General features: G+C 42.1%; 92 protein-coding genes and 1 pseudogene (1 of these 93 only partly in view). 37 read left to right on the top strand and 56 right to left on the bottom strand.

Annotation, left to right across the window (positions count from 1 at the left end; translation table 11 throughout):
• Together ABMY45_RS08580 and ABMY45_RS08575 are read left to right on the top strand one after the other, a co-directional pair.
• Positions 1-784 carry the 3' end of a multidrug efflux RND transporter permease subunit gene (locus ABMY45_RS08580; protein WP_349288759.1) on the top strand. 2,399 nt of this gene lie to the left of the window's left edge, so 784 of the gene's 3,183 nt are visible here — the last part of the coding sequence; its start codon lies off the left edge, out of view; its stop codon occupies positions 782-784.
• Positions 785-923: 139 nt separating this feature from the next.
• Positions 924-1,292, top strand: a complete 369-nt coding sequence (locus tag ABMY45_RS08575) for an MliC family protein (RefSeq protein WP_010605442.1) — start codon at positions 924-926, stop codon at positions 1,290-1,292.
• 52 nt (positions 1,293-1,344) lie between these two features.
• Here the strand turns inward: ABMY45_RS08575 and ABMY45_RS08570 are convergent, their stop codons facing one another.
• The 18 genes from ABMY45_RS08570 to ABMY45_RS08485 form a co-directional block, all read right to left on the bottom strand.
• The gene (locus ABMY45_RS08570; protein WP_349195920.1) at positions 1,345-1,773 is read right to left on the bottom strand and encodes a hypothetical protein; all 429 of its coding nucleotides are present in this window, start codon (positions 1,771-1,773) and stop codon (positions 1,345-1,347) included.
• Between the two features lie 101 nt (positions 1,774-1,874).
• A complete protein-coding gene (gene secF, locus ABMY45_RS08565) occupies positions 1,875-2,786 on the bottom strand; it encodes a protein translocase subunit SecF (RefSeq protein ID WP_239421571.1) in 912 nt (303 codons plus the stop codon).
• 1 nt (position 2,787) lies between these two features.
• The gene (gene secD, locus ABMY45_RS08560; protein WP_349288758.1) at positions 2,788-4,626 is read right to left on the bottom strand and encodes a protein translocase subunit SecD; all 1,839 of its coding nucleotides are present in this window, start codon (positions 4,624-4,626) and stop codon (positions 2,788-2,790) included.
• Between the two features lie 117 nt (positions 4,627-4,743).
• Positions 4,744-5,220, bottom strand: a complete 477-nt coding sequence (locus ABMY45_RS08555) for a hypothetical protein (protein ID WP_010605446.1) — start codon at positions 5,218-5,220, stop codon at positions 4,744-4,746.
• A gap of 144 nt (positions 5,221-5,364) precedes the next feature.
• Positions 5,365-5,640: an HU family DNA-binding protein gene (locus ABMY45_RS08550; RefSeq protein ID WP_010377204.1), complete on the bottom strand. Its 276-nt coding sequence runs from the start codon at positions 5,638-5,640 to the stop codon at positions 5,365-5,367.
• Positions 5,641-5,794: 154 nt separating this feature from the next.
• Positions 5,795-6,319 carry a DUF2878 domain-containing protein gene (locus ABMY45_RS08545; RefSeq protein ID WP_206472022.1) on the bottom strand — a complete coding sequence of 175 codons (525 nt, stop codon included), beginning with the start codon at positions 6,317-6,319 and terminating at the stop codon, positions 5,795-5,797.
• Positions 6,291-7,553, bottom strand: a complete 1,263-nt coding sequence (locus ABMY45_RS08540) for a cyclopropane-fatty-acyl-phospholipid synthase family protein (protein WP_010605448.1) — start codon at positions 7,551-7,553, stop codon at positions 6,291-6,293. Before ABMY45_RS08540 ends, ABMY45_RS08545 begins: the two co-directional genes overlap by 29 nt.
• A gap of 1 nt (position 7,554) precedes the next feature.
• Positions 7,555-8,268: a DUF1365 domain-containing protein gene (locus ABMY45_RS08535; protein ID WP_349288757.1), complete on the bottom strand. Its 714-nt coding sequence runs from the start codon at positions 8,266-8,268 to the stop codon at positions 7,555-7,557.
• 14 nt (positions 8,269-8,282) lie between these two features.
• Positions 8,283-9,536 carry an FAD-dependent oxidoreductase gene (locus tag ABMY45_RS08530; RefSeq protein ID WP_349288756.1) on the bottom strand — a complete coding sequence of 418 codons (1,254 nt, stop codon included), beginning with the start codon at positions 9,534-9,536 and terminating at the stop codon, positions 8,283-8,285.
• Complete coding sequence (locus tag ABMY45_RS08525; RefSeq protein ID WP_349288755.1) at positions 9,529-10,245, bottom strand: SDR family NAD(P)-dependent oxidoreductase; 717 nt, start codon at positions 10,243-10,245, stop codon at positions 9,529-9,531. The genes ABMY45_RS08530 and ABMY45_RS08525 overlap by 8 nt, the downstream gene beginning before the upstream one ends.
• Positions 10,242-10,655, bottom strand: coding sequence for a nuclear transport factor 2 family protein (locus ABMY45_RS08520; protein WP_349288754.1), 414 nt, complete (start codon positions 10,653-10,655; stop codon positions 10,242-10,244). The genes ABMY45_RS08525 and ABMY45_RS08520 overlap by 4 nt, the downstream gene beginning before the upstream one ends.
• An 18-nt stretch (positions 10,656-10,673) precedes the next feature.
• Positions 10,674-12,053 (bottom strand): deoxyribodipyrimidine photo-lyase, encoded by a 1,380-nt coding sequence (phrB, locus tag ABMY45_RS08515; RefSeq protein ID WP_349288753.1) that lies wholly within the window; start codon positions 12,051-12,053, stop codon positions 10,674-10,676.
• A gap of 2 nt (positions 12,054-12,055) precedes the next feature.
• The gene (locus tag ABMY45_RS08510; RefSeq protein ID WP_349288752.1) at positions 12,056-13,015 is read right to left on the bottom strand and encodes a DUF523 and DUF1722 domain-containing protein; all 960 of its coding nucleotides are present in this window, start codon (positions 13,013-13,015) and stop codon (positions 12,056-12,058) included.
• A gap of 15 nt (positions 13,016-13,030) precedes the next feature.
• Positions 13,031-13,681, bottom strand: coding sequence for a ChrR family anti-sigma-E factor (locus ABMY45_RS08505; protein WP_174169198.1), 651 nt, complete (start codon positions 13,679-13,681; stop codon positions 13,031-13,033).
• On the bottom strand, positions 13,678-14,298 hold the full coding sequence (locus ABMY45_RS08500) for a sigma-70 family RNA polymerase sigma factor (RefSeq protein WP_039495233.1): 621 nt from the start codon (positions 14,296-14,298) through the stop codon (positions 13,678-13,680). The genes ABMY45_RS08505 and ABMY45_RS08500 overlap by 4 nt, the downstream gene beginning before the upstream one ends.
• 60 nt (positions 14,299-14,358) lie before the next feature.
• Positions 14,359-14,931: an LON peptidase substrate-binding domain-containing protein gene (locus ABMY45_RS08495; RefSeq protein WP_010605457.1), complete on the bottom strand. Its 573-nt coding sequence runs from the start codon at positions 14,929-14,931 to the stop codon at positions 14,359-14,361.
• 80 nt (positions 14,932-15,011) lie between these two features.
• A complete protein-coding gene (locus ABMY45_RS08490) occupies positions 15,012-15,332 on the bottom strand; it encodes an MGMT family protein (RefSeq protein ID WP_227387929.1) in 321 nt (106 codons plus the stop codon).
• Entirely contained in the window at positions 15,298-16,212 is a 915-nt protein-coding gene (locus tag ABMY45_RS08485) for a LysR family transcriptional regulator (protein ID WP_010605459.1), read from the bottom strand. The genes ABMY45_RS08490 and ABMY45_RS08485 overlap by 35 nt, the downstream gene beginning before the upstream one ends.
• Positions 16,213-16,312: 100 nt before the next feature.
• Here ABMY45_RS08485 and ABMY45_RS08480 point away from each other — a divergent pair, with 100 nt between their 5' ends.
• Both ABMY45_RS08480 and ABMY45_RS08475 read left to right on the top strand, forming a co-directional pair.
• Entirely contained in the window at positions 16,313-17,392 is a 1,080-nt protein-coding gene (locus ABMY45_RS08480; protein WP_102058082.1) for an efflux RND transporter periplasmic adaptor subunit, read from the top strand.
• Between the two features lies 1 nt (position 17,393).
• A pseudogene (locus ABMY45_RS08475) lies at positions 17,394-20,448 on the top strand (efflux RND transporter permease subunit).
• 83 nt (positions 20,449-20,531) lie between these two features.
• Here the strand turns inward: ABMY45_RS08475 and rnd are convergent.
• The 3 genes from rnd to ABMY45_RS08460 all read right to left on the bottom strand — a co-directional run bounded on the left by rnd (position 20,532) and on the right by ABMY45_RS08460 (position 24,457).
• Complete coding sequence (gene rnd, locus ABMY45_RS08470) at positions 20,532-21,662, bottom strand: ribonuclease D (RefSeq protein WP_349288751.1); 1,131 nt, start codon at positions 21,660-21,662, stop codon at positions 20,532-20,534.
• Positions 21,663-21,739: 77 nt separating this feature from the next.
• On the bottom strand, positions 21,740-23,392 hold the full coding sequence (gene fadD, locus ABMY45_RS08465; RefSeq protein ID WP_039495246.1) for a long-chain-fatty-acid--CoA ligase FadD: 1,653 nt from the start codon (positions 23,390-23,392) through the stop codon (positions 21,740-21,742).
• Between the two features lie 192 nt (positions 23,393-23,584).
• Entirely contained in the window at positions 23,585-24,457 is an 873-nt protein-coding gene (locus tag ABMY45_RS08460) for an alpha/beta hydrolase (protein WP_349288750.1), read from the bottom strand.
• Positions 24,458-24,645: 188 nt separating this feature from the next.
• Between ABMY45_RS08460 and ABMY45_RS08455 the strand changes: the two genes are divergently transcribed.
• Positions 24,646-25,938: an alkaline phosphatase gene (locus ABMY45_RS08455; protein WP_349288749.1), complete on the top strand. Its 1,293-nt coding sequence runs from the start codon at positions 24,646-24,648 to the stop codon at positions 25,936-25,938.
• 288 nt (positions 25,939-26,226) lie between these two features.
• Here ABMY45_RS08455 and ABMY45_RS08450 read toward each other — a convergent pair whose 3' ends face one another.
• The 5 genes from ABMY45_RS08450 to ABMY45_RS08430 all read right to left on the bottom strand — a co-directional run bounded on the left by ABMY45_RS08450 (position 26,227) and on the right by ABMY45_RS08430 (position 30,814).
• Positions 26,227-26,523: a hypothetical protein gene (locus ABMY45_RS08450; protein WP_045988561.1), complete on the bottom strand. Its 297-nt coding sequence runs from the start codon at positions 26,521-26,523 to the stop codon at positions 26,227-26,229.
• A 44-nt stretch (positions 26,524-26,567) separates the two neighbouring features.
• A complete protein-coding gene (gene tsaB, locus ABMY45_RS08445; RefSeq protein ID WP_010605467.1) occupies positions 26,568-27,254 on the bottom strand; it encodes a tRNA (adenosine(37)-N6)-threonylcarbamoyltransferase complex dimerization subunit type 1 TsaB in 687 nt (228 codons plus the stop codon).
• Positions 27,244-29,082, bottom strand: coding sequence for an ATP-dependent DNA helicase (locus ABMY45_RS08440; protein WP_239421601.1), 1,839 nt, complete (start codon positions 29,080-29,082; stop codon positions 27,244-27,246). Before ABMY45_RS08440 ends, tsaB begins: the two co-directional genes overlap by 11 nt.
• Positions 29,083-29,629: 547 nt before the next feature.
• Entirely contained in the window at positions 29,630-30,181 is a 552-nt protein-coding gene (locus ABMY45_RS08435; protein ID WP_102058090.1) for an inclusion body family protein, read from the bottom strand.
• A gap of 387 nt (positions 30,182-30,568) precedes the next feature.
• Complete coding sequence (locus ABMY45_RS08430; RefSeq protein WP_010605471.1) at positions 30,569-30,814, bottom strand: hypothetical protein; 246 nt, start codon at positions 30,812-30,814, stop codon at positions 30,569-30,571.
• A 336-nt stretch (positions 30,815-31,150) separates the two neighbouring features.
• On the opposite strand from ABMY45_RS08430, the gene hisG reads away from it, so the two are divergent.
• The 12 genes from hisG (at position 31,151) to ABMY45_RS08370 (ending at position 41,691) form a co-directional block, all read left to right on the top strand.
• Positions 31,151-32,050 carry an ATP phosphoribosyltransferase gene (gene hisG, locus ABMY45_RS08425; RefSeq protein WP_174169188.1) on the top strand — a complete coding sequence of 300 codons (900 nt, stop codon included), beginning with the start codon at positions 31,151-31,153 and terminating at the stop codon, positions 32,048-32,050.
• Between the two features lie 4 nt (positions 32,051-32,054).
• Complete coding sequence (hisD, locus tag ABMY45_RS08420) at positions 32,055-33,350, top strand: histidinol dehydrogenase (RefSeq protein ID WP_349288748.1); 1,296 nt, start codon at positions 32,055-32,057, stop codon at positions 33,348-33,350.
• Positions 33,343-34,410 carry a histidinol-phosphate transaminase gene (gene hisC / locus ABMY45_RS08415; RefSeq protein WP_349288747.1) on the top strand — a complete coding sequence of 356 codons (1,068 nt, stop codon included), beginning with the start codon at positions 33,343-33,345 and terminating at the stop codon, positions 34,408-34,410. The genes hisD and hisC overlap by 8 nt, the downstream gene beginning before the upstream one ends.
• Positions 34,407-35,468: a bifunctional histidinol-phosphatase/imidazoleglycerol-phosphate dehydratase HisB gene (gene hisB / locus ABMY45_RS08410; RefSeq protein ID WP_138527068.1), complete on the top strand. Its 1,062-nt coding sequence runs from the start codon at positions 34,407-34,409 to the stop codon at positions 35,466-35,468. Before hisC ends, hisB begins: the two co-directional genes overlap by 4 nt.
• Positions 35,465-36,055, top strand: coding sequence for an imidazole glycerol phosphate synthase subunit HisH (gene hisH / locus ABMY45_RS08405; RefSeq protein ID WP_349288746.1), 591 nt, complete (start codon positions 35,465-35,467; stop codon positions 36,053-36,055). The genes hisB and hisH overlap by 4 nt, the downstream gene beginning before the upstream one ends.
• An 11-nt stretch (positions 36,056-36,066) precedes the next feature.
• On the top strand, positions 36,067-36,801 hold the full coding sequence (locus ABMY45_RS08400; protein ID WP_211865532.1) for a 1-(5-phosphoribosyl)-5-[(5-phosphoribosylamino)methylideneamino] imidazole-4-carboxamide isomerase: 735 nt from the start codon (positions 36,067-36,069) through the stop codon (positions 36,799-36,801).
• On the top strand, positions 36,783-37,556 hold the full coding sequence (gene hisF / locus ABMY45_RS08395; RefSeq protein WP_349288745.1) for an imidazole glycerol phosphate synthase subunit HisF: 774 nt from the start codon (positions 36,783-36,785) through the stop codon (positions 37,554-37,556). The genes ABMY45_RS08400 and hisF overlap by 19 nt, the downstream gene beginning before the upstream one ends.
• Positions 37,553-38,164 carry a bifunctional phosphoribosyl-AMP cyclohydrolase/phosphoribosyl-ATP diphosphatase HisIE gene (gene hisIE, locus ABMY45_RS08390; protein WP_349288744.1) on the top strand — a complete coding sequence of 204 codons (612 nt, stop codon included), beginning with the start codon at positions 37,553-37,555 and terminating at the stop codon, positions 38,162-38,164. Before hisF ends, hisIE begins: the two co-directional genes overlap by 4 nt.
• Before the next feature lie 219 nt (positions 38,165-38,383).
• On the top strand, positions 38,384-38,884 hold the full coding sequence (locus tag ABMY45_RS08385; protein ID WP_010605480.1) for a hypothetical protein: 501 nt from the start codon (positions 38,384-38,386) through the stop codon (positions 38,882-38,884).
• A gap of 393 nt (positions 38,885-39,277) precedes the next feature.
• Positions 39,278-40,069, top strand: coding sequence for a dermatopontin-like protein (locus ABMY45_RS08380; protein WP_349288743.1), 792 nt, complete (start codon positions 39,278-39,280; stop codon positions 40,067-40,069).
• A gap of 116 nt (positions 40,070-40,185) precedes the next feature.
• Positions 40,186-40,953, top strand: a complete 768-nt coding sequence (locus ABMY45_RS08375; RefSeq protein ID WP_349288742.1) for a glycosyltransferase family 25 protein — start codon at positions 40,186-40,188, stop codon at positions 40,951-40,953.
• A 189-nt stretch (positions 40,954-41,142) separates the two neighbouring features.
• Positions 41,143-41,691, top strand: a complete 549-nt coding sequence (locus ABMY45_RS08370; protein WP_010605483.1) for a YkvA family protein — start codon at positions 41,143-41,145, stop codon at positions 41,689-41,691.
• Between the two features lie 96 nt (positions 41,692-41,787).
• Here the strand turns inward: ABMY45_RS08370 and ABMY45_RS08365 are convergent, their stop codons facing one another.
• Positions 41,788-43,566 (bottom strand): PDZ domain-containing protein, encoded by a 1,779-nt coding sequence (locus ABMY45_RS08365; protein ID WP_349288741.1) that lies wholly within the window; start codon positions 43,564-43,566, stop codon positions 41,788-41,790.
• A gap of 178 nt (positions 43,567-43,744) precedes the next feature.
• On the opposite strand from ABMY45_RS08365, the gene ABMY45_RS08360 reads away from it, so the two are divergent.
• The 6 genes from ABMY45_RS08360 (at position 43,745) to ABMY45_RS08335 (ending at position 51,086) form a co-directional block, all read left to right on the top strand.
• On the top strand, positions 43,745-45,277 hold the full coding sequence (locus ABMY45_RS08360) for a diguanylate cyclase (protein WP_349288740.1): 1,533 nt from the start codon (positions 43,745-43,747) through the stop codon (positions 45,275-45,277).
• A 103-nt stretch (positions 45,278-45,380) separates the two neighbouring features.
• Entirely contained in the window at positions 45,381-46,724 is a 1,344-nt protein-coding gene (ppnN, locus tag ABMY45_RS08355) for a nucleotide 5'-monophosphate nucleosidase PpnN (RefSeq protein ID WP_349288739.1), read from the top strand.
• A 5-nt stretch (positions 46,725-46,729) separates the two neighbouring features.
• Complete coding sequence (gene xni, locus ABMY45_RS08350; protein ID WP_349288738.1) at positions 46,730-47,500, top strand: flap endonuclease Xni; 771 nt, start codon at positions 46,730-46,732, stop codon at positions 47,498-47,500.
• Between the two features lie 139 nt (positions 47,501-47,639).
• Complete coding sequence (locus ABMY45_RS08345) at positions 47,640-48,023, top strand: DUF3192 domain-containing protein (protein WP_010605488.1); 384 nt, start codon at positions 47,640-47,642, stop codon at positions 48,021-48,023.
• 167 nt (positions 48,024-48,190) lie between these two features.
• Positions 48,191-49,882, top strand: a complete 1,692-nt coding sequence (locus ABMY45_RS08340) for a hypothetical protein (RefSeq protein ID WP_349288737.1) — start codon at positions 48,191-48,193, stop codon at positions 49,880-49,882.
• 196 nt (positions 49,883-50,078) lie between these two features.
• Positions 50,079-51,086, top strand: a complete 1,008-nt coding sequence (locus tag ABMY45_RS08335; RefSeq protein WP_010377116.1) for an isocitrate dehydrogenase — start codon at positions 50,079-50,081, stop codon at positions 51,084-51,086.
• Positions 51,087-51,120: 34 nt separating this feature from the next.
• Here the strand turns inward: ABMY45_RS08335 and ABMY45_RS08330 are convergent, their stop codons facing one another.
• Positions 51,121-54,093, bottom strand: a complete 2,973-nt coding sequence (locus tag ABMY45_RS08330; protein WP_174169179.1) for an immune inhibitor A domain-containing protein — start codon at positions 54,091-54,093, stop codon at positions 51,121-51,123.
• A 366-nt stretch (positions 54,094-54,459) separates the two neighbouring features.
• Here ABMY45_RS08330 and ABMY45_RS08325 point away from each other — a divergent pair, with 366 nt between their 5' ends.
• The 3 genes from ABMY45_RS08325 (at position 54,460) to ABMY45_RS08315 (ending at position 57,332) form a co-directional block, all read left to right on the top strand.
• Positions 54,460-56,181, top strand: coding sequence for an acetolactate synthase 3 large subunit (locus ABMY45_RS08325; RefSeq protein WP_010605491.1), 1,722 nt, complete (start codon positions 54,460-54,462; stop codon positions 56,179-56,181).
• Positions 56,181-56,678 (top strand): acetolactate synthase small subunit, encoded by a 498-nt coding sequence (ilvN, locus tag ABMY45_RS08320; RefSeq protein ID WP_010377111.1) that lies wholly within the window; start codon positions 56,181-56,183, stop codon positions 56,676-56,678. Before ABMY45_RS08325 ends, ilvN begins: the two co-directional genes overlap by 1 nt.
• Before the next feature lie 153 nt (positions 56,679-56,831).
• On the top strand, positions 56,832-57,332 hold the full coding sequence (locus ABMY45_RS08315) for a DUF4240 domain-containing protein (protein WP_010605492.1): 501 nt from the start codon (positions 56,832-56,834) through the stop codon (positions 57,330-57,332).
• A 372-nt stretch (positions 57,333-57,704) separates the two neighbouring features.
• Here the strand turns inward: ABMY45_RS08315 and ABMY45_RS08310 are convergent, their stop codons facing one another.
• From ABMY45_RS08310 to ABMY45_RS08300, 3 genes are all read right to left on the bottom strand, one after another.
• On the bottom strand, positions 57,705-57,959 hold the full coding sequence (locus tag ABMY45_RS08310; protein ID WP_174169178.1) for a hypothetical protein: 255 nt from the start codon (positions 57,957-57,959) through the stop codon (positions 57,705-57,707).
• Positions 57,960-58,350: 391 nt separating this feature from the next.
• On the bottom strand, positions 58,351-58,800 hold the full coding sequence (locus ABMY45_RS08305) for an N-acetyltransferase (protein ID WP_349288736.1): 450 nt from the start codon (positions 58,798-58,800) through the stop codon (positions 58,351-58,353).
• Positions 58,801-58,806: 6 nt separating this feature from the next.
• Entirely contained in the window at positions 58,807-60,801 is a 1,995-nt protein-coding gene (locus ABMY45_RS08300; protein WP_349288735.1) for a methyl-accepting chemotaxis protein, read from the bottom strand.
• A gap of 232 nt (positions 60,802-61,033) precedes the next feature.
• Here ABMY45_RS08300 and ABMY45_RS08295 point away from each other — a divergent pair, with 232 nt between their 5' ends.
• Positions 61,034-61,210, top strand: a complete 177-nt coding sequence (locus ABMY45_RS08295; RefSeq protein WP_349288734.1) for a hypothetical protein — start codon at positions 61,034-61,036, stop codon at positions 61,208-61,210.
• Positions 61,211-61,411: 201 nt separating this feature from the next.
• On the opposite strand, the gene asd is transcribed toward ABMY45_RS08295, so the two are convergent.
• From asd to ABMY45_RS08230, 13 genes are all read right to left on the bottom strand, one after another.
• Complete coding sequence (asd, locus tag ABMY45_RS08290) at positions 61,412-62,527, bottom strand: aspartate-semialdehyde dehydrogenase (protein ID WP_102058111.1); 1,116 nt, start codon at positions 62,525-62,527, stop codon at positions 61,412-61,414.
• Between the two features lie 444 nt (positions 62,528-62,971).
• Entirely contained in the window at positions 62,972-65,659 is a 2,688-nt protein-coding gene (locus ABMY45_RS08285) for a TonB-dependent receptor (protein WP_174169174.1), read from the bottom strand.
• 77 nt (positions 65,660-65,736) lie between these two features.
• Positions 65,737-67,407, bottom strand: coding sequence for a hypothetical protein (locus ABMY45_RS08280; protein WP_174169173.1), 1,671 nt, complete (start codon positions 67,405-67,407; stop codon positions 65,737-65,739).
• A 190-nt stretch (positions 67,408-67,597) separates the two neighbouring features.
• On the bottom strand, positions 67,598-68,908 hold the full coding sequence (locus tag ABMY45_RS08275; RefSeq protein ID WP_349288733.1) for a CDC27 family protein: 1,311 nt from the start codon (positions 68,906-68,908) through the stop codon (positions 67,598-67,600).
• A 21-nt stretch (positions 68,909-68,929) separates the two neighbouring features.
• The gene (locus ABMY45_RS08270; RefSeq protein ID WP_010605501.1) at positions 68,930-69,535 is read right to left on the bottom strand and encodes an energy transducer TonB; all 606 of its coding nucleotides are present in this window, start codon (positions 69,533-69,535) and stop codon (positions 68,930-68,932) included.
• A gap of 9 nt (positions 69,536-69,544) precedes the next feature.
• Positions 69,545-69,955: a biopolymer transporter ExbD gene (locus ABMY45_RS08265; RefSeq protein ID WP_349288732.1), complete on the bottom strand. Its 411-nt coding sequence runs from the start codon at positions 69,953-69,955 to the stop codon at positions 69,545-69,547.
• A gap of 22 nt (positions 69,956-69,977) precedes the next feature.
• Entirely contained in the window at positions 69,978-70,505 is a 528-nt protein-coding gene (locus ABMY45_RS08260) for a MotA/TolQ/ExbB proton channel family protein (RefSeq protein WP_010378705.1), read from the bottom strand.
• Between the two features lie 2 nt (positions 70,506-70,507).
• Positions 70,508-71,875, bottom strand: a complete 1,368-nt coding sequence (locus tag ABMY45_RS08255; protein WP_010605502.1) for a MotA/TolQ/ExbB proton channel family protein — start codon at positions 71,873-71,875, stop codon at positions 70,508-70,510.
• A 14-nt stretch (positions 71,876-71,889) separates the two neighbouring features.
• Positions 71,890-72,639, bottom strand: a complete 750-nt coding sequence (locus ABMY45_RS08250; protein ID WP_227387946.1) for a DUF3450 domain-containing protein — start codon at positions 72,637-72,639, stop codon at positions 71,890-71,892.
• A 249-nt stretch (positions 72,640-72,888) separates the two neighbouring features.
• Positions 72,889-74,778 carry a methyl-accepting chemotaxis protein gene (locus ABMY45_RS08245; RefSeq protein ID WP_095726524.1) on the bottom strand — a complete coding sequence of 630 codons (1,890 nt, stop codon included), beginning with the start codon at positions 74,776-74,778 and terminating at the stop codon, positions 72,889-72,891.
• A gap of 197 nt (positions 74,779-74,975) precedes the next feature.
• A complete protein-coding gene (locus ABMY45_RS08240) occupies positions 74,976-75,743 on the bottom strand; it encodes a basic secretory protein-like protein (RefSeq protein WP_211865499.1) in 768 nt (255 codons plus the stop codon).
• Complete coding sequence (locus tag ABMY45_RS08235) at positions 75,743-78,097, bottom strand: GH92 family glycosyl hydrolase (RefSeq protein WP_349288731.1); 2,355 nt, start codon at positions 78,095-78,097, stop codon at positions 75,743-75,745. Before ABMY45_RS08235 ends, ABMY45_RS08240 begins: the two co-directional genes overlap by 1 nt.
• Positions 78,098-78,242: 145 nt before the next feature.
• On the bottom strand, positions 78,243-79,517 hold the full coding sequence (locus ABMY45_RS08230) for a sugar MFS transporter (RefSeq protein ID WP_010605507.1): 1,275 nt from the start codon (positions 79,515-79,517) through the stop codon (positions 78,243-78,245).
• A gap of 131 nt (positions 79,518-79,648) precedes the next feature.
• Between ABMY45_RS08230 and ABMY45_RS08225 the strand changes: the two genes are divergently transcribed.
• Both ABMY45_RS08225 and ABMY45_RS08220 read left to right on the top strand, forming a co-directional pair.
• Positions 79,649-80,830 carry an AGE family epimerase/isomerase gene (locus ABMY45_RS08225; protein ID WP_227387948.1) on the top strand — a complete coding sequence of 394 codons (1,182 nt, stop codon included), beginning with the start codon at positions 79,649-79,651 and terminating at the stop codon, positions 80,828-80,830.
• 1 nt (position 80,831) lies between these two features.
• Complete coding sequence (locus ABMY45_RS08220) at positions 80,832-81,785, top strand: carbohydrate kinase (protein ID WP_227387949.1); 954 nt, start codon at positions 80,832-80,834, stop codon at positions 81,783-81,785.
• A gap of 62 nt (positions 81,786-81,847) precedes the next feature.
• On the opposite strand, the gene ABMY45_RS08215 is transcribed toward ABMY45_RS08220, so the two are convergent.
• A complete protein-coding gene (locus ABMY45_RS08215; protein WP_227387950.1) occupies positions 81,848-82,342 on the bottom strand; it encodes a YcgN family cysteine cluster protein in 495 nt (164 codons plus the stop codon).
• 242 nt (positions 82,343-82,584) lie between these two features.
• On the opposite strand from ABMY45_RS08215, the gene ABMY45_RS08210 reads away from it, so the two are divergent.
• Positions 82,585-84,321, top strand: coding sequence for a diguanylate cyclase (locus tag ABMY45_RS08210; RefSeq protein ID WP_349288730.1), 1,737 nt, complete (start codon positions 82,585-82,587; stop codon positions 84,319-84,321).
• A gap of 55 nt (positions 84,322-84,376) precedes the next feature.
• Positions 84,377-84,544, top strand: a complete 168-nt coding sequence (locus tag ABMY45_RS08205) for a hypothetical protein (protein WP_227387952.1) — start codon at positions 84,377-84,379, stop codon at positions 84,542-84,544.
• Positions 84,545-84,567: 23 nt separating this feature from the next.
• On the opposite strand, the gene ABMY45_RS08200 is transcribed toward ABMY45_RS08205, so the two are convergent.
• Entirely contained in the window at positions 84,568-86,478 is a 1,911-nt protein-coding gene (locus tag ABMY45_RS08200) for a sensor histidine kinase (protein ID WP_349288729.1), read from the bottom strand.
• 329 nt (positions 86,479-86,807) lie between these two features.
• Here ABMY45_RS08200 and ABMY45_RS08195 point away from each other — a divergent pair, with 329 nt between their 5' ends.
• A complete protein-coding gene (locus ABMY45_RS08195; protein ID WP_069019181.1) occupies positions 86,808-87,947 on the top strand; it encodes a Na/Pi symporter in 1,140 nt (379 codons plus the stop codon).
• Positions 87,948-88,083: 136 nt separating this feature from the next.
• Positions 88,084-88,563, top strand: coding sequence for a hypothetical protein (locus ABMY45_RS08190; RefSeq protein ID WP_227387954.1), 480 nt, complete (start codon positions 88,084-88,086; stop codon positions 88,561-88,563).
• A gap of 3 nt (positions 88,564-88,566) precedes the next feature.
• On the opposite strand, the gene ABMY45_RS08185 is transcribed toward ABMY45_RS08190, so the two are convergent.
• The 6 genes from ABMY45_RS08185 to ABMY45_RS08160 all read right to left on the bottom strand — a co-directional run bounded on the left by ABMY45_RS08185 (position 88,567) and on the right by ABMY45_RS08160 (position 99,698).
• A complete protein-coding gene (locus tag ABMY45_RS08185; protein WP_349288728.1) occupies positions 88,567-89,730 on the bottom strand; it encodes an anhydro-N-acetylmuramic acid kinase in 1,164 nt (387 codons plus the stop codon).
• Positions 89,731-91,665: a RecQ family ATP-dependent DNA helicase gene (locus ABMY45_RS08180; RefSeq protein ID WP_349288727.1), complete on the bottom strand. Its 1,935-nt coding sequence runs from the start codon at positions 91,663-91,665 to the stop codon at positions 89,731-89,733.
• Positions 91,662-92,423: a transporter substrate-binding domain-containing protein gene (locus ABMY45_RS08175; protein WP_010605518.1), complete on the bottom strand. Its 762-nt coding sequence runs from the start codon at positions 92,421-92,423 to the stop codon at positions 91,662-91,664. Before ABMY45_RS08175 ends, ABMY45_RS08180 begins: the two co-directional genes overlap by 4 nt.
• Positions 92,424-92,589: 166 nt before the next feature.
• Positions 92,590-95,058: a glycosyl hydrolase family 18 protein gene (locus tag ABMY45_RS08170; RefSeq protein WP_349288726.1), complete on the bottom strand. Its 2,469-nt coding sequence runs from the start codon at positions 95,056-95,058 to the stop codon at positions 92,590-92,592.
• Between the two features lie 52 nt (positions 95,059-95,110).
• Positions 95,111-96,538 (bottom strand): lytic polysaccharide monooxygenase, encoded by a 1,428-nt coding sequence (locus tag ABMY45_RS08165; protein ID WP_349288725.1) that lies wholly within the window; start codon positions 96,536-96,538, stop codon positions 95,111-95,113.
• 46 nt (positions 96,539-96,584) lie between these two features.
• Positions 96,585-99,698 (bottom strand): glycosyl hydrolase family 18 protein, encoded by a 3,114-nt coding sequence (locus ABMY45_RS08160; RefSeq protein WP_206471348.1) that lies wholly within the window; start codon positions 99,696-99,698, stop codon positions 96,585-96,587.
• A gap of 404 nt (positions 99,699-100,102) precedes the next feature.
• On the opposite strand from ABMY45_RS08160, the gene ABMY45_RS08155 reads away from it, so the two are divergent.
• Positions 100,103-101,425: an HD domain-containing phosphohydrolase gene (locus ABMY45_RS08155; RefSeq protein ID WP_206471349.1), complete on the top strand. Its 1,323-nt coding sequence runs from the start codon at positions 100,103-100,105 to the stop codon at positions 101,423-101,425.
• A gap of 383 nt (positions 101,426-101,808) precedes the next feature.
• Here ABMY45_RS08155 and ABMY45_RS08150 read toward each other — a convergent pair whose 3' ends face one another.
• Positions 101,809-104,847: an FAD-binding and (Fe-S)-binding domain-containing protein gene (locus ABMY45_RS08150; protein ID WP_349288724.1), complete on the bottom strand. Its 3,039-nt coding sequence runs from the start codon at positions 104,845-104,847 to the stop codon at positions 101,809-101,811.
• A gap of 139 nt (positions 104,848-104,986) precedes the next feature.
• Between ABMY45_RS08150 and ABMY45_RS08145 the strand changes: the two genes are divergently transcribed.
• Positions 104,987-105,193, top strand: a complete 207-nt coding sequence (locus tag ABMY45_RS08145) for a PGPGW domain-containing protein (protein WP_010605524.1) — start codon at positions 104,987-104,989, stop codon at positions 105,191-105,193.
• A gap of 34 nt (positions 105,194-105,227) precedes the next feature.
• Here the strand turns inward: ABMY45_RS08145 and ppsA are convergent, their stop codons facing one another.
• The gene (ppsA, locus tag ABMY45_RS08140; protein WP_174169155.1) at positions 105,228-107,603 is read right to left on the bottom strand and encodes a phosphoenolpyruvate synthase; all 2,376 of its coding nucleotides are present in this window, start codon (positions 107,601-107,603) and stop codon (positions 105,228-105,230) included.
• 143 nt (positions 107,604-107,746) lie between these two features.
• On the opposite strand from ppsA, the gene ABMY45_RS08135 reads away from it, so the two are divergent.
• Positions 107,747-108,556: a pyruvate, water dikinase regulatory protein gene (locus tag ABMY45_RS08135; protein WP_039495336.1), complete on the top strand. Its 810-nt coding sequence runs from the start codon at positions 107,747-107,749 to the stop codon at positions 108,554-108,556.
• 31 nt (positions 108,557-108,587) lie between these two features.
• Here ABMY45_RS08135 and ABMY45_RS08130 read toward each other — a convergent pair whose 3' ends face one another.
• Entirely contained in the window at positions 108,588-109,943 is a 1,356-nt protein-coding gene (locus ABMY45_RS08130) for a 3-deoxy-7-phosphoheptulonate synthase class II (protein WP_010605527.1), read from the bottom strand.
• A gap of 2,441 nt (positions 109,944-112,384) precedes the next feature.
• On the opposite strand from ABMY45_RS08130, the gene ABMY45_RS08125 reads away from it, so the two are divergent.
• Positions 112,385-113,251: a DNA replication terminus site-binding protein gene (locus ABMY45_RS08125; RefSeq protein WP_174169154.1), complete on the top strand. Its 867-nt coding sequence runs from the start codon at positions 112,385-112,387 to the stop codon at positions 113,249-113,251.
• Positions 113,252-114,037: 786 nt separating this feature from the next.
• Here the strand turns inward: ABMY45_RS08125 and ABMY45_RS08120 are convergent.
• The gene (locus ABMY45_RS08120) at positions 114,038-115,252 is read right to left on the bottom strand and encodes a hypothetical protein (RefSeq protein WP_010605529.1); all 1,215 of its coding nucleotides are present in this window, start codon (positions 115,250-115,252) and stop codon (positions 114,038-114,040) included.
• Positions 115,253-115,343: the final 91 nt, after the last annotated feature.

Below are 115,343 nucleotides of genomic sequence, written 5' to 3'. Positions count from 1 at the left end.
AAACAACTATGGTCAAATGGTGCCACTTGGCGCGGTACTCAAAGTCACGCCGACAACGGGACCTGATCGTGTTATGCACTATAACGGGTATCCTACCGCCGAGTTAAATGGCAGCCCTGCGCCCGGCTACTCTTCGGATCAAGCGCAAATGGCAATTGAAGCGGTGCTAAACGAAACGCTTAGCGAAGGCATGGCATTTGAGTGGACTGAAGTCACCTATCAGCAGAACCTCGCGGGTAACGTGATGGTGTATATCTTCCCACTGGTTGTACTCTTGGTGTTTATGGTTTTGGCATCGCAATACGAAAGCCTAAAGCTACCATTTGCAATCATCCTCATTGTGCCAATGACCATACTGTCAGCATTGGTAGGGGTGTGGCTAACTGGCGGCGATAATAATATCTTTACCCAAATTGCTCTTATCGTTTTGGTTGCTTTAGCGTGTAAAAACGCAATCCTAATGGTGGAATTTGCCAAAGAAGAGTATGAGCAAGGCAAGACTAATTTAGAGTCAATTATTGAGGCATGTAAACTACGTTTACGTCCTATTTTAATGACGTCGATTGCCTTCACCGCAGGGGTTGTACCTCTGGTACTTGCAACTGGTGCGGGTGCTGAAATGCGTGAAACCATGGGGATTGCAGTATTCTCAGGAATGATAGGGGTTACCTTATTTGGTCTATTGTTTACGCCTATTTTCTTTATGGCGATGACGAAGCGATTATACACGCCAAAAATACGTGAAGCGCAGAGTCCCCCCAATACCATTCCAGTAAAGGATTAATAACTTGTAATCATGTTTAAAGGCCCGTTGGGCCTTTTTTATGCTGCTTTTTATTGCCTTGTAACCACACTATTCACCTTAACTTCATCCGTTTACGCTAAATTATCAGATACCGTCTTTTTCTCGTCGGAGTCTGTTTATGAAATCTCAAATTGCCTTTGCTGTTTTAATTAGCGCTGTTCTCAGTGCATGTGGCGAGGACATCTCAAATCGTAAAATTGAGCTTAGTGAAACACTTAGCCGCTATCAATGTGATAATGATTCGGTGATAAAGGTTGACTACAACGACAGTGATAAGGCGACTGTCCATTTTAACGAACAGGTGGTTAAGATGAAGATTGCGCGCTCAGCCAGCGGTGCAAAATATCAAGGTGATGGGTTTGTGTGGTGGACAAAAAATGACGAAGGTATGTTGCTTAGACAGGAAGAAGATAAAAACAACCGCATCATCGCACGTTGCGAGATGCGGCCTAATGAAGCCTTAACAGTGAAGGCGCAATCAAACTGATTATAAATGCTCGTCGCAATAGGTAACGTCACTTATATAGAATTAGGATGTCTTATACCGACAACTTTTCAGGTGTAGCTAAAGTACTTTTTACAAACTCAATGGCAGCGCTTACATTAGGAAATAAAACTTGATCTAATGGCTCTGGCATGCCAATTTCTTTGCGCATTTTTTCAATCTGGCTTTTCGCAATTGCCGACTTCAACACATACGCAGCACTAACACAGCCTAACTGCAAACAGCGCTTTGCTGTGTTTACCAGTAACTTGTAGGCTTCTGGTGTCGCAGCTATGGCCTTTTCGGAATAACTCACGTAACCCCATGTCGAAGAATGGATCTCGGCTCGACATTGCTCTAATGCCCTAGAAAAATAATGGATCATAGACTCATTAATATTTCCTTCGAAACAGGCAAAGAGGATATTTTGCTCGGTCCAGAGGGTTACTTTCCCGCACCGAGTTTGATAACTATATTTTGACATTAATCCTTATCCGGCTCCTTTCAAAGTGCGGATTATACATCAGCACGACAAGGTTAAAAAAGAGTAATTGCTACTTTTTTAACCTAAATCGCATATTATGCTTATGGCTCAGCGAGTTGCTGTTTCGCTGCCTCAGATTCTTCTTTTAGGTAGTTATTAAATGACAAGCCTAAAAACTGCGGTAAAGTAGCGCTAATTGCCAAGGAAGACAAAGTACCAATGAGAATGCCACAACACAACGCCATGGCAAAACTATTAAGTCCCGCGCCGCCTAACCACCATATCGCTAACACTGTTGTGAGCGTCGTTAATGAGGTGATAAGCGTGCGGCTCATTGAATCCTTTATCGCTTGGTCTATGGTATTGCCCACGGGACTGTTTTTCCACTGCTCTTCGAACAAAAGCTCTCTAACTCTGTCACCAATCACAATCGAATCGTTGAGTGAGTAACCAATAATCGCCAGCAGCGCTGCAAGCACGGTTAAGTCAAATTCTACTTGCGTTATTGCAAACAAACCTAGCGTCACAATCACATCATGAAAAAGCGCGATACTTGCGGAGACCGCTAAGCGCCACTCAAATCTAAACGCCAAGTAAATCAATACACTAAGTAACGCGAATATACCAGCAAGGCCACCTTGCTCAATTAACTCATTACCCACCTGTGCACCAAGATAACTGGCGTCTAATACGCTTGCTTGCCATTGTGTTTCAATTCCTTCTATCCACTGTTTGACGTGTGTTTCATCGGTGGACTGAGGGGTTTGGAAAACTCGCCAGCTACCATCGTTTTGTAGAGAGATTCGCGCATCTTGAACACCAAGCTCAGCTAGCTTGTTTTGCATTTCTGTTTGGCTCGTTTGCTTGGGTAAATCGATAACCGTAACGTAACCGCCGGTAAAGTCTTGGCCTAATACAATGCCTTTTTGAGTGATGGCTATGAGACTTGCAAGGACAAGTAACAATCCAGAAATTAGCCCGACGAATCTTGCCTTTTGCGTTTTACTTGTCATTTTACTTTGCGCCTTTACGTGATTTTGAATAAAGAGATTCTGATAACATACCGGAGACGACCACACCGGCGAAAATACTGGTTACTATGCCCAGCGCCAAAGTGATCGCGAACCCTTTTACTGGTCCATAACCGATACCAAGTAGGATAAGAGCAGTTATCATCGTGGTTAAGTTGGCATCGATAATACTCGACATGGCTTGTTGATAACCTTGCTTTAATGCAGTAACCATCCCAATGCCTTTACGCCTTAATTCGCGAACTCGCTCAAAAATAATCACATTGGTGTCGACGGCCATACCGATAGTCAAAACTAGGCCCGCAATGCCGGGTAAGGTAAGCACAACACCAGGAAGCAGCGACATTAATCCAATCAGGCAAACTAAGTTTACCAGTAATGAGGTAATGGCCACTGCGCCTAGCTTGCGATACCATACTGCCATAAACAGCAAAGTTAGGCTTAGCCCTAACGCCAAAGCTTTAAAGCCGCTTTCAATATTCTTTTCGCCCAATGAAGGACCAATGGTTTGCTCTTTCACAATGGTGATTGGTGCGTCAAGAGAACCCGCCCGCAACAATAATGCTAACTCTTGCGCGCGTTCCATTGACTGCATATTGGTAATACTGAATCGGGTATTTAATACTTGTTGAATAGTGGCTACTGAAATTACCTCCGTTTTGCGCTTAATCTCTCCTTTTGGATCCGCGTAATATTCGCTGAATACGGTAGCCATTGGTTTACCAACATTGTTTCTAGAAAATCGGTTTATCTTTTCACCGCCTTGAGAAGATAAGAATAGTTGCACTAAAGGTTTTCCGTATTCGTCTCTTCCTGCTGTTGCGGACTCTATTTCATCCCCGCCAAAAATGGCAACTGGGTCGACTGAAACCAAAGCGCCAGATTTATCCTTTAATTTTTGACCTCCCATTTCTTGTAATGCATGAAATGAAAGCTTTGCTGTGGCGCCGATAATACGCTTGGCTTGTTCTGGGTCTTGCACGCCAGGTAATTCGATTCGTATATAATTAGTGCCTTGACGTTGCGTAACCGCTTCTGTGATCCCGAGTTCCTCAATACGCGAACGTAAAGTAGACAGCGCTTGGGTCATTAACTGCTTATCGAACTCTGCTTTTTTCGCTTCGGCAAAACGGAAATTAACTCTCGTTAAACTGCCTTGTTTATGAGTTGTACTGGTAAATTGTGGATAGAGTTCGCGCAGTGTCGCAGTAAGTGCTACGAGTTCATTTTGCCCTTGCGCTTTCGCTATGACCTCAACCTGCTCGCCACTGATAACTTGAGGAATAGATAGGTTACGATAACGATTTTTGATCCGTAGGCTATTGGCTTCGTCTGCGAGTGACTGCAGTTTATTTTGCGCCGCTTGCTCTGTGTCAACCTTGAGTACGAACAACACACCGCCGTCCAAGTCTAGTCCGAGCTTGATAGGTTTGAGTCCAGTGCTTTCTAACCACTGTGGCATCGTTGAAGCACTAACAACCTTAACACTTAGCTTGGAGTGAGACTCAGCCTCAGCCATATAAGCACGCGCTTCGGCGGTTAGCGTGCGGTTTTCAAGTTCAACCAAATAGCCACCTTGATGAGACTCGATTTGCTTGACTTTGAATCCCTCTCCTTCTAGCTGAGATTTAAGCTCAGGCAGCGACAGAGACACTACCTCGTTACTACTTGCTTGAATTTGAATCAAATTCTTATTGGGATACAAGTTTGGTAGTGCACAAAGGATCAACAAGAACACAATAAGCGCAGTAAAAAAGCGTTTTGCACGCGCGTTGGTACCACGAGAGGTTGATGGCTTCGTTGGCGAATTTATATCTTTCATATTTTTCTCATTATCTATCTGAGCGATACCGATTTGCTAACGAATACTGGTCATATAGACGTTAGGGGACTGGTATCAAAAACTACTATTTGGGTGCTTTATTGGTATAGATAATGATTAAGAGGCGAAGTTGAGACTGCCTTTGAAGGTTAAGTTTGCCGGCTTACAGTTGTCGATAAAGCCATTATTTGGCCGAGTATCACACATATACCAAGGCACAGGCTTAGGTCTATTGATGTCATAGACTGAGGCCGGTATATATTTTTCTGCTGCAAGCTCAAATACAAGCGCATATTCGGCTTGTTGTTTAGGATGTAGAAAATAACTAGGATGGCTAGTACGCTCGCGTTCCGGCAATAAGCCCTTTTCGTGATGCGTGGTTTCACCACTGAGCTTTATTGGACTTGTAGGGCTTGGCTTACTGGGTAACTGATTGGAGTCAGCGAGGCCCTTTTGGGTGATGTTTTCGAAGCTCGTGCTGTGCGTATCAGAAGTATGGGATAAGTGATTATCAGGCGTTCCTGTCGCGCACGCAGCAGCTACCCATAACAACATGAGTAATGACATAACGGCGAAAAGGTTAAAACGCTTCATGAAAACTGATTAAACAACTTATTAGATAAAATTACGAGATTGGGGCGATAGTAGCAAATTCAAGATAGCGGTATCAATTATAATGAATGTGAGAGGCATAAAAAAACCTCCAACTTGGGAGGTTTTTCTTGTCCAGCGAGTGGATTAAGGATTTACTTGGTCTTTTAGGCCTTTACCTGCTTTGAACGAAGGAATGTTCGCAGCTGGGATTTGGATTTCAGCGCCAGTTTGTGGGTTACGACCAGTACGCGCAGCGCGCTCTTTTACTGAGAATGTGCCAAAACCAACTAAAGCAACAGAACCGCCATCTTTTAGTGTGTTAGTTACTGCGCCAGTAAACGCTTCTAAAGCACGGGTTGCCGCTGCTTTTGAAATCTCTGCGTCTGCCGCCATCTTTTCAACTAGTTGAGCTTTATTCATTATTAGATTCCTATAACTTTATAATTTGCCTAAGCAAAACCTATGTTTATGCATTTTGCGTTTATGTGCAACCCCAAAATTGCGAAATTCGACGAAATATTTATTATTTTATTGCGTTTCGCCCCGGATCCTGTGGGTTTGTAATCAAACGCTATCAATTTGCTGGCAACTGCGCAAGCTTTGTACCCCATAAAATGCGATTAAAACTCACTATCAGGTAGAACCCCACACTCCACAGTGCGCCAAACACTGGCCAAAAAATGTACCAAGGTGTTGAGATAGAAACTACATCAAAGTTAGCTGCACCGAGATAGCTAGGTGGCGCGCAGACCAAAAATACCACTAATAATATCGGCGCTTTGAGCGTTAATAGTTTGCAAAGTGCATTATTTATTGTCAGCACCAATGCTATCCACAAAACCCAAAGCCAAACCGGAAGTAATTCACTTCCTTGGTAATTGATGAGCTGAGCTTTGACCGCAATCAATTCAATGCTCATTCCTATGGCGGAACCTATGAGTGCAAGCACCAAATTGAGACGCTTATTTTGGTGCCCTGCGAGCATAACGAGACAGCCTAGCAACATCAACCAAAGCGCGTCTGCTTGAAAAAATAATGCAGCAAACCAAATACTTTGGAAGAGTAGCGCGTTAGTAATCCAATGTTTGAGTACAGACATTGGACTGGTATCTTGGTTTTCTGGCGACTAAATGCACGGCACTGGTTGCTCTTTGTTTAAACGCCCCTTCGCAGTAGCATAAATAAAATTGCCAAAGGCGATAAAAGCGTTCATCGAAACGTTTACCATCAAGCGAAGGCCATGCTTTTTCAAACCGAACACGCCAATCGTATAGCGTTCTGGCATAGTGCAGACCGATATCATGGAGTTCGTGGACAACCATATCGGTGGAATTTACGATTTGCTTGCTCATTTCACTCACGGAAGGAAGACAACCGCCAGGAAAAATGTACTGCTGAATGAAATCCGATTGCTTGAGGTAATGTTGATAACGTTGGCAGGCGATGGTAATGGCCTGAATCAGCATCGCGCCAGTCGGTTTCAGCAAGTCGTTGCATTTGGCAAAAAAGCCCGATAAATAAGCATGTCCAACTGCCTCAATCATTTCGATAGACACCAGCTTGTCGTACTGGCCGTCCAATTCGCGGTAATCTTGTTTTAGTAATGTGATGTGCTGCTGCAACCCTTCTTTTTCAATCAGTGCTTTTACGTAGGCATGCTGCTCTTCTGAAATAGTTGTTGTGGTTATATGGCAGCCGTAGTTTTTTGCAGCATAAACCGCAAATGCGCCCCACCCGGTGCCAATCTCAACAACTTTGTCAGCTGCCTGAAGATCCAAACGCTCACAGATTGCGGCTAACTTATGTTGCTGCGCTTCTTCAAGCGATGCTTCCTTTGAGGGATACACTGCACTAGAGTACAGCATTTCTTCACTTAAAAATGATTCATAAAGGTCGTTACCAAGGTCGTAGTGGGCGACAATGTTACGCTTTGCGCCTTGTTTCGAGTTTTTATTTTTAAGATGCTTTATCTTATTCACAATGCCGGAGAAAAATGCAAACTTATTTTCAAATGCATCTAGCTGAGCTTGGTTTAGGACGAAGATCTCAATCAGTTTGGTTAAATCCGAACAACTCCAGTGACCAAGAATGTAAGATTCACCTGCGCCGACACTGCCGCCAAGTGCAAATAGCTTATACATTTGCGCTGAATGAACATGAATATCAACGCTTAGGCTTGTTTCTGACTCACCAAAACAGTATTTTTGGTCGCCTTCGACAAGTACCACTTTTCCGGTTTCTAAGGTATTCAACGCGCCAAAGACGAGCTTTTTGTACACTCTATCGAATGTAGAAAGCGAAATTGATGAGGATATTGTCGTGGTATTTTCCATCTTATACTCTTCCGGGGTGCCCAACAAAAGGCACTTTTTTTAAAAATAACTTCAACGCTTGCCAGTAGATGCCTTTAGCTATGCTCCATGTCATTGCTGGAAACCGCTTAAGCAATTGATTAATATTTCCTTCATTGAGCTCCTGCTTTTTGAGCGTCATCGTGGCATCAAATAGCAATTCGTCACCTTTTCTGTTTTCAATATGGATTAGCGTATTGCTACCGGGTGGCTTCACTTTCCAGTGGTAGTGCATATCCAAATTCATAAAAGGTGATACGTGAAATTGCTTTTTAAAGTTCACTTCTTTACTTAATTCAACTAAATAAAAATGACGCTCATTCCAAGGTGTATTACTGACCTCAGCGAGCATATGGCTAAAACCAGCCCCCTTCTCGTCTTCAAAAAAGTAGAAATTAACCGGACTGAAGTAAAAGCCTAAACAGCGTATTTGCGCCATTAAATATACTTTTGTTTGTGATGAAACGGGTTTGCCTAGCGAATTTGACTTAGCACGTGCGCGCTCAACTAAGCTTTCGCCTTCTGTGAGGATATAGTCAGCTTGATTGAATTTAAGCAGTTTTAAGCCGGATGTACCAAACTTTGACGAAATACTATTGAGTGCGTCGAGCTCACTTAAATCTAGCCACATCATATACATGGGGTAAGAAAAAGCATGCTTGGCATGAGCGAATCGCCGATGCCGAACTTTTCCCACCAGTATTGCACTGTTCAAAATGAGATACCCAATTGCTCGGCCACATCTACCGCACTTCTCACCCCATCTTCATGAAAGCCGTTGAACCAGTACGCACCACAAAAATAACTATGGTGTTTACCATCGATGTCGGCTTTACGTTTTTGGGCCGCAATGCTGGTGGTATTGAATACCGGATGATTATAGACAAAGCGGCGGATCACTTTGTCTTCAGCTATCCCTTCATCATGATTTAACGTGACACAGTATTGATGTTTAGCGTCAAACCCTTGCAGTATGTTCATTTGGTAGGTGACAACAGCGGCTTTGTCCGTCGCTTCGTTTAATAAATAGTTCCAACTGGCCCACGCCAGCGGACGTTTTGGCAATAAACGGGTGTCAGTGTGCAGCACCACTGAGTTTGCAGTATAAGGAATTGCACCAAGTATCGCTTGTTCATCACTCGATGGGGTATTTAGTAACGCTAAAGCCTGATCGCTATGACATGCAAAGACGACTTTATCGAAGTACTCATTACTACCATCTTTGAAGACGATGGTCACACCAGAGTCATCACGAACTACTGTCTTGATGTCGGCATTAAGCACAATATTGTCTTTAAATTCTGCCACCAATGGTTGAATGTATTCCCTCGAACCACCTGGGATAACATACCATTGAGGGCGATTTGTGATGTCCAAGAGCCCATGGTTGAAGAAAAACTGGACAAAGAATTTAGCTTCAAAGTCAAGCATTTCTTTGATACTGGTTGACCAGATCGCGGCGCCCATCGGCAAGATGTAGTGCAGCTTAAAAAACTCATTAAATTGGTGTTGCTGTAGCAGTTTACCAAGCGTTTCAACACCTCGATAGTCGTCTTTTTCGTATAATGATTTACAAAGATCATTAAAACGCACAATATCCTTTAGCAATCGCCAGAAGGTCGGCCTCAGTAGGTTACGTTTTTGTGCGAATAGCGTGCGGAGTGAATGGCCATTGTACTCAAACTTCGATTGACTGTTGTGAACACTAAAGCTCATTTCGGTTTCTTGGCGACTAACACCAATTTCAGCCAGCAATTTTTCAAACTTTGGATAGGTTCTGTCGTTAAATACGATAAAGCCGGTATCAACCGCGAGCTTTTCACCTTGGTATTCAACATCAATAGTTGCCGTATGTCCGCCAATATAATCATTTTTTTCAAAAACTTTCACGTCATGTTGACGACTTAACAGGTATGCTGCGGTCATACCTGAGATACCGCTTCCAATTATTGCAATCTTAGCCACGGGCTATCCTTTTTGCGAGAGGTAACCACAACGAAAACGGCAGTAACCTGAGAAGTTTTAAAAATAGAGTAAATCTTTTTGGGAAATGTATTTCCTTGCTGCGCTTTTCTATTCCTTTGCTAATGTAACTCACGGCCTCATCGACACTTACAATAAATGGCATCGGAAAGTCGTTTTTATCTGTCAACGGCGTTTCTACAAATCCTGGGTGAACTAAGGTCACATCAATGTCTTTTAATGTTGCTGTCAGGGTGCGCGCTAAATAGCTGACAGCCGCTTTCGACGCACCGTACGCTTCGGCGCGAGGCAAAGGTAAAAATGCACTGCTGGAACTTACGATGCAAAGTTGCCCGCCTGTTTTCATTTTTGGCAGTAAAACGTCTAGGCAGTGGCCGATTGAGATGACGTTGATATGCATTACCCGCTCAAATAAATGGCCGTCAAATTGGTTGGGATTATCGATATACTCACAACCACCTGCGTTGAGGATCACAAGATCCAAGCCGTCAATATCTTTGAAGTTATCTTCTATCTCTTCGCGGTTTGTTAAATCAAATGCTTTGCTCTTTGCACCTACGCTGCTTTCTAATTCGTCTAACACTTTTTGGTTGCGGCCACAAGCAGTTACTTGATGTGACTGTTTTGCATAAAATTCCGTAAGACCTTTACCTATTCCTGATGTTGCGCCAGTAATTAAAATGCTACTCATGCCGTGATCCTTTTATCTAATAGCCGAATAACACCACCGAGTAGTGGGACTTGGCGATACAGCATTTGCGCACTGTCAAAGTAATCCCGATGTTGCGCCACTTTTTCGCCAATAAAACTCAAACGGCTATGACCATCGACCTCTATGATCTTACCGCCATTTAGCTTGGGGTGTTGATAGGACATAGTCCAGTAGATAAAGCTGACGTCATCAACCTGATAGGCGTTCGTAACAAGAAATTCGATTTCAGAGACATTTTCATATAACCCTTGAAAATAACTCGTTAGCGCATCGAGTCCTTGAATTTTATGTAAAGGGTCTACGAAACTGATGTCCTCAGTGTAAATTGAAGCCAATTTACCGAGACAGTATTTGTCTATTTCATTATAAATTGCCACGAATCGCTGCATTCTGTGATCCATATCTATTTAAACCTTAAATGCGTCAAGTGCTCTTGCTCTTGCTTCTTTATGATCAACCAGCGGCTCTACATAGTCATCCTTTCCGCCAAATGCCGCTAAATAGTCATGAGGAAAATGAATATGCTTTGCTGGAACATTTTTCAATTCAGGCACATATGTACGAATAAAGGAACCATCGGGATCAAACTTTTCGCTCTGCGTGATGGGATTAAAAATACGAAAATAAGGCTGCGCGTCACACCCCGTACTTGCAGCCCACTGCCAGCCACCATTATTACTGGCAAGGTCGCCATCTATTAACTTTGACATAAAATAGGCTTCGCCTTTACGCCAGTCGATGAGCAAGTGTTTGGTTAAGAAGCTGGCAACAATCATGCGTAGCCGATTGTGCATCCAGCCAGTTTTATTGAGCTGACGCATTGCCGCATCGACAATCGGGTAGCCAGTTTGACCATTACACCAGAGCTCAAACGCTTGGCTGTCGTCACGCCACCTAACCGCGTTATATTTATCGTTGAAATTAAAACCTTTACATAAACGCGGGAAAGCGACGATAAGATGGCGATAAAACTCACGCCAAATGAGCTCGTTCACCCAACAAAACTCTGGCTTACTTGGGTTTTCAAGCACTTCAGGGTAATGAAGTTGGATCTGTGCGATGAGCTGCTTGGGTGACACAATGCCTAATGCCAAATATGGGCTGAGCCCCGAAGTTCCTTTGATTGCAGGGAAATCACGGTCATCTTGGTAGTCTGCTAGTTTGTCCTTAATAAAACGATTTACAATCGTGACAATGGCATTATCATCCGCTGGCCACTTTTCAGATTCATTGGTCAACTCGAAGAAAGTTGGCTTTTTGAAGTTTGCTTCATGTTGCTTATCCAATGGCCAACTAGTGAAGTGAAATTGCTGCCCCACAAAACGTTTTAACCATGCTTTTTTAAAGGGGGTAAACACCTTGAACATCTCACTGGAGCCCGTAAGCACAGAGCCCGGTTTGGCAACGATATCGCCATCGAATAATTTTAACGTGATCACAGTTTCACACGCTTCATCGCGCGCCACTTCATTTACTTCATACTCTTTATTTGCATATAAGCAATCAATGCCTTTATCGTCACAAACAACTTGAAGCTGCGCCGGCAGCTCAGCGAATGTGCTCGCTTCAATGATATGTAGCCTAATGCCAAATTCACTAAGCTGGCTGCCAAGCTCAAGTAATCTGCGCTCAAGTAGGTCGAGCTGAATACTGGCTACGTTGTGTGATTGCCACTGTGGCTTGCAATAAAAAAAGAGCGCATCGCGTGCGCCCTCATTCACGGCTTCAATCAAAGCCTCATTGCCGTAAACCCTGAGATCACGGCGAAACCAAAAAGCTGTTTTCATTATTAAATTCCGAATCTTAAACGCAGTTCGTTGGGGTATGGGTCAAAGTACACTTGGCTTTGCAAATACGCTTTCGGATGCACAGTAAGATGATGCTTGAGCAAGGTCAACGGTACATATAAAGGTACAATACCTTTGCGATATTGATCTATTGCACTACACATCTCTTGCTTCTCGATGCTCGAAAGCTCGTTCTTAAAATATCCCTGTAGATGCGTTAACGTGTTTGCTTGATTTTTGCGATTGGCAGGCTTGCTCAGTGCTGACATCAAACCACTTATATATTTATGTTTCAGCGTGTCTCTATCAAATTGCTTGCCATCACCAAGTAAACGCCCTAAATCTTTATAGGCTTGGTAGTTATGGCTCATCAACAGATATTTGTGCTTGGCGTGGAAATTCGTCAGCTCGTGTAGGCCGATGTTTTCCGATTGAGTTAGTTCCTGCCAGCTTTTATAGACGAATACCCGCATTACGAAGTTTTCTCTGAGATGCATGTCATTCAATCTACCATTTTCCTCGCAAGGTAAAAGCGGATTATGTTTTATGATTTGCTCAGCAAAAATACCTATACCCTCAGATGTGTTACCAGTTCCGGCTTCGTTATAGACCTTAACACGCTCCATTCCACAGCTTGGGCTTTTGGCGCAAAACACAAAGCCGGAAAGACTTTGTGTCTGTGAGGTTGCAACCTTTTCGCCAAACTCCTTGAGCTTTGGTGCGACATCTTCTTTACCATCAGGGCGACTAACTTTGATAATGTCGCCTACACGGATCTGTCTGATGGTTGGTCTTGGGATTGGCATGCCTATCGCAACTTCTGGGCAAAAGCGCACATATTCGACATGTTCGGCGAATTCATCCATACAAAAGTTTGAACGCTTGTGGCCTGAGTCAAATCGAACTTTGTCTCCAGCCAAACACGCGCTAATGCCAATTTTTATTGGTGATGAGAATATCATTTCGCAACTATTCCTTTAATAAATCAACTTACCAATTGGGTTTAGCAGCTTACTTAAGCCTTTATTAAAGTGTAGTGCACTGCTTACCACGGTAAAGCACAGGCAGCCTTCTTTTGTGCGCGGAGAATGATTATGTTTGCCGTCTTGCCAAATAAAGTCGCCCGGTACGTATTCACCAGCCTCATCTGCAAAATCGCCGTCAAGCAACAAGGTTATCTCAAAGCCCGTGTGGGTGTGCTCTGGAATTTCGCCTTCCGCACCAATTTGTAAAAGACTTGAGCGTAAGTCGCCGTCTTCTAGCAATAACCGAGAGCGGGCGATTTTGCCTACACCTGAAAACTTGGTGCGATCGATATTCGCAATAGCCCGAGGTAACTGAACATCCCTGCCCTGATAGTTAAATGAGGGTTGGATATATTCTTTAACTTCGTCTATTTCGTCGTCCAGTGTTATCGCTTGCATCATCGCCTCGAAATCGCTGCTTAGTGAAGAGTCGCTGCCTCCTCCAAGCTGAACATTCGCTTCTTGCGCTTCAAGCTGTTGAGTCTTTTTCTGACAACATGGACACATTTCGACATGTGCTGCAATTGCGACACTGATACTTGCAGGCAAATTACCTTCAACAAATTGGCTTAGTAATGAATCATTAGGGTGATGCTTTATCATGCTTGATCTCCCATTTCTGCGCGAAGTTTTTGTAAAGCAAGCCGTAAACGTGACTTAACTGTCCCGACAGGTATATTAAGATGCTCTGCCAATTGTTCTTGAGACATTTCTTGAAAGTACACGCCTTTGACTATGTCTCGTTGTGCTGGCGGCAACTTATTGATGTATTTTTGAATTTGCGCCGTTTGCAAGTGATCTTGAAAACCGTCGTCGTCAGCCTGCGAGTCTTGAATTATCGGCCAGATGTCTTCACTGATATGTTCTTCTTTATTACTCTTCATTTTACGCAATGCATCGAACGACGCGTTACGCATCACGGTATAGATCCACGTTGTGGCTGCGCCTTTATCATGATGATAGAGGTGGGCTTTCCGCCACACTGACGTCATCGTGTCTTGTACGAGCTCCATCGCTTGGGCGTCATTACCAAATTGTTTCACACCAAAGCGCCTGATTTTTGGCGCAAAGTACTCAAACAAGAAGGCAAAAGCTTTGCGATCTCGTTTTTCTGCAACCTTAACTAAAGCGTCCGATAACGCTTGAGAGGGAGTTTCTTGCACTGCTTTGCGAGTTCCTGACTGAACGTTGCAATCAATAGATTGCTGTTGGCCTAACATAGCTCACCTTCCAATTTATAATTATAAGCTGTAATACGCTGTAAAACTTGGCATGGATCACTATTTTTCATCTAATACAGTATGTAAGAACTCTGCCACCTGTTCAAATGTTTGTGCTTGTTTTATTTTTAGTTTTTGGGTCATCGAGATGGGTAAGATTTCTAGCCAACGATAAGCAACCCAAAGAGGCTGAGTAAAATGCTTGTCGCGGTACAAATCATCAAGGATTGGGTTGGCGATAAAAACACTCTGAAGTTTATGAGCAAGGGTTTCGTCAACTAGACTAAATGCTTCTTCACTACATTGCCATGGCGGCCCATCAATAATGTCACAATCGCCATAACGTAAAGATTGTGAGTCTACTTCCACATTACTGATCGCGACGCGCGATAGTGCCTCAACATCAATGAGCAGCTGACCATCATCATCTTGTGAAAAGTCAACAATTTTAACGTGCACGCCTTCTTTTGACACATTGTTCGGCGTATCCGCGAGGTATGGGCATAACACAAAACCTTGCTCTGTTTTCGCGGCCTCTTTTACCATATATAGATAGCGCTGCTCAAAGATCCGCAAGCGGGTGAACCCACCTGGAAGCAAGAATATTGGCAATGGAAATAAAGCGAGTTTCATAATTCCCGTTCAAATATACAAAAACTAACGATAATTACGACTGCTCTATTTATCTGGATCAGTTAACGCTAAATTTATGACTATTCCCAAACGCAGTGTTTTGCTATCACGTTACTATTTGAGAATGTGATGCCCTCAGCTTGCAAGCGTGACTTTTGCTCTTGAAATTTACTACTGTCTTCAGGAAAAGAAATGCGACGTTGGCTATTTACTACTCTGTACCAAGGTAATGTTGAACCTTGTGGTAGGTTCTTCAGCAATTGACCAACCTTTCGGGCATGTTTTGGATAACCAGCTAAGCTCGCTATTTGCCCATAGGAGGCTACCTTCCCAAACGGGATACCGCCAATTACGGTGAAAACCTTTTCAGCGAGTTCTTGCTGAGGATTGCTGCTTTTCATATTGAATATTTAACTCTTTTAATTTGTCCCAAAAATATCTTGCTACCGGTCCATGGTGTGAAATATGCAAACGATACGCGTGGATTTCAGCTTCAAACTCGTCTTTTCTATCAAACACCCTCACTTGTTGTAAAACACCAGACTCTAATTCTTCTCTACAAAGGTCAAGGCCGATTAAGGCATAGCCCATACCTTGTAATAAATATCTTTTTATTGCCAGTGCGTCATCGAGTTTCATGACATTGTTACTATTTCTGTATGCCAAGCGCTCACTATCAAACTTGAATTTACTTTCTTTCATTGCAAGAGATGGGTATTGCGCAAGCTCCGAAAAACTCAGCTCTGGTGGCATATAGCCTGTTAATGAGACTAAGCCTAATTTTACGTGTCCAATCGGCATTGATTCTAAATCGCCAGTTGAATGAAAAAGGTCAAACCAAGGGCCAATGCCAAGGTTTGCAATCCCCTGTGTGACTTGCTCAAGCGCAAAAAAACGTTTACCACTTGAGATGTTCATTTCAGTTGCGGGAAACTTAATGAAGGCATTGCCTAATACTTGATCAATCTGGTTTTGATATACAATCGGTTCGTAACAGATGTTAAAGCTTGGTTCATTACCCGCCGCGAATTCAGTCGCGAGTAATGACAAATCTCTATGATGATTAAGTAATTTTTCGGCTTCAAAATAAAACCGACGACCTTGCTCTGTTAACACATTGCGATATTTCTCACGCTCAAAAAGGGCAAATCCCAAAGATTGTTCTAATCTTTTAATTGATTGAGAGACCGCAGGCTGTGTCTTATGAAGCTTATTTGCCGCTTCGGTAAGGCTAGGCGCTTCAACAACGGTGCAAAACGCTGCTAAGTCCGAAATCTTCATAAATAAATCTTATGCAGTATAGAATGTTTTATAATTTTTATTTTATATGTAATTCCATTATTCTGCACGCATTAAAATTGACGTTGTCATGGAGAACAAAATGTTAAGAGTGTTTTCTGGAATTGTGCTGGCTACCTTATTAGTGGGTTGCCAAGAGCAAGCAGAACAAGCCCCAACAGAAGCCCCTAACCGACCAGTTAAAATTCACACGGTTTCGGACCCCAATAGCAGCACGCTTCGTAGTTTCCCTGCTGAAGTGGTGGCAAATCAAGGCTCCTATCTTGCCTTTCGTGTGAATGGTGAACTTATCGAGTTTCCAGTTCTCGCAGGCCAAGACGTACAAAAGGGGCAATTGCTAGCCAAGCTTGATCCTGAAGATTTCAATCTGCAATATGAACAACGTAAAGCCCAATTTGAACTCGCTAAATCGCAGTTATCGAGAATTGAGCCGTTATTTGAAAAAGGCATAGCGACTAAAGCTGAGTTTGATAAAGCAAATGCAGACAAGCAAGTTGCGGAGTCTGCATTTAAAATTGCTAAAACAAACCTCGAATATAGCGAACTTAGAGCACCGTTTAGTGGTACGGTTGCCAAGGTATTTGTCAAAAATTACGAAAACGTGGTAGCAAAGCAAAATATCCTTCGCCTTGAAACACGCGATATGATGGATGTAGTTATTCAAGTACCTGAGCGCATCGTTGCACGTGTTGATAAAGATTCGGATTACAAACCGACCGTTGTTTTTGATGGCTACCCTAGTAAGTCTTACCCGCTTACGATTAAGGAATGGGATACGCAGGCAGACCCTGCAACCTTGACCTACAAAGTCGTATTTAGTCTTCCAATCCCTGAGGACTTTAATTTGTTCGCAGGTATGACAGGCCATGTTTACGTCGACCCAAGCAAAATTACGAACCGTGAAAATACAGCAATCATCGTACCTAACCAAGCAGTATTCTCAGATAAAAAGCAAGGCACAGAGGGGAATAGTTACGTATGGGTATATCAAAGAGATAATCAGACGGTAACAAAACGCGAAGTCACCGTTGGTCAACTTAATCATACCGGTATTGAGGTAATGTCGGGTCTTGAACCTGGTGAAGAAATTGTTGCTGCGGGCGTGCATTATTTGCAAGAAGGCGCAAAAGTGAGACCTTGGACTAAAGAAAGAGGTCTGTAATATGAGTTTAGCCAAGTGGTCAATTGAGAATAAGGTTATCAGTTGGATGTTTGCCTTGCTCCTGCTTATTGCTGGGGCGGTATCCTATTTGGGCTTAGGCCAGCTAGAAGATCCTGAATTCACACTAAAAAAAGCCATGGTCGTGACCATGTATCCTGGTGCATCGCCACAACAAGTGGAAGAGGAAGTCACCTTCCCGATTGAAAATGCGATTCAATCTCTGCCGTATGTTGATTATGTTACTTCAATTTCTTCTCCCGGTAAGTCGCAGATCACTGTTGAGATGAAGAGTAAGTACCGTAAGAAAGACTTACAACAGATCTGGGATGAGCTGCGCCGTAAAGTAAATGATCTCTCGCCGAAGCTACCGCCAGGTGTTATGACGCCAAGCGTTATCGACGATTTTGCTGATGTTTACGGTGAACTTTACGCGATCACCGGTGAAGGCTATTCGTATGATGAGCTAAAAGACTACGTTGACTTTTTAAAGCGCGAATTAGTGCTAGTAGAAGGTGTGAGTAAAGTCACTGTTGCGGGTGAGCAGCAAGCACAAGTGATCGTCGAAATATCAACACAAAAACTGTCACAACTTGGCATTGCGCCTAGTTACATTTTCTCGTTGTTACAAGCTCAAAATACGGTATCTAATGCGGGTAAAATACGCGTTGGAGACGAGTCTATTCGCCTGCACCCTACTGGTGAGTTTACAGACGTTGCAGAGCTAGAGGGTTTACTTATCTCAAAGCCCGGCGCCAAAGAGCTTATTTATTTGGGTGACGTGGCAAAAGTAACACGCGAATATGCGGAGGTGCCGAATCATATTACACGTTTTGATCAAAAGCGTGCACTGCTGGTTGGGGTTTCTTTTACTTCTGGTGTAAATGTTGTTGAGGTGGGTAAAGAAATCGAACATCACTTACAGCAATTAGAATATCAGCGCCCTTACGGTATTACGATCAACACAGTTTACAATCAACCAACAGAAGTAGAGACCTCGGTTGATGGTTTCATCGTTAGCCTTTTAGAGGCCGTTGCCATTGTAATTATCGTTTTGCTTATTTTTATGGGTGTAAAAAGTGGTATTTTAATCGGCGGTATTTTGCTTATTACCGTGCTGGGTACCTTTATCTTTATGAAGATATTCGCCATTGATTTACAACGTATTTCATTAGGTGCTTTGATCATTGCGCTGGGGATGCTAGTCGATAATGCCATTGTAGTGACTGAAGGCATTTTGATTAATATTAAACGAGGTCAATCTAAAGTAAAAGCTGCTGTGAACATTGTTGAACAGACAAAATGGCCACTTCTTGGCGCAACCGTTATCGGGATCACCGCATTCGCACCGATTGGCTTAAGCTCCGACGCCAGTGGTGAGTTTGCAGGCTCGCTATTTTGGGTGTTGTTAATTTCACTACTGCTAAGTTGGGTAACGGCTATTACACTGACGCCATTTTTTGCCAATATGATGTTTAAAGGGCCTAAAGAAAAGTCATCAGATACTAGCGAAGAAGACGACCCTGATCTTCACCGTGTATAAATCCATGCTGACCTTCTGCCTTAAAAATCGTGCTATTACTATTATTTCTATGGTACTGCTATTAGTCGCTGCAGTTGTTGGCTTTAAATCGGTTAAGCAGTCTTTCTTCCCAGCTTCAAATACACCGATGTTCTATGTGGATTACTGGCATTATCAAGGTGCCGATATACGTAGCACGGCGCAGAATGTTGAGAAAATTGAATCCTTTTTACTGGCCGATCCGATGGTTAATGAAGTAACTGCAACGATTGGGCAAGGCGCGCCTCGTTTTATGTTGACCTATTCGCCTGAAAAACAATACGACGCTTATGGCCAGTTAATTGTACGTGTAAAAGACCGAGAAGCAGTAGTGGCCATGATTGCCAAGCTTCGCGATTATGAGCTTGAAAATGAGCTAGACGGACGTCTCAAAATAAAGCGTATGGAAATTGGCCCTTCAACTGATGCAAAAATCGAGGCTCGGTTTTCGGGACCAGACCCTGTTGTGTTACGCCAACTAGCTGAAAAAGCCAAAGGTATTATCAGCCAAGACGATAAAGCGTTTAATATTCGTGACAACTGGCGACAAAGAACCAAGTTGGTGCGTCCACAGTTTAATGAATTGAAGGCGCGTCGATTGGGGATCAGTAAATCAGACTTAGATCAGTTGCTACTGACTTCGGTGTCAGGTAACAAGGTAGGGTTATATCGAGATGGTACACAACTGTTGCCTATCATTGCGCGCTCTCCTGAGGAAGAGAGGCTCAATGTTGAAAATCTTGGTGACTTACAAATATTCAGCCCTGTCCTTAGCGTCTACGTACCAGTTTCACAAATCGTGGATGATTTTAGTGTCACTTGGGAAGATAGCCTGATCATGCGCCGCGACCGTAAACGTACCATCACGGTAATGGCTGATCACGACGTGATAGGTGATGAAACCCCAGCTAAGTTATTTGCAAGAGTGAAGGCGGATATCGAAGCCATTGAGCTACCCCAAGGGTACGAGATGCAATGGGGCGGCGAGTATGAGTCGTCAAGCAAAGCGAAGAAAGCCATTTTTGGCTCATTACCAATCGGTTATTTAGCGATGTTTATGATCACTGTATTGCTCTTTAACTCGGTGAAAAAGCCATTAGTGATCTGGTCAACCGTGCCGCTTGCTATTATTGGGGTAACGGCAGGCCTTGTTTTACTACAAGCACCATTTAGCTTTATGGCGCTGCTAGGCTTGCTAAGTTTATCCGGCATGCTGATTAAAAATGGTATTGTACTGATGGATCAAATAAATATCGAAATTGACTCTGGTAAGTCCCCTTACCAAGCGGTATTTGATTCTGGTGTGAGTCGTGTAAGGCCGGTGTCTATGGCTGCTATCACAACCATACTGGGTATGATCCCGCTATTATTTGACGTGTTCTTCCAGTCCATGGCGGTCACCATTATGTTCGGTCTTGGTTTTGCGACCATACTGACGTTGATTGTATTACCTGTGTTACATTGCGTGTACTTTGGTATCGAACAACCAAAAGACTAGTTGAGCAACATCCACCTTCTTCGGAAGGTGGATGTTATTATCGCTTTCGCTGTTTATCTTTCACCTTTAAATCGACAGGAGTGCTACAGCCACCAACTGTCTAACTTATCTGCAACAAGCTCAGCCCTCCAGCCTAACGCAAGATCGGGTTTCATCAGCAATTGCTTTTCTTCCGGTGACTTTTTCCACGACCAGCTGATCACCTGATTGATTTGTTTTTTCGAAGCAAACACATCAACAGGAATATCGTTAGTTTTGGCGACTTCGGCGATAACCTGTTTGATATCCTTGCACGCTGCTTTGTAACCTTTGAAGTCGATAAGTCTTCTCACGCGTTGTGGACAATCTTGTTCACTTACTTCTTTTGCTTTTTCTATACAGGCGAGAATTTCTTTGCCAGAGCGATTAACTTCCATTGTCTCAACACCTGGAACATTACGTAAACTGCCCAGTGAGCTTGGACGACGTTTTGCAATTTCGACCATGTTATGTTCTTTAAGCACAAAATTTAGCGCTAAGTTCTTTTTCTCTGCCTTGGCTCTGCGCCACGCCGCAAGTTCTTTTAGAGTAGCAAGATCTCTAGGCTTAAGTTGCCACACGTTCTTGACATCGAGATAAAGTACTTCATCTGGTTGACGGAAGCTTCTCTTTTGGGCGAGCAACTCACTCTCTTGAAGCACTATGTTAAATAGCTGCTTTTCATTTACCCGCGCTTGAATAGTCTCAAAACATGGCAGTAAATGATATACATCGGAGGCGGCGTAATCTAATTGGCTTTGAGTTAAAGGGCGGCGTAACCAATCTGTTCTGGATTCACTTTTGTCAATGTCTACGTCTCTAAGTTGCTTCACCATATTAGCAAAACCAATACAACTACCCTCACCTAACAACTGTAAAGCAAACTGGGTATCGAATATTGGTGATGGGATAAAACCTGCAAACTTTAGAAATACTTCGATATCTTCTGATGGAGAATGAAGTACTTTTAAAACACTAGTATCTGAAAATAATGTCCACAGCCTACTAAAATCCATATCGGCTAGTGGATCGATAAGGGCAAGGTGGTTACCATCAAAGATCTGTAACAGAGCAATTTCTGGGTATAGGGTGCGGCGACGCATGAATTCGGTGTCGACGGCGAGCACTTTGGCTTTCGAAATAGACAAGACAAATTCATCTAGTGCTGTTTGGCTTTCAATAACTTGATACTGCACTGTTACTCCCATGCAATTTACATAACTAGCCATATCACGCTAGTTATAAAAAAGCCGGCTAGTGCCGGCTTTATTTGTTATTCTTTTAACGCTCTACGCAGTATTTTACCAACGTTAGTCTTTGGCAGTTCATCTCTAAACTCAACTAGCTTTGGTACTTTATAGTTCGTTAGATTATCTCGGCAATGTGCAATTATATCTTTTTCTGTTAAAGATGGGTCTTTTTTAACAATAAAAACTTTAACTTGCTCACCACTAACCTCATGTGGCACGCCAACCGCTGCAACTTCTAACACGCCTTCGTGCATGGCAACGACTTCTTCGATTTCATTAGGGAAAACGTTAAAGCCAGACACTAAGATCATGTCTTTTTTACGATCAACGATGTAGAAGAAACCGTCATCATCATAAGTGGCGATATCACCCGTTGCAAACCAGCCGTCTTTTAAACATTCGGCGGTTGCGTCTGGACGGTTGTAGTAACCAGCCATCACCTGCGGTCCTTTAACACACAGCTCACCGGGCTCACCCTTAGGTGTTTCATTGCCATTGTCATCAACAATTTTGATGTCAGTGCTTGGTGCAGGTAAGCCAATAGACCCGTTGTAGGCTTCAAGATCGTGTGGGCAGATAGTAACTAGCGGCGCACATTCTGTAAGGCCATAACCTTCCATCAGCTTCGACTTTGTCACCTTCTGCCAGCGCTCAGCGACAGGGCGTTGTACAGCCATACCACCACCTAAAGACATTTTCAGAGTTGAAAAGTCGAGGTCGGCAAACCCTGGTGTGTTTAACAGGCCATTAAATAACGTGTTAACACCAGTGATAGCGGTAAATGGCACCTTTGCCAGCTCTTTTACAAACGCAGGCATGTCACGCGGGTTGGTGATCAAGATATTGTGACCACCGTACTTCATAAAGGTCAAACAGTTCGCTGTTAATGCAAAGATATGGTATAGCGGTAGCGCCGTGATAACGACTTCTTTTCCTTTAACTAATACTGTATCTAAACAGCCAGAAACTTGCTCAAGGTTTGCTACCATGTTGCCATGAGTAAGCATCGCGCCTTTAGATACGCCAGTTGTACCGCCAGTGTATTGCAAGAAGGCAAGGTCACTTAGCGTCACATCAGGTTTCTGATATTTTGTAGGATCTGCTGCAATTACTTCTTTGAAAGGAATGGTATTTGGCAGGCTAAAGTCAGGCACCATTTTTTTGAAGTGCTTAACAACAAAGTTCACCAAGTGCTTTTTGAAGCCACCTAACATGTCACCAATTTCTGTCAGCACTACGTGCTTCACACTGGTTTTTGGTAAGGCCTGCTCCAGTGTATGGGCAAAGTTTGCAAGAATAAAGATAGCTTTTGACTCGGAGTCATTTAGCTGATGCTCTAATTCGCGCACGGTGTAAAGCGGATTAACGTTTACAACGGTACAGCCAGCACGTAGCACACCTAAAATAGTAACTGGAGTTTGCAACAAGTTTGGCATCATGACAGCAACCTTATCGCCACGGCCAAGTTTCAATTCATTTTGTATATAACTAGCAACTGCTTTGGTTTTTTCATCAACTTGCTGATAAGTCAGTGTCTTACCCATATTGGTGTAGGCTGGATACTGAGCATAATCTGCAAAACTTTTTTCAAATAATTCAAGCAATGAGTTGTAATGCTCTGGGTCGATAGTTTCAGGCATACCTTCTGGGTAGCGCTTAAGCCAGATTTTTTCCACTCTTAGCTCCTGTGTTCTCGTTATTTTTATATTCACCCTAAACCATAAACGATGTAAGGCACTTTAACAATTGAGCAAATACTCTAAAAACGCCATATTCCCACAATATCTGAGGATTTACAATCTAGATGCTGTTGAAACGTGGGCTTTAGCGCTCTTTGTGAACGTTTCTTTCCATGATTAGTTTATTCTTTACGCTCCTTCAGTTGTAAACGATGTTTTGTCGCAGTTTTGGTGTGCCTCAATTAGCTTATAGCAAATTTCCGGGTTTTCCATATGGCAATGGTGGCCGCCAGGTATTTTCTCAAGCTTGAGTGAATCGAAACAGCCTTTAAATTGACTATATTGTCTGACAATCATGTCATAGCCTTGTTCCGCTAACACCAATAAGGTTGGAATGGATATCCCATTAATCGCGGATTTTGCCTGCGAGATGGAATACCTAAATCCGGAGTGATGCTTTAGTCGGGGATCCAATCTAAGTTGCACACCATCAGGATGCGGCTGGGTATTTCTTGTCACAAGCAGCGCTGCTATTTCTAAAGAAACATCACTGATTTTACTACGCAGTTGCGCAAGTGTATTTATATCAGGATAAACCCGTGGTTCAGATTGTTTTAATTTATCTCGGGAATTAAACGCATTAATGAGCTGGGTTTTGGTATCACTCTCTGAGGTACTCACGATCCCTACTCCCTCGATTAGTACTAAAGATAAACAGCGTGTTGGATAGCAGCTTGCAAACAAGTTAGCTATCATCGCCCCCATAGAATGACCAACGATATGGCACGTTTTGATCTGTGCTAAATCTAAAAAGCACTTTAAGTCATAGACATAGTCGATAAAGTAATAAAAGGCGTCGGCACTTTTCCAATCGGAGTGTCCATGACCTGGTAAGTCAAGCGCGATATGTGTGTATTGTGTATTGCAAAATGGCGTAAACGGCAAAAAACTGTTGCTGTTGTCTTGCCAACCATGAAGGTAGATAACGGTTTGCTTTCCCTCTCCCCAGCTTTGGTAGGAGAATGGCCCGATTTTTTGTTCTTTTATCGCATATAGAGACATCGACGAATTCTTTTAGTGTTCATTGTAGCATCATTGATTTATCATCTTACCGTGACATATTTGAACTTACTACTTTGATTTGTTGAAAATATTTTTATCGAACATCCATTCTATTAAGAATGTGTTTTAAATCGATCAAATAGTAGAGAATCACATACCTTCATCACAATAAGTACACGGGAATAACAATGAATTTCAAAACTAGCCTTTTGGCCTCATTTGTTGGATTAGTATTTGCGGCTCCGACATTGGCTGCTCCAAAAAACATTATTTATATGATTGGCGACGGTATGGGGCCGGCTTACACTACGGGCTACCGTTATTTTAAAGATGACCCTTCAACGAAAGTGGTTGACCCAACGGTTTTTGACTCTATTTTGGTTGGTATGGCGCATACCTACCCAGACGACGACACGGTTGTAACAGACAGTGCTGCGGGCGCAACCGCCTTAAGTACAGGAACTAAAAGCTATAATGGCGCAATTGCGGTAGATACCCATAAAGAACATTTGGAAACGATGCTTGAAGTGGCGAAAAGAAAAGGTAAAACAACCGCGCTTGTTGCAACATCGCAAATCAACCACGCAACACCTGCAAGTTTCGCGTCTCATAATGAATCGCGTCGTAACTATGACGACATTGCCAATGATTACATCGACAATAAAATCGCAGGAAAATTACCTGTTGATCTTATGCTTGGTGGTGGCACTAAATACTTCATTCGTGAAGATAGAAACCTAGTTAATGAATTTAAAGACGCAGGTTATCAATACGTCGATGCTTTATCTAAACTTGATACGCTAAATAAAATTCCTGCGATGGGTCTGTTCGCAGAAGTAGGTCTACCATTCGCAATTGATGAAGAGCCACAGCGCCTAACTAAAATGACTAAAACGGCATTATCATTATTGGAAAACCAGAATGATAAAGGCTTCTTCTTAATGATTGAAGGTAGTCAGATTGACTGGTGTGGACATGCTAATGATATCGCTTGTGCTATGCATGAAATGGACGACTTTGCAGAGTCAATTAAGTTGGCAAAGGCTTTTGTCGATAACAACCCTGACACTATCTTGGTGATCACAGCAGATCACTCTACCGGTGGATTAACGCTTGGTGCGAATGGTCAGTATCGCTGGGAGCGTGATATTATCGCTAAAGTGAAAGGTTCAGCGGGCGAGATAGCAAAAGCACTCGTAAAGACAAAAGACATTAAAGCAACGTGGCAAGAGCTAACAGGTCTTGAGTTTGACAGTGCGACTGAGCTAAAAGTAAAAGAAGCACTATCACAAGGTCCGAAGGCGCTTAGTGTTGTCGTTAAAGAGGCAATTAGTGATGCATCTTTCACCGGTTGGACAACGGGTGGTCACACCGCTATTGATGTACAAGTGTTTGCCCATGGTAAAGGTAAAGAAGCGTTTATCGGCTCGCAAAACAATACCGCAATTGCTGATAAACTGATTGGATTTATTAAAAAGTAAAAATCTTCACCTATTATTTCAAACAAAGAAGGTCAGCATTTGCTGACCTTCTTTGTTTTCAATTCTTGGAAGAGATAATATACCAATTAGCCTTAATACTTGCTCAATTTGAAGGAGCAAATCTGACGCTAACGACGTTAAAAATTTCTCATTTAGAACAACTGAATAGCAAAATTTTTGTCTTGCCTACATGGATGCAGGTACCTTAGCGATAGCAGGACGCGGTAGCGGTGTTATCGACAAGATTTTCTCGCCTCAAAATAGACCACTTAATTAAGCGAATTGGTATTACGCGTAAACAGAAACGCCAATCATACCTTTGATCTCATCTCGTCTTGCTTCCGTTGCAATTGCTTTGTATTCACTAATTGCTTGTCCAGTACGAAAGTTAGGGCGGTCGTAGATAGTCGAACGTTGCTGCGATTGGAACTGCTCCACCAACGCAATGCCCTTTTCACTGGTTTTGATCTGAGCGGTATTAAGCTTAGCCGTGCTCATTTCTTCAATAGCAGGGCTCACCGCCTTTTTAGGCTGTGGCTTTACTTGATATGTACCTGCTTGTTGAATGATTGAATTTAGTTTCACGGTTTAGCTCAATAAATACGAAGTGCTTGTATAAAAATACGCCTTTATTCTCGACCTGGCAACTTTTTCCACGTCACAGTATCCCTTACATATTGCGGCTGGGCGTCAGCTGCATCCACAGATAAGCCTTGTGTGAAACTATCGTCGGCTATAAACAGCATGTAATAAGCATCCGGTAACGTGATATTGTCAATGATTTCGCATTCAAGCTGTGTGGCAAGCTCTGAGAACGCTTGCCATCCTGTACCAACACCGGCCGCGCCAGTTGATGTAAAGTCGATATTTTCAGGTTTAATAACTGTTTCTTCGGTGCTTGGTTGAATAACACCACGAGTTTCGCCGTTGTATTGGCATAAGTAGATCTCACCCATACGTGCATCTATTGCCGACACTACGCTGGACTTGCCTGCTTCCATGTACGCCTGTTGCGCCATCGCTTGCAAAGTTGAAACGCCAACCAACTTAAGACCTGAAGAATAAGCTAAGCCTTGCGCAACCGCTGTACTTATTCTAACCCCAGTAAAACTGCCCGGCCCACGTCCAAACACAATGCCATCAAGCTCACTAAGGGTGATATCGGCTTCGCGTAAAATACGTTCAACTAAGGGAAGTATCTTTTGGCTATGCTGCTGTGGGCAAACCTCGAAGTGGCGAATAAACTTGCCTTCATAGTGCAATGCAATACTGAGTGCTTCGGTGGAGGCGTCTATGGCCAACAGGTTATTTTTCATTTTTATCAATATTCTCTAAAAATCGGATTGCCTTGTTTAAGTCTCTCGTGCGAGACATATCGGGCAAACTACTTAAAAACGTCTGGCCGTATTTTCTCGTAACTAAGCGATTATCGCAAATAATCAGTACACCTTTATCGTTAGCATCACGAATTAGCCGTCCAACCCCTTGTTTCAACGCGATAACAGCTTGGGGGAGTTGTATTGCATCAAAGGGTTCTAATCCACGCATTTCAGCGTCTCGCATGCGCGCTTGCAACAAAGGGTCATCTGGTGAAGCAAATGGTAGTTTATCAATGACAACACAACTCAACGTGTCACCTCTCACATCCACCCCCTCCCAAAAGGAGGCCGTACCAAGTAGTACGGCGTTACCGTGCCGAATAAATTGCTCTAAAATTATCCGTTTCGATGCTTGACCCTGCATAAAAATGGGATATTGCAGTGCCGTATTCAGCCCTTCGTAGACTAAATGCATCGCGCGATAACTGGTAAAGAGTAAAAATGTACGCCCTTTTGCAGCTTCAATCACCTGTTTTGCAAGCTTTACCAGCGCATGTGGCATTAAGTCGTCACGGCTTTCTGGCAAATAGCGTGGCAGGCAAAGCAAGGCTTGCTGCTTATAGTTAAATGGGCTATCAACAATAAATTGTGAGGTCGGTTTGAGTCCTAAGCTACGACTAAAGTGCTCAAGGGAATTATCAACGGATAAGGTGGCGGAGGTAAATACAAAGCTTGCCTCAGTGGTTTTGACAATTTGTGCAAACTTACTTGATACATCAAGCGGCGTGATATGAATAGATAAAAAGCGCCTTGTGGTTTCGAACCAGTAACTAAATCCAGTTTGACTGGTATCAAAGGCACGTTCAAACTGATTTTTAAAGGTCATGACCTTTTCAAATGGGTGTTCTATTTTTTCACTTCTATCCAGACAAAGTTTGAGCACTTTATAGAGAAAGTCTAAGTTAGCTATCACTCGATGCATGGCATCGCAAATTGGTTTATTCGCCAGCGCCTCACGCCAATCACCACGGGCACCATCGCCACCAAATACCAAACGCAAATCGGCGACACTGGTTTCCAATTTATTGAGTGTTTTGCCAAGTTGCAACATATCTGGAATATCAGAACGGTAGATCACCCTTAAATCGTTAATAAGCGCCTGCAAAGCTTTAGTGCTGATAGTCTCACCAAAGTAGTCACTGGCTATTTCTGGTAATTGATGTGCTTCATCGAAGATATAGCTATCCGCGGTTGGCATTAGCTCCGCAAAGCCTAAATCTTTTACGGCCATATCTGCAAAAAATAAATGATGGTTGATAACCACAACATCGGCATCGACTGCCTTTAATCTTGCCTTTCGGATATAACAGTCTTCGTAGTCTGGGCACTCTTTTCCTAAACAGTTATCTGCAGTTGAGGTAACGTAGGGTAATACCTTTGCGTCTTCTTCGATACCCACACAGTCGGCTAAGTCTCCACTGTGTGTTTCAGAAGCGAACTTTGCAACCATGGCAAGTTGGTGCATAACATCTGGGTCGTCGGTTGGCACATGGCTCAAATGCTGTGATAAACGATAAGGGCAAAGGTAATTGGCCCTACCCTTTAGCAAAGTGACTTTTTTCCCACTGCCAAGCACCTTTTTTAGGGTTGGCACGTCACGATGGAATAATTGCTCTTGCAAGGCCTTAGAGCCGGTTGAGACGATGACTTTACCTTTAGATTGAAAGGCAGGAATGAGATAGGCAAACGTTTTCCCCGTCCCTGTTCCAGCTTCGGCGATGCATTGTCCACCATTTTGTATGGTTTCTTCTACCGCAATAGCCATATCAATTTGGGGCTGTCTTGGTTGATAGCCCGGGAAATGCTGGGCTAAAGGCCCCGTAGAAGAGAAAGTCGTAGATACAGCCAAAGTAATGTAGTTTACAAACAGACAGGTCGCGAAATTGTATGTGGCTAAGTACCAAATCGCAAGTAATCATTCAAAACCAGCATACCGACACCAACAATGATTGCCTTCAATTAAAAGTTGCGGTGATTAGCTGAAGAAATGGTAAACAAGCAAATGAGGAGAAGCGCAGTGCTTAAATAAAATACTAAAACAGCTATACTATCAGGAAAACACAGGGGCTAACGCGAGCACAGACAGACCTACAACGAATCAAGCTATAAGGTTCTTTACTGATTTATACGGCATGTTATTTCTCCAGTGTAAAATGGTGAACGGTCAGGTTAAATTAGCTTTGGCTTGACGTGGTGGCTACTGGCCCTAGTGAAATTTGTTGAGCATAAAGATTGAGGGAAAAGCCGTGCGGTATAGCTACACGGCTTAAATATGTACAAAATAAGTCTATTTTGGTCAACAGTTACTTTGCTCAGCTAACAGTGATGGTTGGATCCCATTGATAATATCCTAAAAGCGACTGGCTTTGACCATCTGAACTAAGCGTATATAACGCAAACTGAACTTGAAAGTTTTCAGTGCCTGAGTTTCGCACCTTAGAATCCAGCGTCATAAAGTTTGTGCTTACATGCGCCGCTGGTAAACCATTATTGTTGCCGGAATTAACATTTGGAACTGCTGCTTCAGTGCGATTTACGCTGTTAGTCACAAACGTGTTAAATACCTGAGTACCACCAAATTGTTTGATCCCGTAGATAATCACTGCATCATCGGCGTTGCCGTAAATCGACGTGCCGCTAAAGGAAACATTGTCCCCAGCGTTTGCTCTAAAGTTTAGTACCGCAGTACCTTGTCCACTAACAATGCCTCTGGGATCTGAAGCAATCATAAACTCACTGTTATGATCTATAGGTGTGGGATTATTTTGGTCTTGGCTTGGGTGGGGGTAATGCGCTTTCACGTACTCTGTATCAATGACAATGAGCACATTAATGCTTTCTGAAGATGCTTCTAATGTTGACATGACATTCCTCTCCTATCGGATGAAATTTACAAGAAATTAGTGATCCCTCTCTTGTGGCGTCCTGCACATTCACCATATCATCGAATCACTTTCTTTCACTTAACTTAAAATGGATTTACGGCCTAGAATTTTTATCCTAGCCACCATTTCGTTTATAAACATAGGCGTGAAAATGCTAGATTTGAATTACACGGCATTACACCTTTATAAACAAAATATCTTATTTTTTAATATGGTTGGGGGTAGCGGTTACTAACTTTTTGAAAGGCGGCAGTTTTTCTGGTCTAAGTATTGCGAAGACGAAAAATATCTTTACCAGTTCTGGAAATGTATTGGCACCGAGGTGAAGTGAGTTTAAACTAACAGACGCAACAAAACATTTTACGATCACGCCCATGTATCTAGATTCTCACCTTTATGTTCTTCGTGAGATTTTTCCTCCTCATCCTCTTCATCTTCGCTTTCTTTAATTTTTTCATGCTCAGCAGCTTGGCGTTTAAGTTCGATCTCGGTTTTTAAATCTTTCTTAACTTTTTCAATCTTATAGTGCTGCACACCAGCTACATGAAATGCAGACTTATGAGTTACATCTAGCCGTACGATTGGGCCTAAAAACGGTTTAAACGCATCCATATATTTCTCCACTAACCTATTGTTGATCTTACTTATTATCGGCTGTTATAAGCTATTCTTTAATTTGCGTTAAAAAATGATTGCCAAATAGAACAATAATGTGTTTATCTATAAATGAACTTTTTGAACAGCAGATATATTACAAAGGTAACATCATGCTAATGACACTGACAGCAATTCATCATCACCATCATCATACGGGATAACCTGTCAGGTATTTCGCTGGTGGGTTATTCCTTAAAGGAACCTCCGGCGAAGCAAAAAGTATAGTCAAAGTTTATTTCGCCCCGAGGTTCCGCCTCGGGGTTTTTCGTTTAAAGAATTAGGAAATAAATAATGAGCAACAGCAACCGTTTAAGAATCGCAATCCAAAAATCAGGCCGTCTTTCAAAGGATTGTCAAGCCCTACTCAAACAACTTGGTGTAAAACTAAACCTACGTGAACAGCGTTTGATCGCCCACTCTACCAACATGCCTATTGATGTACTTAGAGTACGTGATGACGATATTCCCGGCCTTGTAATGGACGGCGTTTGTGATTTAGGCATTGTCGGCGAAAACGTGTTAGAAGAAGTTCAAGCTGAGCGTGTTCGCAACGAGCAGTTTGCTGAAGTCACTAAACTTTCAAGACTGGACTTTGGCTTTTGCCGTTTAGCACTGGCGTGGCCACAAGAGCTAGGTCAACAGGATAAAGCGTGGTTTAACGGCAAACGCATCGCAACCACCTACCCTGAGATTTTAAAGCAATATCTAAAGCGTGAGAACATTGATGCTAGCGTGGTCATGTTAACGGGCTCGGTAGAAGTAGCACCTCGAGCAGGCCTTGCTGACGCCATTTGTGACTTAGTATCAACCGGTGCAACGCTTGAGGCTAATGGCCTTATGCAAGGCGATACCATCTTAGAATCTAATGCTTGCCTCATTCAAAATGCAGCATTGACTGACCAAAGTAAGCTTGCGCTTATCGATAAGTTAATGCCACGCCTTAAAGGGGTGAAACAAGCAAAAGAAAGCAAGTACATCATGATGCATGCACCAAAGAATAAGCTAGATGAAGTATGTGCATTACTTCCAGGTACAGGCCAACCAACTTTACTTGCACTTGCTGGCAGCGATGAATATGTTGCACTTCACATGGTCAGCTCTGAAACCCTATTTTGGGAGACAATGGAAGAGTTAAAGGCGCTCGGTGCTAACTCTATTCTCGTCATGCCAATTGAAAAGATGATGGAGTAATAGCATGTTTGATTGGCAGCAAGCCACCAGCGAGCAACGTCGCGAATGCTTGAGCCGTCCTGCGGTCAAAGTGGGCGATAAGGTAAAAGCAGCAGTTGAAAAGATAATTGATAACGTCGCTCGCAACGGCGACAACGCATTACTTGGTTATGCCGAGCAGTTCGACGCACGTATTAATCCAAGAATACGGGTAACGGGAACAGAGCTTATTGAAAGCGAATTTGCGTTAACACCTGAACTTAAAAGTGCCATTGACCAAGCGTATAGCAACATTAAGAAGTTTCACCAGTTGCAGTTACCACAAAGCAAGAAAATTGAGACTCAGCCAGGTGTGACCTGCGAGCTCAGATATCAAGCGATAGAAGCCGTGGGTTTATATGTGCCAGGTGGTAGCGCGCCACTGCCTTCTTCTGTCTTGATGCAAGGCGTGTGTGCGCAGCTAAGTGGTGCAAAAACAATCGTCTTGGCGACGCCGGTTAAAGGCGATAGCCAAATACATCCTGCGATTTTGTATGCGGCTAAACTGTGTGGCGTTACCGATGTGATTGAATGTGGTGGTGCAGGTGCAATTGCTGCCATGGCGCTAGGTACTAACAGCGTACCACAAGTGAACAAAATTTTTGGTCCAGGCAATAGCTTTGTCACAATGGCAAAACAGCTGCTTTCTCAGTCAGTGCCGGGACTTGCAATTGATATGCCGGCTGGCCCTTCTGAGGTGTTAGTGATTGCAGATAAGGGCGCTAATCCAGAATTTATCGCCGCCGATCTACTTTCTCAAGCGGAGCATGGGGAAGACTCGCAAGTCATATTATTGGCGTCTGACAGTCAACTTATCGAAGAAACTGAAGCTGCAATCGAGCGTCAACTAAGCAAGCTTAGTCGCGCTGATATTGCCAGAGCTGCGCTTAAAAACAGCACGCTGATTTTAGTTGAGAGCATAGAGCAAGCATTTGAGATCTCAGCAGAGTATGGGCCAGAACACCTAATCTTACAGATAAGAGATGCAGAGCGTTTCCTGCCGCTAGTAAAAAACGCAGGCTCAGTGTTTGTTGGTGACTATACGCCAGAATCAGCGGGTGATTATGCGTCTGGCACCAACCATGTATTGCCAACCTATGGTTATTCAAAAACCTACTCAAGTTTAAATCTGATGGATTTCTATAAGGCTTACACAGTACAAACCATCACAAAAGAAGGCCTGAGTAGTTTGCGCTCTGCCATTTTACCTTTGGCACAAGCTGAGGGCCTAGATGCGCACGTGAACGCCGTGAAAGTGAGGCTGGAGAATAATAATGACTAATATTGCGCTACCAAATAACATTGAAAAGCTCAAGGCCTACAGTTCTGCGAAAAGTGCAAAGCTAACAGGCACCACGTGGCTCAATGCCAATGAAAGTCCATACGCGCGTGTGCTTGAAATGCGCTTTGATAACTTAAACCGTTACCCAGATCCGCAGCCACAAGCGGTAATTGATGCCTATGCAGGCTACGCTAAGGTCGAGCAAACAAATGTACTGATGACACGTGGAGCCGATGAAGGCATTGAGTTATTAGTACGCACATATTGTGAACCGGCCAAAGATAGCATTGCAATCTTTACCCCTACCTATGGTATGTACAAAGTAACGGCAGACACCCACAACATCGCTATTAATGAATTAAGCCAAGCGCAGCTTGCTAATGACGATGTGGGTTCACTCATCAGTGCAATTGGTGACGCTAAATTGGTATTTGTGTGTAATCCAAATAACCCAACTGGCGCAATACAACCTGCCAGCAAAGTCGCTGCACTTGCTGATAAGCTTAAAGGCCGTGCAATCGTGGTCGTTGATGAAGCTTATATTGAGTTCTGTGAAGAACAAACCTGTGTCGAGCTTATCAAAGAGTTCTCAAACGTTGTTGTGCTGCGTACGCTATCTAAAGCGTTTGCACTGGCAGGACTGCGCGTTGGCTTTATGTTAGCGAGTGAAGCGCTATTGGCACCGGTGAGAAAAGTGATTGCGCCCTACCCTGTTTCTACAGTCGTGGCACAAATAGCAGCAACAGCGTTAACGTCAGATGCGATAACGCGGATGCGCCGGCAAGTCTCTATTTTGAACCTAGCAAAAAAGAAGCTTATACAATGGCTACAAGACAGCGAGTTCGTAAGCGCAATGTTATGCGGCGAAGGCAACTTTGTTACTTTACAGCTAACCGACAAACAGTTTGTGGAGCAAGCGATGCGCCAGGGGTTAATCATGCGGCCATTTGTGCTGTTTGGCGAGGACAACTGGTTGCGGATCTCTATCGGCAACGAGCAGGAATTAAAACAAGTAGAAAACTGGCTGAAACAATGCCAAGTGACTGAGGAAGTATCATGAGCGCCCCCTATTTATTCATCGACCGCGATGGCACTATTATCGAAGAGCCAATAACCGATAAGCAAGTGGATAGCCTAGAGAAATTGGCACTATTACCCAATGTGATCCCAGCGTTATTACAACTGCAGTCGTTTGGTTACAAGCTAGTGATGGTATCTAATCAAGATGGTCTCGGTACAGATAGCTTCCCTCAAGCTGATTTTGATGCGCCTCAAGATAAAATGATGCAAATCTTAACAAGCCAAGGGATCCGTTTTGAAGAAGTACTGATCTGTCCTCACTTTGACGAAGACAACTGCCAATGTCGCAAACCTAAAACAGGATTACTCACTGAATTGATGCGTTCTGGTAAAGTGAACCTTAGCAAATCATTTGTTATTGGCGATAGGCAAACCGATATTCAGCTTGCGGAAAACCTCTGCATTGAAGGTATTCTCTACGAAGATAACTGGCCTGCTATTGTGACTCAGTTAACCACCTTAAATCGCAGGGCACAAATTGCCAGAAATACCAAAGAAACCCAGATTTCGGTAGCTATAAATCTGGACCAACAAGCCAATGGAGAGATTTCAACGGGGCTTGGTTTTTTCGACCACATGCTAGATCAGATCAGAACTCACGCTAACCTTGGCCTGAATATTCAGGCGAAAGGTGACTTACATATAGACGAGCACCACCTCGTAGAAGACATCGGAATTGCCCTTGGTCAGGCCTTTAAGACCGCGCTTGGTACAAAATCACAAATCGCACGTTATGGCTTTGCGTTGCCTATGGACGAATGTAAAGCAGAATGTCAATTGGATTTATCTGGACGCGCGTCTTTTGTACTTAACGCTGACTTTACAAGAGATAAAGTGGGCGACTTGGATGTACAAATGGTTGAGCATTTCTTTAAATCCTTCGCGGATAATGCGGCAGTGAGTTTAATTTTGAGCGTAAGCGAAGGTAATGCCCACCACCAAGTTGAGGGTTTATTCAAAGCATTTTCTCGTGCTATTCGTATGGCTATTGCAACAGACGCGTCACAGCAAATGGCAAGTTCTAAGGGGTGTTTATGATTGCAATTATTAATACCGGTTGTGCCAATATTAACTCAGTGCGTTTTGCATTTGAGCGCCTTGGTGTTACGCCTGAAGTGATCACTGCACCGGAGAAGCTAGCCCGCTTTGAACGAGCCATTTTACCCGGTGTAGGGCACGCAAATGTGGCAATGAAGCGGTTAAATGAGCAGGGCTGGGCAGACGCAGTAGCTGACTATCAACGGCCTTTGATGGGGATTTGTTTAGGGATGCAGCTGCTTTGTGAGTCGACTGAAGAAGGGGATATTCCGTGCTTAGGTCGCATTCCGGGTAAGGTTGAGTTATTAGAGACTAATGAGTTAACTACACCGCATATGGGCTGGAATAATCTCCGTGTGGTGAAGCCTCATGCGCTCACTACAGGACTCAGTGAACAAGACCAAGTGTACTTTGTACACAGTTTTGCGCATACCATCAATCAATCGACACTGGTTTCGGGTGAGTACGGTCAAGCGTTCTCTGCGATTGTAGCAAACGACAATTATGCCGGCATGCAATTTCACCCTGAGCGCAGCGGCAAGGTTGGTGCGCAGCTTTTACAAAACTTTATTAATTGGCAGCTATAAAAGGACGAACAATGATTATTCCCGCTTTAGATGTATTAGAGAACAATATTGTTCGTTTGTATCAAGGCAAGTACGAAACCGCACAGTTTTACCCATTTAATTTAGCTGAGCGTTTACTTGAATACCAAAATGCAGGCGCAGCCAAGCTACATTTGGTGGATTTAGAAGGGGCTCGTGACCCGAGCAAAAAGCAGTGGCGCACTATCCAAGCGGCGACTAAGGCTTTATCTGTTCCCTTTCAGGTAGGCGGAGGTATTCGCAGTATAGACGACGTAAAGCAATGGTTAGATGCCGGAGCTGCCCAAGTGGTGATTGGCTCAATGGCGGTAGATAAACAGCAAGAAGTTGCTGCGTGGATTAAAGCATGTGGCGCCGACAAATTCGTGATTGCACTTGATGTGAACAAAACCGAAAGCGGCTGGTCTCCTGCCACTCACGGCTGGCTAAATGATGCGAAAAGCGATCTATTCGAGCTGTTAGATTTTTATGTTGAGCAAGGTGTGAGTGATTTCTTATGTACGGATATCAGTAAGGATGGCACGATGACAGGTCCATCGTTTTCCTTATATGAAGACATAACCAAACATAACGGTGCAATTAAAGTACAAGCATCAGGGGGCGTGAGCTCTCTTGACGATATTGCACAGCTTGCAAAGCAACAAGTAGGTGGAGTAATACTTGGCAAATCGCTACTTGAAGGTGTATTTAGCGTTGAGGAGGCTCTAACATGCTATCAAAACGCATAATTCCTTGTTTAGACGTAAAAGACGGTCAGGTGGTCAAAGGCGTTAAATTCCAAGGCCATGAAGTCGTCGGTGATATTCTTGATCTCGCCCAGCGTTATAGTGAGGCAGGTGCTGATGAACTGGTGTTTTATGAGATCAGTGCTAGCGTAGAAAAGCGTTTACTCGATGTCAATTGGGTAGCTGAAATTGCCAGACATATCGATATACCATTTTGTGTAGCTGGTGGGATTAAATCAGTGGCTGATGCTGCTCGAGTGCTTGAGCAAGGCGCAGATAAGATCTCGATTAACAGCCCTGCCATTGCAAGGCCTGAACTCATTAAAGAGTTACATGACGAATTTGGTAAGCAATGTGTGGTTGTCGGCGTAGACAGCTTCTATGATAAGCAAACTCAGGAATATTTAGTATACCAGTTAACTGGCGATCCGAATGCGGCAAGTCGTACTCGATACAAAACGCAAGAATGGGTCAAACGAGTTCAAGACCTTGGCGCTGGAGAGATTGTACTTAATTGTATGAATCAAGATGGTGTGCGTAATGGTTATGACATAGCGCAGCTCAGCGCGATTAGAGCGCTGTGTAAAGTGCCACTTATCGCCTCTGGCGGCGCGGGCAGCTTGCAAGACTTTGTTGATGTATTTAAACAAACTAATGTAGATGGTGCCTTGGCTGCAAGTGTGTTCCATAAAGGTGTGATTGACATTCCAAAGCTCAAGCAGTTCTTAATAAATAATGATGTGGCGGCACGACAATGATTATTAATAAACAAAACATAGCAGAAGTAGATTTTGATAAATCAGCACTCATTCCCGCTATCGTACAAGATGTGTTAACCGGGGTAGTATTGATGCAAGGCTTTATGAACAGAGAAGCCCTTGAAGTGACATTAGAAAAGCAACTCGTTACTTTTTATTCGCGTTCAAAATCGCGCCTTTGGACCAAAGGTGAAACCTCAAACAATGTTTTAACCTTGGTGGAAGTGCATACCGATTGTGATAAAGACAGCTTACTGATTTACGCAAAGCCACAAGGTCCAACTTGCCACCTTGGAACCGAAAGCTGCTTTGCGGAAACCATGCCAGAGCTTGCATTTTTAGGAAAGCTTGAGCGAGTGATTGCCCAGAGGAAAAATGCATCACCTGAAAGCAGCTATACCGCCTCTTTATTTGCTAAAGACTTAAGCCGTAGTTGTCAAAAAGTGGGAGAAGAAGGGGTTGAAGTGGCGCTCGCGGCGATGAAAAACGACAACGAAGAGTTGCTCAATGAGTCCGCAGACTTACTGTATCACCTCATTGTCTTACTTCAGAGGCAGGGCCTTACACTCAGTGAGGTGGTCAGTACGCTCAAAGATAGGCATAAGTAATTTGCGCTTTGGGTAAGTAATCATTTCGTCTATCCCTTCGTTGGCTTGTTCCAGACATCGTGCCGAAACAAGCCAGCTTAGTAAAATTGGGATAAACCTGTAATTAGATCAACTCCTGTTCATATAAATAAGGTAAACTTCTCATAGTCTTACAACTATGCAGTGGCAAAATATTAGTCTAACTTTAATGGTGCTACTACGAACAGTATGGAACGGTTTATGAAAACAAGATTACTTGGTCTAATGCTGGCAGGATTGACAGCTGCCGGATGTTCAACATTAACCCCAGAGCAACAAGAAAAGCTCGATGATATGTCTAATTGCGAGAAACTTAATACGCTTCTAAGTGCATCATCCACAGGGTTTTCAGCGCTTAAAGGTGCTGAAGTCGGCGCAAAGTTAATTAACTCTTGGCAGGCTAAGGCACATTTAGTTGGCAATAAATGCCAAATTATAGAAAGCGCTAGTGGAAAATCAAAATATACCTGTTCTGAGCAGTTCAAAGAGTACGAAAACGCAGTAAAAATCCATAACTATGCACAGAGTCTAGCAAGGCAATGTTTAGATCACTCTTGGGCTGGTGATAGCCAAAAGAGTGGCCAGCTAATGCGTACGGACATTACTTCGCCGAGCTCTACTAGCAAAATTGCAATTGAACTGGGCAAAGGCCTCGATAAAGTCTCGCCATGGATAGTTTCGTTTAATGTGACTGAAAAATAAATACAAAATACGGAGAAGTGTTGTGCTTCTTCTGCCCTATCCCACCCTAGGATTCCTCGTTTGCAATCCCCTTGACTTTGTCTGTTTAAGCGTTAATAAATTTTTCATTGTTGCTTTACTCGATTCTAATGTCGCTTCGCGTGGCGTCTTTTATATAAAAATAGTGAATAGTAATTGTGGTGTAACGCGATACAAATTTAGAAAAAATAAGCTGTATGTATTTTGAGCGGAGTTAGGTTCTGCAACAGTCTGTATTTAATTGATGCTTATTATGCATTTATTTGGTTTTTTGTGTTAATAATAAAGCTTGTTTATTAAGAAAAGGTAGCGTTTAATTCAGGTGCTATTTTTGTTGTTGGCGCTAAATTAACTACTATTTTTAAAGGAATTAAGATGAACATATTAATAAAGCTTTCAGCTCTATCCTTCTCTGTTGCTATGCTTTGCACTCCTGCTTCTGCTAATGAACAAGCTAAGCCATTCGAGTATACAGTAAATGGCAGTGTATATGAGATCCCCGCTTCTCAAGCTAAGAATTTAGATGAGATAATTGCGCTAATAGAAACTAATAACGATGTTTCAGGTTATGACGTTACTGAGACTAAATTAGCGAAAACTGAGAGCACTGAAATTGCCAGTGATTTTTCAACGCTAGCTGGTGGTAACTTACGTGTTTATAGTGAACTCAATACGGGGTATTTAAATGATTTCGACCAAGCATTTACTTACACTTGTCCAAGTAATATGTTTATTAAATCAATTTCAAGCTACCACCAAGATAAGCAAGAAGACAGACGTTTTAGCTTAGTCTGTGCAAAATTTACAACGGATAGTGGTAGTCGCATTTATCGTAAAACGACAAAGTGGAGCGGTTACGTAAATTCATACGATCAAGCGTTTAACTTTGTTTGTCCTAATGGTCAATTCTTTGTCGGAATGTCAAGTCGTCACGATAATGGTACAGAAGACCGTTTGTTTAACTTTAATTGCGCATCTATGGCAACCTCTAGCGCAGGCGCTGCACTATTCGCTGAATCATGTATTACAACACAATACACAGGCTACGACCAACCTTGGACATTAGGTGGTAATGGTGCAATCATCGGCATGTCAAGTCGCCATGATAACAGAACGGAAGACCGTCAAACTGCAGTGAGTTACTGCTCAGCTGCGAGTGATTGGTAATAACTTCCTTTAGAGTAGGGTTGATACCCTACTCTCATGTCAGAATTTGGTCATTTCATTGTCATACAAAAGTCGCACACTCATAATGTAATTAGTTAGCGGATTTAAGAGTTATCGTGACCAAACCGAATATTTTTCTCATCAATTTAGATTCTTGCACTGATAGACTCAAGGAATCTACTCTCCAGTTTGATAAGTTCTCACTACCCTTTGAAAGGATAAGCGCTGTAAAAGGCGCAGAACTGAGCGCAGACGTTTTAGATACGAGCTATTGTAAGTTAAAAAACGCTAAGCAATACTTCCGGCCTTTAACGTTAGGAGAGATAGGTTGTTATCTAAGTCATATCAAAGCACTTGAAAAAATTGTTGAGTTAGAATTGCCCTATGCTTTTATTTTTGAAGATGATTTTCAACTCCACCACGACTTAGCACAGATAGACCAACTGATTACTTCATTGCCATTTGGTTGGGATATGATCAAGCTATTCCAATCTCCGAAGAACAAACGCACTCCGATTGCAAGCTTTCCGCTAAATAAATCGTTATCGTTATTTATGCAAAATAAAGTACCCGCCGGAACCGTCGCTCAGCTTGTAAGTTTTGAGGGGGCGAAGAAAATATTATCTAAGTCAACTCCTTTCGGTAGGCCTGTAGATATTGATTATCAACATTTTTGGGAAAAACAGCTCAGTGTATTTGTAATGAGTCCTTGTCCTGTTAGTCATGGTGAAAAGTTTGCGAGTACCATAGACAGAACGTCGAGTGCTACTGGCGTAAAGCGCTATTTTTGGCGTAAGCAATTACTACAGGTAAATAAGTTTATAAAAAACAAATTTTATCGCGGACTGGTTCTCAAACGCTATCAGCAACACTTCCAGTTATAAGGAACTAAAACCGCTGTACGCCTTTTGAACAATGGATTCGATTGTTGTACGTAATAGAGAAAAATTCGTGTTAAAAGTGTAATTTATGGGAAGACTTCTGAAAAAGATGTGCTAGTATCTAAGATTATTGCAATAAGTTTAACTTTTTGCTTAAACCATTAATAATAACAACGTTGAGGGAGCACAGACGTGTCTATAGAAATCAACTTTGAACTCTCTGATTCAGATCTTGAACACTTCCGTGGAATGATGAAAGCTGCTATTGAGAAAAGTGGCGATGTGAGTGATGCCGAAATTATAGCTAAAGCGCGTAATTTAGTGGCAACGATGGAAAAATCCAACCTTCCTGAATTTGTTAGCACTCGTCTGATTTCGTTACAAACGCTAATTGACGCAGTGTTAGACGAAGAATGGCAAATGCCAGAAGATGAAAAGCGTGAAATCATGGCTTCTCTTGCTTATTTCAGTGAACCAGAAGATATCGTTCCAGATCATATCCCAGTATTAGGCTATGTCGATGATGCGATTATGATTGAACTTGTGTTACAAGAACTGTCGCTAGACTTAAAAGCATACAGAGAATTCTGTGGCTTTAGAGCAACTGAAGAAGCAAGACGTGGTGATAATGCTAAGGTCGATCGTGAAAGTTGGCTTGCGGGCACACGCTCTCAGATCCGTTCTTCTATGCGTAGAAGTCGTTCTAAAAACCGTTCACGCTTCTTTTCTCGCATTATGTAAGTTAAGTAGCCCTAAGCTTAGCTAATTGCTTTTTAGCTAAGCTTAGGGCTGTGGACTATAAAAGGGCTGATAATCATCAGCCCTTTTTGATTGCCATTATTTTATTTCATTTGGGTGAGACACACCCATCCAAGCTTTATAAAGTAACGCTTGCTCGCTTGATGGGTTAGGCGTAAATGTTATCTTTTTAGGCTTATCATGGTCGCGGTCAAGCTTGATTTTCGTATTCATCAACTTATCACGACGGATAAAATCTACCGTGATTGTTTGACCTGGCTCGAAGTTTTCTAAGCTCGCTTTTAAATCTTTACGAACATGGTGCTTATCAAATGCAACGATAAGGTCGCCTGCTGTTAGCCCCGCTTGCCATGCATTTCCATCTCGAGCTACATGGGTCAGCTCCAGTAATTCACCCTTTTGTCTTGCCATACCATCTAAGCCTGCAATCACTTTTGCTGACTTAGGATAATCATAAACAAGTCCTACTTTGTCGAGTAATGTGTCAAAATCTATGTTCGCTGGTGTATCAACATATTCATTCCACCAAGTATTATAGTCTTGACCGGTAAGCACTTTTAGGATGTTTTTAACATCTTCACTGGTGAAGCTATTTGGCAATTTATGCTGTTGGTAAAGTGCTTTATGAACGTCACGGTAGCTAATTTTTCCGTTTGATTTTTCGAGTAAGTCGATATCAAGTGCCATGGACACCAACGCACCTTCTGAATAGATATTGGTGCTGTAATTTATCCCATGATCGCCACCTTGATTGATCCATTTATCAAAGCTCGTTGCAGCAACCGACTGAACATGACGACCAGGAGTTTTCAAATGACGATTAACACGCTTAGTCAGCATTTTAAGATATTCGTCATTGGTGGTGATCCCTGCACTTAGCAGCAAATAATCCTCAAAGTAGCTGGTTGAGCCTTCTGCTAGCCACAACAAATCCGTGTAATTTGGTGCTACGTAATCATAAGGAACCATGCCTGCTGGACGATAGTTTTTGACATTCCACGTGTGGATGAATTCATGTGCGGCTGTAGAGATAAAACCAATGTAGTCATCTCTTTCTTTAAAACTGTCTCTATGTCTTTGAATAATCGTCGAGTTTAAGTGCTCTGTTGCCCCTCGTGCACCGCTGGTTGCATGCACCATAAAGACATAACGGTCATAAGGATAATCGTGCCAAATGAGCGTGCCGGTTTGAACGAGTTTTTTAAGATCGGCTAGCATTTGGTCAACGTCATAGTTGCCCTCGCCCCAAATAACTAGTTCATATCTACGGCCATCCACTTCAAATTTGTGCAGCTGATTAATACCAGTCTCAATAGGAGAATCTAACAATATGTCATAGTTATCGGCTTTGAAACTGTTTTTTGAATCGGCAAACTCCATACCGGAGACTGAGCGCCAGCCTTTAGGTACATTGAGTTCAACAGAAACAGGCTCTGATCTGAAAGATTCACTAAACATCAAAAAGCCAGATGCATCGATAAACGCGTGGGTGTCATCTATGTGTCTAGCTCGAAGACCTAACTCATTGGCATAAACCTGATATTTAACCGTCAGCTCGGTAGGCTCGCTAAGGTGTACACGCCATGTGTTTTTATCAATTTTTTCCCATTTTTGTGATTGCCCGCTTTGAGATTTTGCGTCAAAAAAGCGTACGCCGTTGGCTAAATCCAATATCTCGTAGCGACCTGTACGCCAATCTGGAAGTTGCACATCGATGCTTGATTGAGAAGATTTTGGAAACTGAACTTCTACTTCTGCAAGGTGATGCTGCGGTTGTGTAATTGAAATACGGTAGTCGACGTCAGCATAAACACTAAATGTTGCTGCACATGCCAAGGCAATAAGGCTTTTCTTCATTATTTTTGTATCGGTAATTCGAGATAAAATCAATTTACCAAATCAGCGACTTACACGCTAAGTAATATCGATGAGTAAACAGCAAACTCCGATACATTACCACGTTAAATTTCCGCGCATAACAGCGTAATTTGTTGTAGACTTGGTAACTAAGAGATTATTTTATGATTGGAAATCTGTGACTGACAATGCCTTAATGCTCGAGCAGAAATTAAAGCAAGCCATAGAGGCTAGAAAAACGCTTGAGGATGCAAGAAAACAACAAGTAGAATTCCTTACTCAGTTTGCTGCAAAGTTATCCCTGGCCTGCAAAGGGCAAGATGTTTCACTTGATAATCAGTTAGCTAAATTTCGTATTGCACTTAATAAAGGCGTCGATTTTGAGCTGCTTGTGCCTTTTATCGATGGAATTTCCGAGCCGCTAAAGTCACAAGAAGTGACCAATTCAAATAATCAAAAAGCATTGCAAACGGCAATTCAGCAAAGCGGAAAGTTACTGCAGAAGCTCAAGGGATTACCAGATGAGTCGCGCAGAAAGTTGCGTCATTTATTGGATGTAGAACTTGAAGATATCAACTCTACTAATGCTTACATTCCCGCGTTAGAGTCTTTGGTTTCTATCTACCATACGGTTTTACAATCCAAAGTAGAAATTACAGAAGGGGCATCAGCCAGCCACCACCCAGAACTAGCTGCTGAACTTCAAGCTTTGATCAACGAATTAATTTTCGAAGATGAAGTAATAGAAAAGGTTAAAGAGATCCGCGCAAGCGTTGCGGAAAACAACAGTTTAGATAATTTATATTCAGCAGCGACAGAAATCATTAAAATTATTGCGCAAACGATTGCCAAAGAGCGCCAATCCGCACAAGGTTTTTTGGTTTCACTGAATCAAACACTGGAAGAGCTACATCGCTCTATTGTTGAAACAACGGCGCGTTCAAAATCAACATCTAAAGAACTACAGTCGTTAAACAATAAAATAGAACTAAAAATTCAAAACTTAAATCAGCAAACCCAAAACGCCAGCTCAATAACTGAGCTTAAAGCCTTGGTCGACAACGAGTTGAAACTACTGAGTGCTGATTTGATAGAGCGTGAAAAGCTCGAAAAAAATGAGCGTGAGGCGCTGCTTGACTCATTTGATGCAATTAATAATCGTATCAACACCTTAGAGTCCAAAGTTTCAAATTATAAAAAGCGACTCAGCGAACAAAAGTTCAAAAGCCTATTGGATAGCTTAACTAAGTTACCAAATAGAGCAGCTTTCGATGAGCGTCTAACCCATGAAATGCACCTATTTGAGATAAACGACTCAGATGTGACGCTGGTTGTTATTGACGTTGATCACTTTAAATCTATCAACGACCGTTATGGTCATAGTGCGGGCGACAAAACATTGCAAGTGATCGCACGAGCCCTTAAAAAGTCTATTAGGAAAAGCGATTTTATCGCACGCTACGGCGGTGAGGAATTTGTTTTGCTAATGCCAGGTATGCCGCTGACTCATGCGCAAAAACCGCTTGAAAAAGTAAGGCAAGTCATTAAATCTATACCATTCAAATTTAAAGAAAAAGAAGTCGAAATTACGATTTCTCTCGGTGCTACTCAGTTTGTCAAAGGGGACACTGCGTTGAGTGCTTTTGACCGAGCTGATGCAGCGCTTTATGAAGCGAAGAATAGCGGGCGAGATAGATTGTGTTTTAAGTAAATAGAGTTAACTTGGGTAAAGGCTGAGTTGCGAGACATTATACTCGTCCCCGCTTTGCTTGGTTATACCAATTCGCTGCGCATTACAAACAAGGAGTAAGCCTATGCAAGTAGAGCTAAACCCAACTGGGGTTCTTAACTTATTATCAAGATTGGAAGTCGATTTACTTCAGCAGTCAACCACAAGTGAGAGATATAGGCTTTTTAGAAATTGTGCATTGGCGGTATTGAATGTAGGTAGTCATACCGATTCCAGCTCTGAAATCTACGATAAATACGAAGATTTTGATATTCAGCTACTCGCACGCGAGCGAGGAATAAAAATTGCGTTAAGCAATCCCCCCGAGTCTGCTTTTGTCGATGGTCAAATAATTACCGGTATCCATGAGCACATATTTTCCGTGATCCGCGACATACTTTTTATTTGTCAAAAATATCACGGTGAAAATAAATCGCCGGTAGAAATTACCCATATGGTTTTTGACATGCTGCGTAACGCTGATGCGCTTGAAGTGAATAAAGACCCTAACATGATTGTCTGTTGGGGCGGCCATTCAATTAATGAAGTTGAATACAAATACACCAAGGAAGTGGGTTATCAACTCGGTCTTCGCGGCCTAAACATTTGTACTGGTTGTGGACCGGGTGCAATGAAAGGCCCGATGAAAGGAGCGACAATTGGCCATGCTAAGCAACGGATCTCGAATAACCGTTATTTAGGCCTTACCGAACCCAGTATTATAGCCGCTGAACCGCCTAACCCAATTGTTAATGAATTAGTGATTTTGCCTGATATTGAAAAGCGTCTTGAAGCTTTTATCCGTATTGCGCATGGCATCATTATTTTCCCAGGTGGTGCTGGAACAGCTGAAGAGCTGCTTTATTTACTGGGTATTTTGTTACATCCAGAAAATGAAAAGCAATGCTTACCTGTGATCTTAACTGGCCCTAAAGAGTCAGCGGCATATTTTGAAGAACTCAGTGCTTTCATTGAAAAATCACTCGGGAAAGAAGCTCTGTCTAAGTTTGAAATTATCGTAGACAATCCAGAGCTAGTAGCCAAAAAGCTCAAACAATCGATGGCAACGGTGCGCGAGTATCGTAAGTCTGAAGGTGATGCCTATTACTTTAATTGGACTTTAAAGATTGAAAATGATTTTCAGCACCCATTTGCACCAACGCATGAAAATATGTCGGGCTTAGACTTACATCTAGAGCAACCAAAACAATTACTGGCTGCTAACTTAAGACGTGCTTTTTCTGGTATTGTTGCCGGTAACGTGAAGGATGAAGGTATTACAGCAATTAAACAGCATGGTCCGTATGAATTAAGTGGTGATAAATCACTGATGGCCGATATGGATAAGCTGTTGGGTGCATTTGTAGCTCAGGGGCGAATGAAGCTACCTGGGAGCAAATATATACCGTGTTATAAAATTAAAGCTTAGAGTGAATGAATAATTTGTTGTTAATAGATGCGCTTAACCTTATCAGGCGCATCTATGCTGTTAATGAACCAAAAGGTACTAAAGAACAAGAGGCCCATATAAAGGCCTCTTGTCTTCGTGTAGAGCAAGCGACTCGTAGCTTGTTACGTAAAACGGGGGCGACACACGCAGTTGCTGTCTTTGATGGTGATAAAAGTTGGCGTTATCACTTTTACCCAAAATATAAAATAAGCCGTCAACCTATGCCCGAATTTCTAAATCAGAACCTCGACAAGTTTTCACAAGCGTTCGCAAGTGTTGGTGTTAAATCATTTAATCCCGAACATGATGAAGCTGACGATGTGATAGCGACGCTTGCCTGTAAAGCCGCAGCTGCCAACGTTAACTGCACGATAGTATCGACTGATAAAGGCTTCTTACCCCTGATAAATGATGCTATCTCTGTGTACGACTACTTTAAAAAGTCGATAATTTCGCTCGAAGATATCAAAAGTCGATTTTCTGTCACCCAAAGCAAGCTCGAAATGTTTTGGGCGTTAAGTGGCGACAAGACGAACGATATTCCAGGTGTTGTTGGGGTTGGTATCAAGACGGCGCAAGAGCTACTCGCAAAGCATGACGACTTTGAAAGTATGCTAAAAGATGAGACAGTAAAGCCTGCTGCAAAAGCAAAATTAGAGGCTGGAGCAAGCGACTATGTTACCAGCCTAGCGCTAGTGACTCTAAGAAGAGATATTGAAATTGGCTTTAGTTTGAAGGATATACGAGTGGTTTGAAGGGACTTTTGATTGGCAATGTATTACATCGTCGCTAAGCGCTAGGCGAATGTAGATGACTTTGATATATTGCATACAAGCGTATCTCAGTTTTTGCAGATACAAGGTCCGTTTTACCCATTCTTTATTGAGCAGTTAGATGATTAGGAAAATATTACAGTACATATTTCTTGGCCTTGCGGTTTACGTTACTGTGGTGTTTCTCGTGATCAATTATTATAAAGATGACCCGCAAGCGATGATTTGGCAGGACCGAGAAGCGTTTAACAATCGTTTCATTCGTAATCTTAGCCTTGAAAAGCCGACTGAGTTAGACACAGTATTGGATACCTTGGGTAGCCCGGATCTAACGTATGTAAAGAAAAAACAAGACAATACGGTTGTACAAATTGTGTTTTATCGCACTCAGCTTGTAAAACCAGATGGTATTACTACGGAAGATGAATGCACCGGATTATTGTTTGAAAATGGCATATTAAAGCTTTGGGGGCCTGGTGCTCGGGTCACATTTGATAAAGTGTGATGCCAATTAGATTAATCTTCCAACCAATTTGAAGGGTAAAATACCATATTAGCTTCGTTAACAACACCTCATTTAGAACAACTAAATAGCAATGTTTTTGCCTTGCTAAGAAAGCTATTTTACCGTTTTAAAATAGACCGTTTACTTAATAAAATTGGTAAAGATAGATGGATGCAAGGATAGTTACTAGTAAAACGCTGTTCGCGATAGCCCAAGGTACACACAAAGTATTACGTCTTTATTATCACAAAGAGAAGTGGTCTTCTATCTACCCTACCCTTGTTAAACTTGCACAGCTTTATATGGACTGTTATGAGTCCTCGCCTAGTAGCATGCATGGGCAGCTTGGACTGTATTCACAAAACTTGGGTTACAACACTAATCTGGTCATGAATCAAAATGTGTTGGTTTGTATGGCTTGTCATCACTTAAAGTTTTCTCGTGCAGTAACCGAAGAGCTATTGCTTGCAAGCTTTGCGGACTATTTATGCGTAGCGAGAGAAAGCGATCAACTCGCAGCAGGTAAAAAGTTAGATGCACAGCAAGATAAGCTTTGGAAAGTTCGCCATCAATTGGCCGTACAAATACTGAGTGATGGGCAAACACCTAACCTGCAATGTTTGCGAATTTTATCTCGCCTTTCAAACTATGACAGCAAGCTAGTGGCTCCTACCCCTCAGCGCTTCAATGACCATGCTTCTTTGATTGTTGCAATTGCTCACCGAGTAGCAAGCTTAATAACGCCAACACACAAGCAAAATTGCGTGGCTTTAGACAGAGCGATTAAGCTTCTTTATAGCAAACTCAGTTATGCTTTTGCATTAAAAGTGCTGAGTGCAATTGCAGGGGCATTTGTTAATCATCCTGCGGGGTTGCTGTGCGAGATTAAAGGAGAAGAAGGCTTTTTGGTGATACAAAGCAATAGTGAAAAAATAATTGCTGTTGTTGAACATGGGCAAACCAAAAAGCTGGCGAAGGCCAACCGTAAATTCCAGTTTCACTGTGGTTTGACTGCAACCACAGATGCAAAGTTACTTTACAATATTTGGGACCGAGCTGCTGAACCAGCAGTACTTCCTTTTGGTTCTGAACATTTACATCTACTAGAAACAGTAAAAGCCTTATCTCACAGTCAATTTCAAAGTATTCGTGCACTTGAAAAGCTGATTTGCGAGTTCGATTCAGTGTCAAGTGCATTGCAGATCGCAGCAAAGCAGTATAACCGTGAAAATCTAAAAGCCGCATCGGTTAGGCACTCTCTCGCCATGGTAGGACTTGATGCTGCTGGATTACTGGCGCAGCGAGTGTTGCTTGAGCAGATCATAGCCAATCATAAGCTTCCTTTCACAGAAGATATCGTGCACAAATATGGCGTAATTAGTCAAATTATCTCCTTATATGTTGGTGAAAGTTATGGTGAGCAATTTGAGCGTTTATTGTCGCCATTTGCAGCGGTTATTGTATTTTTAGTGACTAAACAAGGGGTAGAGATCCAACATGCCACTGCACTCCACTCTCGTGAGTATTCGGAAGAACTAGTATCAATTGCCAACCTATTTGGGATCCGAGCGATAGCAAAAGATAAATACCTAGACTTTAATCTGCAGTACTTTGAAAAAAGTATTCTTCATAAGGCAATGCTAGATAGCGAAACGTTAAAAAAGTCTCAGACCAATGCGCAGTGTAAACTGTTCATTTTTATTAAACTTATTGCACTTAAAGTGATATCACCCACCTTCGTGTTAACTGCATGGCAAAAACAATTAGTCGATGACGTATTAGCTGAAAGTCGTTTTGTTACCGCACAAAAGTTTGATGTAGCGCTACTAGAGGCCGGATTTTACTCATCTATTGCCTGATATTTATTCTATAAATACTATCAATAACAAGCATAAATCATATGTATGTCATTTTTTCATTCCATACTGGAATAAGACCAAATTAATTGCTATAAAACGCGGCTTAAACAAGCGAACGTACACCTTTGTTAATTTCTACTAAACTTAGTCTGCAATTCTTCTTGGGTGTATTCCAACTTTTGATAAAGGAAAAAACATGGCACAGCAAACCATCACAGTTATCCGTGGCGACGGCATTGGCCCTAGCATCATCGATTCAGCAATCGAGATCTTAAAAGCCGTAGGTTGCGACTATGAATACGAGTACGTAGACGCAGGTTTGGCTGCTTTAGAAAAAACAGGTGAATTACTTCCAGCAGCAACGCTAGAAGCAATTGAGCGTAACAAAATCACGCTAAAGGGCCCACTAACTACACCTGTTGGCGAAGGTTTCACTTCAATCAACGTGACATTGCGTAAGCATTTTGGCCTTTACGCAAACGTTCGTCCAGTTAAGTCATTTGAAGGTACTAAAGCACGTTACGATGATATTGATATCATTACCGTACGTGAAAACACGCAAGGTATGTACTCAGGTCTTGGTCAAGTTGTTTCTGAAGATGGTAATGAAGCGGAAGCAATGTCAAAGATCACTCGCGAAGGTGCTGAAAAGATCGTAACTTTCGCATATGAGTTAGCACAGCGTGAAGGTCGTAAGAAAGTAACTGCGGTTCACAAAGCGAACATCCTAAAATCAACTTCAGGTCTATTCCTTAAAGTTGCTCGTGAAGTTGGTGAGCGTTACCCTGAAATTGAATCAGCAGAAATGATCGTTGATGCGACTTGTATGAAACTAGTAATGACACCTGAAGAGTTTGATGTGATCGTAACAACAAACCTTTTCGGTGATATCCTTTCTGATCTTTGTGCAGGTCTTGTCGGTGGTCTTGGTATGGCACCAGGTGCAAACATTGGTACTGATGCTGCAATCTTTGAAGCAGTTCACGGTAGCGCACCAGATATCGCAGGCAAAAACCTTGCAAACCCAACTTCTGTTATTTTAGCTTCAATTCAAATGCTTGAGTATTTAGGCGAAGCTGATAAAGCGGAAAAAATCCGCAGTGCAGTAGCTGACGTTATTAAGAGCGGTGACCGTACTACGCGCGATCTTGGTGGTAGCCACGGCACTACCGATTTCACACAGGCGGTAATTGAGCGTCTTTAATTCTTAACGCTCAATTTAATCCTTGGGTGGTGCGTTAGCACCACCTTCTTCTTAATCCCACTAGCATTCCAGAGATTAACGCAAACCATCCGATACTGCCGCCAGACGATCCGCTATCACCAGAGTCCGTCGGCGTTGTTGTTGGGGTCGTCACTGTGATCTCAACAGTGCCTTTCGCGCTTTGATCTGCACCATCCGATAGCGTTAACACGACATTATATGTACCCGCTTGAGCGTAACTATGCGTTGTAGTCAAACCAGAACCTTGCGTACCATCACCGAAATCCCAACTAGCTTGATAGTTACCATCACCACCAGCAGCAGTTGCGACAAAGCTTGCCTGTAAGTTAGATGTGGTCGCTGTGGCTTCAATGCTTAGTGGTACTACGACAGTCACTGAGGTTGATTTAGTTACCGCCTCACCTTCGGCATCTTTCACATTAAGCGTTACCGTGTACGTGCCGCTTAGCTCATAGATATGTTCAACTGAGTTAGATGATGCTGTTGCTCCATCACCAAAGTTCCAGTCAAGTTCATAAGGCGCTTTGCCACCAATGATTTCAGCATTGAAGACAAAGCCTTGCCCTACTGAGGTCGCTTTGATATCACCGACTGTAAGCGGGATTGGCTCGACGTTGCCTACGCTGACATTTGAACTCAACGCTGAACTGCTCCCGTCAGCTTTGGTTCGTGTGAACATTACCGTATAGTTGCCAATATCTTGATAGCTATGAGTAGGTGAAAGCGCGTTACTTGTTTGACCATCGCCAAAGTTCCACAAAAAGCTATCTGATTCGTTTAATGCTAAGCCTTTGACATTAAACTTAACGGTGTTTTGCGATTGTACTTGAGTGATTTTAGGGTCGCTGAGGTAAATTATACCGACTTGCGCACTACTTGCATCTTCCTCTATGGTATTCAATCTAAGTTGAACACCAAAACCCGGCAAACTAACACCTGACTCCTTTTGGATTGGGAAGGTGTAATCCTGAGTATCATCAAACGTACTGATTGGCGTGAGATGTTGATCGCCAAGACCTGCTTTCTGCGTATCCAAACGAAGCGTCGCATCTTTGACCTGAATAATACTCGTTGCGGGTGTGGTGTCGTCGGCTTTGAAAATAGGGTTTTGATCTTGGTCGATGACTAACATATCTCCAGAGCCGGGGTGTAGCGAAGTCGAGTTATTACTCTCTTCATTGTTGCTGTACCACATCAGCACACCAGAATTATAACCAGACAAAGACAAACCAGCATCTAACCCTCTAAATGAGCGTAAATGGGCGTAGTAAGCGTTACCTGATTTAGCTCTATAGCCAGAAATCTTACGAAATCCACTGTAGACTAAGTCGTTAGTTGGCTCTGCGGTATTTGTATAAATTTGCGAACCATCCGCTGTCACCTTAATGTTGTCTAGTAATACACCTTTAAGCGTTTCAAAATCGTCAGTTTGATAAACGAATGTCACGGTGACAGTTTGTCCTCGGTACGCTGAGATATCAAAATCTAGCGTAATTGGGTTAGCCCCAAAAGAAGATGACTCGCCATCCATGTAGTGAGTGACATTGGCATAATTTGGATGGTTTGATTTTGTTGTATTTCCTGCTATTGGCTGCCCATTTACCGCCACTTGGAAAATATCGTAGTTAAGCTCGATACTATAATTTGCAAGCATGGATAATGAAATTTGGCTTGCGTTAGGTAAGCTTAAGGTAAAACTTGCTTGATTATTGAGTTTGTCGTCTTGTCCGGAGTAATAGTGGTAATTTCCATCCAGAGGCGTAATGAATTCCTCTAGTTGTGCAGGCAAATTGATCTTTATTTGATTCGTAGTACCATTGTTTATTCCAATATCCGTGAGCGTTACCGTTTGTTCTGTACTCAAATCATCTAATGTGTACTCTGTTTGGTTTAACCAATTTCCTGCATAATTTTGTTGTAAAAACTCAAGGCTTTTAGGGGAGAACTGGGTGGGCTGCGAGCCACTTAATTGGCCTAAGTAACTGCCTGAAGACATAACTGACCACAGCGCAACGGGTTCGCCTATGTCATTGGAATTTAAATCATATTCGTCGGGTAACCCAAGGTCATGACCAAACTCATGAACAACCACACCGATTGCAGCATCAATAGGATTAATGGTGTAGTTATAAATCTTGTAGTTGGTATCTGGAATTGCCTTAGGTTGGTTGTTTTCATCAAATACGAAGAAGCGATGTGACCAAATTGCGTCAGTATCTAATACGCCGCCACCTGCTTCTTGACCAATACTTGAATGAAATAACATGACATGGTCAATTATGCCGTCAGGTTCAAGGCGGTTGCCATCACCATCTATGTCGTTCAAATCTGTTTTATCGTACTCAGATAAGTCGATATTAAATTGGGTCACAGCTTTGCTTACTGCTTCGAACACCAACTCTTCCGGTCTTAAGTCTCGGGTATCGCCTTCTTGTTCGCCATAGTAGGCTGCATTTTGAGCGGCTCTTACCCAACCAAATGCATTGCCAGATACCTTGAAGCTGCCCCCTGAGGCCGCTTGATAAAACTGGGTAGCGGATTGCAACGATTCATTGTTAGGGCCGTTATAGCCGCTATCTGAGTACAGTAGTGATTGGTAGTGAGACGCGGGATAGCTCGAGTAGTACATATCTGTATCACCCGGGTTTAGTCGGTTCTGGTCGTTAGGTAAGTCGGGAAAATCGACCAGAATAGCAAGGATTTTAGCTTCATTAAGTGTTTGCGCCGTGCCCACCGCAAATTGTTTACCTAACTTAGTATTGCCAAGGTGCACATTTTTAATTGCATAAGGTGTTTTTATTTGGCTGGCAATAGGCTTTGTTTTGGTGAATTGCTCAAGCGCAATTTTCCGCTCGTATTCACTCAGCGTGCGGCCGAGCTTTTTCTCCTGCCAATAGATAACTTGATCTTTATAGAGCACCTGCGCTGACGCTGCATTTGATAGCAGTGTGGCCGATACCAATACGCTTAGTTTAAAAATATTCATCTAAGATTCCCTAGTACAATTGAGCTTTAAGTTTAGCATTTTTATCGTTTTGTTCCCGTATAAGTTCTACTAAATAAAAAATCCAATTGGTGGTGAATTTTAAATTGAAATGTAATATTTCAACAATTGAAAGGTGGAAAGGTGGAATTTATATCTAATACTGTGTAGGCTAACTTTGACATCAACTTAAAGGCAAAATAATGACAAATTTCTTTCAACTAATCGTTCTCGTGGTGGTACTGGTCTCTTCATAGAGTTCAGCGGGGAGCTATTACTTGAAAGAAATACTCAAACCCCGCAACCAGCGGGGTTTTTTTTTGATTTTATAAATATAACAGGCACGCACAGTCAACGAGGAATGAGGTAATGGCAGAGCAATACAACGGCTCCGAGCTAGTAGTAAAAGCATTGAGCGCATTAAAAGTAAAATACATATTTGGCTATCCTGGCGGATCGGTTCTTGATCTATATGATGCCTTGTTTCAGCAATCAGATATTGAGCATATCTTGGTTAGACATGAGCAAGCAGCGACCCACATGGCCGACGGTTATGCCAGAGCAACGGGAGACGTCGGTGTCGTCCTTGCGACCAGTGGCCCTGGTGCCACTAACTGCATTACAGGGATCGCGACCGCTTATATGGATTCAATCCCAATGGTTGTACTCTCGGGGCAAGTGCCTTCAAACCTAATCGGCGATGATGCGTTTCAAGAAACGGATATAGTTGGTTGCTCTCGCCCTATCGTTAAACACAGTTTTAACTGCCGCGACGCGACAAAAATCCCAGAAGTGTTAGCTAAGGCATTTTATCTAGCCAACTCTGGTAGACCGGGACCGGTTGTGGTTGAGCTGCCAAAAGATATTTTGAACCCTGCGCTTAAATTCGATTATCAGATGCCTGAACAGATTGATATGCGAACTTACAACCCGAGTGTAAAGGGGCATTCCAAGCAGATCCGCAAAGCGGTTGAAGCCATTATTGAAGCGAAGCGTTTGGTTATCTATTCTGGCGGTGGCATTATTCTTTCGAATACCTCGGAAAAACTAACTGAGCTGGTTGAGAAACTAAACGCGCCTATCACCAATACCCTAATGGGTCTTGGCGGGATCAGCGGCACACATCCTAATTTTATTGGCATGTTAGGGATGCACGGTAGTCTTGAAGCGAATAAGGCGATGGCGAATGCCGATGTTATCTTAGCGTTAGGTGCGCGTTTTGATGACCGTGTAACCAATAACGTCAAGAAATTTTGTCCGGATGCCAAAATTGTTCACGTTGATGTGGATCCAACTTCAATTTCTAAGACCATTCAAGCGCATATCCCAGTTGTGGGCTGCTTAGATACGGTGATGGAGCAATTGCTACGCGGTATCGAAAAAAGCGAGAAGCGCATTGACCGAGCCGCACAAGAAGATTGGTGGCAAGCAATTACCACATGGCGTGCTCAGAAATGCTTGTCGTTTACTGCGGGTGTAGAAAAAATCAAGCCGCAAACGGTTATCGAAAAGCTATACCAAATGACCAGTGGTGATGCGTATGTTTGCTCGGATGTAGGCCAACACCAGATGTTTGCAGCGCAGTACTATCCGTTCAAATCACCTCGTCAATGGATTAATTCAGGCGGACTTGGCACCATGGGGTTTGGCTTGCCCGCGGCGATGGGCGTAAAAATGGCATTCCCGCAAAGTGAAGTATTGTGCGTAACTGGGGATGGCTCTATCCAAATGAATATTCAGGAGCTTTCAACCTGTTTGCAATACGGCCTTGCTGTCAAGGTTATCTCGTTAAACAACCGCTCGCTTGGTATGGTGCGTCAATGGCAAGACATGATGTATGAGGGACGTCACGCAAGCTCCTATATGGAATCACTGCCTGATTTTGTCGCGCTTGCCGAGAGTTATGGTCATATCGGTATTCGGGTTGATAAGCCTGAGCAACTTGATGCGGCGCTGGAAAAAGCAATGTCGATTAAAGACCGACTTGTATTTTTAGATATTTTGGTTGATGAGTCTGAACATGTGTATCCAATGCAAATTAAGCAAGGTGCGATAGACGAGATGTGGTTGAAAAAAGGAGTAAAAGCATAATGAGAAGAATACTATCGATTTTATTAGAGAATGAACCTGGCTCTCTTTCTCGTATTGTGGGTTTATTTTCTCAACGTGCGTACAACATTGACAGCTTAACAGTGGGTACAACCGCAGACAAAACGCTATCTCGTATTACCATCACGACCCAAGGCGATGACCGCATTGTTGAACAAATCACCAAGCAAGTTAATAAGTTGGTGGATGTGCTTAAGGTTATTGATCTAACTGATATGCAGCACATTGAAAGAGAGCTGCTACTGGTAAAAGTCTATGCCAGAGATGAAGTAACACGAGCTGCTATCAATCGTGTTGCTGAGGTGTTCCAAGCCAGCATTATAGATATGGGCAAGCAAAGTTATATATTACAGATGGTAAGCTCAGCCGACCGTCTTGAGTCTTTCTTGGATCTATTACGTCACGAAAGCGACATAATTGAACTTGTGCGTTCTGGCGCGGTAGGTATTGGCCGAGGTGACAAAGCACTGAAAGGATAAAACCACCTACCTTTTAGCTGTCACTGTTATCTTTTGGGCGGGTGAGTACATTGTATTACGTACAACCCGCTTCAGTTATTTGCATGGCGGCTTCGATTTACTCTCATTAGGTTACTGGCTATAATCTCGTTTTTATCAAGTTAGATTATGCACATGGAACTCGAACGCTTCTGGCAGCTTGTCACCGCCCCCGATCATTCAAACGATAATGACTATTTAAAAACGCGTTTATCACCGCTAAGTTCAGAAGAAATTGCTCAGTTCGATGCATTATATACCAAAGAACTAAGAGCACTGTGGCATTGGGATAACTGGAAAGTGGCCTACGTGATTGCAGGCTGTAATAGCGAATATGACTTCTTAGATTTTTGTAATTGGATTATCAGTCGCGGCCCTGAAGCGGTAAGTGTACTTACAGCGGAACCAGACGAATTAGCTAATAAGTTTGCTATTCCGAATAAAGACGACTTGCCCTACCCATTTATTGACGAACTAGATTTAGTTGCAGGGTTGCTTTTTGAAGAAAAAAATCAAGACGAACTCCCGTATCACAGTGTCGTGAACTTTCCGCCGCAAGGCAAAAAGTTTAAAAATAAACCAAAACAGTTAAAGGCTGAACTACCTCAACTTTTTGGTCAATATTGGCTTGGATAAGGTTTAGTTTATTGTTTTATGTGATGGGTTTTAGTTGTTCTAGAGTTAGACGCTGAGACTCACTATTACCATCGCAAGATGTCGCCGCTCCAGATGCCTACCAATCCTTCCCGCTAACCAACCAAAATGACTTTGCTAAAAACACAACCTCTTGTTAAGTCTTAAGCAGTGGAATACTATGCTTATTACCCATTTCGGGAATAAAAAGAAAAGTGAACTTAAACATTGATTCTTTTCTGCCTCTCTGTCCATTTCTTAATTTTTTTGAGTGAAAAACACCTAAGTTGAAGTTGCGATTTTATGCCCGTATTTCGATTAATAAAAAGCTTATACATGAATTCCTTGGCTGATAGCCATATATGATTGCTGGCATTAACAACTTCCGCCATCTCCACCATTGCAGCCACCATCCCCTCCTGAATTGCCGAAAAAGCCTCCGCCATCACCATTCGTTTTGCCCGTATAGTTGCCAGAGCCTCCAAAGGAAGAAGTAACTTTACCAACCAACAAGATTAGCAATAGGCCTGATAAAATGGGACTAAAGATCCCTTCAAACCCTGATGAAGAAGAAAAGTCAGTGAAAAATGAGAATAATGCTAACCCTACGACGTAGATTAAAGTTTTCATATTTTCCGCTCTCTATTGGAGTATCATAGGTTATTAGTACTAATATACCTTGTAATGCTGAAACCGTCACCGTCCTCTTATAACTGTCTGGCAGGTGAATTCTAAACCTAATAAGTAATACTGATCGTAAGCTCATTTATGCGCTGGTAAAAATTAGCTGATACTTATACCGTCAGTATCCCTTGGTAATCACGCAAAAAACAGATCAAATATTTACACCAATAATTCGCACTTTCAAAAGTCCCCCAGCATTGATGCAAATGGTGGTAGGCGTCACCAATTCCCGTTAACGGCTGAATGAAATTACAGCTATAGGCTCAGGTATTCTTTGGCAGATAAAAACGCCAAAGTACACGTTCGAGCTATCTGAAGTTCATATTACTTCGTCTTGCTAGTACTGCCCTTTTATACGAACCATTTCATTCGCATACACTGACTCGCCATTATATTCAGTGAGAAATTCATCAGACACTTCGAATCCGTATGCCTTGTATAACTCCTTTGCAGGCTTATTTGTCTTGGCGACAAAAAGGTTCGCCTTGCCGCATATTTGTGACAAAAGGAATTCAAGCATTTTTCTTCCGATTCCGTTTCCTCTAGCACTAGGGCAAACAAATAGTGCCCTAATCTCTGACCCAAATATTGCTCCAAACCCAAGAATATTCCCATCATCAAAAACGTATATCTTTGATTCCTTTAGCGCTGATAGTCTCTTTTCATCATTTTCTAGAGGTAAGAGCTTAAATGTCTTCTTCTCAAAACGAAGCTCATCCAGCTTAGATTTCGAATAGATCTCAAAAATTCTCGGATAGTCTTCCTCTGTCAACTCTCGAATATTCATATGGTGCTAGCTCTTATCAATTTTAAATATATCCATTGTACGTTGTAGCGTATCGCTGTTTAGTTTCATATCTTTAAACAATTCATTTAACGCTTTCGATGTATCTAATTCATGGTTTGCAGCGTCAAGTACAGCAGCGGTATTTTGTGATATATCGGCGGCCACTTCAGACTGTTCGCAAGCTGCTGTGGCAACCGAAGTCGTGAGTTTTTCAACATGCGAACTGTGTTCGTTTACTCTGAGCGATACTTTACGCGTTTCTTCTACTTCGTTCATGGTATTTTGTGTGAGCAGTGTGTTTTCTCTTATTGATTTCACAACGCTTTGGCTTATCTCTGACAGGCTAAGTAACAGCGTGGAAATTTGCTCTGAAGATTGTTTACTGTTGTTTGCAAGTCCTCGCACTTCGTCGGCTACAACAGCAAAGCCGCGGCCATGCTCGCCTGCACGGGCTGCTTCAATTGCGGCATTGAGTGCTAGCAGGTTAGTTTGTTCGGCAACACTGCGAATTGAATCCAAGATAGTGTTTATTTCAGATACCTGCTTTTCCATACTCGCGGCCATCTCGTCGACGGCGTTCATACTCGTCGAGAGGGTTTTCATGGTGTCTAAGTTTTTTTGGTTGTCTGCAAGTAACTGCTGTGATTCGATGTTAAGTTGGTCGCTGGCATCCAGCGTATCTTGCGCGAGTTTTGCAATTTCTTGGCTGGTTGCGGCCATTTCTTCTATTGCAACCGCAATGGAAGATGCCATGCCCTGGGTTTTTTGTGCATCTTCATTGACGTTAGAGGCTGCTAAATGCATTTTTTCGCCTAGTTTCGTACCTACCTGAACGGACTTAGCTAAGCCAACCATTAGGTCTTTAAACGCATAAATCGTATTGTAAATTGACTCGGAGATTTGCCCAAGCTCATCGCGCGTGTTTAAGCGCATATCTAAAGTTAAGTCGCCCTCTTCAGCTACGCGTTTTAATATACTCGTTAATTGTGAAAGCTCCGAGCGTAACGAGCGAATCAGATGAAAGTTGACGAGCGCGATAAAGCTGAGAACGACGACAAAAAGCACAAACATTAAGATACTTTCAAATGCGATATCTGATTTGTGCTTTTGGCTATCTTTAATTGTCATTTCCCACACTGAATCGAGTTTGGTCTTGAACTTACCTATTAGACTTGTCGCCGCAGAAAACCACTCGGCACTTGAAGGTAAGCGACTAAAGTCAACTTGCCCTTGGCTTTCAAGAGTATCAAGAATTTGATTGAATGCTTTTGCCTCGCTTGAAGATAAAATAGTTTGTACGTTGCTTTGGCCCGTACCTTCGAGTGCGGTTTCTAATTGATGTAATGACATCTCTAGCTGTTGGCGATAGTACTTGATATCGTCTTTGAGGGTGTCTGACATTGCTTTTTTCGCAAGCACACCATTCACTTTGCCACGGATCTGTCCAAGGCGCTCTTTGCTTTGGGCAATAAGGAAAGCAATAGAAAGTTCAGAAGACAAGGTTCTATCTGATACGTAGGCTTGAATTTTTGCTGCTGTGTTTAATGAAACTTGATTAAGTTTGCTGTAGTAAGCAAAAGCATTACTGCCATTTTTCCTGTCGACCTCACCTCTTACGCGGTTCTTATTGGCTTCCACTTCAAAAATATAAGGTAACCATTTTTGCACATTTTTATCTTTAAGAAACAGTGAAGAGTGAATACTCTTAAGCGTTGATATTGTTTGGTCGGCAATTTCACGTTGCGCGTCGACCTTTCGTTTGTTATCACTACTTGGATTACCAAGGAACCCAGCCGTTAAGCCGCGCTCTACCGCATGATGATGCGCTACTTTCTCAATGGCGTCGAGCAAAACGACATAGTTGATATTTTGATCGGCCGCATTGTACTGTCTCCAGTTATTCAAAACGTTTTTGCCAACTAAAAATAGTAAAAATGCAAGCAGTGAGAAAGAACTTATCATCGTGAGCTGCATAATCGAGAATCTTTTCAAAATACCCATTCGTCTCTCCGTAGCGCGAGCGTAGATTATTGTTTAATCAAGGTAACTATAGTCCAACAAAATTAAGGTGAGATATTTTGTAACGAACATCGTGACGGATTTAACGTTTAGAGGCTGGAAGGATAGGTAAATGTTAATTGAAGTAATTTTTCTGAAAGCAAATGGTAGTGAAGTGTTGCTACCTTCTTGTTGCTAATAATGGTATTGGCGTCAAAATTAAATAGAGGAATGTATGAAAGGATTTATCAAACTAATGTTAGTGAGCCTTGCGCTTATCTCTTTGAAGTCATATGCGGTTGTATTTACGTGTAAAGGTATCGTGTACGACCTTTATTCAAATGGTAATAATAGCTACGAAGTTAGGTTTGAGCGTGAGTCCGGAGTTGACCTTGAGCCTGTTATCATTTAGCCAGAACAGCACTATCTGTTAGGGCCTGTACTGGATGCTATCCGTGAAGGTGAAAAATACCGCACTGTATATCGCTTAGTCATTGAAAATAGAGATAGTGCTGATACTCGATGCCACGATGGTGAGAGTGAAAACGCCTTAATCGGTCTTACAAAAGTCATCGATTAAAAAAACAAAAGGCGCCGACGGCGCCTTTAGAAACTAACCTGTAATGATCCTTAACATTCTACGAAGTGGTTCTGCCGCCCCCCATAAAAGTTGATCACCAACAGTAAATGCACTGATATATTTTTCACCCATAGTGAGCTTTCTTATCCTGCCTATCGGAATATTCAGTGTGCCGGTAACATTAACCGGAGTTAGCTCTTTTGCGGTAATATCACGCTCATTTGGAATGACGCGAACCCATTCATTATGTGCAGCGAGAATCGCTTCTATTTCTTCGACACTTCGATTTTCACGTAACTTGATGGTGAGCGCTTGTGAATGACAGCGCATCGCGCCAATTCGTACACACAATCCGTCAATAGGAATGGGCTGCTTTGACGAGCCAAGGATTTTGTTTGCTTCTACTTGTGCTTTCCACTCTTCTTTACTTTGCCCAGACGGCATTGGAACGTCAATCCATGGAATTAAGCTGCCGGCTAACGGCACACCAAATTGATCTTGTGGTAAAGATTCATCTTTGATTTTTTCTGCCACTAGCTTATCGATTTCTAAGATGGCTGAACTTGGGTCGTTGAGTTGTGCTTTAACCGAGCTGTGGATCTCACCCATTTGAGTGATGAGTTCACGCATATTTCTTGCGCCTGCACCTGATGCCGCTTGATAGGTCATTGGGCTCACCCACTCTATTAAGTCTTGCTCGAATAAACCACCAAGCGCTAGTAGCATAAGAGAAACCGTGCAGTTACCACCAACAAAGGTTTTTACACCTTGCTCAAGACCTTGTTGGATGACATCTTTGTTGACCGGATCAAGCACAATAATACTGTCTTTTTCCATTCTCAGTGCTGAAGCTGCATCTATCCAATAGCCTTCCCAGCCCTGTTCACGCAATGAAGGATATACAGATTTGGTGTAATCTCCGCCTTGGCAAGAGATGATAATATCCATTTCGCTAAGCGATAGAATTTCGCTTGCATCTTTTAGCGGCTTTGGCTCTCCACCGCCTTTCACAACGGGGCCAAGTTGGCCCGCTTGCGAGGTAGTAAAGAAGTGTGCATCAATGACCTCAAAGTCATTTTCTTGTTGCATACGCTCCATCAGCACGGAGCCAACCATTCCACGCCAGCCGACGAGTCCTACTTTTTTCATGTTATGTGCCTTAATTCTTGATTATACGGATCATTGCGTGAGTCGTATGTCTAGATGGCTACCATAGCAAAAGAATACGCAGTGGACTAGCTAGAAATCAGGATTTTAAAAAATAAAAAACCCCGCATGGCGGGGTTTGGATACAACATGTAAAGGTTGTCCTAATTTAACGCATTTGCGTCAACAAGAACTCGGTACGAAACGAGCTATGGTTTTGTTTTTAAAGCTCTTAAATAATGTTACTAGTTAAATATGACAAGTATATTAACAAGCTAGTAACTTACTGAAGTATTTAGATATATTTTTATATATAGACCAACTATACACAAAGTTACAGAACTTAGTCTATGAAATAACGAATAACAAATAAAAAAATTTAGAAAGATTGATAAAGATCAAAAAAGCCAAGGCGGGCCTTGGCTTTGGTTTAAGCTTAGTTGTTCCTTAGAACTCGTAGCTGTAGCTCAGGCTAACTGAGGTGCCAACATCTTTTTGTCTTACTACCACGTCAGATTGAGTTACTTCTTGATCTTCATTTAGCAAGTTCTTGACTTTAAATTTAACTTTAGAGTTAAAGTCTGGATACCAAGTATATACTAGGTCAAGCGAATGAAATGGTTGCTCATAAGCATCATCTCTACCACCAATCCCAGAAGCCAAAATACGCTCTCCAAAGACGTTATACACTAATGAACCACTGTGTTGACCATCAGCCGAATCATAGTTTAATTGCATATTAACTACGTACTCTGAGTGACCCGTCATACGCTTTGTTGGATTGGTTAAGTTACCTGCACGAGCAGGATCTATCGATACTTCGGAATCACTTAAGGTGATGTTACCTGACGTAAAGAAGCCACTCGCAAGACTCGATAAGTCATATAACCACTCGGCTTCGATACCGTATACTTCGCCTTCCTCACCATTTACGAAGGTTGCTGTATAGTCTTCATCACCAACCCGTAAGATGGTTTCTATTGGTGCCGTGATGTCTTTATAGAATGCCGCAACTGAGAAGTTGTCGCCATTATCCATATAGTACTCAAAGCGCGCGTCATAGTTTTTCAGGTCGCTACTCTTTAGGCCAGCTACACCGAAGGTGCGGATATCGGTTAGTGGATCATAGTAGGCAACCGGTACTAACTCACGTAAGTCAGGGCGTACTGTGGTTTCACCATAACCAAAACGTACTTGATAGTTACCGTCTGAAAGATACGTTAGCGATAGTGCGTTAAAGAAGTTATCTTCGTTAACTGTACCGGCTAAAATACGCTCTTCATCGTAAATCGTTTCCATCGTTATGCGGTCGAAGATCAGACTCGATGTTGCAAGTGACACTTGTTTAAAGTCTTCGTAACGAATACCACCACTAATACGCCAGGTATTGTCGAAGAAGATATCAAATTCACCATAGCCCGCATCAATCTTTTGAGCTGCGATATAATCGTCCGCCGCTGGTGCCTGAGGTTCGTTGAAGGTCAACAAGAAAGTGTTGTTGTTCAAAAACTCATCGTCAAGATAACCCGATAATCCATAGATCTCAGACTCATCAAAGTTTACTGGGATGGATATACCACTTTTGTTGTTTACAACGAAGTTACTGGTATTGTAAACACGCGCTCTGTCCATAAAGTCATAACCACCTTTGAGGGTAATTTCTATGCCCTCGAAGGTTAACGGTAAGGTGACATTGCCGCTGTAAGACTTTACGTTGTCTTCCATGTCGGTAAAGGCGTACGTTATACGGTTATCATCACCGGTAACGATGGAGTTTTTATAAGAGCCGTCTTCGTTATAGTTATCAATAAACTTAAAGTCGATTTCTGTTGGAATATCGGTTTGCGCTTTTGACTCTGTATACTGCCAGTCAAAGCCTACCCCCCAGTAATCGAGGAACGTGTGTTGACCAATCACTTGGTCGATATCCAACGTGCGTTCTTCGTAATCAAACTGATGTGAACGCTGTGCCGCGCCCGTTCCCGCAATTGTTCTAACGGTACTGCCGTTAGGGCTTTGTAACACGGAAAACTCTGATTCGGTTTCGTTATCTTCGAGATAAATCTTAGAATAAGTAATGCTATGCTGATCTAAGCGGTAACCGATATTGAATACACCATTTAGGCGTTCAGTTTCAGTCGTTACTTTAGATTCTTTAAGTGTCACATAACAGGAATTGGCTGTGTCTTCTGCGGTTTCTAGTTTTGAAGTACAGTTTTCACCTAATGTGTCGTCAATAACACCTGTTGTGCGGTCGCTATAATTCCAATCGTTGTCATAGGAACCCGCAAGCATAAAGCCTACCGTGCCGCCTAACCAATCTTCTTGGAAACTATTGCCAATGTTGGCTTTTACATCAAAGTTTGGATCTAGGGACTCTTCTTTGACTTGAATATCGCGAGGAAGTGATGACACAAAACCTTTGATCACGTCAATTGCTTGATCCGCACGTGTTAGCCCGTCTTTATCTTTGAAACCGTTTTTGTCTACAACTTCGCCGATGTCAAAGTTACCACGATATCTTACAACTGCATCTTGTAGTACTTGAGGTATACCTTCCGTGGTACCGCTGTAGGTAAAGCCTTTATCAGAATTAAAGTTTTGGCCAATACCTACCTCAATACCTGCGGTGAACTCCGATGGTACAGACTTAGTACGGATATCGATGTTACCACCACCGAATGCAGCAGGCATTGATGGAGAATAAGCTTTTTGTACCGCTAGACTTTCAATAATGCTTGCTGGAAAAATATCGAGTGGAATAACGTTTCTAGTTAAGTCCGGGCTCGGTACTGCGGCACCATTCAGGCGAGCACTTGAGTAACGCTCACCTAGGCCACGAACATAGATAAACTTGCCGTCAACTAACGTGAGACCGGTAACACGACGTAGCGCGGATGCTGCATCACTATCACCTGTTCTAGATAGCTGCTCTGCGCCTAAGATATCCGCAACAAAGGCTTGGTTTTTACGTTCTTCAATTACCGCTGCAGCACTACCTTGCAAACGAGTACCTACCGCAACAACTTCTTCGATTGCCTGTTCTTCTTCTGCAACGCTTGGTAGAGAAGTTGCGACTGTGAGTGCCGTACTGATGGCTAAAGCAACTTTTTTAAATTTCATTTGAGTATCCATATGCAATCCTGCCAAAAATCATAAAAAAGGCGCAATGACTGCGCCTTAATTGTAATAACTAAGGTCATTACGGATAATTAGTCAGCGTTTGAAGCCTCAATTGCTTTCTTAACCCACTGATACCATTCAGAAGACGTATCTTTATCAGATACCGCACCAATGTAATCAACGGTCGTGAAGAAGTTATCATTTAGGCTGCTTAGGTCGTTTGCTTCAATAGTGATAGCGGTAGAGCTTGAATTTGTTGAGAAGCCGTCTGCTGCAATTACGTCAGCTGCACCGTTTAGAATTTGGTTAGAGCCTGCGTTAACAAACCAGTCTTCTTTACCTTCACCTGCAGGTAATGGGTCAGAACCATTTTTAAAGTTTGCAGCACAAGCAAGTACAGAGCTTACATAGTTAAGCGTATCAGCTTCAGCGTTTGCAGCAGCCTTATCATCTTTAAATTCTAAACATTCAGTGCCATTCGCAGCTGATGATTTAACTACTAATGCGTTGTAATACATACCACGGATTGCATCGTCAAACTTCATACCTTGTGATTCGTCATCATCACGAATTGAGTTACCATCAGTCGTTAACACAGTTACGTTTGCAAAATTAAGCGTAGATGCTGGTGCTTGGCTGTAATCAGGGCCTGCTGCTTTTTCACCATCGGTTTCAAAACCATTGTTACCCATGAAGCCTTCTGTGCCCGCAGGAATTAGTACCGCGTCGCCGTTGTCATCAGCATAAGTAACGTCACGCTTAGTTTGAATTGTACCGTGCTTAACAAGGATAAACTGGCCTTTACCTTGCCATCCTGCATCAACGTCAACAGCATCATCTTGAGTATCCGTTACTACGATATTTTTGATGTTTGCAGCACCACCGAAGAATTCGATACCATCGTCAAAACCTTGGTGAATGTGAAGGAATTCGAAGCTTGAACCAGAACCCACAGCATTCAGTGTTAGTGAATTTAAGTCGTCCCCAGGGCCGCCATCACGAGGACCAGAACCTGCATACCAAATGTGCGCATATTTGATTTGACCGCTGCTATCTGCGTTGTTTTTACCGCCATAGTAGCTTGTTACACCTTCAGAATCTGCATTACATAGGTCGCCATCACGCTCTGCATCGGTACATTCGTTTGTGATACCAAAACCGTTAACCATGATACCACCCCAGTCAGCAAACTGTGGACCGATACCTGCTAGGTTAAATGCGTCAAATTCTGCTGCTGAAGTGAAACGAATTGGCTCGGCTGCAGTACCAACTGCGTTGATCTTCGCGCCACGCGCGATACGAACCACTGACTCACCAGAAGTGAATGCCATTACAGCACCTGGCTCTACAGTTAGTGTTGGACCGTTCGCCTCGATTGTACAACCTGTTGATGTGTTACAATCTTTACCGATTAAAAGTGCACCTTTGAATACGTGAGCGCCGCCATTCTCAAGCTTTTTGAATGTAACATCACCTTGTACTTCTAGCGATTTAGAAGCAAAGTCAGTGCCGTATACACAGTGTGGTGCTTGGAACGTACCTTGAACTTCAGTGCTTCCTACTGCGCGAGTTGTACAAGGGTTAGTTGTGCCAGTATCGCCACCTGTATCACCGCCTGAATCGCCATTGTTTGTTGTATTGTTTGAATTGTTAGTGCTGTTATCGTTTACAGTAGGTGTAACTTCGATGTCACCACCACAACCAGTAAGTGCCATAGCAGCGACGATTGCAGAGACTCTGAAGAGGTTTTTTAGTTCCATTGCTAACTCCAATAGTAGACTTTTAAAAAATTATTTTTTTACTGTGTTTAAATGATGTGACTAAATTAATGGGGTTTTATTACACGAAGATTACACAAAATGATTGTAATTAAATCTTCATAATAAAAATTGGAACTTTTAAAAATAAAAAACCGCCCGAAGGCGGCTTTGGTGTTGCGATTATAAAATATTATAATAAAGCTTGTTTTAATGTTTCAGCATGAACTTTTTCCCGCTTCACATATTTAATCCATTGCTTAGCGAGGTTTGCTGATTTTTTGTGCTTTTCAGCTTGTTCGAAGGCCAATATAGAAGCATCAAAGTTTTGCAGGTTAAACTGTGCCATTCCAAGTGCGACATAGGCGTTAGACTCAAACGTTAAATCGCCTTTATTGAGAGCAAGTCGGGCGTGATCTGCGGCTTCATCATACTTTTCAAGATTTAAGTAGATCTCTGCAAGTCTCTGATCTAAATTGCCATGTTCAACTTTTTCAGTTGCTGCTAGGAAGAAAGGTAGTGACTTTTTATCTTCTCTTGCTTGAACGAATGCTTCTGCGATAAAAGTTAGGTTTTTGGCGCTGTCTTCAACGACACCTGCTTTTATTCCGTTATCAAGTGCTTCCGCTGCTTTAAAAGGCAAGGCGTTCATTAAATAGACTTGAGCAAGTTGCATATAATCAGATTTCGATTTTATAAAGCCCCTTTGCTTTGCAGTTTCAAATGTTGCAAGCTGTTTTTTCTCGGCACCTATTTCACCGTACATGCCGCCAAGCTGGATCCAGTATTGTGGTTTGTCATAGAGGGTAACCATTTTCTCTAAAACATCTGCTACTTTTTTTGGCTGATTTAATGAGTAATATATCGCTCGCTGAAGAACTAACCAGTTTTCTTTTGGTAGTTCACCGTCGGATTCAACTAAATCAATCGCAGTATTTATATTGCTTATCGCATCATTATATTTTTTTAGTTGATATTGTGCTTGCGCTTTTAAAATATAAAAGTTGCTTTTTGGGGCCTGGGTATTAGCTTCTTTCCACTGATCAAGGAATGATAATGTACTTTCAAAATCATTGTTTGCCATGGCCAATTGAGCCAAGCTAAATGTCGTAGAAAGACGCAGGGACTCAGGAATAGATTCTTCCGCAATAACTGCTTTGAAAGATTCGATGGCCTTGTCGAGCTTGTTTTCGTTGTAATAAATAAAGCCATAGAAGTTATACATCATTGCCACTTCGTAGCTATTCATACTCGAAACGCGTTCTTTCACCGAATCTAATGCGGCGAGGCCTTCTGCAACTTGCCCATCGTCTGCTAGTTTTTGTGCTCGAGCCAGTTGACTATACACTTTTTCGCGTAGCGCGGGCACACGCTTGGTTTTAGTTTCTGAGTCAGCATAAGCCGTTGCCAAATTAACATTTGGTATGACTGAAATGAGACTCGGCGCTATTAAACCTGCGCTAAATAACGCACTTACTAACGTAATTTTTTTAAACATTTTCATAATCGCAATCCTTAATGGCAGTTAGCCATTAATTTGAAATGAAATCTTATTTTGAACACCCGCAACTTCAACCGGTTCACCGTTTACTACGCGAGGTTTGTATTTAAATTTCAATGCCGCATCAAGCGCTGCTTGGTCAAAGATCGATTCCGGTTCGGCGCTAACTACAACAGGGTTTCTCACAGTGCCTTGTTTAGTTACAATGAACTCAACAATCACATACCCCTCAATTCCGCGTGATAACGCACGTCTTGGATATACCGGCGCAACTTTAACGATTGGCAGATATTCACCATCACTGGACTCAAGTGCTAAACCACTCGCCAAATCTACGTCAGCGTCCACATTGGCACTAAAATCAAAGTTGCCGCCTGTTGCGTCAAGATTGTTGTTCTGGGTTTGTGGTGCATCCATTGGTGGAGGCGGCTCTTTAGGTGTTGGTGGCTTTTGTGGCTTACGCTCTTTTTTCTCCACCGTCTCTTCTTTTTTAAGACGGACGAAATCTAGTACTTGTCCTTTTACAGGATCTGTCATTGCTCCTTCCCCTCCTTGGATAAGCGCTTGCATACCCAAGAAAAGGAAAAAGGTAACTATGCCTGCAATTACTAAAGCAATTAAGTAACGCATGGTATGTTCCTATGACTCCTGTGCTGCAATCGAAACATCAAATGCGCCAGCTGCGCGTGATGCATCCATTACTTTAATTAGCGTGTCAGTAATTGCCTTTTTATCAGCCTGAATAACCACACTACCCTGCGGATTCTCCGCTTTAAGACGCTCAATATTTGCTTGAACTGCACGGATGTCTACTTGGCGTTTGTTAATCCAAATTTCACCAGTATCTGAAATTGCAACCAGGATATTGGCTCTTTGCTTTTTAACTGCAGTGGCCGCTTCTGGGCGGTTAACATCAATACCCGCTTCTTTAACGAAAGAGGCCGTTACAATAAAGAAGATAAGCATGATAAATACAACGTCCAGCATTGGCGTCATGTTGATTTCTTCTGCTTCTTCTTCTTGGAATACTTTTGCAAGTGGTGCTCTCATAATTCTTTCCTCACACGACCGCTTAATGGTCTAGTAGCATTTTATCTTCTAACAACTCAACTTCACGCTTGGCTTTACGCTGAAGGTAGGTCGATGCAAATACACCCGAAAGCGCGCCAACCATGCCTGCCATTGTCGGGATAGTTGCTTTTGATACCCCAGATGCCATAGAGCGTGCACTGCCTGATCCGGTGATCGCCATTACATCAAATACTTCAATCATGCCAGTTACCGTGCCTAGGAGTCCTAGTAAAGGACACAGTGCCACCATGACATTGATATATGGTAAGTTGGCGTTGAGTTTGATCCCCACGCGAGAGATAGTTGCTTGTCTTATCTGCTCTGCGTTCCAACTGTTACGCTCATTTCGCGAGTTCCAAGCTTGTAGGACTTCGTTTTTGTAGCCTCTGTATTTACCGAACACAAACATGAAGCGCTCGAGAATAAGTAGCCACATGGCGAAGGTTACGAAGCCGATGACCAGGAGAACCTGGCCACCTGTATCAAGGAATTCACGTAAAGCGTTAATTGCATCAAGCAATAAAACCACGATTACGCTCCTTTCTCGCTACGCTCAGCAATGATCCCCGCGCTCTGCTCTTGAAGAATAAGGAGCAAGTTACGAGAACGTGTGTTTAGTAGTGTGTAAAGGAATACGGTTGGGATAGCGACAACCAGACCAAGTACGGTGGTTACGAGGGCCTGAGAAATACCACCAGCCATCAGTTTAGGGTCTCCCGTACCAAACAAAGTAATTGCTTGGAAGGTGTTGATCATACCGGTCACTGTACCAAGTAGACCAAGTAGCGGTGCTACGACTGAAATAATTTTGATTAAAGTCAGGTTACGAGTGATCTTTGGCATCTCACGAAGGATTGCTTCGCTTAACTTAAGTTCTAGCGTATCGTAAGCCACATCTGGGTATTGCTCTTTCACTTTCATCACTCGACCTAGCGGGTTGTCGTCACGGGCAACACTATCTTTAAGCTGACGGTTGATTTTAGAACCCATCAACATGAGTGATACAAAACGCTCAATTGCAATAAGTAGTGCCAGTAAACCAACACCTAGGATCACATAACCTACCGCGCCACCTTGGTGTACTTGTTCTTCGGTATTTGGCGCTTGTACTAGTAGACCGAGAATTGAGCCGCCTGTTGGGTCAAGGGCAAAATCGACAGAACCGGTCTTCGCATTTTGTAATTCACCCGCTGTTGAGGTGAAACGAGACGCTGGCTGACGAGTCAGTTCAGAAAGCGTTTGTGTATCATTGTTGTAAGTCAGGTATTTACCATCAGCGATTAAGTTAAACGCACCGACGCGAAGCACTTCTTTGTTTTGCTTGGCACCACCGGCTACGATAACTTCGGTATTAAAGCGTGACACTTTACCTTGTTCCGTCATTTCACGTTGCATCTCAAACCAGACTTTTTCAATGTCTTCGATTGATGCTAGACGCGATGTTGAGCCCATCTTTTTCGCAAGCTCAGTCATGTAATCATCACGACCTTTAATTTCAGCTGATACAACTGACGTTGCGAACTTATTTGAACTATCGCCAGCTACTTGTTGAAGCACACCGAATAGCTCTTTTAATGTACCCATACGCTTGCTAAGCGTGTCACTTAGGTTGGCCAGTTTAATTTCATTTTCTTCGAAATTAGTTTCTAGACGTTCAGATTTAGCCAACGCTTGGTTACGTTCACCCGTTAACGCATTCAACATTTGGATTTGGTTGTTTTGCTGCGCTTTGAACTCGGCTTCACGTTGTTTGTTTTGCGCTGTTTGTGCGGTTTGCCCTTGTTCTAAGGTTTTAAGTAGTGAATCTAAATCTAATGCTTGTTCAGCATGCGCAGATGCGGTTAACGCAAGTGTTGTTGCGAAAATAGCGTGTTTAGTGAATTTTTGTACGAATTTCATAGTGGTCTCACCTATTACTCTGCAGCCTGAACTGGAAGCGTTAACATGTCAGGTGCTAACTGCTTACGTGCGATGCGAATGCCTTTATTGATTTGGCTGATGTTGGTATCTGGTAATGCGTCAAAAGCGTTACTGTCTTTGTTCCAAAAACCAGCTTGGCTGCCATCTTTTGTGACATAAAGCAGCTCAAGACGACCAATTCGTAGGAAATCTACTTCACGTTCTTGTCCATTCACGTCAAGTAATGAGGTGTAAGCTTCGATAGTACGTCCGTAGTCCACTTCAACTTGGTAAGCTTCAAGTACGCGGCGGAACTTTTCGCTTGATGAAATATCAGCACGGTCCATCAAGTTAGTTAACTGAGTAATACGCTCAGCACGCTCTTTAGGAAGGAAAGGCACGTCTAATTCAACGAACTGTTTCAGGCCTGTGATCATGCGCATCATGAGAGGTGTGATTTGACGCTCGATCACCGAAACTTGGTCCATAGAGGTGTTAATGGCTGCCATTTCTTCAAGTTGGTTTTTGATTTGTTTTTCTAATTGAGCGTTGTAAACAGATAGGCCGTCGATTTCTTTGTTCAACGTCTTGAACTTTTGCAAACGAGACTGCATATCGTCTGCAATACTATCGATTTTCCCTTGAGACTTTAATGCAGATTCATTGATAGCTGCACTTTTGTCCATCGCTTGATTTAATTCTGTTGCTCCGGCAGAGGCCGTTGCTAGCATACCTGCTATAAGCAAGTGGTTAACGCACTTCATCGCATACACCTTATAAATTATTGCTAGTTGCTAAAAAACTGGGTGCAGTCTAATTACGAAAAATGACAACCATGTTGCGCAACTAATACACAAATGTGACAGCTGTCATTGAAATTACATTAATCAATTAACTTATTGTTTTTAATAGAATTTTGTTGGTTAATGAGATGTTGCAGGTGTTTCGTGTCATAAAAGGATCACAAAAAAGCCGCTTTTGTTAAGCGGCTTTTAAGCTCTAGTGAGATGGCGTTAGACTCTAAACTTGAGCACCATTTGTTCTAATTCGTCGAACTGTAGTTTCAATGACTTACACTCTTCAAGGGTTGCGGTTAGGTTATTGCTGCCTTGCAGGCTGAGGTCACTAATATGATGAATGTCGCTATCTAATGTTTGGATAACGGTGTTTTGCTGGTGGGTGGCGCTGGCAACTGCATGGTTAACGCCGTCTATGGCATCAATCGAATTGCTCACTTCTTGCATTTTAGTACCTGAAGCATTGGCTCTATCGGCGCTTCTTGCTGAGTCTTCTAAACTCGCTTTCATTACGGCCACAGCTGAAGCAGAACCTTGTTGTAGTTGTGCAATAGTGCTTTCGATTTCTTGCGTTGACTCTTGCGTGCGCTGTGCCAATTGCCTTACTTCATCGGCAACGACGGCGAATCCACGTCCGGCCTCACCTGCCCTAGCCGCTTCAATGGCAGCATTTAACGCCAGTAAATTGGTCTGCTCGCTAACTCCTTTGATCACTTCAAGCACTTGCCCTATGCTGCCTGAGAGTTTATCCAATCCATCCAGCGTGTCTTGTGCCTGAGACATTTTTTGTGTCAGTGAAGCGATTTCTTCGATATTTTGAGTGAGTGAATGTTGGCTTTCAACAGAAAGCTTGTTGGCGTTACTGGCAAGTTCTGAAGCATGGGTTGCATTGTTTGAGATCTCTTGTGCACTTGAAGAAAGCTCGTTGATCGCTGTCGCGACGCTATCGGTGCGCTTTGACTGATCTGTATACATAGATAAGGTATCTTGCGTTTGCGCAACCAAACTATTTACGACGTTTTCAAGTGTTACTGTAGTATTTTTTACCTGCGTAATAGAAGCATGAATTTTATCGATAAATTGGTTGAAATAATCGGATAACTCGCCAAATTCATCTTGATTTTCTACGACTAATCTACGAGTAAGGTCACCTTCACCTTGGGCGATGTCTTTGATGGCTGCATTGAGATTGTACATCGGGCGCATCAGATACTTGAGCAATAGTTGTAGCATCACCACAATCGCAATCACGCCAAGTAGCATATAGATAGCTGCCATATTTCTAAAAGAAGATACGGACGAATAGGCAATTTCTTTATTAATGACAACGCCAAGATACCAGTCGACATTTTTAATGCCTTTCATTTTTACAAATGAAACGAGCTTTTCTGTGCCATCAATTTCAAGCTCCGTGAAATCCCGACTTAATGACAGGCGTTTACCAAACAGCTCTGACATCGGCTTGTCATTCAGTTTAGTATCTGGATGACTGAGTATTTTACCGCTTTCATCAAGTAAGAAACCGTAACCAAACCCTAAGAAGTCAATTTCATTGATAATTTCTGTGATGGTTGACATGTCGATGTCCCCCCCTGCCACACCTGCGAAACGGCCTCCTTGTTTTACAGGTACAACGGCTGAGATAGTGAATTCGTTGGTGGTAACGTCGATATAAGGTGCGGTAAATGCGGTATCTTGTTTTTGCTCAGCGAGCTTGTACCAAGGGCGGCTAGTCGCATCAAAATCAGCAGGAAGTTGGATACTTGGATCGTCCAACACAAATGTTCCATCTGGCGTGCCAATAAAAACGTTTTTGAAATCCCCCGCAGTGTCTGCGGTTTTTAACCGTCTTCTTATCTGTTCAGTGGAGTCATCAGCTCTATGTCCATCAGCAATCGAGACCACGATTTCAAGTCTGTCATTGAGCCAATTGGCGATATTCTGTGAAACCGAGCTTGAAATCTCTTGTAAAACCAAGGTAAGTCGAGCTTGAGTTTGGTCTCGCATAACAAGAAAGTTGTTTACGGTAAATAAGCCGAGCACAATCACTAACACAAGGGAGGCTGCTACGGTTACTTTGGTGGTGAACTTTAGCGCTTTAAACATCATGATCCTGTTGAACTTGTTCTTTTCTTCAGCCAAACAATACACTTGTTGGCCGATTATTATTAATAGATTTAGGAATTGGATTCCTTTGTAACTATTTTTATCAAAAACTCAAAGGTTTGTCTTTGATTATCGGCAGGAAATGAGAGAGGTTTAGAGTGAATGTTAAATAAAGGTGAGACTTCGCTCACCTTGCGTTACAGTAACGACGCTTGATAATGTCGCCAAGCAGTATCTAATTTAACACCTGCTGATTGCTCAAAGTATTGCCAGTCCCACTTTATGTCGTCATGTGGGTCCAATTGAGCATTGATCTCCTGAAGTAGGTCTCGGTTACTTTGCTTCGATAACCAATCGATAAAGAATGCTGTATTTTTATAGCCGTCTTTATAGTTGCCACCAGGCTTTTGGGTATCATCAGGAATATACCCAGCTTTTAGTCTAACAACATCTGCTATTCCCTCAATGATTGGCCCTATTTCCTTGTAGTTATGATCATCTAGCTGATAAGCATGGGCAATTTCATGATAGAGAATACCGATAAGTTCGTCGACTGATTCTGTTTCACTGTGCGATGTAGAAAAGTTTTCCATGTAGTTTGCGCTGATATGGATTGTTGCGCCGTTAAAATCGCCCTCTTTATATGCAACCCCTTTTAGGTCTTCAAAGACGATATGGAGGGTTGGTAGCTTAGGCGCGCTAGTCATATCTTTATAAAGTAATCTAGCCACGTTATAACTTATCTGCTCTATTACTTTGTTATCAATTTCTTGCCATGCGAAATGGTTAATTTTAGTCGTTTTGCTTAGCGAGACGGCTGGTAGAGGAAATTGACGCCATGCTAAGTCTGACTGAAACGCGATCGGTTTTAATTGCGCTGCGGCATTATCGATGTCATTTGCAAGTGCGAACGGCGCACTTGCAAATGTGGTCATAGCCGCAAGAAATATTCCTGCTTTAACCATTACTTATACTCCGACAACGAAGGCGGTCTCTGCGTCTTGGATTGACCCCATGCTTTATTCGGCTTGCTAGACATTTGATACTCCAATGTACCACCATTCATAATGTCGTTATGTGTGATGTAGCTGCGCTTAAGCGGTTTTCCATTTAATTTAATGGACTTGATATATTTGTTTTTGTCACTGAAACCTTTCGCAACAGTTCTAAATGCTTTGCCGTTTGCAAGTTTCAACGTAACTTCTGGCACTTGAGGCGCACCAATCGCGTAGCTTAGGTCGCCTGGCGCAACAGGATAGAAGCCCATCGCAGAGAATATATACCAAGCAGACATCTGACCTACATCGTCATTACCTGCAAGGCCATCCGGTTTGTCTGAGCTTAAGGTATCCATGATCTGACGAATACGCTCTTGGGTTCTCCACGGTTTACCCGCGTAGTTATATAAATAGGCAATATGATGGCTAGGCTCATTACCATGGGCATAGTTACCAATCAGGCCTGCAATATCTTCGTGCTCTTTGATCATCTCTTCAGAAAGGTGTGTATCAAACAGTGCATCTAGACGCGCTTCAAATGCATCATCACCACCCATTAATTCAATCAGGCCAGCTACATCATGCGGTACATAGAAGCTATATTGCTTCGCGTTACCTTCGGTGTATGGGCCCATGTATTTTGCTTCAAAAGGGTCAAATTCGGGATCCCAGTTTCCTTTTGAATCTAACCCTTGCATGTAACCGGTTTCTTTATTGAACACATTTTTATAGCTCATCGCACGTTGGTAATAGTCTTTCGCTTTACTGGTATTGCCCATCGCTTCATACATTCTTGCGATGGCAAAATCATCGTAAGCATATTCAAGAGTGATAGAAATAGACTCAGGAAGTACGTCCATTGGTACATAGCCAAATTTCTTGTATTCAGGGATGGCATCGTACACTGGGTTGTTAGCCGTGTTTTCAATTGCTTCTACTGCTAAATCAATATCGTAATCTCTGATCCCTTTTAGATATGCATCAGCAATGACTGAAACCGCATGATAACCAATCATGGTCCATGTCTCGTGGGCATGGAACGACCAAATAGGTAACATTTTTTCATAGCTTTGCTGATAATGTACCAGCATAGATTGGATCATGCCGGATACGCGGTCTGGGTCGATATAAGTGAGCAATGGATGTAATGCACGATAGGTATCCCACAACGAGAATAAGGTATAGTGCTCGAAACCTTTGCCGTCATGAATTTCACCGTCAACGCCTCGATACTGTCCATTGACATCTTGGTAGATATTAGGCGCTTGTAGCGCATGGTAGAGCGCAGTGTAGAACTGACGTTTTTGCGCTTTGGTGCCTTCCACGTCGACTTTATCTAAATAATTTGCCCACTGAGACTTGGCATTTTCGCGAACGTTATCAAAATCCCAACTTGGTACTTCAGTTTTAAGATTCTCTAATGCGTTTTTGCGGCTAACTGCAGAAAGTCCGACTTTCACCAACAGTGGCGTTTCGTCTAAATTATCAAAGCTTGCAACAAACTTAACGGCTTTACCTGCTGTCATCTTTACTGCGGTATTCTCAATCGTAGAGTGTTTGCTGTCTTTTCCTAAGCAATTCATACAACGATAACGGTTGTTGTCTAGATTATAAAACTGATAGTCAGCGATAGGTTTTGAGAACTCGATGGCAAAATACATTTGGCGGTTACGCGCCCAGCCATTAGTTGCGCGGTAAGCAACCAATGTGGTGTCGTTTATTTTGCGGATGTCGCTCCAAATCACTTTATTCTCAAAGTTATAGATTGCTGAGGTCAAATCAAGCAATACATGACCCTGTTTTGCTTTGTTGAAGCTGTATTTATGCATACCCACTCGCGTGGTTGCAGTGACTTCGGCTTTCACACCATAGTCGAGTAAGTCAACACCGTAATAGCCAGGTTCAGACCATTCTTGGTCGTGAGAAAAGCGCGAGCGATATCCTATGTCAGGATTTTCAGAGGTACCAGCATCGAGTTTTACTTCGCCTGTCATTGGCATGATCAGCAAGTCGCCAAGATCTGAGTGACCAGTACCAGAGAAATGCGTGTGGGAGAAACCAACAATAGTATGGTCGTCATAGTGATAACCAGCGCAGCGCTTGTAGATTTCTGGTTGAGGGGAAACACCGCGCATAGGGTTATCTGTATCTGGGCTTAATTGCACCATACCAAATGGGACGACTGCGCCTGGGAAGGTGTGGCCATCACCGCCAGTACCAATGAAGGTATCGACCCACTGTGTATTTGATTCAGTGGCGTGAACTGTTGCGCTTAACAACACACTTTGTGTGATTGCCAACGCCCAAGTTTTAGCTCGCATTACTCTCTCCTAGTTTTTGTTTTGAATTGGAGCGTTCCAATTTTGTTTTATAATACCCTTTATGAATACGTATTCAATACTCTGCGACGAAAAAATTATGCAATAAAAAAGGCGAGCTATGCTCGCCTTGTAAACTTTCGTTAACTTAATTCAGTTTTGCTTGCCACTTTTGCGACAGCTTAACCACGTTTAATCCGTACCATGCGATGTAGACATAACAAAGCAATGGCACAATAAAGCTGATCTGAATATGGAATTTATCCGCAACCACACCTTGAATGAGCGGCACAATAGCACCACCGACAATGGCTAAACACAGCCAGCCAGAACCTTTACTGGTTAGTGAGCTCAAGCCTTCAATTGCCATTGAGAAGATTGTCGGAAACATAATGGAGTTAAACAAGCCAATCGCGAGTACGGCAATCATCGCAATGTTGCCACTGGTACTCATGGTCAATGCCAGTAATAAAATAATAACGACAGCGTTGAAAGCCACTGCTTTTGAAGGTGCAATGGTCTTTAAGGCAGCAGAGCCGATAAAGCGCCCTACCATAGCACCACCCCAGTAGTACCCGATAAGTTTTGCTGCAGCGTGCTCTTCAAGTCCTGCGATTTCAGGTTCTGCAAAGTAATTTACAAGGAAACTCCCAATCGCAACTTCTGCACCGACATAGCAGAAAATAGCTACTACACCCATTACTAAGTGTGGGGCTTCAATTAGGTTATGGTGTTTCGCTTTACAATCGACGGCTTCAGTATGCTCAGCAATAATGGGTAACTTTAAAAACGCGAATACAACGGCGATTGTTAGTAGCGCAGCTGCCAAAATAAGATAAGGTACCTTTACCCCCTCTGCGCTTGCCGCAGCTTCAACGGTTAGCGTACCGGCTGAACCAAACAATAAAAAGCCACCCACGATAGGACCAATAGTGGTACCCAGTGAATTAAGCGCTTGCGCAAGGTTTAAACGACTTGACGCAGTGCGAGGATGCCCGAGTGCTGCTACATAAGGATTCGCTGATACTTGCAAAACAGTGATGCCAGATGCAAGCACAAAAAGCGCTGAGAGAAAAATCCAATATTCGTGAACAACAACGGCGGGATAAAACATGATGCAGCCAATGGATGCCACGATTAAGCCCGTTAGTACGCCATTTTTATAGCCAAAGCGTTTAACTAAATACCCAGCAGGTAAAGAAATAATAAAGTAGGCACTAAAAAAGCAAAACTGGATCAGCATTGCTTCGGTGTAGTTAAGGTCAAATACGCCTTTTAGACGTGGGATGAGGACATCGTTTAAAACGGTAATAAATCCCCAAAGGAAAAAAAGCGTTGTCATTGCAATAAGCGGAAGTCGATAATTATTATTCTCGGTATTCCCGCTTGTGACGAAGGTTTGATTTGTATTTATTTCGCTCACAAGTGATACTCCAATCTGTTTTCACCTTGATTCTACACACTGTTACATGAAAATCACAAATGTTTTGTTGGATCGTTCCATGTTTTATCTGCTAAAGTAACGGAAATGTTCAGCAGTAGGTTAAAAGTTAGATGAATTTTAGAACAACGCAATTTTTAGAAGCACACATTAAAAAGACGCTCAGCTTTTACGCACCAAATTGCGTGGATGAGCGTGGTGGCTTTAATCACTTCTTCAAGGATAATGGCGAGATTTATGATGCGAACACGCGTCACTTAGTATCAAGTACCCGTTTTGTCTTTAACTATGCTATGGCTTATGACTATTTTAAAGAGCCAGCTGACTTAGATAAGGTTAAGCATGGTATCGAATATTTAGAAACTGTCCATAGGCAGGAAAATGGCGGCTATGCGTGGTTGCTTGAAGGCGAAAATGTTGTAGATGGCACTAACCATTGTTACGGGCTCGCCTTTGTTTTATTGGCTCATGCCTGTGCGTTGAAGGTTGGGTTATCAGACAGCAAGTCTGCAATTGAGCGAGTATGGCAGCTGTTAGAAGAGAAATACTTTGAGCCTGATTTTGGACTCTATAAAGACGAATTCGATGCAGACTTTAATCAGGCAGATAAGTACCGTGGTCAAAATGCCAATATGCATACCTGCGAAGCGCTAATAGCTTGCTTTGAAGCAACGCAGGATGAAAAGTTTTTACAGCGTGCGTATTTGCTCGCCGACAATATGGTAAATCGTCAAGCCGCTAAGGCGGAAGGGCTGATTTGGGAGCACTATGATAGTCAATGGCAAGTCGACCTTGAATATAACAAAGACGATCCCAAACACTTATTCAGACCTTGGGGGTTTCAGCCCGGTCATCAAACTGAGTGGTCAAAATTATTATTGTTGATTAACCGCTACATGCCAAAGTCATGGCTTGTGGAAAAAGCCGAGCACTTGTTTGATGAGTCATTAAAAGCAGCTTGGGATAGTGAATTTGGGGGGATTTGCTACGGCTTTGCGCCGGATAAGTCGATTTGTGATGATGACAAGTACTTTTGGGTTCAAGCTGAGTCATTCGCTGCGGCTGCGCTACTAGCACTTGAAACCGGTGATGAAAAATATTGGCAGTGGTACGACAGAATTTGGCAATATGCTTGGGATAACTTCGTCGACCATGAATACGGTGCTTGGTATCGTATTTTGAATAACAAGAACGAAAAGTACAGCGATGAAAAAAGCCCGGCGGGCAAGACCGATTATCACACTATGGGCGCGTGTTACGAAGTCCTGCGTTCAATGAAGTTAAAAGGCGAATAACATGGCACTTGTTTGTTTTGGTGAGGCGTTGATTGATTTTTTATCGGATGGCAAAACACCAGAATCATTTACTAAATATGCAGGCGGCGCGCCTGCAAACGTGGCAGTAGCTGCGGCAAAGCAAGGCGTTGATGCGTATTTTTGCGGCATGTTAGGCAATGACATGTTCGGCCAGTTTTTAGCTGAAGAGCTACAGGCTAATGGCGTAAATACCCGTTACCTTGAGTATACAGATAAAGCCAAAACGGCATTGGCATTTGTCTCTCTTGATAAACAAGGTGAAAGAAGCTTTAGTTTTTATCGGCCACCAGCGGCGGATTTGTTGTTCAGGCAAACACATTTTTCTGAGGATATGTTTACAGAGCATTCTGTATTACATATATGCAGTAACAGTCTTACTGAAGAGAATATCTATAAAACCACGGTTTATGCGCTTGAGCGTGCACGAGCAAACAACATGCTTGTTAGTTTTGATATGAACCTGAGGTTGAACCTATGGAGTTCGACAGCGCATATTCTTGATAGAATTTGGCATTGTATCGCACTAAGTAATGTCGTTAAACTCTCACGCGAAGAATTGGAATACCTGAACGCGAATAGTCATGCGGGTAAAACCGAAGCGCAAACCATAGCCGCAATTATGGATAAGCAAACTCAATTGTTATTAATAACCGACGGCGCAAACCCCGTTGAGATTTATCTACAAAATGATAGTGCTAAAGTCGCTGCGCCAATTGTTGTCGCGGTGGATACCACGGCTGCGGGAGATGCGTTTGTAGGGGGGTTACTTGCTGAGATCATTCGAAAGTTTAAACCTACCCGAGATACTGAGTTTGCCATCACACTAAATGAGGCAAAAGGCTTAGTCGCATATGCCGCAAAATGTGGTGCGTTCGCCGTTCAACACTACGGTGCATTTGCCGCTTTGCCGTCAAAGGCTGATATTGGCGAATAGTAGTCTTTTTTCTAGGATAGGTGCATGCTCTACCGCAAAACATTTATCCTAGTCCCTGTTTTTTACTCGCAGTCTTTGTGGGGCCACTCTACTATATGCGCTTCAAAATCAGATTCTAAATCTACTTCCAGTTCTGAGGTTGCCTTACCAAAAATACTGATCCCCGCATCTATCATGGCTTGTTTGGAACCATTATTTCTAAGAGGATGCCAGCTTGCCAGTCCCCTGCCCTCATGAAGTCGTCGATAACTACAACTGTTTGGCATAAAAAAGATATCTTTGAGGTTTTCTTTGGTTAGCTGTACGCAAGACGGAACTAGAACTTGCCTTTCGCTGTAGCGGCTACAACCACAGCTATTTTTATCGTTATATTGGCAAACAACGTCGGTGTAGAGTAACTCTTCACCTTCGCGTAAAAAGTCGGTGCTCTCAAATGATTCATCTTCCTCATCGCTGACGATAAAAGAGTGTAAACAGCATTTACCACAGCCATCACAAATCGCTTCCCACTCATCTCTAGTCATTTCTTCGAGTGTTTTTTCTTGCCAAAAGCTCATTACTTTGCCCCTTCATTACGCTTTTTTGCATCATATTTGATTTGTGCCGTTGGAATCGATCACATCAAACAAGCGGCGCATTCTATAGGATAGTTGAACGTAATTCAAAATTGGCTAACTATTTATGGCTGACTATGATTAAAGTACTATTTTTATTTCATAATCTTTGGCGAGAGCGCTATTTGTCTGTGATTATGGGACTTAGCGAGGGTGGGTGATTGAGGCAAAGGTACGTCATTTTATTGTTTGTACTCCTGTTGTCTCTGTGTAGTCAAGTGGTAGCAGCTGGCAAAGAGACGTTGCAACTAGAGTACGTGGCTTCAAATGCTAAAATTGTCGACGTCATAAATAACCCAAGTATCCATTGGCAAACTACTGATGATAAAGTGTTGAACTTAGGTTATTCCAACCTAAGTTACTGGGTACGTACGTCGTTAAATATTGATGAAAAAGAAGGGCCTTATTTACTTGAGATAGCCTATCCGGTGCTGGATCAGCTTGATGTTTACATGCTACAAGAAGGCAATATATTTGTTCATCAGCAATTAGGAGATAAACAACCTTTCGTTGACCGCCCTTTTGCGCATGAACATTTTATTATACCACTCCCAAACGGCACGCATGGTAAGGTAGCACTATACATTAAAGTACGCTCATCCAGTTCGCTGCAACTTCCCGTGGTACTTTGGACAAACCATGACTTTTTGATAAACGACCAAGTTTTTCGTATCGTGATGGGGATCTACTTTGGTTTGATGGGGATAATGGCAGCTTATAATGTGCTCCTCTATTTTACCATTCGCGAATCCACATTATTTTACTATGTTTTATACGTTATTTGTTTAGCGCTATTTTCTGCTTGTTTGTCAGGTTTTGCCTTTCGATATCTTTGGCCAAATAGTCTTTGGTGGAACGATCAAGCAATCTTGTTCTTTCTTATCAGTTCGGTGTTAACCGGCACTTACTTTGTTATGACATTGCTCGAGATTGGTATTTCGGACAAGTGGCTTTATCTAGGTTGTCGCTTAATTTTGGGATTAGGGCTGGTACTCTTATTTTCTTCTGTGTTTTTTGACTATGCAGTGATGATAAAACTTACCATAGCGCATGCCGTATCAGCTTGTATCTGGGGCGTATTCTGCCGTATTTTACGTTTGGCTGGGAAAAGCCGCTTAGCGACATACTATTCGATTGCTTGGAGCTCAGTGCTCATTGGCGGGATCATTCTTGCGCTAAATAAATTAGATTTAATCAGCCAAACTTGGTTTACCGAAAATGCGCTATTAATAGGTACTGCCATTGAGGTGGCCTGTTTATCGATAGCAATAGGTGAAAAACTCAATACCGAGAAAAACAAGCGCTTTCAAGCGCAATTAACGGCATTCAATGAAATCCAAAAAGTAAACTCTCAATTAGAGAAGACTGTCGCCATCCGAACTCAAGCGCTACAGGAAGCTAACGATAGACTGGAGCTTGCGAGTCGCACCGATGCGCTTACTGGTGTTGCCAATAGGCGAGCGCTAGACGAAGCCTTGCATAGTGAATGCTTAAGAGCAAAGCGTTTTGAACACGCTCTTAGTGTTATAATGATCGATATCGATTTTTTTAAGCAGGTTAACGATACCTATGGTCACGAAGCGGGAGACGATTGTCTGACTCACATCGGACGTATACTTTCCAATTGTGCTACGAGAGCGGGAGACTTTGTCGCACGGTATGGCGGCGAAGAGTTTTGTATTGTACTTGCACAAACCGATAGCTCGCAGGCTTTTGACCTTGCAGAGAAGATCAGAATGACATGTGAGACTAGCCCATTGATAAGCGAAAGCTATTGTATAGAGATGACATTAAGTGCAGGATTACATACTCAGACTAAGCCACCATACAGCGGTAAAGAATTGCTCGCCTCGGCAGATCAGGCACTTTATTTTGCTAAGCGTAATGGTCGTAATCAAGTGGCAATCTCAGGTGCGCTGTAAATTTGGTATTCGGCTGTAAATGAATTAGCTAAGTCACCATAGAAAAGGATATAAAATGAAGACACTTTACAGAATCGCTATTTTATTGGCGCTCCTCATTGGTGCAATAGCAGCTTATAGCTATAGCAGCCACACTGGGATGTTCATTTTTGTGATATTGGGTGTGGCACTTGAAATTGCATTTTGGCTTAAGTTAATACCGCGACGAAAAATTAAAACGTAAGCGCGAAAACATACTGTTGTATATCAACTAAAAGCAGGCACTTTAGTTAACGGAAGCTTGATCTCCATGTTCAACCCGCCTAATAGGCTATTAAAGGATTCAATTTGTCCACTGTGAGCTTCTACCACTTTTTTGCACATCGCAAGGCCCATACCCTTGGATTTTCCCGAATTGGTTCTTGCTGATTGTGATTTGTAAAGCGGGTCAAATAGCTGTTTGTGCGCCTCATAGGATAGCGGAGTGCCTGAGTCTTCAATGCGAATGATTAGATTACTGTCGACGCTAAAGAAACTCATCTTTACTTGGACCTTATCTCCACCATGCTTAATCGCATTACCTAAGATCTCGAGAACACAGTTAGTGATCGCGTCTAGGTCGATGGTTATCTTTTCTGTACCAGATATTTGATAGTTAACCTCTAATTGCTCCTTATTATCCTTAAATAAGCCCGCAGCCTGAGTATGTACTTGATTTACCAGTTTGCAGATCGTGAAGTCTCTTAGATTAAGCATAGTTGCTAACTTTTCATTGTCAGTGACCAGCATCAATTGATTAATAAAGTGGTTTAGCTCGTCAATTTTATCCATGAGCTTGCCGTAGCTCTCCTGAACATTCTCAACGATATTGTATTGTAGAGATTCAACCTGTACCTTCATAACGGTAAGTGGTGTACGCAGCTCATGAGAGAGATCGGTAAATAAACGTTGTTCTTTCTTTTCTAACGCCTGCTGATTTTGACGGTTGAACTGCTTTTCTGTTTGTACTGTATTCGAGAGTGCATTCACCTGAGTTTGTAGCGTTGATAGCAGATTATTTTGGGCTGACTTATTTTGTTGCGCAAGTGCCAGCGTAAATAACATGACCTCAATTAAGTAGCCAAATTTAATCGCGCTTGATATATGATGAACGTTGATAAAACCCGCATACATTGTCCCACCGATAGCAATGAAATTTACAAAAATGACATGGTTTAGCAGGCTGAGGGAAAAAGTGACAGAACCAGGAGCACTCTGTTTCAAAGACCAATAGCTGGTATAAAGAAATAGCGGGATGATACTCAAGCTTAATACTAGATTGTAGTGAACCGATTTTGAATAGATTGCCACTGGGATAAGTAGTAGGTAAGCCGCTAAAAATCCATTATATAAAAGATGTAAGGTTTCGTTTCGATGCTTTAATTGCAGAAATTGTTTGACGAAAAGAAGGTGAAACACTGGTACAAAAGTCATCAAACAAGCTGAAAATAAGGTGGCAAATTTGCCTTGTGAAGGCCAAAAATATTGAAATGTGAACCCTGACATATCCAACACAATAAGCAAAAACAATAGCGTCCAAAGACAATAGTATGCGTTGGTCGCATTGGCATTAAAGTAGAAGTTAACCAATACAATAACAAACACGGCTGCTATGATCCCGCTTAGTGCTGCATTGGTAACCGTACTGGTAAGAACATTACTGTTTAGCTCATTATCATTTATTAACCTAAGGTCAGCGGGGGCATTCGCAAAAGTCTGATAGCGGACAATAAGACTTGCCCCTGCTAAGTGCTCTTTTGATATTGGTAGATATAATTGCGGTGCTTCTACTTCCCTAATATTAAACGCGGTATTCAGGGTGTGCTGCGTTAAAAATGAGACCTCGCCGTTGTTAATCAAAGCAACACTTAGCCAAGGCAATCTGGCAAAGCCAAATGCGATGTAATTTCTGTCCTCGGATATAAGCATATTTGGGGTGATCAACGCCCACTGATAAGGCTCATTCTTTAGCTCAGGCACTTGGCTTGAAAGTACCTCAACAATAGATTGGCTGTCGCGCTCATCTATGCCGAGCACTGAAGATAATTGCGCAGCATCGACTTCTCCAAAGTGGATTGTTAATGGTTCACTTACTCTATGCTCGGCACTAGGCGTAAAGTCAACTGCACCAGCCGCCATAGAAAAAAGCATAAAAATTAACGAGAAAAGTCTTAACATAGTGATATAAGGCACAATAATTATAGCTAAATCCTACTTTTAAATAGTGAAGCAAATGTGGATCAAATTTGGAGAAGTAAACAAATGTAAATGCAATCACATAACTAATAATCAGTAAAAACAGCATATTACTACTATTAGTTACCACTGTTTCAAAAAATGCGATGAGAAAATGAGCATACGTGTCGAGTTACATAAAACTGAAATATAACTGTAACAATTGGGTGGTTAAATGCGCGGCTGAAATAAAAGTGTAATGAATGAACATTACTTACTCTAAGAGCGAAACTATGGTTAATCAATCTCAGACTTCAGCATCAGCTAAACTTTTTAACTGGCTGTCAATCGTATTACTTGTTTACTTAGTCTTAGTCGCAGTTGGCACTGTGAGTGGCGGTTTTAAGTTGGCCTCAGGTGGAAGTGAAGGGGCGAAGGAAATCTTCGCATTCGCAACCAATCCAATCGTCGCCCTACTCTTAGGGGCTTTGGCAACTGCATTGGTGCAGTCCTCATCAACGGTGACTTCTGTTATTGTTGGCCTCGTTGCTGGCGGATTACCTATTAGTATCGCAATTCCTATGGTGATGGGCGCAAATATTGGTACGACTATTACCAACACGCTCGTTTCTATCGGCCACATTCGTAGTAAAGAAGAGTTTAGAAGAGCGTTTGCCGCATCCACCGTACATGACTTCTTTAATTTATTAGCCGTTGCTATTTTCCTGCCTTTGGAAATCATGTTTGGCATGTTAGAAAAACTTGCGTCAGGACTTGCCCATGTATTTGTTGGTGATGCTGACTTATCGTTAAAAAGTTACAACTTTATCAAACCACTAGTGAAACCAGCGGTTAGCGTGGTAAAAGATGGTGTTAGCTTTTTAGATTCTACAGCAGCAGGTATTGCCATGGTTGTTATCGGTATCATGATGATCCTGTTCGCTGTGACTTACTTAGGTAAATTACTCAAAAAGGCGTTGGTAGGTAAAGCGAAAGAGTTATTACATAGTGCGATAGGCAGAGGCCCTGTTGTAGGTATAAGCTCAGGCGCTTTAGTTACGGTAATGGTACAATCGTCTTCGACAACAACAAGCTTGATGATCCCACTTGCTGGCAGCGGTGTATTTACCACTCGTCAGATATATCCGTTCACTTTAGGTGCAAATATAGGCACAACAATTACCGCTTTGTTAGCTGCAACATCTATTACAGGTCCTGCTGCAGAAGTCGCATTAACGATTGCACTTGTACATGTTATGTTTAACGTTTTTGCGGTAGCACTTATTTACGGGTTACCACTGCTGAGAGAAATCCCGCTTCGTCTAGCTGAGAAGTTAGCTGAGATTGGTGCGCAGAATAAACCAGCAGCTTTGGCTTACGTATTAGGTTCGTTCTTTGTATTTCCGGGACTCATTATGCTCGCAGTACGATAAATAAAACGAACAAAGAATGCATTTAAAGCTCGGTATTGCCGAGCTTTGACTTTTTTAGCCTTTGGTTGGTAAGTCATAATTCTGTAATCTAGTTTTGAGATAATTAACATTGTCTTGTAAATAACGAAAGAAAGTAATGAGTAGCAAACCTGGTATTTTTAGTTTTAATGCAGCACAGATCACAAGTTCTATGAGGGGACAGTACCGTGCTGTTCAACCCTATGAGAAACTTAGTCTGCAACCAGGTGAGCAAGGACTTTCTTTGGTGATAGAGTTGCCAATGGATGCGCGTATTGATGACCGAGTTAACGTTGTACTAACAAAGCACGGCGAGCGAAATGCGAAGTGCGAGGTCTCTTTGGTGGTTGATCCGGAGTCGTATCTCACTAAGATTGTCGAAATTAAAGTAAAGCAATCGCTTGATGCAGGTCCTTACTTTATGCAATTGAACCTAGTGGGACTCCACGATTACCTAAAGAACGCGGCTGAGTTTGATATCATTTTGAATGAGCGAATTATCGTAAGCGAACCAGTATCTGAAGCGATTACAACTCAGACTACTGGCTTCAAACGTATTTTTAACTCGGCGGTCAGCGCTGTATTATCCGTTTTTTAGCGACTATGTTGGTAATGAAATCTTACCCATAGAAAAAGGCAGCACATCGCTACCACCTGATACGGTTTCATTCGCAAGTAGCGCAAATAAAGCGGCCTCTTTGGCATCAGGGTTGATACCCAGTTGTGAGAAATCCTTGATTAAAACACGGTTATTCAAGTGGCTTTTAATTCGCGCCATTAAAAACACATTATGAATTCCACCTCCGCTAACATATAGCTCTAATTCAGTTGCACCAAGCTCGTTCACCGCATTTGCGACAGCGATAGCTGTGAATTCGGTCAGTGTCGTGATGATATCTTCATGATTATAATCTTTTCCATCCAACGCATGATGCACGAAGGCTTGATTAAATAACTCTTGTCCAGTTGATTTTGGAAGTGGCTTATCAAAGAATTGGTGTGACAGTAATGCTTCGAGAAAAGGCAATTGAATTTTTCCACTAGACGCAATCTCACCATTTTCATCGAATGGTAGCCCTAATACGTGGCGACAATATTGGTCTACTAATGTGTTTCCTGGACCGATGTCACTACTCATACTCTGCGCTAGTGCACAATTTTTTGGTAAATAAGTAAGGTTTGAAATACCGCCAATATTGAGCAAAACCCTATCGATACTGGTGTCCGAATATAACAAATAGTCACCATATTGCACGAGAGGGGCTCCCTCATATCCTTTGGCGATATGCTTTTGTCTAAAGTCTGAGATGGTGATGATGTTCGTTTTTGCCGCAATAATATCGCCGTCAACGATCTGCAATGTGCTATTTAATTTTTCAACGTCTGCAAAGGCTTGTTTTGGACAATGGTAAAGTGTTTGTCCATGACTCGCTATTAAATCAACAGTGTCGGCTGCGACTTGCCATTCTTTCAAAGCATTATTGATTAGACTTGCGTACAACTCGCCGAGCCACGCATTTAATTGACATAACGTCTTAAGACTTACCTGTGATTTAGACGCATGATCACTGAGAAGCTGCTTTTGCGAAGAGTCGTATTCTATCGTGGTAAATTGTTCGACTGTTAGCTGTGTTCTTTTCCCGGCACCTTCAATTTTACATAACGCAATATCTAATCCATCCAATGAGGTACCGCTCATAAGTCCGAGTATATATTTGGTCTTTTTTTCCGCGATCGTGGCGAGTTTAATAATATCTGTTTTCATTTATAATGCGCGCTCCATGATCAATGCTTTTGCCTGTTCATACTTTACGCCGGACAAGCTGCCAAATCCTTCAAGTTGTCTGAATTTATATTTAGTAAAATAGGGGCAATTTAAGCCTAGTAAAAACAACGTTTTGAGGTGAGTAGAAAAATTTACGCCGCGTTGCGATGCAAATTGCGAAGCGTCTCTTAAAATATTTCGTGTTGTTTCAATATCTAATTCCCGGCTCTCTTGTGCATTGACGATCAAATGCTTACCGCTGCAGACCCCGCAGTGACCGCATTGTTCTGGTGCGAGCATATCGCCGAAGTAGCTGGCAAGCGCTTTGTGATAGCATGAAGTTAGCTGGAAAAATTTGAGTAAATGTCTTAGCCGTGCAAGTTCGCCTTGCTCTTTAATTTGTGATTGCTGGTAGAAAGACTCAACCAGTTCATTAATGTTAACTTGTTGGATAGGCTTTGAATAAACCGACGTATATTTAGCGACTTTTACGTCAATCAGTTGTTGGTTTTGCAAATACTCAACGACTTCTTGGGCTTTAGCCTGTGGGATGTTTTGCTCGCTTAATGCTTGATGTGAAAGTAATCCCCACTTCTTTTTGAATTCAAAACACGAGAATAGCTGAGTCAAAAACAGTTGCCGTTCAGGCGAGTACTTGGCTAATATTTTATCTTTGTCTTGGCTGAATGCGATGCTTAGCTCCGCAAAATAGCTGTAGTTTACTTGTAAGTATCCTTGCAGTTCGAGCTGGACAATAAGTGTTTTTAGCACCAATTGATTAATATTGGTTTTATAGGCAAGATCGTATTCATTGAGGTGATAATCTGTAGCTGGATCACCGAAAAGTTCATCAAAAAGCAGCGTTAACGACTCTCGCTCTAATGCACTGGCGTAAACGAAGTTCTCTAATGTGGCAATTTTTTCATTATTAATTAAAGCAACGCAATGTGCATTCTCGCCATCTCTGCCTGCCCTACCCACTTCTTGGCTATATCCCTCAATAGATTTTGGCATATCATAATGTAGTACCCAGCGAACATCGGGTTTGTCTACACCCATACCAAATGCAATGGTAGCTACAACGATAAGATTTTCTTTCCCTAGAAAGTCAGCTTGAATTTGGGCCTTTTTCTCGCTCTGCAATGATGCATGAAAAGCTTCTGCAGGAAAGCCGCAAGCCGTTATCATTTTTGCTACTTCTTCTGCTTGCTTTTGCTGCGTGACATAAACGATACCAGCGCCTTTTGCCTTTTTTAAGAAGGCGAGTAAATATTCGTCTTTTTGAGATTCGCTAATATGCGCCGCACTTAAGAATAGATTCTTCCGGTAAAAGCCCGTTCTAATGATATTTTGATCGGATACATCGAATTTAACCGCCATATCGCGTGCAACTTTATTTGTTGCTGTCGCGGTGAGTAATAGCACTTGGTTGATACCAAGTTCATGTCGATATTTGGCCACTTTTAGGTAGTCTGGCCTGAAATTATGTCCCCACTCAGAAATACAATGCGCCTCATCAATGACAAGAAAAGAGATATTGCTTTGTGATAACAAGGTACGTGCTTTTTGGCTATTAAGCCGCTCGACTGATATAAAGAGAACTTTAAGGGCATTGTCTCGCACCGCACTTTCTATGCGCAATGTTTCCTCTTTGCTTTGAGTACTATCAAGACAAGCTGTTGCAACTCCTTTACTTTGTAGGTAATCTCGTTGCTCGTGCATTAGTGCCAATAGTGGTGAAACGACTAAGCACATCCCTTGCTTCAATATTGCTGGTAACTGATAACACAACGACTTGCCTGCACCAGTTGCAAAAATAGCGATTGCACTTTGACCTTGCAGTATAGATTCAATGACTTCCGATTGCCCCGGGCGAAGTGTCGTATGTCCAAATGTACTTTGTAGTGTTTGAAAGAGTTGCTGCTGTTGAGTCATCCTGAATCTTTTCTATATTTTTCTGAGATATTCGCTATTGTGCCATTTAAATTGGTGATTGCTTCATTGACGCGCTCAATGTCACTACGCTTAAATGCATGACGTCCAAGCATAAAATGTATAGCGTTATCGTTAACTACATAAGGGTGTAGCTGAATGCTTTGATAGCCTAGCTTGTTGATATAGTAGTAGCCTGCGTCTTCATCTTCAATCAGAAAATCGACGCGGTTTTTAGCCACCATTTCTATTCGTCTGTCTAAGCTCGCGATTTCAAACAGCCGCTTGTCGTACCAATCGATTTTTTTTATTTGTTTCACTTCCTCACCGTAATAGGCTCCGGGATTAGCCGTGAATGTATAACCTGCAGAAAACAACTCGATTAAGTTGCTATCGAGATCTATTTCCTTGTTAGCAAACAAGCGCATTTTTTCACGCCGATATGGCGAGGAGAAGTAAGCTATTTTTGCTCTATCGACGCTAAAACTTGCCGATGGCAATACATCAATTAAGCCCTTCTCAAGCTCGGTGATCCCACGTGCCGATGAAGGAAGTTGAATGAACTCGATACAAAACCCTGCTCGTTCAAAAACTGCTCTAGTGATATCTACATCTATGCCATAAGGACGAGTGCCATACATAACAAAAGGCGGCCAGCTAGAGCCAATGCCGATTTTTAGCGATGATTGATCCGCGCAATCGGAAGCGTAGCTTTTTGGAAAAACTAAAACGAATAATAAAACGGATAGACGAATAAGCACTGCCAGAACTTATGACTCTTTTATGAAGTTCATTATGTCATTATGAAAGACCAAGCAGAAAAAGAAAGAAGAAATTGGTGATAAAAGTCATATAATGGGTAACTTTATGTTTATGTGAATAAAAAATGAGCTTGACTGGCAAGCTCATTAATTGGGGATGGTTAGATTAGTTAGTTACTGCCTTCCATACATCAGCGGTTCCTGGTTCTTCACCTTGAGTCCACCATTTTGCTTCAAAGACATTACCGTTATGAATTACTCGGTCACCACCGACATATACTGTTGAGCGATCCCAAGTGGGGTATTGGGCGCCACCGTCTTTAATCGTAACATTAAATGTTGTATCAACAGCGTTCACCCCGTCTGATACGGTAACAGTTACTGGGACGGTTGTGTCGGCAGTGACATTTGCAGCAGTAATAGTCGCCGAGCTACCATTTGCTGCTACGCTTAGCTCGGCTGGTGCACTCCAGCTATAGCTAAGCGCTTCGCCTTCAGGGTCAGTTGCTGACACATTGACTGTAGCCGAGGCCCCTTCATTAACCACAATATCTGAAACCGGTGTAACGACAGGCGCTGCATTTGCACCTTCTGGGTTTACAACAACAACGATTGTTTTGGTTGTTGATAACGCGCCGTCATCGACCGTTACAGTCAAGTCGTAACTTGTCTGTTGACTGACTGAAGGAGCAGTTACAGCCACAGCTGAAGTGTTGTTAGCAGATAAAGCCAAACCAGGCGCAGCAACCCATGAATAAGTTAATGGATCATTGTCTAAATCGCTTGCTTGCGCATCGACATTCACAACCTGACCTGAGGTTACATTGATTGGTCCAGAAACTCCGATAGAAGGGGCACGATTAGGGATCTCACCTGCTGTAAGGCCATCATACATTGCATTTAGAATGTCGCCATTATCAGCGTCAATTTCCCAACCAAATAAACCAGCCAGTTGATGAGTGTTTGCATACTGACCTTTTGCGATAACGCTGCGTGGGCTATCGTAAGTGATGAGTTTACCGTTACTTCTGTTCCAAACATATGCTGCTTGTGCTTGCTCATCGTAGCCTACTTCATAACCATTAACACCTGAACCACCTTGGCCTACAGCGTTTGCTGCAATAGCCTTGTAATCCATAATGCCAGGCTCCCAAACGCCTTCACTTGTAGAGCCAGTCAACGGGCCATTGCCCGGCGCCGTCATCGGATTACCTGGGATTGTGGCATTTGCATCTAGCACACCTTCCCAGCCGCGGCCGTACATTGCAACGCCCATAACGAGCTTAGAGGGCTGCACACCTTGTTGAAGTAACAATTGAATTGCATGGTCGCCAGTATATGCAGGGCCTTTGCGTGGCACTCCATTGTCGTCAATGCCTGTACCGTTACATTCATCAGTGCTGAGATGAGAACCACAGTAGATACCGGTTTGATGACCCGTTTCATTGTTCCAAGCGCCATAGAAGTCATAGGTCATCGCAAAGATATAATCCATATACTGCTGAGCAGCTTGGTAATCTACATCTTCAATCTTGTCATAACCAGCACCTATTGCAGAAGTGAGTTCATATTGACGGCCGGTTTCAGCTTCTAACTCATCTAGCATTGCACGCAGCTCTTGCATTAGCGCCACATAGGCTGGACCGTCGTTAATTGGATCGCCTAAATCTGGGTTTGGACCATCACCACCTGGGAATTCCCAGTCGATATCTACACCGTCATAAAATTTCCACGTTTTAAGGAATTGTTTTACAGACGCGACGAAAGTGTCGCGGTTTGCTTTGTTTGTAAAGCCATGGAATGGATCAGATAGCGTCCAACCACCTACTGAAGGCAGAATTTTAAGGTCCGGATAACGTTGTTTTAGCGCCATTAATTGAGAATAAACACCGCGAATAGGATCCTTTGCATCCACCCCTGGCATAGATTTTTGCACTGCAGCCCAAGGGTCGTGAATGACGACTTCGTAATCTCGAGAGTCAGCACATGCAGTTTGAAGCGCTCTCCAACTATTACCATTTTCGATGGATTTTAGCGACTCGTTAGGACCACAAATCGGAATAAAGCCATATAAAATGTGCGATAGGTTATGAGCCGGGATCTTAGTTACGTCGTAATTACGGCCATAAATGCCCCATTCAACGAAATAAGCACCCGTTACACGGCCTGGTATTGTACCGTTATTACGGTTGTTCGGATCTACATTCATAGGAAGTGGCGCTAGATGTGCACCGTCAGTGTCGGCAATGACGATTTCTTTCCCTGCGCTTCTTGCACATACGGTACCTTCACACAGTTCTAAATAAAGCTGATGGCGACCCGATTTAGTGTAGGGGAATTGTACTACTCCGCTTTTAGTACCAGCTGCAAGCGTACCTTGGTTTACGAGTAGATCATCAAAATATACTTTATAGTTATCACCGCCAGAGCCACTCCAAGCATTCCATTTGATGCTAATATCGACAACATCTTTGGCTTTTACCAGTTGCTTGTATGAGCCAAGTCCATCCACGTTAACTTCTACGAACGAATACTGTTGTGGCTGCCAATCTAATGTTGGTGTAGAAGGGGCTGCAAGTGCCCCGCCACTCAGTAAGGCAAGTCCTATATAGCTGGTTATTTTATTAAGTTTCATATCTTCAACCTTATTGTAGTTACATGTTGTACCCAATTAATTTGGGTTTTCTTTAAATTGCTTTCCAAACATCGGATGCGCCGGGCTCTTCTCCCTGAGTCCACCACTTGGCCTCATACACTTTCTGTTGATGCGTTACTCTGTCGCCTGCGACATAGGTAGTTGTACTATTCCAAGCTGGGTATTGGTTATTGGTGCTATCTTGAACGGTAATTGAGAAACTTACGGTCGTGCTTGCTTTGCCATCGGTGACATTAAGTTCAGCCTGAAAGGTTTGATCAGCCGTCACTTCAGGTGTTGAGATGGAAATCGTGTCACCTTCGCCACTAAAGCTAAGCGGTGCAGGAATACTCCAAATGAATGTCAGTGGGTCATTTTGGTCGTCAAACGCATGAGCATGCACTGTCGCTTGGCTATTTTCTGCGATGCTTTGGTTAGAAATTGGATTCACCGTAGGCGCGGTGTTGTCACCCCCTTTTACAACGCTAAGATTGCTGGTGTAAGCGGCATGCGGCAAAAATACTTCGTTTGCTAACAAGGCGTTTGCATCAAACGCAATTGAACCGTCCGCTTGCTTAACACCAATGTTGACCTTATTTCCGTAATTGCTATCAAGATAAAGAGCTAACTCAGCTTGCCATGTTGATGCATTAGTGGAGGTTACATTCAAGTTATGGCTAATTAATTCATTTCCAGATTGATCAAACGTCCTAAACCACACGCTATCACCGGCTTTAGCATCTTGCCCTTGCTTTAAGAAATAGCCGCTGCTCACCCATTCTGGAGGCGTGCCTGTTGAGGTTATTGTGATATCAGAGCAATTGTAAAATCCCTCTCCTGCGACATCAAACCGCTGCCAACGGGTATATAAAACTGCATTGCCCTCACGGCCTTGCGGTATATCTATTTCCATTTTATAGAAGCGTTTACCTTCAGGATCCACAACGAAATCAATATTGCCAAATTCATTAATAAGCTCTAAGTCATTCCAAGTCAGAGGAGATGTATCGCCATCGTAGTTTGGCTTTGACAAGAAGAACTGCCAAAAACTGGGATTATGAGGTGTTGTCGCCCTAAAGCTAATGGCAAGTTTATTTTGAGCGTTTGGCTCTACGACTGTACGCTGCCAGTGTGGTGATACAACACTCATGCCACTTTTGTTTGGGTCACCAGCTGAGCAAAGCGTACCATTGGGGATATTCGCTTTTACTGCCTCTAGGTTATTGTAGTCAGCGGTATTGGTCGAAAATTCATGCTCTTGCACAAACTGAAAATGGCCTGAGTCTAGAAAAGCTGCTCGACACGCTAAATTTGGGATATTTGAGCCATCATCCGGCCACCAATAACCTCCTTGCGCTTGGCAGAACGCTTGTCTTGCTTTGGGAAATTCCATAAAACCATGAGCTGAAACTGCGCTTGAAAGCAAAACTGAGGTTGCGCCAAAAAGACCAAGCGCATATTTACGGTGTAAACTATTCATGCTTATTCGCCTTTTATAAAGGGGAGCAAAGCTCCCCATTTATTATTTACAAGTTGCAAACCTTGGTATAGTCACTACTGACTGATGGTTGCTTATTACTCCACCATTTCGCTTCATACACCGCGTTTCCTTCAACAATTAAATCACCTTGAGCTGCATGTGTGCCCTGTGGCAAGTTCGGGTAAACCACAATTTGACTGATAGGTGTACCTTTACAGCTAGTTACCGGATCTGTAGGCCCTGTACCAGGTGTTGCGATTGGTAGGTCGTTATATTCACTGGTAAATGCATAGCGATTACCGTCTTTCTCAACCACAAAGTTAACAGGACCAGAAATCGGCATGTAGTACATGACTTGGGCATTGATGGTTTCGCCAGGAGCAAAAGACTTAGGCGTTCCACCCCACTCGTTCACAAGCGTGATTGAGAATCGATGGAATTCGTTTTCGAAGCCGCCAATATTATTTCCCGCAGCATTTGAGCCATTTACGTCAACTGCCATGCCAAGTTTTTCTTGCGCATTCCAGTTAGATTTGAAAATGGCCGAAGTCGCAACAGGAACATCAAATGAAATTTTCGCGCCACTCAAATCTATCGCTGAGTTATTGGTAAAGGCAAAAGTTGGTGCTATTGGATAGTTAGCATCTCCAGCTGGAAAATCTTTGGCAACAAACGTAACATCAACTGCTGAAGCTGGTTTTACAAAAGTCTTATTTCCTTGTTTAACCGAGTATGGTGTGCCACTTTGGTTAAACTTGTTGTAGGCTAAGCTTGTTAGCGATGAACCCATGAAATATTCATTCTTGCTCACATCATAATCGAAATCGCCTGCAAGCTCCCAGAACATGATACCGCCTAGTTCTTGGTTGATGACATAGTCGACTTTGGCGGCCATTGACTCTTCATCTTCTATGGATAGGAACACATTTTTGGTAGCGTTCCAAAGCCAAGGAGCAACCGCTACCGAATCATAATGGCGCGTGTAGCTGCCATTAATTTGATGCTCAGGGTTATTAACTGGATCTAGTCCATAATCACTTAGGTAACTACCTAACACGCCATTTTGAAGGTTTTTAACATGCCAAAGTGGGTTCGAACCTGCCGGTACTTCTAAGCCAACGTCGTTCTTGTCGTGCCACAAGTTATCAATACCTACAGCACCATTACCACATTTATTCTTTTCACCGCTACCAGTTCCCGGAGGACAATCTGCTTGGTTAGGTAATGCAGCCTGCCCCCAAAGGCCATTTGTACCGCCTGTTACATCTCTAAAACCGCGAGTATAATAAGGAATACCAATGTTGATGCGTCCTGCGGAGACCGAGCCTCTGAAATATTTGACCGCCCAATCGGTATTGAGGTAACCAATTCCTTCAAACTCTTTGGTGCCATATACATTCCATTGTTTTAGCTCTGAATCTTCGCCGGTGTCGAATAGCGATGCGTTATGACCAACGTGCTGGTTCCACGCTCCGTGTAAGTCATAAGACATGATATTGACGTAATCTAGATACTTGGTGACTTGGAATGTCTCCATACCACGTAGAAGGTAACCAGAAGATGGTGATGCGATCGTCAATAGATAGTGTGTATTGTCTTGTTGGCCAGCTTGGTCTAATGCTTCTCTTAGCTTTTTCATCAACACTTGATAAGAAGCATTCAATGCTGCTCGACGCGGGTTTGATATCGCAAAATCATCTGGGTGACCAGAGTCATTCATAGAAGATGGATATTCATAGTCGATATCGACACCATCAAAGTTGTATTTACGGATAAATTCAACTGAACTTGCTACAAACGCATCAATACCTGCGTGATTCACGCTGCCATCTGCATTAGTCGTCATCGTATAGAAGCCGCCGCTGGCAACTCGCTTACCTGTTTCGTCAAAGTAGCCACCAGTTTCTGCCCAACCGCCGACTGAGATCAAGGTTTTAACATCAGGATGCTGTTTCTTAAATTTGTTCAGCAAGTTAAAGTGACCGGTATAAGGAAGAGACGGATCCATCTCTGCACCAGCAACCCCCGGCCAAGTCATGTTCGTCGCTGCATTGTTAGGAGCTGTTGGATTGCCTATTGACACCTTGTTATTGGCATCAACGTGCGCGAAAGCGTAATTGATGTGGGTGATCTTATCCCAAGGAATATCATCAACTAGATAGCTCGGTTGACCATTCTTACCCGTTCTCCAACTAGTAAAGTAACCGATGACACGTCTAGGGTGATCAGTGCCCATTTTCTCGCGGCCATTCTCGTCGTAAATATCACAGTAGTTAGGCGATGTGTTAGGGGTCTGATATAGGCCATGTGGAACACAGTTGTTTACAACTGGTGGCGTTTCAACGACATTCGCACTGAGTACGCTCTCTGCTGTGGCACCGGTATTGTCTTCAACAATAAGTTTTAAAGTTACGGCGCCCAGTTGCGTTGGTGTCCAAGTATGCTGAGCTGGTGCTGTTGCACTTTCAAATGCGACTTGGTCGTTAATAAGCAGTGTTAGTTTTGCTATTGAGCCGTCGGGATCTGAACCATCAAGAACGATGTCTACAGGCTGATTAATAACCAGATTATTACCTCCGCCTAATGAAAGGTTTGCTGTAGGTAACTGATTTCCTGCCGTATTAACGATGACATTGGTTATTAATGTGTTGGACACAGCTTGCTTGTCATCTGTTGCAACTACTGAAATTGCGTGTGTTCCAGCGGTAGCTGACCAGTTAAATGAAAAATTATCACCTGTCGCTGTGGTATCAATACCAACTGACGTGCCATCTACAAAAAACTCTACCTGTGCTACTTGGCCATCACTATCTGTTGCATTCACAGAAATGGCAACGCTGTCATTTTCGTTAAAAGCGCTGCCATCAGCTGGCAGTAAGCTCTGTACTGTGGGTGGTGTGTTTGTGACAACGCTGTCACAGCCCCCCAATTTTTTCCAATCATCCCACTGACCCGAATGGGTAACTGGATCAGCCTGAGTCCACCATTTCGCTTCAAAAGCTTGTTGCGATTTTTGTACTTGAGCACCACCATTGTATGCCGAATTTTGTGACCATTCAGGTAAGCCATCACAATTATAAGCATATGAGTTAGCGCAGAAAATGGCTCCGAGGATCGAAGCCATTTGCGATAATTTAAGGGTCTTTACATGTTGTTTCATAGTTTGGTTCTCCAACCATTTATTGTATTTGGTTAACAATAACAACATAAACCTAACACATAAAATCAATATGGCAACAACATTTTTCTCCAGCCGATAACGTTAACGTAAGCGTAAATTGAACCGTGTTTTTCATCAAAATGTAACACTAAATGGTTGATTCATATGCTTAGTTTTGGTTCGCTGACACATGGAAATGAAACTGTAATTATTTAATATTAAGCGATAGTTGCTAGCCACATCTCTAAATTTATTACAGTTACCAGTTTGTTTCTTATGCATATATTAAAAAGTTATTAATCAGGTTTAAGGGTAATATTAGACTTAAGGCGTATTTTAACGGTTTCTTGTCGTGGCTTCCTTTTTGAACTAAGTTTAAATTAATTCATTTAGGAGATTGAACTTTGGAATTTGCTGAGCTATCAACGACTTCAAATGAAGCGATACGAGTGCTTTGTCTCGATGATGAGACGAATGTGATACGGTCATTAAATCGCTTATTTCGTCAAAATGGAATACACGCCGAGCTCTGTAGTGATCCACAGACGGCCTTGGCGCTTGTCCGAGACTCCTCCTTTGAAGTTGTTATTAGTGATATGCGGATGCCTGAAATGGATGGCGCCACATTTTTGCATGAAGTAAAGCGTATTTGCCCAGATACACAACGGATATTACTCACAGGATACTCTGATCTTGCTTCAACAATTAAAGCCATTAATGAAAGTGGGATCCATGCATATATTCAAAAGCCTTGGGATAACGATATACTCGTACATACTGTGAGAGAATGTTCAGAGAAATACAGGTTAAAAAGCGTCAATAAGAGACTAAATGAAGAGATAGTACAAAAAAATGCGCAACTTACAGAGTTAAATGAAAACCTTGAAGGACTTGTACAAAAACGCACTGTGCAGATCCGCAAAGTGTTAAGTCAACTAGAGCAAGCTAATCAAAAAGAACGTAAAGAACATCGGGCTACCGTCGAGTTACTTTATAATTTTCTGAATGCAAATCCATTTATCGATGGTAAAAAAGCGAAGAGCATAGCCAAATTATGTAAAATTATAGCTAAGAAGCTAGAACTCTCTAGTGAATTAGCTGAAACGGCTATGATGTCAGGGTATTTAGCAGAAGTAGGTTTACTTGCTATGGACCCAGAAATTTATAAATCGCCACCCAGAAAACTAAGCGAAGCCCAAAAGAAAATTTATTATACGCATCCTTCCATTGCACAGCTTATGTTGATGCCAGCGCAGCACCTATCTGACGTATCCGAGGCGATTTATCATCAGTTTGAAAAATTTAATGGTCAAGGGATCCCTAAAGGTCTTAAAGGCAAAGAAATTCCTTTGGGCTCACAGATACTTGCGGTCGCCCGAGATTATTATGACAACTTATACAGCGCTAACGGTTCTGATAAAGAGAAAGCCGATTTAGCGCTAGATCTTATCCGAACCTATAGAGGAAATTTCTACTCCCCAGAAGTCGTTGATATTTTAGAGACAGCAGTGAGTAACAACGAGCTAGGCCAAGAGCAAGTCGGTTCGGTTGATATATTGACAACTGAAAAACTCAAGCCTGGCATGATATTAGGTTTAGCGCTTCACAGTAATCAAGGAATTTTATTGCTACCAAAAGGCCATATCTTTACTGATAAGTCGATAGATAAACTTAAGCAGCTGGAAACACAACGCCCAATCCCCTTTCGAATTATGGTCAAGCGATAATAATAACTTATCGACTTATCGACTTATCGACTTATCGACTTATCGACTTATCGACTTATCGACTTATCGACTTATCGACTTATCGACTTATCGACTTATCGACTTATCGACTTATCGACTTATCGACTTATCGGCGACTGCACTATCGAATACTCGTTTGCTGGTGTTGTGTAGATAATGGTAAATATAGCTTTTGAACCGTTAATTGGGTCAATGTTATTGAGCCGTCAAATTATACTGGCTCGAGAATAACGGACTTGTATTAGAGCAGTACGCCTATAAGAACACATCATACAAATTTGTAAACTCGCTCAGCTTACTTTCTACTAAAACTATTAATAAAAAAAGCCCAGTAAACTGGGCTCGTTCAACTAACTACTAAACTAATCTAGTAGTTTATTAAGTGCTTGAAGCGGGTGTTTTGGTTTTTCTCCACTAAAGCGTTTAACCTGACACCGACAAGAGAAGCCAGTCACTAATATTTCATCTTGAGCTGCGTTATCAATATGATGCTGCCATGAGGATTCGTAGAGCGCTTTTGAGTTTTCTTGATTTTGCGCTTCGTGGCCATAAGTTCCCGCCATGCCACAACATCCTGTATTAACCGCTTCTAAATTAGAGTTCAACTTATTAAAAATACCTTGCCAAACATTTTTAGATTCAGGCATCGCTGTTGTTTCTGTACAGTGACTTATCAATGTAAATTTTGATGGACTGATTGTCGCAGCCGTTGGGATATCGACTGTTGCAAGCCATTCATGTGCTAATTGTACCTTAAAGTCTCCCCTGCTCTCTTTGAGGATATCATTATATTCATCGCGATAGCACATCACCAAAGAGGCATCGAGCCCAACTAAAGGTCTGTTATACTCACTGACAGTATTTAAAAACTCTGCGGCAGTCTTCGCGGTCGATTTAAATTCCTTTAAAAAGCCTTTAACGTGTTGTGGCTTACCGTTCGGTTTGAATGGTAACACGAGCGGATAAAACCCAAGCTTTGATATAACTTGCACAAAGTCCGATACTAGTTCTGCTTCATAGAAACTAGTAAACGGGTCTTGAACAACAAATACCACGCTTTGTTGTTCTTCATCGCTTAACATTTCAAAACTGTGTTCTGAATAAAAGTGTTTGCTTGAAACTAATTTGCTAAGTTGCACCTTACTTAGCGATGGGGAGTCAATATACCCAATCAGCCGTTCAACAAAAAAGTTGGATATGCGATTACTTTGTAGAGCGTTAACTAAATTTGGAAACTTAGCCATGGTAGGCAGTGCTCGCTCAATATTCGCAACTAAGTAGTCTTTAAATGGACGATTGTAACGGCTGTAGTAAAAGTTTAAAAACTTAGCTCGAAACGTAGGAACATCCACTTTTATTGGGCAAGCCGTTGTGCATGCTTTACAGGCTAAACATTCATCCATTGATGCTTTAACTTCATGGGAAAAGTCATATTCGTTTTTCTTTCGGGTATTGAGAAAGCGCTCCCACCAAGTAGTATCATTTTCATGATTGATTAATTGCTTTTCTGCAGCAATCAAATCTACCCCTTTATTGTTTTGGAGTCTTAACCACTCTTTAAATAACCCAGCGCGTCCTTTTGGAGAGTTTCTACGATCTTTGGTTACCTTGTACGATGGACACATTGGTGAGTTGTCATCATAGTTGAAGCAAAGTCCGTTACCATTACAATTGATTGGCGCTTCGTAGTTTACTTTTACTTCAGTTGGTATTGTACGGTCAAACCAAGCTCTTTTCTGTGCATCGACTGACACTAATTGATCGCTTGAATCCAGTGGTGTACAAATTTTTCCAGGATTTAGGCGATTGTTTTTATCAAACAAACTTTTAATTTTACGAAGTTCATTAAATAGTTGCTCACCGAAAAACTCTGGTCCATATTCACTTCGGTAACCTTTTCCATGCTCACCCCACATTAGTCCTCGGTATTTTGCAGTTAACGCTACTACTTTATCTGAGATCACACGTAGTAGTCTTTCCTGTTTGGGGTCGCACATATCAAGCGCAGGGCGCACGTGTAAAACACCGGCGTCAACATGACCAAACATGCCATAATCTAATTGGTAACTATCAAGCAACTCTCTAAATTCAATGATAAAATCAGCAAGGTTTTCAGGTGGAACGGCTGTATCTTCAGCAAAAGCAAGTGGCTTTTTATTACCCTTTGCGTTACCCAACAAGCCAACTGATTTTTTACGCATCGCATAGATCTTAAGGATATCCGCTTTATCATTAGTAAGTTGATAACCAATAACCCCCGCTTCTTTGTTCGCAATAAGCTGATCTAATCGTTGACATAAACTATCGACTTTAGACGAAATTTCATCTTCGGATTCACCATTAAACTCAACCATGTTAAGACCTTGCATCTCAACACCTGGGACATCTTGAATTAAGTCCGATACTGAATGCCAAATGATGTCTTCTTTGGCAAGACCTAGAACTTTACTATCTACAGTTTCGACCGATGTAGCATTAGCGGAAACCAAGAAAGGGCTGTTTCTAAGCGCTGATTCAAATGAGTCATATTTGATATTGATTAGGGTTTTATATGGCTGAATTGGCGTTAAATTAAGCTTTGCTTCGGTTACAACACCAAGCGAACCTTCAGAGCCTGTAATAATTCGAGACAAATCAAAAGTAGTTAGTGAATCGTCGAATACATTTTCGAGGTCATAACCGGTTAAAAAACGGTTTAGTCTTGGAAATTTTTCTAGTATAAGTGCTCGATTGCTTCGACAGATCTCGATGACATTCGCATAAATGTGAGAAGTCTTTGAGTTTTGCTCAGCTAGTAGCTCGGCTTTATCGATTGCTAACTTCGAGGTATTTAGTTCTGTTCCATCCACTAAAAAAGTTTTTAGCCCAAGAATATGATCGCTTGTTTTGCCATAAACGAGTGAACCTTGGCCCGACGCATCAGTATTTACCATACCACCTATTGTTGCTCGGTTACTGGTGGAGAGATCTGGCGAAAAGAAATAGCCGTAAGGTCTTAGAAAGTCATTAAGCTGATCTTTGATCACACCCGCCTGAACTCGAACCCACCCTTCTTGTTCATTGATCTCAAGAATTTCTCTCATGTGTCTCGAGAGGTCAATCACGATACCCGGCGTAAGTGATTGACCATTCGTACCGGTTCCTCCGCCTCTAGGACCAAAGGTGAGAGACAAAAATGGATCTTGTTGGGCGATTTCGAGTGCAAGTTGTACGTCTCGATTTGTTCTAGGAAATAATACTGCTTGAGGGATTTCCTGATAGATACTATTGTCGGTTGACGTAACAAGACGAGTTGCATAACTCGTATCAATGTCCCCACTAAAACCTGCATCAGTTAGTTTACTTTGATAGAGGTTGATAAGTTCGTTTGCAGAATCCTGCTGACTAATATTTGCGATCATGACGGTATATTTTACTTGCTTTGAATTAATTGTATCACGAAGGATTAATGATCAACTTGAGAATTTTATGGTTTGTTACAATTGGAAATAGTTTATTTCACCACATACCTTATACTCATATTGTATAGGAGGAAATAACATGAAAATTATTTACGACCTTGCTGGTATTGTGTTTTGTATTCTAGCATTGATCTTCTTTGTTGTGCCCGGTCCATCGGTTATCTTTTTACTTGCGGCCTTGGTGTGTTTCTCGATGAATCATGAAGGCGCAAAGAAGCACCTAAAAAATGTGCAGCGTCTGTTTAAGCTTGGCTGCGAAAAGTTAGATAGGACATTTCAGAAATGAAATGGCCCCAATGTGTTGCATTGGGGCCATTAAATTATTTAGTAAACTTTTCAGCTAGATAAAGCCAAGTTTCAAGTACTGTATCTGGGTTAAGTGAAACAGAGTCAATCCCCTCTTCAACTAACCAAGCAGCAAAATCTTCATGATCCGATGGACCTTGACCACAAATACCTACATATTTGCCTTTCGCTTTAGCAGTTTGAATTGCCATTGAAAGTAGTTTCTTGATAGCTGGGTTTCGCTCATCAAACAGATGCGCAATAAGACCAGAATCGCGGTCCAGACCAAGTGTTAACTGGGTAAGGTCATTTGAGCCTATCGAGAAGCCATCGAAATATTCTAAGAACTCATCAGCAAGTAGGCAGTTTGATGGAAGTTCACACATCATAATGACTTTTAGACCATTCTCGCCACGTTTTAGACCATGAGCTTCAAGGATTTCAATAACTTGAGCCGCTTCTTCTAGGGTACGAACGAATGGGATCATGATTTCAACGTTGGTTAGATCCATCTCGTTGCGAACACGTTTAATGGCTTCACACTCTAATGCAAAACACTCTCTAAAGTCTTCAGAAATGTAACGAGATGCGCCGCGGAAACCAATCATTGGGTTTTCTTCTTCCGGCTCATACTGCTGGCCGCCAACCAAGTTTGCATACTCGTTTGACTTAAAGTCAGACATACGAACGATTACACGCTCTGGAGCAAATGCCGCACCTAGCGTAGAAATACCTTCAACTAGCTTACTGATATAGAACTCTACTGGTGACTCATATCCTGCGATTAGCTCTTTAATTTCAGCCTGTAGCTCTGCATCTTGCTTATCAAAATGAAGTAGTGCTTTAGGGTGGATACCAATCATACGGTTGATGATAAATTCAAGACGCGCAAGACCGATACCTGCATGTGGTAACTTAGCAAAATCAAACGCGCGATCTGGGTTACCTACGTTCATCATTATCTTCATCGGAATAGCTGGCATTGCATCGATGCGAGAAGAAATAACATCGAATTCAAGTTCACCTTTGTAGATATAACCTGTGTCGCCTTCAGCACATGAAACTGTTACCGTGTCGCCATTGGTGATCAAATCGGTTGCATTACCACATCCAACCACCGCTGGGATCCCCAGCTCACGTGCAATGATTGCAGCGTGACAAGTACGTCCACCACGATTCGTTACGATAGCAGAGGCACGCTTCATGATAGGTTCCCAATCAGGATCCGTCATGTCAGTAACAAGTACATCGCCTTGCTTTACCGAGTCCATTTGATCAATTGAAGACAGGACTTTAACTACGCCTGAGCCAATCTTATGACCGATTGCACGACCTTCAACAATAACTTCAGACTTTGATTTTAGCTGGAAGCGTTCCATTACGTTCGCATCTTCGTTTGAACGGACAGTTTCTGGACGGGCTTGAACGATATAAAGCTTACCGTCGTTACCATCTTTTGCCCATTCGATATCCATTGGACGACCGTAATGCTTTTCGATAATAACAGCTTGCTTTGCTAATTCTTCTACTTCTGCGTCTGTAATCGAGAATTGGTTAGATAGTGCTGAGTCTACATCAACAATCTCAACTTGCTTTCCGTGAGACTCATCACTTGAGTAGATCATTTGGATTGCTTTTGAGCCAATATTTCTCTTAAGTACAGCAGGCTTTGCTTTTGCAAGCGTTTGCTTATGAACATAAAATTCATCTGGGTTTACTGCGCCCTGAACTACCATCTCGCCCAAACCATAGCTAGAAGTAACGAAGACAACGTCTTCGAAGCCTGATTCGGTATCGATTGAGAACATAACACCAGACGACGCTTTGTCTGAACGCACCATACGCTGAATACCAGCAGAAAGCGCCACGCCTCTGTGATCATAGCCTTGGTGTACACGATAAGAAATTGCACGGTCATTGAATAGCGAAGCAAAAACATGCTTGATAGCGACCATTACGGCATCAATGCCACGAACATTTAGGAAAGTTTCTTGTTGGCCAGCGAAGGAGGCGTCTGGCATATCTTCTGCTGTTGCTGATGAACGAACAGCAAAGGAGACATCTTGGCTTGCGTCACCGTGTAACTGGCTATACGCCTCACGGATTGCTTTATCTAATTCTGGTTGGAATGGTGTATCGATAACCCATTGTCTAATCTGGGTGCCGACTTTGGCTAATTCGTTGACGTCGTCAACATCGAGAGTATCTAGGATTGAGTGGATTTTTTCATTGAGGCCTGATTGCTCAAGAAATTCATTAAACGCATCAGCAGTTGTTGCGAATCCACCAGGTACTTGTACACCAGCGTTAGCAAGGTTAGATATCATTTCACCTAGAGAAGCGTTTTTACCACCAACTCGAGGTACATCTTGCATACCCAACTCTTGATACCAGAGAACGTAGTCTTGCACGGAACTGTCTCCAAAACAAATTGTATTAAATGTGAGAGATTAATTGACCTTTCCACTTGGTCAAGGGCATTCTACAACGGTAAGGCAGTCTTCGTAAACCGCGATGGCTTATTTTCAACAATTTCTGAATGAATAATAGCAAAATGAGAACAGCATTTTATATTTCCGATGGTACCGCTATCACCTCTGAAGTGTTTGGTCACGCAACGCTTTCAATGTTCCCTGTAGAATTTAATCACCAAACGATACCATTTGTAGAAACAGTAAAAAAAGCAAATGAAATCAAAAAATTAATAGACTCGGTTGCTGAGACATCAGGTGAAAAACCATTGGTGTTTTTTACATTCGTTAATCCAGAATTGTCCGATATTATTTTATCGTCGCAAGGGGTTTGTTACGACTTTTTATCTTATGCCAGCGAAATAGTAAAAAGAGAGCTAAAAGTTCAGCCGGTGCCAAAAATGCACCGCACGCATAGCATTCACGAATCTTCTTATGATTTTAGAATAGATGCCGTTAACTACGCACTTGCAAATGATGACGGCGCAAATATTAAAGATTATGACGAGGCAGACATCATATTGGTTGGTGTCAGCCGCAGCGGTAAAACGCCGACAAGCTTATATTTAGCATTGCAATATGGGATAAAAGCCGCGAATTACCCGATGACAGAGGATGATTTAGAAAGTGGAAAACTACCCAAATGTCTAGATAAATACAAAGGTAAGCTCTTTGGCTTAACCATAGATCCCGAAAGACTAGCCGCAATAAGGCAAGAGAGAATGGCAAACTCCAAGTACGCATCAATCAGACAATGCCGTATTGAAGTCAAAGAAGTCGAGATGCTATTTAAAAAGAATAGAACGCCTTACTTGAACAGTACACGTTATTCCGTTGAGGAAATATCAGCAAAGATTATTTCTGAAACTGGGTTAAAGCGCCATAAATACTAAAAAGGCCGCAATGCGGCCCTTTGTTTGTTGTTTATACTGTTTTACGAGCGTCTTTTAGTAGATCAGCAACTAAAAATCCTAGCTCTAAAACTTGGTCTGCGTTTAGACGCGGATCACACTGGGTGCGGTAACGCTGAGATAAGTCTTCGTCTGATAGACCATAGGCACCACCAACACACTCAGTGACGTGTTGCCCTGTCATTTCTAAGTGCACACCGCCAGGATAGCTACCCTCCGCTTTATGCACTGCGAAGAACTGACTGATTTCTCTTAGGATATTGTTAAAGCTACGTGTCTTATATCCAGTCGTCGCTTTTTCAGTGTTTCCGTGCATCGGATCCGAAGTCCAAATAACTTTGCGGCCTTCTTCTTGAATTCTGCGAACTAATTTAGGGAGTTTTTCCGGCAACACATCTGCACCCATGCGAGTGATAAGTGTTAGACGACCAGGAATGTTATCTGGGTTAAGCGCATCGACAAGCTTAATTAACTCATCTTCTTGCATCCCTGGGCCAACTTTTACGCCAATTGGGTTTTTAATACCACGGAAAAATTCGATATGCGCGTGATCTAATTGACGTGTACGTTCACCAATCCAAACAAAGTGAGCCGAACAATCGTACCAGTCCCCTGATAAGTGGTCTCGTCTAGTTAACGCTTCTTCATAACCTAACAATAGTGCTTCGTGTGAGGTATAAAGCGGAGTTTCCTTCAGGCTTGGTGCTACTGTTGAATCGATGCCACAAACTTCCATAAACTCAAGCGCTTCTTGAATACGCTCTGCGAGCTGTTGAAACTTGTCTTTTAACGGATTTGCAGCTACGAAACTCATATTCCAGCGATTTACCTGATGCAGATCAGCAAGACCTCCCTGCGCAAACGCGCGAAGTAGGTTAAGTGTTGCTGCTGACTGATGATATGCTTTCATCAATCTATCAGGATCTGGGATACGCGCTTCTTCCGTAAACTCAAAACTATTAACGATATCACCACGGTATGAAGGTAAAGAAACACCATCAATAGTCTCAAAATCTGAAGAACGTGGCTTAGCATACTGCCCTGCCATTCGAGCAATTTTAACTACCGGGCATTTACCGCCATATGTCAATACGACAGCCATTTGCAAAAGTGTCTTGAACGTATCACGAATATTAGCGGCACTAAAATCTGAAAACGATTCTGCGCAATCACCACCTTGCAATATAAAAGCTTTACCTTCGCAAACATCAGCTAGGCTTTTATACAAGCTCCGCGTCTCTTCTGCAAAGACGAGTGGTGGTGCTGAATTTAGTTCTTTTTCAACTGATTTTAACTTCTCTGAATTTGGGTATTCAGGTTGCTGCAAGATAGGTTTATCTCTCCAGCTATTTGGGCTCCAATTAGCCATTGTATTTTCCTCATTCCAATATGTGTTACCACCATTGAACAGTACCCCAAGCCCCCTTATTCATCAAGGAAAAACTTTAGTTTGTTTTTAGTAAAGAACACATCATACAAATTACTGTTTAGAACATGAAACATTTGCTAAAATTTTTTAAGAAATTAATCGAAGTAACGTCTTTCTTAAGATATGAAGGTTTTTTATACATTTTTCCAACGAACAAAAAACAAGCGAGCTTAAAGTAGGCGACTATCAGACTTTTATCATCTGATCTTTAAATCGCTATAATGAGTATCATCACGCATTTAGAGTGAATTGAAGACCCTGGAATCGATATCAAATATAATCTTGTCGACGTCTTTTTTTTCACTTTGAGTGTCTTAATTAGTTGCGCTGACGAATGGAAGTCAATTCAGGAATTTGTGAGCTAGCGGGACCCCACCCTACCTCTTCAGAAAATCATCTTACAGAGCATTTATATACAAAGACGACACACTGACTTTAGCCTATTATTATGTTAAATTGATGTTTATTTAAGTTCAGACTAGTAATTGCTGTAGTGACTCGTCGTATTTTATGAGTAGGAAGGAAGCAAGAAAAAATGAGTCTATAGTGATTGCTATGAGTACTAATCACATGTGCTATATAGTATTTGGAAGTATTAACACGTATAGGTACTTCCAACAGCTAACTCCTCCAATGAGAACTCAATGCTGAAAAATTGGGGAGATTTCTCTTCAGTGATCTGGGTTATTAAAATAAATTTTCCTGATTAAGCTATCTTATTGAAACGGCGAGAACGCCGAACAATCTATCACTAGATAAAAATAAAACTCTACTGTCAAAAAGGTGATATTGATTACGTAGTACTACTGAGTTTACTCTTGCCCCTCATTCTTTTCTTGATATCTAACACAACGACTTTTATTCTTACAGTATCATAATATAATTGGGCATAAGGTTACTCGCTTAATAGCTATTTTCAATTCCAAAACTCTCGCTAGTTTCTGGCCAGTTAGTTTCAGAGATATTTTTCCATGAACAGTTAGCTAATCTAGCTTGACTCGTTCGCAAACAAGCTGTTCAGACGCTTGAAAAGATCTCTGTCTACTTTGCTCTTTGACGATCAGACCATGAATTCAGGTGTAAAAACTATATGATATTTAAATAATAAAAGCACAGGAGACGTGTCTTCTATCTACTCGTTTTTTCCGTTATTTTAACTTCGCTACAAATCGAGTAAGACACTGACATTAGTATTTATTCCGGCGAAGCGTGAATAACAGTAAGCAATCACTGAAGTAGCTGGTGTAGTTATTATAAAGAAGTACTAGCATTGCAACTTCGAACTGTACATGTGCATGTAGCAAAAGAAACTTGTGCTATAACCGTCTTCGTGTTTTAGTCAGGTACGACTACAAAAGTGCGGATGTTACTCGAAGATTCATAGCCAAGAAAAAGAAGTGGTACGATTGTTCTCTTTGAAAGTGCAAAATTAAACTCAGTGTTCTACTCTACAATTTAGCCAATCCCTTTAAAGGATCCCAAATGATGCTTATTGCAAAGTGAGTACACACTTACTAACCATCTATCACCTTCCCTTTTCGGCCTAACTAGAATTTATTAAACCTTCATGCCTATGGAAAAGTGCTCGGTCGAAACAAAATAAGTGAACACTTACTATTGTTTTTCAACACTAAAATCTTGAACCAGAAGAAGACTCTGTCAGTATCAAAAGTTGACTTTAATTTATAAAAAAGAGTATTATCGCGAGGATAAAGGAACACATCATACATTTTTTTCATAAATATAAAATCAGTGTTGAATTTAAAAATTAATCAAAAAACTGACAAGTAGCGTTGTTGTTCTGAGTGGTTACTAGCCACTGCTTTTTAGCCTGATAGTATTGCCCATTAGAAACTCCCTTCAAAAGTGACAAAAAGCTAATTTTATAGGAGAAATCCAAAAAAATTTGATATAATTTAGTCTATCTGAAAGGAACACATCATACAAAGTGAGGTAAAACAATTTCAACTCTACAAAACTAATTAGCAATTTCATCAAGACGACATAGAATCACTTTCCTATTTTAAAATTCACTAGCAGATATTTTATTTCTCTAAAACCTAGACGCTCCAAATAAAAGCTTAATAAGTGAAGATAAATATGAGCTAACAGAATATTTCTGATATAATTTACATATATCTCAGGGAACACATCATACTTGCAAGATCAATAAAAGTATGCATCATCACAAAATACCCACAGCTAATTGATCAAATAACTAAGTTCTCAACAACGATCGACTAAAACGATACTTAGCTTAATTTAGCAAACGGCAAGTGATATAGTTAGTTTGTTCCATTAGATACTCATAATAAAATCGCTTAGCGAGATTTCATTATTTTTGATATAATGCGAGAGAGATAACAAGAACACATCATACAATGAATAAATTTAATATACGTTCAACTTTCGATATTCTTAATGAACAAATTAACCAGCTATGCCATGAACTGACAGAAGCCGATATAAAAAAGGCAACATTTTATGAACTGCCTGATATCAAAAAACAAGATGAAGAAACCGCTCCAACAAATATAACAGTTAAAAAAATAGAAGGTGAAAAAGCACTCTCTAAATGTTTAGATGCTTATCGCGACCTCTACTTAAACGACCGAGAAAGCGGAAAGTTGTTGCAAAGGTTTCCTGGTCTTTTGTTAGTTAATGACCCTAAAGAAGTTATCAACTCTAGGGTGAATGCAGTGAATCTTGCCAAAGAAAATTTTAAAAATGCTATTCTGGAAATTTCTAACAATGATGCCAGATTCGAAGCTGTTCATAGTGCAGTTCCTAACTTAATGACTTTGGCTGCCTATCGAAAAATACATAGCGAATCCGAAGCTCCCTATTCCGTTCGATTTACCTGGATGAAAAAACATGCAACCAGAGTTTTGAGTAAAGAACTTGCTATGGAGATGTTGAATCGCTCTTCACTATATTCAAATCCGAGGATGATAGATCAGGAAAAGTGGCAACAGCTAGTAGAACAAGAAAAATATAGAGTTTCTAGTCTATCAGAAAATGCAAAGCTCAGAATTAGAAGGCCAACCAGAGTAACACCTGAGGTGAATGTGAGATATACAGCTCAAAATCGCTATCATGTAAGTGCCGCACTTCCATTTATACTCTTTAACCCGCATCCAGACACTAAACTTGGAGAGTTAAGTCATTTTACACAAAAAGACGATCATCCAAGAAAGCGAGAGTACAACTTTCTAGTCGATAGAATTTATTTAGAAAGATTTGAGTAATAGTAAGGTAATTCATACGGAATCTAACGATAGCACGCAATTTAACATAATCTTGTTGAATTAGTATAGTCCATGCAAGTGCTAACTGACTTGTCCTCATTATAGTATGATGTGTTCTACCCATTTTAAAACTTATACCAATTAGCTTAATTAAGTGATCTCTTCTGAGGCGAAGAAAATCTTGTCGATAACACCATTACCGCATCCAGCTACCGCCAAGTTACATCCATATAGGCAGGCGAAAATTTTTGCTATTTAGTTGTTCTAAATAAGAAATTTTTAACGCAGTTAGCATCAGATTTGCTCCTTCAAATTGAACAAGTATCAAGGCTAATTGGTATTATAAGACTATGATGAAATCGTTATCTTCACAGATTAAGTACTAAATTTTTTCAGGTTAAATTTTGATTTATCATTACGTGTTAAGCTCTGAAATAGCTTATCGACCACGGAGTCGCATCTATAAATTACAAAAAATCAACTTCTGTTGGCTAACATGCTTTTCTATTTAATTGTTTTAAATAGGAAAATTTCAATTATTGATATACTTCTTCCCTCTTCCAAGGATTAGAGAATTAACTTGATCTGCTGATGTAGTTTCAAGATTTATTTATGTCAGTATTTTCCACCACAGAAAATTTTTAGCTTTATAGACTTCATCATTTTGAAGAATTGGGTTGTGATAAATTTCGCTCAGAAAGTATCTTAAGTTGAAATAGAAATTAGCTTTGATATAAAAGTTTTTTGTTTTGGCTAGAAATACCATTCTAGCCAAAATAAGAAATTTTATTTTTTAACGATTTCTTCTAATGTATCTTCATCAATTACTTCAACATTTTCAACGATCCGTTTTCCGCCTTGAATTTCGATACGTTTATGGTGTTTATTGAGAGCCAATATTTCATCACAGAACTGAGCTGATGGGTGCATTTCGTACACATAATCAACGATTTTCCCGGACTTTTCATCCTTAACATTTGAAATATTGTATTCGGATATCGCCCCTTTCTCGATCAAATCTTTCATTGTTGTGGTCATATCACGACGAAGTGCCTTCAATTTATTCTCTGTTATTTCATCATCAGAATAAATTGAACCGTACTTTTCCATAATTGAAATTAGGCGAAAATGATAAGTTTTACCTGGAGCTGCGTAACGCCATAGATGATACAAACGTAGCATCATCCAACGAGACAAACCGCGTTTTAACTCTTGAGCACTGTTGAAATAATAGCCTTTATACTCCAAGTTATCGATCATGTTATGAACAAATGCATTTAAACATGCAACACATTTGATGTTCCCACCCTGCCCTTTTTTACCACTAAAGTGTAGCGACGACAGAAAGTTCATGTTTGATTCGTAAAATGAATCATCAATACTTGGGTTTTTAGTATCTGTAGCCGTATATTTGAACGAAAGTTTAGAACCTTGAAGAGCTTCCAAAGATTCCTTAATTTGCGGATAAGGCATTGATTGACCAACAGCTTTTAATTCTTGAGCAAGCTCGTTCATCGAAAAAATAACCGCGTATTGAATACCGGACTTAAAATTTATTTTAACAATCTTACCTTTAGAAGCTAGGCGGATCAGTGCGCGCTCAACTTTTTCTTCTCGGTCAGATGGCCAAACTAAAAACTCTTCGTCATCACCATCTCTTTTAGTACTAACAACAGCAGGGGTAATTTTTATCTCACCTTCGTATAGAATACCATCTACTTTTTCTGATATTTTTCTCGTTACGATTGTTTTTTTGGGCGCTTCTTCTAATGGTAATTTTTTATGTCCAGAACGAACAAAGCGTCCCCATAAATCGTAATGATTAAAGGTGTTAGAATAAGCTCTTAACCCATGGGCTGCATTTTCTAAAGATACTCGAACATCTTTATTGTCCGTAAACAACGCCAAACTTTCGTTATCGATTGCACTTTCTACACCATGGATCTGTCCACGAAGTGAATCGGGCAAATTGTCAACAGAGATGTTCACCTTCCGGCTCATTGTTTTACTTCCAAATTTTCATGACGTCTAATAACAACATATTCGACAGAAAAAGTTAATGATTAAAGTTAGTAAAAAAGTGATCCGAAGT

It is taken from the genome of Pseudoalteromonas sp. XMcav11-Q, assembly GCF_040104525.1.
Taxonomy (GTDB): Bacteria; Pseudomonadota; Gammaproteobacteria; order Enterobacterales; family Alteromonadaceae; genus Pseudoalteromonas.
Note: the sequence above shows the minus strand (reverse complement) of the source record. Positions and strands in the feature narration are given on the sequence as shown.

Bases quoted from the DNA above. Each gene is read 5' to 3' on its own strand.
- ABMY45_RS08575 (WP_010605442.1), top strand. From the start codon at position 924: ATGAAATCTCAAATTGCCTTTGCTGTTTTAATTAGCGCTGTTCTCAGT.
- ABMY45_RS08570 (WP_349195920.1), bottom strand. From the start codon at position 1,773: ATGTCAAAATATAGTTATCAAACTCGGTGCGGGAAAGTAACCCTCTGG.
- secF (WP_239421571.1), bottom strand. From the start codon at position 2,786: ATGACAAGTAAAACGCAAAAGGCAAGATTCGTCGGGCTAATTTCTGGA.
- secD (WP_349288758.1), bottom strand. From the start codon at position 4,626: ATGAAAGATATAAATTCGCCAACGAAGCCATCAACCTCTCGTGGTACC.
- ABMY45_RS08555 (WP_010605446.1), bottom strand. From the start codon at position 5,220: ATGAAGCGTTTTAACCTTTTCGCCGTTATGTCATTACTCATGTTGTTA.
- ABMY45_RS08550 (WP_010377204.1), bottom strand. From the start codon at position 5,640: ATGAATAAAGCTCAACTAGTTGAAAAGATGGCGGCAGACGCAGAGATT.
- ABMY45_RS08545 (WP_206472022.1), bottom strand. From the start codon at position 6,319: ATGTCTGTACTCAAACATTGGATTACTAACGCGCTACTCTTCCAAAGT.
- ABMY45_RS08540 (WP_010605448.1), bottom strand. From the start codon at position 7,553: ATGGAAAATACCACGACAATATCCTCATCAATTTCGCTTTCTACATTC.
- ABMY45_RS08525 (WP_349288755.1), bottom strand. From the start codon at position 10,245: ATGAGTAGCATTTTAATTACTGGCGCAACATCAGGAATAGGTAAAGGT.
- ABMY45_RS08520 (WP_349288754.1), bottom strand. From the start codon at position 10,655: ATGCAGCGATTCGTGGCAATTTATAATGAAATAGACAAATACTGTCTC.
- phrB (WP_349288753.1), bottom strand. From the start codon at position 12,053: ATGAAAACAGCTTTTTGGTTTCGCCGTGATCTCAGGGTTTACGGCAAT.
- ABMY45_RS08510 (WP_349288752.1), bottom strand. From the start codon at position 13,015: ATGATATTCTCATCACCAATAAAAATTGGCATTAGCGCGTGTTTGGCT.
- ABMY45_RS08505 (WP_174169198.1), bottom strand. From the start codon at position 13,681: ATGATAAAGCATCACCCTAATGATTCATTACTAAGCCAATTTGTTGAA.
- ABMY45_RS08500 (WP_039495233.1), bottom strand. From the start codon at position 14,298: ATGTTAGGCCAACAGCAATCTATTGATTGCAACGTTCAGTCAGGAACT.
- ABMY45_RS08495 (WP_010605457.1), bottom strand. From the start codon at position 14,931: ATGAAACTCGCTTTATTTCCATTGCCAATATTCTTGCTTCCAGGTGGG.
- ABMY45_RS08490 (WP_227387929.1), bottom strand. From the start codon at position 15,332: ATGAAAAGCAGCAATCCTCAGCAAGAACTCGCTGAAAAGGTTTTCACC.
- ABMY45_RS08485 (WP_010605459.1), bottom strand. From the start codon at position 16,212: ATGAAGATTTCGGACTTAGCAGCGTTTTGCACCGTTGTTGAAGCGCCT.
- ABMY45_RS08480 (WP_102058082.1), top strand. From the start codon at position 16,313: ATGTTAAGAGTGTTTTCTGGAATTGTGCTGGCTACCTTATTAGTGGGT.
- ABMY45_RS08460 (WP_349288750.1), bottom strand. From the start codon at position 24,457: ATGTCTCTATATGCGATAAAAGAACAAAAAATCGGGCCATTCTCCTAC.
- ABMY45_RS08455 (WP_349288749.1), top strand. From the start codon at position 24,646: ATGAATTTCAAAACTAGCCTTTTGGCCTCATTTGTTGGATTAGTATTT.
- tsaB (WP_010605467.1), bottom strand. From the start codon at position 27,254: ATGAAAAATAACCTGTTGGCCATAGACGCCTCCACCGAAGCACTCAGT.
- ABMY45_RS08440 (WP_239421601.1), bottom strand. From the start codon at position 29,082: ATGGCTATTGCGGTAGAAGAAACCATACAAAATGGTGGACAATGCATC.
- ABMY45_RS08435 (WP_102058090.1), bottom strand. From the start codon at position 30,181: ATGTCAACATTAGAAGCATCTTCAGAAAGCATTAATGTGCTCATTGTC.
- ABMY45_RS08430 (WP_010605471.1), bottom strand. From the start codon at position 30,814: ATGGATGCGTTTAAACCGTTTTTAGGCCCAATCGTACGGCTAGATGTA.
- hisG (WP_174169188.1), top strand. From the start codon at position 31,151: ATGAGCAACAGCAACCGTTTAAGAATCGCAATCCAAAAATCAGGCCGT.
- hisD (WP_349288748.1), top strand. From the start codon at position 32,055: ATGTTTGATTGGCAGCAAGCCACCAGCGAGCAACGTCGCGAATGCTTG.
- hisC (WP_349288747.1), top strand. From the start codon at position 33,343: ATGACTAATATTGCGCTACCAAATAACATTGAAAAGCTCAAGGCCTAC.
- hisB (WP_138527068.1), top strand. From the start codon at position 34,407: ATGAGCGCCCCCTATTTATTCATCGACCGCGATGGCACTATTATCGAA.
- hisH (WP_349288746.1), top strand. From the start codon at position 35,465: ATGATTGCAATTATTAATACCGGTTGTGCCAATATTAACTCAGTGCGT.
- ABMY45_RS08400 (WP_211865532.1), top strand. From the start codon at position 36,067: ATGATTATTCCCGCTTTAGATGTATTAGAGAACAATATTGTTCGTTTG.
- hisF (WP_349288745.1), top strand. From the start codon at position 36,783: ATGCTATCAAAACGCATAATTCCTTGTTTAGACGTAAAAGACGGTCAG.
- hisIE (WP_349288744.1), top strand. From the start codon at position 37,553: ATGATTATTAATAAACAAAACATAGCAGAAGTAGATTTTGATAAATCA.
- ABMY45_RS08385 (WP_010605480.1), top strand. From the start codon at position 38,384: ATGAAAACAAGATTACTTGGTCTAATGCTGGCAGGATTGACAGCTGCC.
- ABMY45_RS08380 (WP_349288743.1), top strand. From the start codon at position 39,278: ATGAACATATTAATAAAGCTTTCAGCTCTATCCTTCTCTGTTGCTATG.
- ABMY45_RS08365 (WP_349288741.1), bottom strand. From the start codon at position 43,566: ATGAAGAAAAGCCTTATTGCCTTGGCATGTGCAGCAACATTTAGTGTT.
- ppnN (WP_349288739.1), top strand. From the start codon at position 45,381: ATGCAAGTAGAGCTAAACCCAACTGGGGTTCTTAACTTATTATCAAGA.
- xni (WP_349288738.1), top strand. From the start codon at position 46,730: ATGAATAATTTGTTGTTAATAGATGCGCTTAACCTTATCAGGCGCATC.
- ABMY45_RS08345 (WP_010605488.1), top strand. From the start codon at position 47,640: ATGATTAGGAAAATATTACAGTACATATTTCTTGGCCTTGCGGTTTAC.
- ABMY45_RS08340 (WP_349288737.1), top strand. From the start codon at position 48,191: ATGGATGCAAGGATAGTTACTAGTAAAACGCTGTTCGCGATAGCCCAA.
- ABMY45_RS08335 (WP_010377116.1), top strand. From the start codon at position 50,079: ATGGCACAGCAAACCATCACAGTTATCCGTGGCGACGGCATTGGCCCT.
- ABMY45_RS08330 (WP_174169179.1), bottom strand. From the start codon at position 54,093: ATGAATATTTTTAAACTAAGCGTATTGGTATCGGCCACACTGCTATCA.
- ABMY45_RS08325 (WP_010605491.1), top strand. From the start codon at position 54,460: ATGGCAGAGCAATACAACGGCTCCGAGCTAGTAGTAAAAGCATTGAGC.
- ilvN (WP_010377111.1), top strand. From the start codon at position 56,181: ATGAGAAGAATACTATCGATTTTATTAGAGAATGAACCTGGCTCTCTT.
- ABMY45_RS08315 (WP_010605492.1), top strand. From the start codon at position 56,832: ATGGAACTCGAACGCTTCTGGCAGCTTGTCACCGCCCCCGATCATTCA.
- ABMY45_RS08310 (WP_174169178.1), bottom strand. From the start codon at position 57,959: ATGAAAACTTTAATCTACGTCGTAGGGTTAGCATTATTCTCATTTTTC.
- ABMY45_RS08305 (WP_349288736.1), bottom strand. From the start codon at position 58,800: ATGAATATTCGAGAGTTGACAGAGGAAGACTATCCGAGAATTTTTGAG.
- ABMY45_RS08300 (WP_349288735.1), bottom strand. From the start codon at position 60,801: ATGGGTATTTTGAAAAGATTCTCGATTATGCAGCTCACGATGATAAGT.
- ABMY45_RS08295 (WP_349288734.1), top strand. From the start codon at position 61,034: ATGAAAGGATTTATCAAACTAATGTTAGTGAGCCTTGCGCTTATCTCT.
- asd (WP_102058111.1), bottom strand. From the start codon at position 62,527: ATGAAAAAAGTAGGACTCGTCGGCTGGCGTGGAATGGTTGGCTCCGTG.
- ABMY45_RS08285 (WP_174169174.1), bottom strand. From the start codon at position 65,659: ATGGATACTCAAATGAAATTTAAAAAAGTTGCTTTAGCCATCAGTACG.
- ABMY45_RS08280 (WP_174169173.1), bottom strand. From the start codon at position 67,407: ATGGAACTAAAAAACCTCTTCAGAGTCTCTGCAATCGTCGCTGCTATG.
- ABMY45_RS08275 (WP_349288733.1), bottom strand. From the start codon at position 68,908: ATGAAAATGTTTAAAAAAATTACGTTAGTAAGTGCGTTATTTAGCGCA.
- ABMY45_RS08270 (WP_010605501.1), bottom strand. From the start codon at position 69,535: ATGCGTTACTTAATTGCTTTAGTAATTGCAGGCATAGTTACCTTTTTC.
- ABMY45_RS08265 (WP_349288732.1), bottom strand. From the start codon at position 69,955: ATGAGAGCACCACTTGCAAAAGTATTCCAAGAAGAAGAAGCAGAAGAA.
- ABMY45_RS08255 (WP_010605502.1), bottom strand. From the start codon at position 71,875: ATGAAATTCGTACAAAAATTCACTAAACACGCTATTTTCGCAACAACA.
- ABMY45_RS08250 (WP_227387946.1), bottom strand. From the start codon at position 72,639: ATGAAGTGCGTTAACCACTTGCTTATAGCAGGTATGCTAGCAACGGCC.
- ABMY45_RS08245 (WP_095726524.1), bottom strand. From the start codon at position 74,778: ATGTTTAAAGCGCTAAAGTTCACCACCAAAGTAACCGTAGCAGCCTCC.
- ABMY45_RS08240 (WP_211865499.1), bottom strand. From the start codon at position 75,743: ATGGTTAAAGCAGGAATATTTCTTGCGGCTATGACCACATTTGCAAGT.
- ABMY45_RS08235 (WP_349288731.1), bottom strand. From the start codon at position 78,097: ATGCGAGCTAAAACTTGGGCGTTGGCAATCACACAAAGTGTGTTGTTA.
- ABMY45_RS08225 (WP_227387948.1), top strand. From the start codon at position 79,649: ATGAATTTTAGAACAACGCAATTTTTAGAAGCACACATTAAAAAGACG.
- ABMY45_RS08220 (WP_227387949.1), top strand. From the start codon at position 80,832: ATGGCACTTGTTTGTTTTGGTGAGGCGTTGATTGATTTTTTATCGGAT.
- ABMY45_RS08215 (WP_227387950.1), bottom strand. From the start codon at position 82,342: ATGAGCTTTTGGCAAGAAAAAACACTCGAAGAAATGACTAGAGATGAG.
- ABMY45_RS08205 (WP_227387952.1), top strand. From the start codon at position 84,377: ATGAAGACACTTTACAGAATCGCTATTTTATTGGCGCTCCTCATTGGT.
- ABMY45_RS08200 (WP_349288729.1), bottom strand. From the start codon at position 86,478: ATGGCGGCTGGTGCAGTTGACTTTACGCCTAGTGCCGAGCATAGAGTA.
- ABMY45_RS08195 (WP_069019181.1), top strand. From the start codon at position 86,808: ATGGTTAATCAATCTCAGACTTCAGCATCAGCTAAACTTTTTAACTGG.
- ABMY45_RS08190 (WP_227387954.1), top strand. From the start codon at position 88,084: ATGAGTAGCAAACCTGGTATTTTTAGTTTTAATGCAGCACAGATCACA.
- ABMY45_RS08185 (WP_349288728.1), bottom strand. From the start codon at position 89,730: ATGAAAACAGATATTATTAAACTCGCCACGATCGCGGAAAAAAAGACC.
- ABMY45_RS08180 (WP_349288727.1), bottom strand. From the start codon at position 91,665: ATGACTCAACAGCAGCAACTCTTTCAAACACTACAAAGTACATTTGGA.
- ABMY45_RS08170 (WP_349288726.1), bottom strand. From the start codon at position 95,058: ATGAAACTTAATAAAATAACCAGCTATATAGGACTTGCCTTACTGAGT.
- ABMY45_RS08165 (WP_349288725.1), bottom strand. From the start codon at position 96,538: ATGAATAGTTTACACCGTAAATATGCGCTTGGTCTTTTTGGCGCAACC.
- ABMY45_RS08160 (WP_206471348.1), bottom strand. From the start codon at position 99,698: ATGAAACAACATGTAAAGACCCTTAAATTATCGCAAATGGCTTCGATC.
- ABMY45_RS08150 (WP_349288724.1), bottom strand. From the start codon at position 104,847: ATGATCGCAAATATTAGTCAGCAGGATTCTGCAAACGAACTTATCAAC.
- ABMY45_RS08145 (WP_010605524.1), top strand. From the start codon at position 104,987: ATGAAAATTATTTACGACCTTGCTGGTATTGTGTTTTGTATTCTAGCA.
- ABMY45_RS08135 (WP_039495336.1), top strand. From the start codon at position 107,747: ATGAGAACAGCATTTTATATTTCCGATGGTACCGCTATCACCTCTGAA.
- ABMY45_RS08130 (WP_010605527.1), bottom strand. From the start codon at position 109,943: ATGGCTAATTGGAGCCCAAATAGCTGGAGAGATAAACCTATCTTGCAG.
- ABMY45_RS08125 (WP_174169154.1), top strand. From the start codon at position 112,385: ATGAATAAATTTAATATACGTTCAACTTTCGATATTCTTAATGAACAA.
- ABMY45_RS08120 (WP_010605529.1), bottom strand. From the start codon at position 115,252: ATGAGCCGGAAGGTGAACATCTCTGTTGACAATTTGCCCGATTCACTT.